The following is a 113,495-nucleotide window of genomic DNA, read 5'->3' on the forward strand; positions in this document are numbered from 1 at the left end:
TTCGTCCATTTCCGCGCAGACGATGACGTCACTGCCCGGCTGTATGCGCGAGGTTACCGACTGCGGCCTGAGTTTTTTAAATGGCGGAAAATCGTGTTGAGGCCAACGCCCATAATGCGGGCGGTTGCCCGGCATCCAACGCCATTCATGGCCATATCAATGATTTTCTGGTGCGTACCGGGTTGAGAAGCGGTGTAAGTGAACTGCAGTTGCCATGTTTTACGGCAGTGAGAGCAGAGATAGCGCTGATGTCCGGCAGTGCTTTTGCCGTTACGCACCACCCCGTCAGTAGCTGAACAGGAGGGACAGCTGATAGAAACAGAAGCCACTGGAGCACCTCAAAAACACCATCATACACTAAATCAGTAAGTTGGCAGCATCACCAATGTTGTAGTCAGGCTATTTGATGAAACGCCATCACCTCTGGTTGCTTGTGAGGTAGTATGTCGGTAGTGAACAAGATATTTGCTTACTACGGCATCACGACATTTTGAGATTACCTCGCGTAAAGTTAATCCAAGAATTTCACATTTTAGACTCAGTGGTAATGCCAGCCGGGATCCTGTCTTTTCTTGCTCTATATGCAACATATCATCCCAGATGTCGGAGAATTTCATTTTGCAAATATCTCCCAATCTCTGGCCGGTGACTAATGCCAGTAACATCCCACATTGTAAATAAGGCTGCTGATTCTCGGCTGCCTCGTAGATTTTGGTCCATTCATCAAATGATAGTCTCTGCCTGGTAACTTTATATCTTGGTTGCTTGCTGGCTATTGCTGGGTTATATCCCGGTGGAACGTGACCTGAATGTTGAGCTTCTTTGAAAACATCGATCAACACCATACGAACGACCTGAGCCATTCTGTTATGCCCTTCAGCCTTTATCGCATCAGTTATCTCCGCAATGTCCAGCGTCGAAATATCTTTGAGGTGTTGCATTCCGCAATGCTCCCTGAATAATCTAAGGGGCTTATTCTTCTGCAGATATGAGTTTGGGCGAAGCTCATTATTCTTCAGTCTCTCGTCCTGAATTGCTATGTATTTATCAATCCACTCTGTAACGGTGATATCAGTTCTTTTCCCTTTCATGCGGGCTAATCGGTCATTCACGCTCAGTATCTGCCGCGTACGTTGTTCAGCAATAATGGTATTTGCTTCTGTAGCGACCTGCTTTGCTTCCACCTCGTCAGTTCCGAGGCTGTGAAAGCGCCCTGAAACAGGGTGCTTGTATTGCCAATACACTTTCCCAGTACGCTTATCGAGCTTGCAATACAGGTTGGGTATTGAGATTTTATGAGTGCGTGGTCTAGCAGCCATCAGCAATTATCCGTTGTAATCTTGGGCTGGCCGAAGTCGGAATTTTCGGTTCTACAAGCATCCCTACAAATCGGGCATTACGGTCAACCATCCAGCAGCGACCAACCTTAATTGCTGGAGGTACCATCATTTTGCCCTTTGCATATTTTTTCAATATGCGTTCACTTGGTGCTTGTTCTCCAAATTCCTCTTTTGCCCATTCCTCAAGAGTTATTAATCGAGACATGTAATACTCCTGATAATGCCCCATAACTGGGGCATTAAAGTGAATTTTAAGAATCAGTTTGCGGTCAGGCGTTGCCAGATTGCTGATACGTATTTGACCTGATGCCGGGCATCAGAAAGCGCATTGTGCATGTCACCTTCAAACGGGATGTCGTAGCGTGGATTGATACCGACTGATTTACCCAATTCGACCATGGTCCTTACGTCTCTGTCATTCCAGAACGGAACAGCGAAGGGGGTATCTGTTAACGCGTATGCGCGGCGAAGAATGACGTTATCAAACGAACATCCATTACCCCATAACTGAACTGTATGGCTTCCGTTAGCAGCATTTTCAGCAATAAAGTCAGCCAAGAGTTCGAGGGTCTCAAGCAGCCCCATGGCTTCATCAACAAGAATGGCAGAGCGGGCTTCAGATGATTGTTTCAACCACCACTGAATTGTCGACGCATCCGGTTTCATCCCAAACGACATCGATGACTCCAGGCTGACAACCTGGTAAAACTCGGCTCCAGTGTTACCAGTTGAAGGATCGAAAAATACAGCGCCGATAGAGACTATTGGGGCATCAGGACTGTTGCCCATAGTTTCCATATCAACCATCAGGTGAGTATAAAAAGCGTTCAGGGGATCCGTATCAATATGGTGAACGGGTTCATTATTCAGGGAAGCTGACGCGTCACCAGTTGCATCAGCGCTTTTAACTGGCAAAACTGCTGCTTCGCTCTGAGACACTTCAGGATTAGCTTTGATTTCGTTGTTGTCAGTTTCTTCCATCTGCACATCGCTGGTGGTTTCCTCTGTAGTGCCTTGATGTAATTTTTCTTCGACGGCGCGCTGGCGTACCTGATCAACGACAGAAAGCGCTGGTTCCGACTGGTTCCCCATTAGGCCATCGATGGAAAACACGCCGTTGCCCATGTTGGCGATTTCTGGTTGTTCGACTACTGCGTTCTGTTCAGCTGTGACTTTCTCGTTAATCTCGTTTTCCCAGCTTTTTTCTGGCACGTGACCGGCTGCCGCCAGCGTTTCTTCTGAGGGATTTGAGTGGTCATTTTCGGTTAGATTGGCATTGATATGTGCCCGCAACCGTCCGGGAAAGTTAACTAACTCGGATGACGTGCCGCGGATGAGTGCAAAGATGGCGGCGCGTGAATAGTCTAGGATGCCAGCGGTTTTGCGCAGCGCCTCAGACCATTCGCTGAACGGACTTTCTTTCTTGCTGACAATCTCTTTAGCGCGACGGTAGACCCCACCCGGGATATCGTAGATGTTGAAATCCATTGGCAAGGTGGCCAGCGCAATTTCAACATCCAGAGTTTCCAGCGTGTGGACAAGTTCCGGGTTACGATCGGTCTTATTGCCACCACCAGCGTTGGTTCCGGCATCAGAGCGCTGAATCTGTGACACACGATTGCCCTTACACCACTCTTTAACCAGCAGCCCGCGGTCAATGTGTTCAGTGTTGAACCAGATCCTGATGAACCGCATAATAAGAGACAGTTCAGTCCGTTTCCCTTCAACCGGGAAGACGGTTTTCAGAGCGGCTACAACCCGGGATATGTCAATCTCAGCAGCATTCTTGAAAAACTCCACATTTTCAGCAGCAAGCAGCAGGTTCTGTACGTAGTTGTTATCAACGTCCAGCTCGAGTTCCTGAATGGTTTTTTTCTGCTCAGTATCAATATGGTAAGCATATTCTTCAGAAATAAACTGAGCTAAGAGGCGCTGGCGTAGCGGCAGAGTCGCAACAGTAATGAGTTCTGGCGTTACAGGTGGAACGGTGGGCTTATCACCCACAATTCGTGCTTTCTTATCGTTAATCCACTCCTGCACGGTTTGAGTCCGCATTTTCGGTTCCGTAATCCATTCGGTAATAAATTCCGCAAATGAAGCGACGGTATAAACCTGCTCACGGTCGAAGACTTCTTTTATGGCGTTTGCCAGGTTCCACTCGACATGAGCAGAAAGCTCTTTCGCCGCTGGCACATTTGCAACGGCCAGTAACAGGTTTTGTATATAGAGATCATTATCGTCCAGTTCCATCTGTCCGATCTCGACGTGCCGCGCTTCACTGATTTCCTTCTCTTCACCGTCATTTAACAGGTGCGCAATCAGCCGCTGAGACAGGCGCAGGCGAGATATGGGGCGGAGCAATGCTGGCGCATCGCTGGTGGGTACATTGGCACTGGAGGTTTCAGGTTTTTGCTGGCTGGAAGCCTCCTGATTTTCATTATCAGGCTTCTGTTTCAGTTGCCACGTTTGCTGGTCTTCTGCCAGTTCGTAACGATCGCACCATGTGTCATCAAGTGTGCTTTCCTCAGGAAGATCGTCAACAACAAACCAGTTGGTGCGGACAGGTAATTGATAGTCGGCGCCACGACCGACGGCAATATCGCTGTCTTCGAGAATATTGAGGATTTCGCGTTCTGCACGGGAATCTGATTTCGCAGAGAACCAGCAAAACAGGTTTTTTGCCTCAGTTGCTTTCGCTTTGGCTTTAATAAGATACGCATACGTTAACATTGCGTTCGGGCTCCATTGGATTGTAAGATACCCGGCAGCTGATGATCGCCGCCTAAGGTAGTGGTTATTGGTCAAAACTCGTTCCGGAAAGCTTTGGTCGGCTGACCGGGTACTTAACCCGCCTTGCGCGGGTTTTGTGCTTTATGGGGTAGGGGATTTTCCCTGCATCAGATGCGCGACGGGGACCCACTCCAGAGCATTCAGCACAGGCTCAAATGAATCAGGCGTGTGAGTAACGGCGCGAACGACGTCAGCCACGCTGGGGTTTGCTTTGCTAAGGTGGTATCCGCCACCAGCGCCACGCTGGCTGGTGACGATTTCACTGCTGCGCAGCTTCGAGAAAATCTGCTCGAGGTAAGACACAGACAGCTTTGATTCCTTGCTGATTGATGCGATGGAAACCGGACTGCCGTTGTAAATCCTGTTGAGGATGGCAACCACCTGAACAGATGCCACCACGCGTTTCATTCCAAACTCCATAGTCACTTCCTTACTGATGCTGGCAACAGCCATTGGTCAAACTCGTTATGAACGAACTGCAGTCTGTTGGTCGGCAGACGGGTCGCCCTTCTGGGCAAGCGTGTAGCAAATCAGTCGAATGATTACTTCAATACGGTTTAGATGTACGGCCTGACACCGCACTGGTTTACGTGCGAAATCGATCATGGATTTATCCTCTTGCGTTGCCCTTGTCGCCAGGCTGGCGGAACGTTGAACCTGCTGCGTGTTAATACTTGTCATCTCATCCGGTGATTCGTATGCCGCCGGCAGCTACTTCGTGGGCGTCCGGCCTAGATGACTGTCTTTGTGTTGGGAATAGTATTATCGATTGAATCGATATATGTCAAATTAAATCGATATCAATGAGTGTGAACAGCTCACCGATTAGTTTATCGGATTGATTTCGCGTGCTTTATGAAGGGTGCAGGAGTGGAGAGGTTACTCGTTACTGGGGATTATCTTTCGTTTTTTTAGGTAAGCAGTAGCTACATCATCTAGCTCTTGCAGACGCAGTTCAATCAACTTAATTATCTTTTCTCTCTCATCGTCAGTGGGCAAAAGCTCAAATTGCTCCAGTAGCTTTTGTTCTTGAGCCGACTGAGGTTGACGTTTTTTTTCTGATGTTATGGCAGGAATAGTGTCAGCTTCAGTTTCTTCAAGAAAAAACCAATAGAGTGGATAGCCTGTAGCGGACTGTAGCCTATCAAGGATGTCAGCTCTTGGAAGTATATTAGAGTTACACCAACCATTTACTGACTGGGCTTTTACTCCCAGTCTGCGTGCAAGTTCCGATTGAGAGATTCCAAGATCATAGATGGCTTTTTGTAATCGCTTTCCGAAGTTCATATTCCTAGCCCGCTCAAAAACATACATCCAATTATACAGATTTTATCTGTAGCTCAAGCTATCGATATAATTTGACGATATCGAAATAATTTGATTTACTCGCGTCACGTTCACTTCTCGAGACATATCAATGAAGCTCACAACACAAAAGAAAATGTTAGCCATATGCAGTCAGGCAGAACTGGGGCGCCGCCTAAATCGGCGAGCTCAAACAGTTAATGGATGGTTCAAGAAAAAGGTACCCGGCGAGCTTGTTGTTCGCGTATCCAAAGCTCTCAATTGGCAAATTACGCCACACGAATTACGACCGGATCTTTATCCAAACCCCACTGATGGTTTACCTCAAAAGGAGGCTTAATCATGCAATCAGCCACGTATCAACATCATAGCCAACGTTTAGCTATTCCGTTGAAAACGGAAAATCATTTTAAACCCCAGCGCCGTGACGGCATTCAGCACCGTGCCATATTGGCCGCCGTTCGTGAATGGGAATCGACATTACCGGGACAGGCACAGGAACGGATTGCTCAGCTGGTGGCTGAAGAGTGGGTCAAAGCAGATGGCCGCGGAATTTCTGTTAGTAAGCAGAATTTATTCCGATATCTGAAAAACGAGGGCGGTTCAGAAAAGTACACGACTTACGTAATGCAGTTGTCAGGCTCAATCATTGCCGCTATGCCAGTTCAGATTGCCAGGAAGCACGGGTTAAGTAATGCGAGCACAGAAGCGGAGCTGGTGGCGAACGCTATCAAAGAGTCCAGTGAGGCACACCAGGCGAAATTAATCGGCGCTCCGTTACAAAAGCTCGAGAAGGAGATTCGTGAGGCGGCAATCGCATTGTTCAACATGTTACCTGCTGACGCGGCGGGACCACTACTGGCGAGCATAAGCGCCGTAGCGCCGCAATTGTTTTAATCGAGTTTTGACCAATGACCATTATTACTGCAACTCGCGGGGTGAAGCATGCCTAATCCTTTGGCTAAGGCCATGCCTAAGAGTAAGGCTAATAACGAGCCTTACCGTAAGGTGAAGATCACCATGTGGGATGATCCGAAGTTTCGAGCCTTATCACCACTTCCGCCAAGTGGGCAGAGTCTGTTTATTTACCTGCTTACAGGCCCATTCACGGGGATTATTCCTGGGCTGTATAAAGCGGGAAGGGCGGCTATGGCAGAAGAATTAAACTGGGATGTCGAAGCCTTCGACTTAGCCTTAGGCGAAGCCATAGCGTTAGGTATGGTGGAAGCCGACCTTAAAGCCAGAGTTTTTTGGATGCCTAATGCGGTGAAACATAACCCGCCAGCATCAGTGAACGTGATCAAATCCTGGGCAAGATCGTTTGAATTACTGCCTGAATGTTCACTTAAAGATAAAGCATATGAAGCACTCAAAGCCGCCTGCTACGGGGTTTCTGAAGCTATGGGGATGGCTTTTGATAAGGCTTTCGCCTTGCCTAAGGATAAGGCTAAGTCTTTGGCTAAACCTTTGCCATCAGGTATCCAGAAAGCAGTTAGCAGTAAACAGATCTTAAACCCCTCTCTTAACGCGGGCGCGATGAAAAATCCGAATGGGGATGAACTGCCATCCCCGGCCATGCCCCGATACCTGGACGGTGTTGATGAACCGATCAGGAAATTCAGCATGACTGATAGCTGGCTTCCCTCCAGAGACTTCCGACAGCGCGCCGCATCGTGGGGTATCTCCCTGCCTGAACCAGATTACCTTCTGACTGAACTCGCAGAATTCACCGCGTATTGGGAGTCGGAAGGGAAAGTTTTTACACAAATCCAGTGGGAACAAAAATTTGCCCGACATGTAGCCCGGGTGAGAACGCAGGTAAAACCAGAAACCGGAGGTAACAGTCATGTGGGAGCAGGATCAGAATCAACAGCATCCCGGGCAGTTCAGCAAATTCAGTCAGCACACGCAGAGTGGCGCCGCAGGAATGGACTTGATGGCGACGGAAACGGCCTGGCGTCTGTGGCAGGTCATGGGGGAGGTGTATTCGAACCGATGGACCCAGAAGAACGGGGCGGAGCCTTCGCCTATCTGGATAGCCCAGATAGGTTCGATGACTGAACCCCAAATTCGGCTGGTCTGTCAGCAGTGCATGGAGCGCTGTGCGATGGGAAATACATGGCCGCCTGACCTGGCTGAGTTTGTTTCTCTGGTTTCAGTGAGTGGAGCGAATCCATTCGGACTGACATCGGAGCAGGTTATGACTGAATACCGGCGCTGGCGCAATGAGTCATATCGGTATTCAGGAAGCGATAAATATCCATGGCCTCAGCCCGTGCTGTATCACATCTGCATCGAAATGCGCAGAACGGGCGTTGAACGACAAATGACAGAGGGGGAACTGAAACGACTGGCGGAAAAGTTACTTACGAAGTGGTCGAAGCATGTTGGTAACGGACTAAGTGTGCCACCAATTCGACGTCAACTGGCGGCGCCGCACCATCCGGCGGGACCAACGCCAGCGCAAATACTGATGGAAGAATACAAACGCCGCAAAGCGGCAGGTTTAATTAACTAAAACGAGTATTAACCAATGACTATAGAGATCTCTCAGAAAGACCGGGATACCAAATCTTGGCTGCAACAGACTATTGCTGAACTTGAACTTGAACTTGAACTTGAACTTGAACATGAGCGCGACGTAGTTCCCGGAGCTTTGAACGAGGATGCTGCCATGGCGCTGAAGGTTATGAAACTGGCGATGGCGGCTATTTGCTCGGAACCAGAGGTAAACAACCACCCGGCACATGGTCCTTTATCTTTCAATCGCCTGAACCAGATACGCGAAATACTCAGACAGGCAGCAGCACAAAGCGATGGCGGTCATCTTGGCTACGCAATGGCTGATGCTGTGAAGGTTATTGATGAGGTGCTGGAGTTTCGCATATCTAATAACAAAAAGTGCGGCATATGTGCCGATTGCGTGCCTCAGATTGATGGTGGCTCTGGATTTAAAAACTGCGCATGAGCTACTGGAACGCCGCAAGGCGACTGGTTCAATCAACTAAAACGAGTTCTGACCAATGACCAATTATCGTGTTACTCAAAAAGAGATGGTGATTGCTGCAATCAATCATATGCCTGGATGCACACTACGAGATATTTGTGAAGCCCTAGAGTTGACTACCAGCAATGCTGGGAAGTTACTACGTCTGCTCACCAAAGAGGGCATTGTAGTTAAAAGCCATGAGGACCGGGATCCTGGATACAGAGTTAAACTAGGGGTCAGGGTACCTAAAATTATATTGCCTTTTATGTTAGAGGAAGAGAGTCCCCCGGAAACCATACAGTTAGAGAAATTAGCAAAAAGCCTCGAGGATAAGGGGCTATGGAGGCGTGCTGCGACTGTGTATATTGATATTCTGGCACAGGTCAAAAATTCAAAAGATGTATTGAGAATTGCAGAAAAACGAAACCGTTGCGTAGAGCGTTCCAGAGGCATGAATTAACTTGGCTCATCGCAACGTGAACAAGCTCAGATTCTTCCAGACAGTTTGCATGCCAGAACGGTTCAATAAGAATGTTGCGTCCATCAGTTGAACTCACAGCACTAAGCGAACAAGCGACCTGAGTTGAAGGTCCGCTGCGAGCGAGGAGCGGACTGAGTTGCGCAGTCTATCAGGGCAATATAATGTCATTATTGAGTGGCCACGCTCCGGTAAGAGAGAAAAGACGTCTGGGAATATCGGGTAAAATCCACCTATGAGTAGGCCTCTTCATAAGGATGGAAAGTGTAAACAGATGTATTTTAAGTTCACAATTTTTCTGTATAGTGTTTAATACAACAGCCACTTAACCACTGTGGTTTTTATTTAAAAGGGATTGCCGCATGAAAAGAATTTATCTTGATCAGAATATATGGTTCGACATACGGTTCGAAAGGTTTGATACTTCATTGGAGAGTGTCCTAAAAAAAATAGACAGAGATAGAGTTGAGATAATTTACTCCCCTGCTCATTGCGAAGAAATATGCAACTCTTATTGCAGCCCCAATATTTCAAATCATATCACTACTGAAGAGAAAGATCTACGCATTAGCATATTATCAAAAATTACTCGCAATCGAGAGATAGTTCCTTACCCTAATGATTTTAAAATAATGCATTCTTTTTGTGGGAGAGAAGGCCCTTACGTTGTCTTAGAACATCCTACGGCATGCTTTAAAAGAGTGTACGATAATTATGAATCCAATGAAGTAGCAGAGTCATCTCAGCAATACTCTGTTGATAAGGCTGATGAAGTTGAACAAGATCTTAAAAGCAAATTAGGTCATGCAAATATCATTAACGTTTTAGAAAAAGACCCATCTGCTAAAGCTTTGCTTTTGCAAAATTTAACATCGAAACTAATACATCGCGCAGCAATCAATCAGCTCATTAAATCCAATATAAAGATACAGCCTTGCACTGCTCAGGTGAAGAAAATCATCGATGAAAAAGCACACGAAATACGTTATATGCAGAGTGCGTATTTTTTTAACAAGGCACAGAAAATATTAAACAACAGGAATAAAACTAAATTTTCATCTGAAGGTTTTGACATATCTGAAGCAGTTGTTGATGCTGTAATACTTACTATGATTGAATTAGGTTATGCCTCAAGTGAGGTTTCTATGTCCAGCCTGCACGATAACACCCATTCAATATATGGAGTTTATTGCGATTACTTCGTAAGTCGAGACCAAAAATTGTTGAAGAAGTTAATCCCTGCATATAAATACTTAGGGATTAATACAAAAATAATAAATGCTAAATATGAAGATTGGCAGACCTATCTCAGCTAGATTTGTTGTGGTTAGATAGTTGTTAATTAGTCTTTTTTGTTGTTAGCTTGTCCGCTTCTGACACGGAGCGGACAGAAAGCAAGGTCACAATGTCCGCCGTGAGCGAGGAGCGGAAGTTCGCAATCCAATCTCCAACGAATATTTCAAGCATTGCCGTGTGTCGAACCATGCGGAGTAGATCCATCTACTATGCCTCTTTATGATTGAGGGCGTGCTTTTAAGATAGACGCCCATACTAATAAATTAATTTTCTATTGAATAATTGGCTGATATAACCGCATCAACATATATAGTTTCATACCAAACGACAATCCACCACTTGATGTTTTTTCACTATTTCTCGGGGGTATCATTAAATAGTTTGAAATTGAAACTTAGAAAGTTTTGAAGGTATCTTCATGGCATTGTCATATTCTGGATGTGCGGAAATCATGTCACAAAAATAATTATGATATGAGGCGAGCCAGGCAAATTTAGAAAAAACGGTTGGAATAGAAGCATAATCTTTTAATGCTTTCTCAATCTGCTGCTTGTGAAGGATTAAAGAATTCGTATCTAGATGTTGCTCATACTCACCATCAATAATACACTCCATGAGATAATTTATAAAATAACGACCATCTGGTCCTTTCAACACATCTCTCAGTTGTGGAGCTGCACCTTTAGCATAGTATTTGAGATGTTCGTCTACCATCTTCATGGTGTTATCGCACAACACTACAATAGGGTTAACAGCCACATTACTTTCTAGGCGATATGACTCCAGCAATGCAGCACCATAGACACTATTTTTATCCATGAACAGTTGTCCTACGGCAAGTCCACCACGAATAAAGAACCCTTTAAGCGCCATTTTGAACTGATATTCTCGGATCGGATAGAGAATGAGTCCAAATTCTGATTCCATTTCACTGCTAAAATCAGGATGCGCAAGAACCACATTGTCTGTAAATGATTTAAAGTAAAGCATTGACTCCTCGGTATCTTCCTCAAGCAAGGAAAGACTTTCGGTGAGGATTTGGTGAAATTCAGCTAGTAAAATATCTTCGGTGCCATTTGTATAACTGGCACTTGTTCTCGCTGAAAATCCAAGAACATCCAAAAAGGCACAATAGGATCTCCGATGAATTGGCTTCCCATTGTGGAAGTAATCATCTTTTTTAATATATTTATTTGTTTTTTTTGCTTTCATTATGTGATTTATTCCTTAAGGTAATATTTATTTTATAAGGCTCTTCAGCGTTACAGTTAAATAATGGTCTTGAGTTATCAATATAGGTTACCATTCAAATGCCTCTGCCTAGTATCTTATATTTCTCATAAACATTCCACAATGTTGAAATCAAAACTTCTGGATGCCCACAAAAAATTGTACTAATACACTATCTGTAGTCTTGACCTACACCCTACTGATTAGCAAATTCCCAGGCTGTACTTGCCACAAAGTTACTGTATGTATCTCGTATAACTAGACCAATTAATATTGGTATCACCATCAATTGAACTCACAATACGAATTAGTTTACAAGCCGAAACTGAAAATCGGCTGACCTTCTCCCTAGTTATTAATGGATGCTACCTTTAGTTCTTCCGCTTTTGGCACGAAGCGGACAAGTTACATGAGTCGAAGGTCCGCAGCTAGCGAGGAGCTGAAGTTGGCACTGGACGATCCTCACGCCCCTGGAATGGTAAAAATGGACATCAGTGCCATCGCCTGAAGCGACATGATTACCCTTCAAGCGTCATGCCGCTCTGATATTAGGAGATTTTCTAAAGAATAGAGAAGAAAAGCCTTGCGATTCTGACCATAAAAATAAAAATTGTTGGAGTAATCTATTAACCAACTATAAAAATGGAATCAATGATGGGTTTGCCTGTTCCGAAAAGAAATTTACGGATTTACGACTTGCTGAAACTGGCCGGTATGTCATTAGATGACTGGCCACATGCTAACTCACCCAACCACAACCAACGCTGGGCTTGGCTTGAGGGTGATATCGCAGTGGTTAATGTGTGGACCGATAACATCCAGATATCGACCAGCTCGGAAGATACATACACGACCAGCTACCAAGCTCGGGGTCAGGACAGGAAAGGAAAGGAAACCGATGACATTTATAAGGAGATTATTCGCCGGAGGTTGCCGGTCCGCGTGCTGCTGAAGGTACGCAATACGAGCAAGCGCATTCTGGATACCGAACAGTGGTCTGCTGCCTACGACGATCTGACAGGTGTATTATTCCTTACCCGAGGTGAAGTCGCTCAATACGAAGATCAGCATGGTGATTTTCGTGATGACAGCAGTATAGAGAAATCAGAAGCAGCCCGCAGGAGCAGTGGGTTGCGACTGCAGGCATTAAAAAGAAGCCGTGGAATTTGTGAGTATTGCGGCGAGCCGGGATTTTTGACGAGCAAAGGGACTCTCTTTGCTGAGGTGCATCATATTCAGCCTTTGAGCGAAGATGGTCTCGATACACTGGCTAATCTTGTAGTACTTTGTCCCAATGATCACAGGCGAGCGCACCATTCAACGGAGAGCGACAAAATGAGGCTGTTTTTCACCCAACTCCGTAATGCCTAGCAGGAAGTGTAATTACCCGGTTAGGATGCCGCTCACTAGGCATTTTCTGCGAAATTGCATGTGACTTGACTACCCATATGCATTTTACTTGGCGACCGTTTGCGAATCACTTGCTCGCCAGAAAAGTTTTGCTTAACTCAGTACATTAGACGAAGCTCGGACAAAACGGTTCCTGTGCACGATTTACAGTGAGGTAAAAATCGGTTTGCAACCTTGTTGTGGGTTAGTAGCGCCCGCTTCTGGCACGGAGTGGACTGTCAGTTTAGGTTTTGCTCTGTAACGTAAGAGTACCTGCTCAGGTGAGAGCTAATACATGTAACGGTACATGACTTGAAAACGATATATTTAGCATAGCTTCCTAATTAATAAAGATTCATGTTTTTCAGTAGTGCCACACTCGGCCATTGCTGTAAAAATAGACAGTGGAAATGATAATTATTTCCACTTATTATTATTTATTTGGAAGGGGATAACACTATGAATAACAAGGTTTTTGGTGTGGCCATCATTGCTACTTTGTCTGCAGGTTTAGCTTTTAGTACTCATGCAAGTGAAACCGTAAGCAAAACAGAGGCTAAAACGCTGGTGAACGAAAATAATAAATTCAAAGTAGAGTATGATATTGATGATAAAGGCAAAGTTTTGAATATCAGAATCCCTGATGGAGTAGTTGATGCTGAAACCAAGCAAAAACTTACCAAGGAAATGGGAAACTGGACATTCGAAGCCGGAAGCCCAAAGACCGATGTTACATCTATGGTTACTTTAAAAAAATCATAGAACAATCTTCTTAAAAAAGGCGGCCATAGCTGACCGCCTGATCAATTAAATATTGAACAGTTGTTTGTTCATTTTCTCCATCATTCTTTCATTAATTAACGCTCCAGTCACCGTCATAAGAAGCGCAAACACAGCGATGCCAAGAGGTGTAACGGTCAGGAAACTAAATGTGAAAGCAACAGCCATAGAGGCTGCTTTCCCAACCGCCATGCTCTCGATTTTCAACATCGCGTCTTTCCATTCCCCAGTTCGGATACCTTTTGCAATAGCATTAGCTAACTGAGAATAGTCAATTACCTGACTGGTAATGCCAAAGGCCTTGCTAAATTTCTGAAGATTTTTAGCCAGGGCATCTTTATTTACTGACTCGATAGCTTTTGCGATAGCTTCACGATCCTGCACGCTGAATTTACTGTTGATGGCGCTCTTATGTTTTTCGAAAGCGGCCAGCGCTTCATTGACGTTTCGAAGTTTTTTCCCCTTGGCTGATTCTGCCAGTTCTTTTGCAAGGGACGCGTTTTTTGCACCTAACTTTTCAGTTACGTCACCATAAAAATCGCTGACGAGTTTCACAGAATCAACAACCCGAGATTGTTCTTCTTCAGCCTGCTTTTTCTTCTCGGCGTCCCGGTTAAGGATCTGGTTCGCGGTATTTAAAGCATTCTGTGCGGCAGATTTGTCGGACTTTTTACGCTCAACATCTCTTTTTTTCTGATTCTCCTGTGTGCGGTACCAGACAGGGTCAGTCGGATCAAAGATTTCCAGTTCATAAAAAAGATCCAGTTCCTTTTCTGCACGCTGCAGGGCGACTGTTGCTTCATTGAGGCGTTTCTGGTTTTTAGTTACTTCTGCTTGCGCCTTGTTGAAATTATCAACGGCAAGATTCAGTGCTTGCTGAGAGATCTGTAGAGGAGACGGGCCCGGAGTTGGTGCTGTCCCGGTACCGGAGGAGGCGTTACCACCACCGTTATTATTCCCACCATTACCGTTGTTGCCACCCCATGGTACGCCGCTGTCTTTACCGGGTTCAAGTGCATGAACACCATCAAAAGTCGCAGTGATACCATTACCCAGATCAACTGTCATGGAACCGCCATGGCCAACATTTGCACCATTGCCAGATCCATTTATACCGCCGCTTGGCAGGCGCCCACCAGGTCCATTTCCTGTTGGACCTCCTTTGCCAGAAGTACCGTTTACACCACCAGTCGGTCCACGACCACCACCGCCAAAAGCATTGTTGTGCGCGTTATCGCCACCATTTCCAGACATAAAAATTCCTCTTTGACGTTTAAAAAACAAAATTTGCAAATGACTGTATAAACATACAGCTCGTGGATTATTGCTTAACGTCAGAATTACAGTCAATTACGAATGCTTATCATTTTTGGTAGGTGCGATGTAAAAAGACCTTCAGATGGGAAAGGATTAAACCCTTATCTATTAACAGGTTGGGATGACTTTTTGAAACAGGTGACAGAATGGTAGAAAAATGATTTTTAACAAAATGTGCTGCTAAATTGTTGCAATCAGAAAATGATGGGGAGATAATACTGTGTGTTTATACAGTATAATAGGGAAGGGTTATGAAGATAGAGGTAACCGGTGATCATCAAAAAAAACTGGCCAAAAAATCAGTATGTAAGCTGAGACAGAACGTTACTTGTTGTTCTTTTACCTCCGTTCGTTATCTGAGTAGTTGTAGTGCAAATCCTACAGGAAGCGGTGAGACGCCAGAGGCTGGTTTTACCAAGCCACAGTAATGAATAAATGGACAGGCATTAGAAAGGGGATTTGCAGTGGTAATGATCAACAGTGTTTCGCAAAAAGGTTACGTAGTCATCCGATGCCATGATGGTGTCATCGTGGCCAGACTGCCTTCATTTCCGGAATGTACCCGGGCTCTTATGTACCGGCGCGGAGATGTTGCTTCGTTTGTACCGCTCCAGGACGATGAGATTATTGGTACACCAACCCTCTTTACAGAAATGCTAAAAAGAGCGGGTTATCGTGTCACGCAAAATTCTGATAGACTCTCGTCATAGGCCTGAACAACCTTTACCTGCTGCGCCACTGGAGATAAACCATGGCGCAAAATCAAATCCAAAATACCCATTCACTGACGTTAACCAACGCCAGCGATTTTCTTTTTGCCGCATCCAGAGGTGCGTTATGAAGAAAAGCTGGTTTCAACATACCCAACTCACCACTGAGCAGGCTGACGAACTGGAAGCCCGCTATCGCGCAAAGCAGATAAAGACCTGGATAATGACTTCATTCACTGGACGATCAGCGCGTTCTTGCCAGAAGCATCGAAGCCTCCGCGTCAGGAGAGAACCTGGCAACAACGGATCTGGAGGTGAATGTGAAAGTCTACGATATCACCCCAATGGGGAAGCCCAGAATGACGCGCGCTGACAAATGGAAAAAGCGACCCGAGGTTCTGCGTTCTACGCCTATAAATGGTCGTTGACATATAACTTTCTGTAACTCAAGGTGTGTCCTTATTGATTTTTTCATTGGTATAAATTGTCTTGAAATTTAACTTTAGGGCAGTTTTTTAATGGCATTAAGCACTTTGAGGGTGATGTATGAGTGGAGAGATCTTTCATAAGAGGCTGTTCCCGGTTGGTCAGGGAGGATTTAGTTTAGGAGCTCTAAAGGATGGTGATGGTAAGATGCTTTACAGTTATGTGTATGACTGTGGGAGTGATCAATTAAATGCATTACGTAGAGAGATGGATGTGGCCAGATCTCTCTTTAGCATTGATGAAGAATATATCGATACAGTTTATATCTCACATTTGGATTCAGATCATATTAATGGTTTTGATCAACTGTGTCAGCTTGTTGATAATAGAATACGAAAAGTGGTTTTACCTTACTTAGATATTCATGAAAGTTATTATTTGGTTGCATCAGAACTTTGTTCTAATTCAACATCTGGCCTGTTTTTGGAATTTCTTATTGATCCAGTGAAATGGGTAAAGTCAAGATTGCCTGAAGTGGAAATCTCATTGCTTTATCCTAGCGATATTGATGATAATTTTGACCCTCCTGTATTTAATAATGATGTCAGGTGGGATAGTGGGTCAAGTTCACCTATTAAAATCTCTGATGCTAAAGGTGAGGTTGAATGTAATCGCTGGCTGGCAAAGAGAATAAGTACAAGTGCAAAAAATGTACTAATGTCTTTTGTTTCTTGGATTCCTGCCCGTTCACGCGCGAAGATTGAAATATTTAGCAAACACTTAATTGACAATGGTTTTACTGGGTTAACGAGGCAAAAAATAATTAAATTATTATCTAGGCCGGACGAAAGAAAGAAATTACGTGAGTGCTATTTGAAGCTTGCTAGTGACCATAATATTATATCAGTTAACCTCTTGGTGATAAATAATGCAAAGGCTGATATAAACGTAATATACGATCATCATCATGAGTCAAGCCTTTTCAATCGGAGACATAACAATAGATTTAATATGTTAGAGTATTCGGGAAATTATTCAGTCTTGTTAACAGGAGACTCAAAACTTAGTAGCAAACTCTATTACTCTCAATGGAGTAAGTTCTATTCGGAAGTTATTAGTACTGTAAAAGTAATGACATTACCTCACCATGGTTCCGAGTTGAATTTTAACAGACGAATGATTACTGATTTCAGTAATGTTTTGTTTATTGCTCAGTCTGATGGCCATTCTCATGGTCATCCTTCTCGAACAGTAATCGATGCTATATCCTCTAGTTTTGAACATAGAGTCACTTTAGTTGATCACGATGAACGAAATTGGGTTGACATAACGTACTGTTTTAAAAAATCTTAAAAGCATATTGAAAACAATATTAGCTGACAAAACTTAGTTGGCATGTAACAAAGTTTTATTAGATAATAAGGTATAGGCCTGAACAACCTATACCTGCTGCGCCACAGGAGAAAAGCCCCATGGCGCAAGATCAATTCAAGCAATCCCACATACTGACGTTAACCAACGCCAGCGTTTTTCTTTTTGCCGCATCCAGAGGTGCGCTATGAAGAAAAGCTGGTTTCAACATACCCAACTCACCACTGAGCAGGCTGACGAACTGGAAGCCCGCTATCGCGCAAAGCAGATTAAGACAGAGCGTAGTCTGGATAATGACTTCATTCACTGGACGATCAGCGCGTTCTTGCCGGAAGTATCTAAGCCTCCTCGTCAGGACAGAACCTGGCAACAACGGATCTGGAGGTGAATGTGAAAGTCTACGATATCACCCCAATGGGCAAGCCAAGAATGACGCGCGCTGACAAATGGAAAAAGCGCCCCGAGGTTCTGCGTTACCGGGCTTTCTGTGATGAAGTTCGTTTGCAGTGTGTTGAGCTGGCGGAAAGCGGGTCGCATGTCACCTTCATTCTTCCGATGCCAGCGAGCTGGAGCAAAAAGAAACGGGCTGAGTTCAACGGTAAACCACACCAGGCTAAACCTGATTTCGACAACATGATGAAAGCCCTCATGGATGCTATTTACGAAGATGACGCTCACATCTGGGATTCACGCGTCACAAAATTATGGGGAGAGAAGGGACAAATAATTATCGGGGAGATTGCAGAATGAGGGCGCTGCTGAAGCCGGTGGTTGCGCGTGAGCTTGGAATTGTGCTGCTCAAGCCGGGCAGCGAGCTGATGCCATTATTCAGCTGTGAGCGTGTGCTGGTGGAAAGCCAGCCGGCAGGCATGGAACGGTTGCCTACCGGCCATGTTCCTGACGTTCGACAGCCGCTTGCCAGTGACCACTCCCTGTGGCCCTTCTTCCTGGATGAAAAGGTTATAAAGGCTGCTGGTGGATTTGGTGGTCTTGATTACTGGCTTATGCGTTATGGCGGTAACTGCTGCCAGTGGCCACACAGCGATTACCATTATCACGAGTTAACTACTCTTCGTCATGAACCCGGATCGGTTCTCCTGTGTGGGCATTGTGATAACCATTTGCGTGACCACTACAGCGAACAACTTGCAGAGCTGGCGAGATGTAATGTTATTAGCTGGATTATCAACAGCATCATGGTAGCGCTGAATCAGGATCCTTCCAGAGAACTGTCACTGGCGGAGCTTTGCTGGTGGGCGGTGCGCATGGGAGTTACCGACGCACTTCCCGAATCAGTAGCCAGTCGGGCGCTTCGTATTCCTTCGGAAGAACATCAGTCAGTCATGCGTGAATGCGATATCGAACCGGGTGTAACCGCCACCAGCATCATTACAGCCAAAGCCAGCACAGTAACTGTGAACATGCCACCAGCGCAGGTGCCTGCGGTTAAGCCCATAGTTGGTGTTCTGGTCGATCCTGAGTCACCGCAAACCTATATGAAGCGTCCAAAGCGTATCCGCTGGACGGCCCCCGGATATCTTGAATGGATTAAAACACAGCCCTGCGAATGCTGCGGCAAACCATCCGATGACCCACACCATTTAATTGGCTGGGGGCAGGGAGGGATGGCAACGAGGGCGCATGATATTTTCGCGATCCCCCTGTGTCGTCAGTGCCATACAGAACTACATAACGACCCGGTGAAGTTTGAGCAAAAACATGTTCCTCAGCCGGTAATGATTATCAGAGTGCTGGACCGGGCTTATGGGCTCGGCGTTCTGGCGTAAGGAGATGTTTGATGCGTGATATGTATGACGTGATGGATCGTTGGGGGGCATGGGCTGCAGCTGACAGTAGCGGTGTGGACTGGCAACCAATTGCTGCAGGATTTAAAGGATTACTTCCACATGGCAAAAAGTTACGAATTCAATGTAACGATGATGAAGGTATTTTAATTGATGGCTGCGTGTCTAGATTACGGAAGTACAAGCCAGAAGAGTATGAATTGATTATCGCACATTACGTTATTGGTATTTCATTACGCACCATTGCGAAGAAGCGTAAGTGTTCAGATGGCACAATCCGAAAATGTTTGCAGGATGCATTAGGTTTTGTGGCGGGAGTGATGGCAATGTTAAGCGAAGCCCCTTAAGGGGCTTCGCTTAAAGAGATGAAAGAATTGCTCTTCCAAGTGCTTCTGCCATTTTAGGAGGCACTGCATTTCCAATTTGTTTTGCTTTAGATACGAGAGAACCGGTGAATAAATAATCAAGTGGAAATGTTTGTAGCAAAGCAGCTTCTCTAAGAGAGATTGCTCTGTCTTGTTCTGGATGGCCAAAACGGCCATTGGAATAGCTTATGCATCTAGTAGTTAAACCACTTGCAGGCTTATCCCATGCTAAACGGCCATAAACATCTGTATGGCCTTTGTATTTTTTGTGGCATTCAAGGATTAGCTCCTCAGGCCAGGACTCTCGGCCTTTACCTTCTGGTGTAGCCTGTATACGTTTTATGTTTAGTTCAGATAGCTTGGCTGCAGTATGATCGCTAACTTCTTTATGAGTCTCTCCAGCGGCAATAGGTGGTAAAGTGCCAATCCAATCCCTTACAGTGGAAAATGGAGTGTCCAAACCATCATGCGTTTTAGATGGTAACTGTATCGCCGTATGCTTCGAAGCAAGAAGAACGAAACGCTCACGTGTTTGGGGTACGCCAAACCATAAGGCAGGAATAACCCCGAAATCATAGTTGTAGCCATGACAATCAAGGGATTCTAGAAATCTCTGAAAACTGCCGTTATTAATATCTACATTTTGAATTCCTGGGACATTTTCGATTAGTACGAAATCAGGATTATAATGTGATACGAAGCGGGCGAATTCAATTAAGAGATCTTTTCGAGGATCATCTTCATTACGTAATTTGTTTTGCTTGGAAAATGGTTGGCATGGCGCACAGCCGCAAAATAGAGTATAGGCTTTACTCTTTTGTGACATCAAAATTAAGTGCTGAATTACTTCTACACTTGTTTCCTTTATATCACCATTTATGAAAGTCGCTAACGGGTTGTTTTTCTTGAAAGTGTTAGACGAGTCGAGATCAATGTCTAAACCAAAAACAATGTCCATACCGGTTGCTTTTAGGCCTGCACTTGTGCCGCCGCACCCGGAGAAAAAATCATATACATGTATCTTCTTAGTCATGGCCTACCTCACTCTTGGCCTAATAGTATCATTATCTAAGAAGATTTGCAGCATTTCCCGTGTTTTTGTGAAAGCTTCATGCTCACTAGGAATTTTGTTTAATATTCTAATTTGAGTTTCAAATATATCATCTCCAGTTACGTTTTCTTCCCCTGTATCTAATTTGCAAATTTCCATTGTTATCAGTTTTGGATCATTAATACCTTGAGGTACTGAGTTTCTATACTCTTTATAATCACCATGGGTATTTTCAATAATGAACAATTCGGGAGTGTAAACAGGAAGAAAACCAATTTTATCATGTATAAAATCAATAAAATCTTTTTGCATTTTATACTTTTGATTATTATTAGCTACACCATTTGAACCATCACAATTGAATTTAATATCTTGATTTATCGTTGTTTTTATGATTGCTTGTAATTTGGCGTTATCCTTTTCTGGTATGGAGTCAGATGTTGGATACTCATCAGTGACATGTTGGTCTCCGTCAAGCAGGAAAACTACGTTTTTCACATTTGCAACGCATAAAGGTACGGCCAAATTTTGATAAATGCTTCCTACTCCTCCTGGGCAATGCTTAACTTCGAATGAGTTGAATAATGCTTCTCCACCTATTTTAAGAGCTTTTTCAACAAATTTCTTAGCTAAACGGTCTTCCACAATAACTGTTTTTTTCTCAATGCGTTCGCCAAGAATAAAAAAAGATTCTTCAGGACTTACATTTTGGAGTACATCTACTTTTCCGATTTTATCGTTTAAACAAAATAATTTTATTGCTTCTTTGGGTAAATCTTTGACAATTGATGAGGAATGAGTGGAGATAACAATCTGGTGTTTGTTTTTCAATGCTTCTTCACATAAAAATTCCATTAAATTACACTGTGCTGCGGGATGAAGAGATACTTCAGGTTCGTCTAAAAGGATTAATGATGCTTTCTGACAATCCATTAGTTTATGCACGAGGATGGATACCGCAAATTCCCCACTTCCTGCAAACGCTTCTGAATATTTTAAATTTTCTGATTGAAGGATAATTGTTGGGGCTCTGTCGTTTGTAAATAAAGAGTGTTCAATCAATCGAATGCTCTTATATGTTCTTCCGAGAATTTTACTGATGGTTTCAACTTTATTTTTTTCTAATAAAGTGTTGGTGAATAATTTATCTTTTTTTCCTTTATGGGGTCTAAATTCCTTGAGATTATTATCAATAATCTCTTTTAGCATCTGACTGCGCTTTCTGAGGTAATCTTTTTTAGGATATGTGTGAAAATCAGAATGATAAAAGAATTTGTCAAATGCGCTTATGGTTGCTCGAAAATCTAAATAGATAACATTCTTTTCAATTGCTTTCCATCTTGTTTTCAATTGGTTAGGGGATAGTATTTTATCTGGCATTGCTGCCATATCGTCAGATCTTATTGGTCTGGATGGTTCCCAGTAATCAGGATCATTTTCTTTAGATATACGTGTTTTGATTACTTCAACAATTGATTTTGTAGGCTTGTCGAAATACCCATAAATGAAGCGTGAGCGCCCACCATCTTTTATTTCATCAACATCTGTAGAAAACCATAGACTGCCTAATGAATAGTTATTAGGTGAGCCAAAAAGGGCTCTTAACACAGAACTTTTGTTGGTTCCATTTTGGCCAACCAAAGCTGTGATCGGATAGTTAAAATCTATCTTACATCCTTCCGTTAGATTTTTAAAAAAAGGAAAGCGAATATGCCTAATGAATGGCTCAATATCTTGTGAGGCCATAACTTTTTTGAGTTTAGAAAACTTATCCATTTTTCAATTTTGCTGTGTTGATCCCAAGTGTTGTTATCTTACAAAACTACTAACGCGTACGCAAAAAATCTCATAACCTGTTAAGGTTAGTCACATCACCAAGGACATAAAACCTTACTTCAAGCCAAAGTATCAGCAAGGGTTTGCGCTATCCAGGTTGCCATAACGGTGAATCAGAGGTACTAGAAGGTCCCCTCACTCCACCAATGTAAACAACCGTACTTACTTCGAGGCTGCCGCATGGCGGCCTTTTTCATTTCAGGCTCACGGGAATCATCCGCTACGTGCTTTGTTGATAAATCCAGCCCGTGAAGCCTGCCCCTTTAATCACACACAACACCATCCGAAAAATCGGAGGTAGGGCTATGACCAGAATGAGCACCATTTACAGCAGACTTTCATATGGAACAGGAACCACGCTGACCGGCTGCGGTGTATCAGCGAAGGCATACGCCGAAACAGCTAAAACAGCAAAAGAGGTGTCCTGGATGTTGGCCGACAGAATTGCAGGGTTAAGCCTGAGCGACTGGGCAATTATTGTCGGTATCGCCTGCACCGTTATCACCTGTGCAGTGAACTGGTATTACCGGCAAAAGGAAAGGGAGGACCGGCTTAATGGCAATGTCACCAAAGCTGAAGAATAAACTGAGCGCAGCGGTCGTTGGTCTGATTCTTGCGGGGGCTTCCGCGCCCGTTATTCTCGATCAGTTTCTGGATGAGAAAGAGGGTAACAGCCTGACGGCGTATCGCGACGGTGGCGGAATCTGGACTATTTGTCGTGGCGCCACGTTGGTTGATGGGAAGCCAGTTGTGCAGGGCATGAAGCTGTCTGCTGAGAAATGCGCCCAGGTAAATGCCATTGAACGCGACAAGGGGCTGGCGTGGGTTGAGCGAAATATCAAGGTACCACTGACCGAACCACAGAAAGCCGGGATCGCATCTTTCTGCCCATATAACATCGGCCCCGGAAAATGTTTCCCGTCTACGTTCTATAAGCGAATAAATTCTGGCGACCGTAAAGGCGCCTGTGAAGCGATCCGCTGGTGGATTAAAGACGGTGGCCGCGATTGTCGCCTGACCAAAGGCCAGAAAAATGGCTGCTATGGGCAGGTAGAGCGACGAGATCAGGAAAGCGCGCTGACGTGCTGGGGGATAGACCAGTGAGCCTACGCTATCAGTTCATTGCTATTTCGCTGCTTGTGGCAGTCGCATTCATCGCGGGTAGTGTATGGAGCAGCCGCGGTTGGGAAAAGAAGTGGGCCGAGCGTGACAGCGTGGAATCATCGCAAACAGCGAACGCACAGACCGCAGCACGCATGATTGAACAAGGGCGCATTATTGCCCGTGATGAGGCTGTTAAAGATGCACAAGCGAAAGCCGCTAAATCTGCTGCCACTGCTGCTGGTCTGTCTGCCACTGTTAGCCAGCTGCGCACAGAAGCAACAAAGCTTGCCGCCCGTCTGGGCGCCGCAAAGCACACCGCAGATCTTGCCGCTGCCGTCAGAAGCAAAACAGCCGGAGCCGACGCCGCAGTGCTCGCCGACATGCTCGGACGCCTTGCAGAAGAAGCTCGATATTATGCTGAGCGATCTGACGAAAGCTACCGAGCTGGAATGACATGCGAGAAGATTTATGAGTCAGTTAGAAGCTCAAACAACAGGAATTCCGCGAATAGTGCAGATTAAGTCTTCTGGCGAGAGAAGCATCAAGTCGAATGTAGGATGTCTGATCTTAGTTAATAAATATTTTTTTAGATTTGCCGATACTATTTCTTCACTTCAATGGAGAAATAGTGAATGTCAAAAAAAACCACAGTTTCATATTATGTAATGGTTACCTTCGATATTACGGTCGGTGATAAGTCGAACATCTATAGTGAGGTTTCCGAGCTACTTGAAAAAAATGGACTTAAGAAGGATTTCGATGGTAACGAGCTTCCCGAAAATGTTTACTTAGGGAAAAGAAAAGCTGAAATTACTTACGAAGGTGAGGAGCTTACTCAAGGAGATATAAAAATCAGAGGGGCAGAGATAACTAAACGTTACTATAAGCTCTTAAAAGATTTCTTTGAGGCAGAAAAAATAAAATATAAAATATTCATCACAGCCAGCCGTATGACGACTACGGCCATACGATATACAGTTACTAAAAAATAACATAGCCGCCTCCGGGCGGTTTTTTATTGCATTTTTCACCCTTACAGAACTAATTGAAAATAGATCTCATTTTCATGGCCACCCCACCCCCGATTTCGGGAACGCTGACGCAGCCGGAGATAGCGCCATTACCACCAGTCGCTGACGTATTGTCAGACTGTTCTCTGGATTGAGCCATTGCTGGCCGCTATTGAAAAAGCGAATAACCAACTAGCTGGAATTCGGGAAATAGAACGTAGTAGAACAGAGTCACAATTTGAGAGTTTAAACAGCTCATCGTGTTGAAATTTCAAATTAAACACCGATATTAAAAATACCATGAAGCGCATGGTATATACGGAGATTAACATGTTTGAAAATTACGCTTACGCGACAAAAGAAGAGCGCAACCGAGCTGAAATTGTTAAGGCTGCCTTGGAAGTCATCCAGTCCGCAATCTCTGCATCAACACACAATAAAGATGTTGATTACGAACTAAGGAAAGCCATAGAACACCTTGGACCGCTGGCGGATGCCATTCAAGCTGAAATAGCGAAGAGGTAGGTATTGTCGCCTTCCTTCGGTTTTGTTGCCACCACAAAGGCCACCTTCGGGTGGCTTTTTGGTAGATGTCGCAGAGCTAGTAGCAGCAGACAAGAAAGCGATGGATGAACTGACTGCCCACATCAGCAACGCCATTGTGCAGGAGTGCTCTCTTGGTGGAGTCATCTGACGTCAGTTCAGTCGATGGGGATTCAAATGATATTGAATCTTATTATCATTTAATGGGGGCTTTTCGACGATCCGGACAGTTACGGGGCGGCGACCGCACGAGTTCTTGCTATTTATGAATATTCTCCGCTAGTTGCCATTTCTGTTTTACTTTCCGCGTACTACAAAAATTATATCCAACAGACAGGACGATACTGATGCCACCACGTGCTAAACGTCCATGCCGGCACAAGGGATGTGCGGAAATCACCAACGATGCCAGTGGGTATTGTGAACAACACCGAAAGCAGCATGCCAGTGATGGGTGGCGTAACTATCAGGCAGGTAAGAGCAGGCAGGAACGTGGATACGGTCGGCCCTGGGAAATCATACGGGAGCGTATCCTACAGCGTGATCAATACCTGTGTCAGAACCATCGCCGGCAGAAGATAGCGAAGAAAGCGACCAGCGTTGACCACATCATCCCAAAAGCTCATGACGGTACTGATGACGATTCCAATCTTGAGTCGTTGTGCTGGGAATGCCACAGAGCGAAGACGGCAAGAGAGCGTATCCGATGAGTTATACCTATTGCACGTACTGCGGTTCACGGCTTCATACATACGCGAACTGTCCCAAAACATGGGGTGGTTCATCCCGCCGCGCCAACCTGCGCTGCAGCTATTGTGGGCAGTCAGGGCATAACTCTAATGCCTGTCCGCACAATGCGAGCAGCGGTCGTCGGTGCAACCTGAATGATGATTTCCATCTTGATTGATGCCCACACAGGCCAGAGGGAGGGGGGATCAAATCCCTGACCCCTTTCGCCTTTCAGGACTGCCCGCTTCCTCGTATTTTTATACCCGCGAAAAATGAAATTTAACCAGGAGTGTCGCTTATGGCTGGAACGGCGGGGCGTTCCGGGCGTCGCCCCAAGCCAACGGCGCGCAAGGAGCTGGCAGGGAACCCCGGCAAACGAGCCCTGAATAAAGAGGAACCTGTATTCACACCGATTAAAGGTGTGGCACCACCTGACTGGTTTTCTGAGGATGATGGTCTGCCAATGGCGGCCGTCATGTGGGAACTGACCACGAAAGAATTATGTGGACAGGGATTACTGTGTGTTACCGATCTTGCCGTACTTGAGCGCTGGTGTGTTGCATATGAGTTCTGGCGCAGGGCGGTTAAAAATATCGCCAGAGAAGGGCTGACTATCACTGGTGCTATGGGGGGGAAGATAAAAAACCCTGAGCTAACCGCAAAGAAAGAGCAGGAATCGAAGATGAGCTCTACCGGCTCCATGCTTGGCCTTGATCCCAGCAGTCGACAACGCCTAATCGGCCTTGCCGGACAGAAGAAAACCTCTAACCCATTCCTGAAGATGATCAACTCATGAGCCGGAAATCGTACCCCAACGTAAACGCCGCGAATCAATACGCCCGCAACGTTGTGCGGGGGAAAATTCCGGCGTGCCAGTTTGTCATTCAGGCCTGCCAGCGTCATATCGATGACATGGCGGCTGAAAAGAGTAAGAAATTTCGTTACCGCTTCGATAAAGACATGGCAGAAAAGGCCGCGAAATTTATCCAGTTGTTGCCACATACAAAAGGAGAGTGGGCATTCAAGCGGATGCCGATCACTCTGGAGGCATGGCAACTGTTTATTGTGTGCTGCGCCTTTGGCTGGGTCCAGAAAGGGTCGAAGCTTCGACGGTTTCGCGAGGTTTACACGGAGATACCGCGTAAAAATGGGAAATCAGCTATTTCGGCAGGTGTGGCGCTGTACTGTTTTACCTGTGATAACGAGTTTGGCGCTGAAGTATATTCCGGGGCCACAACTGAAAAACAGGCGTGGGAAGTATTCAGACCAGCTCGTCTGATGTGTAAGCGCACCCCGCTGCTGGTGGAAGCGTTCGGGATTGAAGTTAATGCGTCCAACCTGAACCGGCCAGAAGATGGCGCGCGTTTTGAGCCGCTGATTGGTAACCCTGGGGACGGCGCTTCACCGCACTGTGCGATTGTTGACGAGTACCACGAACATCCCACAGATTCGCTCTACACCACTATGCTGACGGGTATGGGGGCGCGGCGACAACCACTAATGTGGGCGATCACGACGGCGGGTTACAACATTGAGGGTCCATGCTACGACAAACGGCGTGAAGTGATTGAGATGCTGAACGGCACAGTACCGAATGAGGAATTGTTCGGCGTGATATACACCGTCGACGAGGGGGATGACTGGACCGATCCTAAAGTGCTGGAAAAAGCTAACCCGAATATGGGCGTGTCGGTCTATCGTGACTTTCTCCTCAGCCAGTAACAGAGAGCTATTAATAACGCCCGTCAGGCTGGTGTATTTAAAACTAAACACCTCAACATCTGGGTTGCAGCCCGTGCCGCTTTCTACAACCTGGTTTCCTGGCAGAACTGCGAGGATAAGACACTTACGCTGGAACAATTCGAAGGACAGCCATGTGTTCTGTCTTTCGACCTGGCGCGCAAGCTGGATATGAACAGTATGGCGCGGTTGTTCACCAGGGAAATTGACGGCAAGACACATTACTACAGCGTTGCTCCCCGCTTCTGGGTTCCCTACGACGCAGTATTCAGCGTTGAAAAGAACGAAGATCGTCGTACTGCGGAGCGATTTCAGAAATGGGTTGAAATGGGACTGCTTACAGTTACTGATGGCGCTGAAGTTGATTACCGCTACATCCTTGAAGAGGCCAAGGCGGCAAACAAGCTCAACCCGGTCAGTGAGTCACCGATTGACCCGTTCGGCGCGACGGGGCTTTCACATGATCTGGCTGATGAAAGCCTTAATCCGATCACTATCGTTCAGAACTACACCAATATGTCTGATCCGACGAAGGAGCTGGAAGCCGCCATTGAGTCAGGCCGCTTTCATCACGACGGGAACCCGATTATGAGCTGGTGTATCAGCAACGTCGTCGGGAAGTATTTGCCCGGTAATGACGATGTGGTTAAACCCATCAAAGAGCAGAACGAAAACAAAATCGATGGCGCGGTTTCGCTGATTATGGCAATCGGACGGGCAATGTTGAATAGCCGGGCGAGTAATTCATCCGTTTACGACGAGGAAGATGTAGCATGCTAATGACGTTTTTAAGTTTTTTTATCGGCCTCGCCGGAGCCGCATTACTGTCTGCCGGTGCCTGGCTTATTTCACCTGCAGCCGGGCTTATTACTGGCGGTTCAATCTGCCTGCTGTGGTCATTTTTAATCGCGAAATCAATGTCTGCCAGCGTAATTAAATCAGGGGGTGAATAATGTTCATTCCCCAGATGTTTCGGGGTAAATCTCAGTCTGGTGGTAGTTTCTGGCAGGCGATGCTGGGTGGTGTGAGTTCCAGCCAGAGCAAGGCGGGGATCATTATCACTTCTGAAACCGCAATGGCGTTATCGGCGGTCCGGGCATGTGTAACGCTTCTGGCAGAATCGGTGGCGCAGCTGCCGTGTGAACTTTACAGGCGAGGAGCTAACGGAGGCCGTGAGCGGGCGACTGACCACCCTGTTTATGATCTGATTCATTCCCAGCCCAACAAAAAAGACACCTCGTTCGAATACTTTGAGCAGCAGCAGGGCCTGCTTGGGCTGGAGGGGAATTGCTACTCGATCATCGACAGGGATGGAAAAGGGTATCCCCGCGAATTAATCCCGGTTAATCCCAAAAAGGTCATTGTCCTGAAAGGGCCTGACGGGATGCCCTATTATGAACTACCCGAAATTGGCGAAACATTGCCAATGCGCATGATGCATCATGTGAAGGTTTTCTCGCTGGATGGTTATATCGGCAGTTCTCCAATCCAGACGAACGCGGATGTTCTTGGGTTAAACCTGGCGGTGGAAGAACATGCTTCTCAAGTTTTTCGCCGTGGCTGTACGATGAGCGGCGTTATTGAGCGCCCAAAAGAAGCCGCGACAATCAAAAGCCAGGATGCTATCGACCGACTACTGGCAAAGTGGACGGACAGATATTCCGGCGTCAGGAATGCCTTTTCTGTTGCATTGCTTCAGGAGGGAATGAGTTACAAGCAGTTATCTCAGGATAATGAGAAAGCGCAGCTGTTGCAGTCCCGACAATGGGGCGTGGAAGAAGTGTGCCGGCTCTATAAAATCCCGCCTCATATGGTGCAGATGCTGGCGAAAGCCACGAATAACAACATTGAGCACCAGGGGCTGCAGTTTGTGATGTACACGCTGTTGGCCTGGCTGAAGCGTCATGAAGGCGCATTAATGCGCGATCTGCTTTTACCCAGCGAGCGCGGTGATCTGTACATTGAATTCAATGTTTCTGGCCTGCTGCGCGGTGATCAGAAGTCACGCTATGAATCTTATGCATTAGGCCGCCAGTGGGGCTGGTTATCGGTTAACGACATTCGCCGCATGGAGAACCTTCCACCCATCGCCGGAGGGGACAAATACCTGACGCCTCTGAATATGGTCGACAGTAAACAAATCTTACCTGGCGATAACACGCCAACAGCAAAACAACTGGCAGAAATCAACTCTATTCTGTCCAGAAACTGAATATCACCCGCAGCGCGGGCTGACCTGGTAAACATCATGACAAAAAATTTAATTAATCTGCCGCACCTGGCGGCTATGGTCTTTGGTGTTCCACATTACGTGACACGACAGACAATGGATTCTGTAAAAGCTGTGCTGGTTCCCCGTATTCAGGGATTATCAGAAGAGGCTGGAATTCACATGACGCAGGATCCTGATAACAATCAGGTGCCAGATTTGGTTCAACCAGCTGGTGGAATGGCAGTTATTCCTGTTCACGGCATTCTGGTTCCGCGTCGTGGGCAAATTACTGCAATGTGTTCTGAACTTACCAGCTATGAGCGCATACGTAGCCAGGTGCATGCTGCATTAAATGACCCTTCCATCAGTGAAATTGTGCTGGATATAAATTCTGGTGGTGGTGCGGCGGTTGGATGCAAGGAACTGGCCGATTATATTTTCCAGTCACGTCAAACTAAGCCTATTACTGCAATTGTGAACTTCAGCGCCTATTCTGCGGCTTACTTTATCGCTTCGGCCTGCAGCAAAATTGTAGTCAGCCAGACCAGTGGAGTCGGCTCGATTGGAGTGATTATGGAACACCTGGATACTTCCAGGATGGAAGAGCAAATGGGGTTAACATTCACCACGATTTTTCGGGGAGATAACAAAAATAACGGTACACAACATGAGCCACTGAGTGAAGACGCTCGGGGAATGTTCCAGAGGATGATTGACGATATGTACGAGACGTTTATTACCTCTGTAGCGGAATACCGGAATCTTGCCCCTCAGAGGGTGATTAACACGCAGGCCGGAATCTATTTCGGCGCTGATTCCATTTCTGCTGGTCTTGCCGATGAAGTTTCGGATCCTCAGTCTGCGATTAATGCCATTGCAGCAAAGTACAAACAACCTCAACAAACCACTTCCATAAAGTTGCAGGCCGCCGCGATGGACCTGCAAACCAGAATGTGACCCGGCGCTAACGCGTCATTACCAGAAAGCAGCCTGTTGGCTGCTTTTTTTATGCCAAAAAGAGAGAAAACTATGCCACAGATTGAAGAATTACGTCGTCAGCGTGCGGGTATTAATGGACAGGTACAGGCCCTGGCCACGATTGAAACTACCGGTGGAACGCTGACAACGGAGCAGTTAACCGAATTTGCCAGCCTGCAGCAGCAGTTTACAGATATCAGTGCCAAAATGGAGCGTCTGGAAGCAGCTGAACGTGCTGCAGCGCTTGTTGCCAAACCGGTTAAAGGTACACAACAGGCTCCGGGTATCAGCGTTAAAGCAGAGCCAAAGCAATATACCGGCGCAGGCATGACCCGTCTGGTGATGTCGATTGCGGCAGCACAGGGTAACGTCCAGGACGCTGCGAAATTTGCAGCTGAAGAACTGAATGACCAGTCTGTCTCGATGGCCATCAATACTGCCGCCGCGTCAGGTGGCGTTCTTATTCCGCAAAATCTCCACAGCGAGGTGATCGAACTGCTGCGCGATCGCACCATCGTCCGTAAGCTGGGCGCGCGCTCCATTCCGCTGCCAAACGGCAATATGGCGCTGCCGCGTCTGGCCGGTGGTGCGACGGCGAGCTATACCGGGGAAGGCAAGGATGCTAAATCATCAGAAGCGCGCTTCGATGATGTGAAACTCACTGCGAAAACCATGATTGCAATGGTTCCAATCTCCAACCAACTGATTGGTCGTGCTGGCTACAACGTGGAGCAACTGGTCCTGCAGGATATTCTGACCGCGATCTCTGTTCGTGAAGATAAAGCCTTTATGCGCGATGACGGTACCGGTGATACGCCTGTCGGTATGAAAGCGCGGGCAACTGAGTGGAACCGCCTGCTGCCGTGGGAAGCTGCTGCAGAGGTTAATCTGCAGACGATTGATACCTATCTCGACAACATTATCCTGATGGCTATGGACGGGAACAGCAACATGATCAGCTGCGGCTGGGGCATGTCGAACCGTACCTACATGAAACTGTTCGGTCTGCGCGACGGTAACGGTAATAAGGTCTACCCGGAAATGGCCCAGGGGATGCTGAAGGGATTTCAGATTCAGCGTACCAGCGCTATCCCGGCAAACCTCGGTGACGCTGGCAAAGAGTCGGAAATTTACTTCGCTGACTTTAATGACGTGGTTATCGGTGAAGACGGCAACATGAAGGTGTCGTTCTCGCAGGAAGCCTCCTATCAGGACGGGGACGGAAATCTGGTTTCCGCGTTCTCCCGTAACCAGTCGTTGATCCGTGTGGTGACGGAGCACGATATCGGCTTCCGTCATCCGGAAGGTCTTGTACTCGGGACAAAAGTGCTGTTTTAACCGGTCCTGCACTCTGTGCGACCACGGTCGCACAGAGTAAAAGCGCGTAATCCCCCAGGCCCGCAGCAGCGGGTTTTTTCTTTTCAGGAGCAAAACGATGACAACGAAAGCGGCAAAAGCAGCGGCAGCGGCTGCCGGGGATGTGAAAAAGCCGGATGAACTGACGCCGGAAAATTCAGTGGACGGGGATGACGGTCAGAATACTGCAGCGGGTTCAGATAATGCCGGTGTTGAACTGACCGGAAGTGAAGCAAACGGGGCCACGGGCCTGACGGGAGCAGAAGTGGCGCGGAAAGCGGTTTTTTTCCTGGGACCCTATCATCGTTATTCACGCGGTGATACGGCCTGTTTTGATGCTGAGTACGCAGAAAAACTGGTTGAACGCCATATTGCGGTATGGCCAGAAGATGCGGAAAAGGCGCTGAGTCCCCGCAAGGGAGCCGATGACCATGATACTGACATTGGATGACGTGAAAACCCAGCTCCGTCTGGAGCCGGATTTCACGGAGCATGACGGCATGCTCACTAAAATGGTGGCGGCTGCGCAGAAGAGTATTGAACGTGACTACTACTGCAAACTGGTGGGAAGCGATGACGAACTGCAGGCGCTGCCGGAAGGTGTACGCGGTTTTGTGGCGGATGAAGATATCCAGCTGGCCATGCAGTATCTGGTCGGGGATGCGTATCTGAATGGTTTCACTGGTCAGTGGCTGGAGACGGCTGCGGTCCGGCATCTTCTTTTTCCGTTGCAGGAGAACACCGTATGAGCCTGAAGCCGGAAGAGATGACCTGCCGTCTTTCTATTGGGTATATGCAATCCGGCCAGGGGCCGCTGGGTGAACATCTGCCGGAGCAACTGGTCGCGACAGGGAAAGCCTGGGCGAAGCGCGAACTGGTGTCGGGCAGAAAGGTCCGCACACTGGATCAACAGCAGGTTGTTGAAACGTGTCTTTTTTCCACTCATCCGAACCTGAATATTGATATCGACTGGAAAATAACGACGTCTGACCGGGTTTATACCGTTCGTAACGTCGAACGTCTTGCGGACCGCATCATCATCACAGGGGAGGCAGACGCACGTCATGATCGAGCTGGCATTAAAGGCAGCACTTGAACGCCTGACCGGGCTGGATGTTTACCCTCTGCTTCTGCCTGATGAGCTGCAGGAGGGGATTACTTACCAGTGTATCTCGGATCCGGAACTGTACGCCGGACTGTTGCGCACAGGCCTGATTGCGGGCCGCTTCCAGATAGCGATTCATCTGCTTAATGACTACACCCGCCTTTTACAGCTGGATAAGAAAATCAGCGCGGAATGGACTGCTATCGTGCATGGCCAGTTGGAGGGGGTTCCCGTGCAGAATGTGGTCCGGGGTGGAATACAGCAGAGTAAATCGGTACTGACCAGCGGCAATATTCAGTACCGGCTCGTGCGGGATTTCACCTTTCACTACCGGGACGCCTCACCATGATCACTATGGACGTAAAAGGGCTGGACGAGCTGGAGCGGCAGCTTACTGCGCTCGGTGAAAAGGTCGGCACGAAGGTGTTACGTGATGCAGGGCGTGAGGCGCTGAAAGTGGTTGAAGAAGACATGAAACAACATGCTGGCTTCGACGATGCGTCCTCTGCAGAGCGTATGCGTGATTCCATCAAAATTCGCTCATCCACCCGGAAAGGTCGCGGAAATACGGTGGTCACCCTTCGGGTTGGCCCCAGCAAAAAGCATTACATGAAAGCCCTGGCTCAGGAGTTCGGTACGGTGAAACAGGTCGCCGAACCGTTCATCCGTCCGGCACTGGATTACAACGTCCAGCAGGTTCTGCGCATTCTGACCGTAGAAATCCGCAATGGCATTCAGAACAGGTAGCAACCGCTGCCCACTATTTAAGAGAGAATCATTATGGCTGATGAAAATAACACGCCAAAATCATCCCCTGAGTACGCAATGCTTCCTGCCGGGACGGTGGTGAAGTTTGGCGAAGTAGGGGCCGCAGTGGCTGCGCTGAAACCTCTGATTAACTGTAAGGCGCTGGGCGCGACAGGTCAGACGGGAGGATTTGTCGACTGTACCACCCTTCTGGACAAGAGTAAGCAGTCGGTGTCAGACCTGCCTGAAGGTCCGGAGAAATCGCTGGGATTCATTGACGACCCGGAAAACGAAGATTTCACCGCGTTCCTCAATGCTGCAGAACAGCGTAAGACCGTTCAGTTTTATGTTGAGTTGCCGAACAAACGAACGGCTTCAATGATCCTTGCGCTTTCAGGCTGGCAGATGAACGAAATCACCGCCCCTGCCAGTGAAGTTATCCAGATTACGGTGCAGGGTAAGCAAAACAACATTAAATGGGGGATCGCCGCCCCGGCGCCAGATGCCGGCGCGTAATCCGTTTCCCGTTACACAACGCCTCCGGGCGGTTTTTTTTCGTCTGAAAAACAGGATACACCATGTCTGAATTTAGCCTCTCCGCACTGAAAAATGCACTGCTCAAAACGAAATCCACGCCGACTGAAACTGAAATTTTAGGCACAAAGGTTTACCTGCGTCGGCTGACGGCGGCTGAGCTTATTGATCATGAAGATGCACTCATCGAGGCGCAGACCTCTGGCAATGCCCGCATGGCGTCTGAGCTGAGCGTACAGATTGTTATCGACAGCCTGGTTCAGCCTGACGGCTCGCCAATTAAAGCCAAAGACAAACCCACGGCGAAGGAGTTGCTGGCGGCACACGATAACGTTGTGCTTCTGGATGCCATCGACAAAGTGAAAAAACACGCCATCGGTAAGCTGGAAACCGCCGAAAAAAACTGAGTGACTCGCCCTTGCTGGAGCTGATTTTCTGGCTGGCCGACCGCTGGGGCGAGCCTGACCCGTCAAAAATTGCGGCGCTTCCGGCTGACACGCTTTTCCACTGGCGTGCTTTTTTCCTCAAACAGGGCATTTTCAAAAAGCCTTCGCCAGAAGGTTCTGACAATAACCCGCCCCCTGTTAAATCACCCGCAGCAGCGAACCAGAGTCTGGATGCGCAGTGTGCGGCAGTCATGAAGGTATTAATGTAATGGGTGACGTTGCCTCTCTTGCCGTTGGGCTGCATCTGAATGCAGCGAACTTTAAATCGCAGCTGATGAGCGCCTACGGCAGCGCTGAGAGTCAGTCACGCCAGTTTAACCGCAATGCCCAGGCTGATGCGAAAAAGACGGAGGATGCCTATAAGCGTGTTTCCGCTTCGGTATCGGGGCTGGCTGGCAGGCTGGCAGGTTTTGCCGGGGCGGGATTATCGCTGGGCACTATTATCAGCACCACGCGGCAGTACAGCCAGTCGTTGTCGGATTTGCAGGCCATCACTGGTGCCACCAGTGCGCAGATGAAACTGTACGATCAGGCGGCGCAGGAAATGGGCCGCACAACGGAATACAGCGCATCACAGGCCGCTGAGGCCATTAAGCTGATGGCTTCGGCAAAGCCTGAACTGCTGAGTACCTCTGCGGGGCTGACGGCGGCGACCAAAAGCGCGTTAACGCTGGCCCAGGCCGCTGGTACCACGCTTCCGGATGCCACCCGAACGCTAGCCCTGTCATTAAACCAGTTTGGCGCGGGAGCCAGTGAAGCCGACCGGTATATCAACGTGCTGGCTGCCGGCGCGAAATTTGGTTCGTCGGAGATAGCCGACACGGCTGCTGCGATTAAAAATGGCGGGGTGGCAGCGGCACAGGCTGGCGTGGGTTTTGAAACCCTCAATGCCGCCATACAGGTACTGGCGGAGCGCGAGGTGAAAGGCGGCGAAGCCGGGACCGCGCTGCGTAACGTGATCCTGAATCTGGAGAAGGGAACCGATAAAACCCTGAAGCCTTCTGTTGTCGGGCTGAGTCAGGCGCTGGAGAACCTGGCCGGGAAAAACCTGTCAACCAGGCAGGCCGTGAAGCTGTTCGGGGTGGAAAACCTCAGCGCTGCATCCATCCTGGTGCAGAACCGCGAGAAGGTGGAGTCGCTGACCGCCGCCCTGACCGGTACACAGACCGCGCATGAGCAGGCCGAAATCAGGGTAAATAACCTGAACGGCGATCTTCTCAGCCTGACTTCGGCTTTTGAAGGTCTGATTATTAAGGTAGGGCAGAGCGGAAACGGCCCGCTGCGCAGTGGTGTTCAGACCGTTACCGATGCCATTAATGGCCTGACGGATAATTTTAATACGGTCGCCAACGTTGCGCTGTATACGCTGATTCCTGTTCTGGCGACAAAACTAACGGCAGGTATCAGGGGCAACATCGGTGCCTGGGTGGAGCAGCAGCAGGCAGTCAGGGCCAGCGCGATGGCGCAGGCCGATATGGCGCGAAAAACGCTGGAAAGCACCGCCGCCACGCTGGCACAGAATAACGCAGAATTTGGGCGTTATCGGGAAATGGAGAAGTCAGCAAGACTTCATAATCTGAATGTCAGCTATCAGAGCGAATTTAACCGCTTAATCCGGCAGGAAACCGAGCAGACACTGCTCTCCACCCAGGCAAAGAACCAGCTGAATGCTGCCAATAAACAGCTTTCCGTTTCAGCCCGCGCAGTCTCTGCAGCAGTAGGTATGGCCAGAGGGGCGCTGGCACTTGTTGGCGGTCCGGTGGGGGCGGCGATGCTGGCCGGTTCGGCGTTGCTCTATTTCCATAATCAGGCAAAGAATGCCCGTCAGTCAGCGATTGACCTGAAAAATGCTGTCGTTGAAACGAATGAAGAACTCAAAAAACTGTCGCTTAACCAGCTCAACGTGAAGCAGCTGGACATTGATGAACAGTTTGAGAATCAGGTTATTCAGCGAAATAAACTGATTAAGGAAATTCAGGATGCGGACAGCCGTATTGATGGATTGAGCGGCTTCGATCCGTTTGGACAGCTTAAAGGCGTACAGAACGACAAAGCCCGCTACAAAGGGGATCTGGATGCCGTTGAGCAGGGGTTAAAACTCCTCAAGGAACGGCAAAAAATTGTCAAAGAGGCCATAGAACAGGCTAAATCCGGGAAAACCGATCCCACGCCGAAGCCGGATAAACCAGGGAATGAAACAGGGAGCGATAAACCCGATACCCCCTGGACCGGGGAAGGCGGGGATACTGGTAAGGGGCAAAAGGCGAAGGTTAACCAGTATGAGCAACTGCGGCGTGAAATTGAAGCGGCGCATGCCTCAAGTCTCGGACGTATCAACCTGCAGGAGCAGGAAAGCGCCAGAAAACTCCTTGAAGCCGCCCGCACGGACGGAGCCAGTGAAGCTGATATTCAGAAGACGCTGCTGCTGAATGCTGAAAATTATCAGAAACAGCGCCTCGAGCTGGCAGAACAGTATGCGCCGGCCAGAGCCTCTCTGACGAAAGAGCGCGAAGCGAGCCAGGCGCTGAAGTCGCTCCTGGATGCCCGTCTTCTGGATGAAAAGGAATACCAGACGGCCAGAATTACGCTGGCGCAAAGTACGGCCCGCGAACTGTTACAGGCACAGGCAGCGGCAATGTCTGCCCCTCTGATTGATATCGCTGGCACGGTTGATCCTCTTGTTGAATTGCGTAATCAGCTGACTGAACGTCAGTCACTGCTGCAGGCTTTTTACCAGAACGATGCGATCAACAAAGAGCAGTACGAACTGCTGAAGCAAAAGGCTGACAAGGATTCTGCGGATGCACAGTACCAGACAGCGGTCGAGCTGTATAAATCGCAGAGGAATCTGAACAGCCTTGCTATCGGCCTGATGGAAACCACTCAGGAGCGAACCTCCAACATGCTTACCGGCATGCTGAACGGGACGCAGACACTCCGGGACGGAATGATCGGGTTGTTTTCCTCCCTGACTCAGTCGGTGATTAAAAACCTTGTCGATATGGCGGCGCAGGCGCTGATTACCAACACCATCCTGAAATCCATTATGGGCATCGGCGGCAGTCTTTTTGGCGGCGCAGCCACCGCGAGTACCGGCACGGCCATCAGCAGTTTTGGCAGCAGTTTTAGCTTTAATGCGAAAGGCGGTGTCTATGATTCGCCCTCATTAAGTTCCTACAACAACGGCATCTATGACAGCCCGACCCTGTTTGCTTTTGCAAAGGGAGCAGGTGTGTTTGGTGAAGCTGGTCCGGAAGCCATTATGCCTCTGGCGAAAACGACTGACGGTACGTTGGGTGTCAGGGCGCTGGGTGACCCGGGTTCCTCTGGTGGTGGTATGAATGGGGGGATTGCTTATTCACCTGTGTATCACATTGCCATTCAGAATGACGGGCAAAACGGGGAGATAGGGCCGCAGGCATCACAGATGCTGGTTAAGATGATTGATACGCGTGTCATGAGCATCCTGAGAACTCAGGGCCGCGATGGCGGCATGCTGGCGGGAGGATAAGTGAAAACCTTTCATTGGGCACCCAGGGAGGGGATGCAGTCGTCTGTTTCCCCTTCGGTGACAACCATTAAATTTGGGGATGGCTATGAGCAACGTCGTCCGACCGGACTCAACCATCAGTTAATTAACTTCCAGCCTGTTTTCCGTATCACGTCGGACAATTCCCGCACCGCACTTGAAGCGTTTCTGGCGGAGCACGGAGGATATAAAGCTTTTCTGTGGCGACCGCCAAAATACAATCGCACGATTAAAGTTGTCTGCCGGGAATGGTCTGTTACGGACAACGTCACGTATTCTGATTTCAGCTGTAAATTTGAGCAGGTTATTGCTTAAGGATCCTTATGCAGGATATTCCTCAGAACACCCTCAACGAAACCACGAAAACCGAGCAGTCTGCCCGTATTGATTTGTGGGAAATCGACCTGACGGCTTTTGGTGGCCAGCGTTACTATTTTTCAAATGAAGCGAACGAGAAGGGCGAGCCGGTCACCTGGCAGGGCCGGAAGTATGACGTTTACCCGATACAGGGAACCGGATTCGACCTTGTAGGGAAAGGGACATCTGCCCGACCGACGCTGGCGGTGTCGAACCTGTTTGGCATGGTCACGGGACTCGCAGAAGATGTGCAGAGCCTGGTGGGGGCAACGGTGGTAAGGCGCGTGGTATACGCCCGTTTTCTCGATGCGGTGAACTTTACAGGCGGCAATCCGGAGGCCGACCCGGAACAGGAAGTGGTCAGCCGCTGGGTGATAGAACAGCTGTCGGAGCTGAAAGCCACCACGGCGACCTTCGTGCTGGCCACACCGACCGAAACGGACGGCAGCGTGTTTCCGGCGCGGATCATGCTGGCTGATGTTTGCAACTGGACCTACCGTTCGCAGGAGTGTGGCTATGCCGGGCCGCCTGTGGCGGATGAGTTTGATAAGCCCACGGCAGACCCGGCAAAAGATGCCTGCAGCAAATGCCGTACCGGCTGCGAGCTGCGTAATAACCTGCCGCGCATCGGCTGCTTCCTCTCCATTAACCGTCTTTCCTGATGGATACACCCATGAACAAAACACTCCTGGCGCATGCCGCTGCATGCGCGCCGGCTGAATCGTGCGGCTGGGTGGTAAACACGCCTGCCGGGGATCGGTATTTTCCCTGCCAGAATCTTTCCGCTGAACCGACAATGTATTTCAGCATGGATCCGGCAGATTACCTTCAGGCGAAGACGGCAGGGGATGTGGTGGCCCTGGTCCACAGCCATCCCGATGGTCAGCCGTTTCTCAGCGATGTTGATCGCCGCCTGCAGGTACAGAGTGGCCTGCCGTGGTGGCTGGTCTGCGATGACCGGATATACAAATTTCGCTGCATGCCGTTTCTCTCCGGGCGGGCATTTGAGCATGGCGTGACGGACTGTTACACCCTGTTCCGCGATGCGTACCATCTGGCGGGTATTGAGATGCCGGATTTTGCGCGGAAGGAGGACTGGTGGAAGCAGGGAGATAATCTGTATCTGGATAATCTGGAGGCGACCGGTTTTTACCGGGTGAATGCCACAGAGGCCCAGCCCGGAGACATTCTGATTTGTTGTTTTGGTTCATCGGTTGCCAACCATGCCGCGATTTACTGTGGCGACGGTGAACTGCTGCACCATATTCCTGATCAGCTCAGTAAACGCGAGAGGTATACCGACAAATGGCAACGCCGCACACACTCGATATGGCGACACCGGGCATGGCACGAGTCTGCCTTCACGGGGATTTACAACGATTTGGTCGCCGCTTCAGCCTCAGTATAAAAACGGGGGCCGAGGCCATTTACGCGCTGGCCATGCAGATTCCTGGGTTCCGGCAGAAAATGAATGATGGCTGGTATCAGATACGCATTGCAGGTCTGGATGTGGATGAAACCAGCCTGTCAGCCCGTCTGCATGAGCCGCTGCCGGACGGGGCCATTATTCATATTGTCCCGCGTATGGCAGGGGCAAAATCCGGTGGTCTGTTCCAGGTGGTGCTGGGTGCTGTGGCAATCGGCGCATCCTTTTTTACGGCGGGGGGAAGCCTCGCTCTGTGGGGATCCGCGTTATCTGCCGGTGCTATTTCGGCATCCTCGGTCCTGTTTTCTATGGGGGCAGCGATGATGCTGGGCGGTGTGGCGCAGATGCTGACGCCGCAGGCAAAAATCCCCTCGTCCAGGCAGACCGATAACGGCAAACAGAACACGTATTTTTCGTCACTGGACAACATGGTGGCACAGGGTAATGCCCTGCCGGTGTTGTACGGTGAAATGCTGGTCGGCTCCCGCACAATTTCCCAGGAAATCAGCACACGGGATGAAGGTGGTGGCGGGCAGGTGGTGATCATCGGTCGCTGATATTATTGCAGCATATTTATATTTGCACAGAACCGCCTCCGGGCGGTTTTTTCGTTTCAGAGGGAACAGATTATGGGTAAGGGTGGTGGCAGCAGTAAAACGCCGCATGAGGCTCCTGACGACCTGAAATCCAGCCAGATGCTGACCGTTGTTGATGCCATCTGCGAGGGACCGATTGAAGGTCCAGTGGACGGGCTGAAAAGTGTCAGAATTAACAAAACGCCGGTCCTCGACAGCGACGGTAATGCGATGGTTCACGGTGTCACTGTGGTTTACCGCGTGGGGGAGGATGAGCAGACCGCGATGGAGGGGTTCGAAGACTCCGGTGCGGAAACCCTGCTGGGAGTGGAGGTGAAGAAGTCAGAGCCGGTGACCCGCACCATTACCACTAAAACGCTGGACCGCCTGCGCTTTACCTTTGGTGTGCAGTCGCTGGTCAGTACCAGCACCAAAGGTGACCGTAACCCTTCCAGCGTACAGATGCTGATTCAGTTTCGCCGGGATGGCCAGTGGCAGGTTGAACGGGATATCACCATTACGGGGAAAACGACCACGCAGTTTCTGGCATCCGTGGTGATTGATGATTTACCGCCCCGGCCGTTTGAAGTCCGCATGCTGCGCCTCACTGATGACAGCACGACAGACCTGCTGCAGAACAAAACGGTGTGGTCGGGCTATACCGAAATCATCGATGTGAAACAACGTTACCCGAATACCGCTGTTATCGGCGTAAAGGTGGACGCGGAGCAGTTCGGCAGCCAGCAGGTCACGCGAAACTATCTCCTGCGCGGGCGTATCGTACAGGTGCCGTCAAATTACGATCCGTTAAAACGGACGTATACGGGACTCTGGGACGGGACATTCAAACCCGCCTGGACAGATAACCCAGCCTGGTGTGTGCTGGATATGCTGACCCACCCGCGCTATGGCATGGGAAGCCGCATTGGTGTTGCCGATGTGGACAAGTGGGCGCTGTACGCCATCGCGCAATATTGTGATCAGTCCGTGCCGGACGGCTTCGGCGGGACAGAGCCGCGCATCACCTGCAATGCGTATCTGACGGACCAGCGTAAGGCGTGGGACGTGCTGGGGGATTTCTGTTCCCTGATGCGCTGCATGCCGGTCTGGAACGGCAGCACCCTGACGTTTGTGCAGGACAGGCCCGCCGATAAAGTCTGGACCTATACGCAGAGTAATGTGGTGATGCCCGCTGACGGTGCGCCGTTCATCTACAGCTTCAGCGCACTGAAAGAGCGCCACAATGCCGCCGAGGTCCGTTACACCGACCCGAACAACGGCTGGGAAACGTCCACCGAACTGGTGGAAAACGACGCTGCCATCCGGCGCTACGGTCGCAACGTTCTGAAGATGGATGCATTCGCCTGTACCAGCCGTGGGCAGGCGCACCGCGCCGGACTGTGGGCCATCACCACCGAATTGCTGGAAACGCAGACGGTGGATTTTTCCGTGGGGGCCGAAGGACTTCGCCACGTTCCCGGCGATATCATTGAGGTCTGCGACAGTGATTATGCCGGTGTGACCGTGGGCGGACGCGTCCTGTCGGTCGACAGCCTGTCCCGGACGCTTACTCTGGACCGTGAGGTGGAGATACCGGCAGGCGGCAATGTGGTGCTGAACCTGGTGGGCAGCGATGGCCAGCCTGTTACCGTCGCGGTCACCGCGCATCCCGCCCCGGACCGCGTGACCGTCAGCCAGTTACCCGAGGGGGTGGCGGCGTACAGCGTGTGGGGGCTGAAACTGCCGACCTTGCGCCAACGCCTGTTTCGCTGCGTGGCTATACGGGAGAACGATGACGGGACGTATGCCATCACCGCCGTGCAGCATGTTCCGGAGAAAGAGAGCATCGTGGACAACGGGGCGAAGTTTGATCCGTTGCCCGGAACCAGTATCACGAACACACCGCCAGCCGTGCAGCATCTCACCACGGAGATTCTGGCAGAGGACGGGCAGTATCAGGCGCGGGCGCGCTGGGATACGCCGCGCGTGGTGAAAGGCGTTAACTTCTCCCTGCGCCTGACGGTGAAAGCGGAAGATAACAGCGACCGCCTGGCCAGCAGCCTGACTCTGAGCGAAACGGAGCACACCTTCCGCAACTTGTCTCCGGGACGTTACACCCTTACCGTCCGGGCAGTGAACAGCCAGGGCCAGCAGGGCGACCCCGCCAGCACGGATTTCAGCATCGCTGCGCCGGCTGTACCGTCTTATGTTGAGCTGACCCCCGGCTATTTCCAGATAACCGCCACCCCGCGCCAGGCGGTATATGACCCCACGGTGCAGTATGAGTTCTGGTTTACGGATACGCAGGTTGCCGATATCCGCCAGGTGGAAAGCGATGCGCGTTATCTCGGCACGGCGCTGTACTGGATTGCGGCCAGCAGCGGTATCAAACCCGGCAAGGACTATTACTTCTATATCCGGGCCGTGAACCAGGTCGGGAAATCGGCGTTCGTGGAGGCTAAAGGCCAGGCCAGCAATGATGCGGCGGGCTACCTGGATTTCTTCAAAGGGGAAATCACCGAAAGCCACCTGGGGAAAGAACTGCTGGAGAAGGTGGAGCTGACGGAAGACAACGCCAGCCGACTGGATGAGTTTTCCAAAGAGTGGCAGGACGCGAACGGCAAATGGAATGCCATGTGGGGCGTGAAGATAGAGCAGACCGAAGACGGGAAGCACTATGTGGCTGGTCTGGGCCTGAGTATGGAAGACACGGAAGAGGGAAAGTTGAGCCAGTTTCTGGTAGCCGCTGACCGTATCGCGTTTATCAATCCGGCGAATGGCAATGAAACTCCCGCCTTCGTGATGCAGGGTGACCAGATATTTATGAACGAGGTATTCCTCAAATATCTGACAGCGCCGAGCATCACCAGCGGCGGAAACCCGCCGACCTTTACGCTGACGCCTGACGGCAGGCTGACTGCCCGTAATGCGGATATCAGCGGTCATATCAGCGCGAACTCTGGCGCTCTCAACAATGTGACAATTGAGGAAAACTGCACCATCAAAGGGACGCTCCGGGCCGAGCGCATTCTTGGGGATATTGTTAAGGCAGCGGGCAGGGAGTTTCCTTACTTCCGTATACCCAACACAGGTGAAAAACGGTACGCCAACGGGACGCTGACGGTCGTGATTGACGATGATCAGTCTTTTGACCGACAGGTTTCCATTCCTGCTATTGCCTTTCATGGGGCAGCGTATAACAGCCAGACCAGTAACGACATATGGGATGCCTGTACGCTGATTGTCAGGAAAAACGGGGTGGAGATATACAACGAGACAAGCATAGGTGTACCGGCCGTTTTTTCGCAAACACTGGATATGCCAGCCGGTAGCGGAAGGATGACGCTGAGCTTCAGCGTCAGTACTCGCGGCAACGGCAGCGGCTGGCCACATTCCAGAATCAGTGACCTGCTGGTTATTGTGACGAAAAAGTCATCAGCCGGGATAACAATAAGTTAATGACAGAACCGCCTCCGGGCGGTTTTTTTATGGAGGTATTATGCCGGTACTCATATCAGGCATTCTCAGAGATGGTGCGGGAAAACCCGTACAGGACTGCACCATTCAACTGAGTGCTAAGCAAACCAGCCCGACCGTTGTTGTGGCGGTGACTTCATCCACTCTTACAGGAGCGGACGGTCACTACAGCATTGAGGCTGAGCCGGGTTATTACACTGTTTCACTGTTGCGGGAAGGTTTTCCTCCCTCAGTGGCAGGGGACATTTACGTGGCCCCGACCGATGCGCCGGATACCCTGAATGCGTTTCTCGATGCGCCGAAGGACGCGGACCTGCGTCCGGAGGTGATGAAACGCTTTGAGGAAATGGTAAACCGCGTAGTGGATTTGAGCGGTGCAACAGAGAAGGATCGAGAACGCGCCGAACAGGCCGCACAGTCAGCGGAACAAAGTAAGGATTCAGCGGTATTGTCTGCAACGGCATCGGCAGAGTCACAGCGCCAGGCGGCACTCTCTGCAGATGCTGCTGATGCGTCAGCCCGCTCAGCTGCCGATAATGCCCGACAGACAGCACAGGATGTTCTGGCTAGTGCAGCGGATGCTGATAGTGCGGCAAAGTCTGCACAGACAGCGACGGAGCAGGCCGGTCAGGCTAAAACCGCCGCTGATACGGCACAGAAAGCGCAGGAGGAAGCGGGAGTCTCGGCACAGTCTGCTGCGGGAAGTGCCGAAAGTGCAGCTGCGTCTGCACAAACAGCGGGTGAGCATGCCGGCAATGCAGCCGCATCTGAAACCTCAGCGCGTGAAAGCGCCTTCACGGCCACGCAGGCTGCAGAACAGGGTAATAACAGCGCGGCAGCTGCAGCGCTAAGTGAACAGCATGCCAGAGAGTCCGGCGAAAAGGCTGCTAAATCAGAGGCTGCGGCATCAGCCAGTGCTAAATCGGCATCTTCAAGTGAAGCATCAGCTCTGCAGTCAGCCGAAACGGCTGAGAATCAGAAAAATGCAGCCACTGAGAGTGCCAACCGCGCAGAACAGGCCAGAGATGATGCACTGACCTCCAGGAACGAGGCAGTACAAGCCGCTGAAACAGCAGCGACAGACGCGGCAGATAAAGCTGCAGGCAAGGTTTCGGATCAACTGAAAGCAGCTGTAGCCGATGATACTCAGCGCGCAGAAGCCGCGATGGCTGGCGCTGAAAGTGCAGCTCTGGCCTCACAGGGATACCGTGATGAAGCGCGGGATATCGCTGAAGGTCTGAAGCTGGGAGACGCCAGCACAACGCAAAAAGGGCTGGTGAAGTTAAGCAGCGATGACGACAGCGACAGTGAAGCCCTTGCAGCGACACCGAAAGCCGTTAAAAAAGTCAAAGACCTGACGAAACTGAAAGCTCCGCTGGACAGTCCTGAGCTGACGGGAACGCCAACCACTCCTACGCCACCACTGACCGTTAACAACCAACAAATTGTTAATGCTGAGTTTGTTCACGCAGCTGTTGCCGCGCTGGTTGGCTCATCTCCGGAAGCTTTGGACACCCTGGCTGAGTTAGCTAATGCCTTAAACAATGATCCGAACTTTGCAACTACGGTGCTTAATGCGTTATCGGGTAAACAACCGCTTGATGGTACGTTGACAAATTTGAGTGGAAAGGACGTTCCCGCGCTTCTCCAATACCTTGGTTTAGAAGAAACGATAAATCGTGCTGCCGGATCACTGCAAAAAGACCAGAACGGCAGGGATGTACCACAACCGGATACGTTTACATGTCACATCGGCGCGGCGCGAGCATTTAGCGGCTCTGTAAGCATTGGCGGGGGTGGCAACTGGACGACGGCGGAGTTTATTGTTTGGCTTGAATCGCAGGGGGCGTTTAATCATCCGTACTGGATGTGCAAAGGATCCTGGTCATATGCTGATAACAGGGTGATTACTGATACCGGGTGCGGGAATATCCAGTTAGCCGGCGCGGTAGTTGAGGTTATGGGAGTTCGTAGTGCAATGACCATTCGAATTACGACCCCGACAACAGCAACTAGTGGACATGCCAGCGCTCAGTTTACCTACATCAATCATGGTGATGATTATTTGCCTGGCTGGCGACGAGATTTCAACACCGCTAATCTGCCACCCGAGTCTTATCCTGTTGGGGCACCTGTCCCGTGGCCATCTGACACAGTTCCAGCGGGTTATGCATTAATGCAGGGCCAGCCGTTTGATAAGTCTGTTTACCCATTACTTGCTGTAGCGTATCCATCCGGCGTTATTCCAGATATGCGCGGCCAGACGATAAAGGGCAGACCTGATGGTCGTGCTGTATTGTCTCAGGAACTTGACGGTATTAAGTCACACGACCATGGTGCGACGGTCGCAGCTACCGACCTCGGAAACCGTGACACCACCGGATTTGATTACGGAAATAAAGAAACAACAGGTTTTGATTACGGTACAAAAACAACCGATGTTCAGGGTGCTCACGCGCACAATTACTCATTCCTGGCATGGCAAGCAGGTTGGGGATATCCAGCCGGAAACCAAAACATGGGGGCTGTCACGCAAACGACCTCCACTGACGGCGCTCATGCACACAACGTTTATATAGGTGCACATAGTCATATTGTTGGCATTGGGGCACATGCCCACTCTGTCTATATTGGCGCGCACAGCCACGGTGTGACTGTTTCTCCGTCAGGTCATGCTGAAAACACCGTAAAAAATACCGCATTTAACTATATTGTGAGACTTGCATAATGACTTTTAAAATGACTAACACCAATCGCACGATTACTATTTATAACCTGTCATCTTCTACTAATGAATTTATTGGTAAAGGTGATGGATATATTCCAGCAAACACAGGATTACCTGCCTACAGTACTGATATTGCACCGCCAACTACAAAGGATGGATTTGTCGCTGTATTTAATTTTGATTCAGGTAAATGGTCACTCGTCGAAGACCATCGTGGGAAAGTTGTCTACGATATTCACACAGGGGAATCCACCACAATTAACCAGTTAGGTAAGTTGCCTGATGATGTCGTTTCTGTTGCTCCTGAAGGCCATTTTGTTAAATGGGACGGTAAAAAGTGGGTGCATGATGCTGACGCAGAAAAAATAGCGCAGATTACGCAGGCGACACAACAAAAAGAAAGCCTACTGGCTCTGGCCGCCTCAAAAATCGCTCCCTTACAGGACGCAGTTGATCTTGATATTGCAACAGAAGCGGAAGCGGCACTTTTACTGGCATGGAAAAAATACCGTGTTTTACTTAACCGAATAAATCCAAATGATACACCTGATATTAACTGGCCTGAGCAACCTGCAGAACGAAGTATAAGTGGTTAAATCATAGTTGAATGGTGGGGCTTAGGGATGCTAAATCCTTCAGAAAGCAGCCAAAAGTAGGCTGCATATTGTTTATACTTTGGTTCGATCAGATCTAAGCTGATATTTAATCTTCTTTATGAGGCAGTATTCTCGAATAAATAACAAATTAATTCTCTTGCTAAATTTTTGTGTGCCAGAGAATGGGGTAACTGCCTTTTTTATATAATGGATTTGTTCTTCGTTAAAGGAGCAATAACCATTGATTTTTGTGCTTATTCTTTTGGCTAGACTATATGTCTGATGAACAGAGGGTGCTATAGTCTCAATTTCGCTCTTGCCTTTTTTATTAAGTAATTCATTGAAAACTCCCATGGCACATATTATATCATCGATATCTTTTTTTCGAGGTGCGTTAGTTATACTATTTTTTCGTACTCGATATAAAACAAGAGTATCGGTCATACGTTTGATTTTTTTTGATAGAAGATATGTTTTGGGTATTAATGCTATATCTTCGTAATGTCTGCCAACTGGAAATCTTAACGTATTAAATATAAATCTTTTGTAAACTCTTGCCCATGGGAACCATTCATTTTTTAAAAATGTTTCACGAAGATTACTTATTGAATCTATTGTCAAAGTCTCGTTTGTAGATACGATTGACACTTCTGTTACTTTTTCCTTGTTGTCGTCATAAAATCTATTCGCATTAAACTCAATTAAATCAATATCATTAAGCTTTAGCGTTGGGTTGATCTTTTCCCAGAATGTTGAATCCCAAAGATCATCACCATCTAAAAATGCTAAATACTTACCTGAACATACATCAATACCTGTATTTCTGGCTGCAGACACCCCTTGGTTTGTTTGGGTTATTAATTTAATCGATTTGTTTTTATTTTCACTTATGAATAATTCTATTTCTTTAAGGGAATTATCCGTCGACCCATCATTAATCACAATGATCTCAACGCTATCATCTATTTGTGATGATACAGATTGCAAACATTCATAAATGTAATCTTGGCAGTTGTAGCAGGGGATTATGACGCTTAACAAGAAAGGGGTATCCATTAAATGCATCCTTGAGTTAAAAAATTAATCCAATTTAAACTTCTTACGAGGCTGATGACCTTCTTCGGCTTTTTATTTTACCATGCTGGAGTAGGAAATCATCGTGTAATTGCATACAGTCCAAGAGGATTTCCAGTAACAACGGGCTGTTCTTGTCCAGTATGGCGACTTAATATGTTTAATCTGAAACCAGCCACATATCCGCCTCTTCAAACATTTCCTGAACAGTACGACTTATCTGTTCCTTCTCATGCTTGCTGGCGTCAGTGTTGATCGCCGGCAGTGTCATCATCGGTTTAACCCGAACATCAGCATCGGGGAAGATCCGGTGAACCCTCTTAGTCAATTCTCCCAGAATGATATCTTTTGCTCCGGGCAAACCATCAAAATTCCTTTTGTCATAAACGAGTTCCACGAACATTTCTTGTAGCCTCTTTACTGTATGGATATGCAGTGTTTATGCTGTGTTTTTATCCGGTATTCAAGAGGGGTTAATTGATGCCACGACCCAGCGATATTGAAATGGCCTGGCATGCTTCGATACAGCAAGAACCTAATGGCCGGAAGACCGTCACCACACAGCGGTTTGTCCAGGAACTGAGCAAGGTTAACTGGAACTGGACGATGAAGCAGGCTAACGAATGGATCGAGTGGTATGTGACAACATTCCGCGATGTATCAACGTATCAACGTATCAACGCAGGAAGGGGAGAACCGTACCTTTCAGCTTTTCAATCCAAACGGAGGACTATAGCCATGGGCTTCCTTTCACCTGCCAGTGATTACGTTGAAACAAGGATTTCCCTCGATCAACAGCTAATCAGCCAGCCCGCAGCGACTTATTTCATGCGGGCATCGCGTTCACATTTCAGGGAAGGGATAATCCAGGGGGCACTACTTGTTGTGGACGCGTCGCTTTCAGCCTGTGATGGCTCGCTGCTGATATGCGCGATAGATGGGGAATTCAGGATCAAGCGATACCGAACTCACCCTCAGCCCCACCTGATAAATCTGGATAACGGGAGAAGAGAAGTGCTGCCAGAAGACGGTGATGGCTACAATTCTTCACACGCAATATTTGGTGTTATCACGTACATCATTAATGATGCCAGGAACGCGGAGTTTGATGACTGCCCAGTGATGTGAATAGCTGAAACTTTACGGTAAAGTCGATGTTTTGTGTCGGGGTTTTTCCCCAATTATTCCCCGTTGCTTCCCCGTTCATAAAACAGGCATAAAAAAACCAGCCGTAACAGGCTGGTTCTTCGAGGATTTTTGGTCGGCACGAGAGGATTTGAACCTCCGACCCCCGACACCCCATGACGGCGCGTACACATTCGTAATGATCTGGTAGTAAAGCCAGATCTCGCCGTAAAGGTTTAAAAGACGTTTCCAGTTTTCCAGACTCGCTCAGCTTCGACCCTACCTAACTGTTTTTAATGCCTCCCATCACCGATATCCATCCCTTGCCATGTCATTATCTTCCCGACAATAATAAGGTACCGGCATACCGGTCTGATAAGCTGAAGCGACAATATCCCCGGCGTGACCGTAAACTTATATTATTTCTGGCAGGAGCCTCACTTGAAATACAAATGGCATTTATTCTGGGCAATCATCATTCTTTGCGTCATTGGAACCGGGGGGCTTGCCGCGATTGCGTATACCAGTCTCCCCCCTTCAGGCAGTAGTGTATTTATTGAAGTTACGAAAACCGTCTCCCTGTGTCTAGGTGGACTCGGTGTCATACTGCCGCTGTATATAAATGCTACAAATGCAGTGGAAAGCCGGATGGCAGAAAAAATCGAGAATACGTTTTGCCTGATTGAAAAATGGGATGACCCTCATCTGTTCTCGGCCAGAAAATTGACTCGGGAAATAAAAGAAGCTAGGTCATCATTAAGTGATGACGATCTGGTCAAAAGAATCAAAGAAGATGAGGAGCTCAAACAGTCGGTTATCCTGGTCTCAAACTATTTTGAACAGGTCCGTTTCTCTGTGGTGAATAACCGTATTGATGTCGTTCAGTTCAGATCAGTTCTGGGGCCAGTAATCACGGACATTATCACGCGTTTTGAACCTTATTTTAAATTGTTCGGAAATCTATATATGGATGATTTAAGGCAACTCAAAATGCTGATGAAGGGCTGATGCACTAACCCCACATCCGGCGCACAGCTTCCCGACATTATCTGTATATCATGGTTTCATTGTCGAAAGCATGTTTATCCTTCTGGGGTGGCAAACAGAATTTGGCTACCTGAACGGAGGTGATATGCTCACCTCCGTTAAATATAGGTGTTCCAATGAAAAAATGAAATGAATGACTATATTTTGCTCATAGCAGACGCTTACATCAATTATGGCTAAAAGGCTGGCATGAGGGTATGTTGACAGGCCACGGTGAAAGAAAAGTGGGTCGTTGTCTGTGGTCGCATTGAGCCTGGAGAATGAGCGGAAACATAAAAGCCCGCATATAAGCGGGCTTTTATGTCACTCGGGAGCCGCGGCTCCTTAGCGTATCCTTTTTTGTCTCCTCACCGTCTGGTCGGTGCCTTGCTGATACTGCTAACTTCATGTTTTTGCTAGTGCCGTCCTGGCACTGTCCAATCATGATTGGTGGGCTGGCGGGAATTGAATCCACGGTTTTGTCAGAGTTATGAGCGATTTAGTTCATTACTTCGACGGCCGTCTGCGCCAAAGCGGACATATTATTACTAATGTAAATCAACCAACCGGGGACAGATCACCTGGCCTTGCTATTTTTACAATGCGCTATGAATAGCTGTAACAAGCTCTTCAACAGAAACATTTTGTAAGCTTAGTGAAACTGCATTTTTACTCTGCATAATTAATGAATTATCTAGAGGAATTGATGTACCAAAAATTGCCACAAGGTCTTTTGCTGGCACATCACTCATCTGGATTGAGTAGTTTTGGGTTAAATCGAGGTCAAGGGTTGCACCATTGGCGCACATGGTGCGGCAAGGACCATTCGGTTCATAATAGATAGCAATACACCCGTTTGGACAAGATATAGAACAAGATGGATGGCCAGGAGCAGTACAAGTTGTCATTGTTGTTTCCTCATTAAGTGATGGTTCTTCTTTCAAGGTTAAGTTGAGAGAGTCGGGAGCTCAGCTAAAATAACTGTCTGAAAAGATATTAACGACCTCTTTTATATATTCAAGAGGTAGCAAGTATTGTTGAATTTATTGTTTTTACACCCCCCCCCTCGCTCATTAAAAACCTTATGAGTGAAATCCAAAAAAAGTAACGTCATATCAAAACTCATGGTTCAGGAATGGAATGCTTTTCCATCAGAATAGGGGGGGTGAAGTTCTTATCTCTTACTAAATAAGACTCGGAAAAGTCTCATGGTTTAATTATGCAAGCCAAAGATAAAAGTTTGTATCCCTTTAATTAAATTGCCTATAGAGATTGATAATCTTCAAGAATTATTTACGGCTAGCTCATATGTTTTAATATAACCCTTCGTGATGAATTTTCATCACACCTATTAATGAAAAATTATTTTCACGATAGTACTATAAGGTGATTGAGCGTAGCGGCTAACAATTAGCTGTATCATTCCTTATTTAGGTACTTGTCTGAGCATTACTCTTTAATAAGGTGGGGTTTTACAACAATTTTTCTATAATGCATTCAAGGGATGCGGCCTCGTGGCAAAGCTGATTTAGAAGTTAATGTCCGCGCCTCTCGCATAGCGGTCTCAGCGAATATAAAAACTTCACCATCGAGGTTTGCCAATAGCGGTAGCGTGTTGCATGTGCTGGCGTGAAAAACTTGGATTCTTGGCGAAAACTCTACCCCAAAACTAAAATCAAAATTTATATAATCAACGAGTTGTAAAAGGTAACTACTAGCGGTTTTTGAAAGTAAAAAGTATAATAATTTCCATTTTATCAAATGGTTACTATGATTTTAGCAATGTTATGCTGCGCCACATGGGTTGGGTTGAAGCGGCTGACCTGATCGTTAAAGGTATGGAAGGCGCGATTAACGCCAAGACCGTAACTTACGATTTCGAACGTCTGATGGACGGCGCTAAGCTGCTGAAATGTTCAGAGTTTGGTGACGCGATCATCGAAAACATGTAATCCGCATTCTGGGTTGTATGAGAACGGGAGCCAGGTGGTTCCCGTTTTTTTGTGCCTGATAAATTCTTTCCCTGTCTTTTATCCGCCCAATACCAGGGGGTATCAGGGCTTGTTGTGGTCTATTTATGTTTGGTTTAGCTAAAAAAAGGCAAAACGAGACTAAAGCCTCCGACATAAAGCGCTGACCAGGTCGCCGCAGAGATCAGACTGACTGCATACACTTTCACTGGATGAAGATGCAACATTCCAGCAACTAATGGCACAATGTAACGCAGCACGGCAATAAAGCGCGAAGTAAAAAGTATCGGTACAGAACTGTTTTGCAACCGGCGTCGAACCCGTACTACTGTATCGGCATGACGCGACATGATGCGTGCCAGCCAGGGTAGATGTCCCATCATCATTCCAAGGTGATAATTAACAATTGTCCCGCACCATGCGCCAATCATTACAGCAATTCCTGCTTCCCATGGCGTAATAGTCACCTTGCCGACGGAAATTACAGCAACCAACATAACAGATGCTGGCGGTAATACAGCTGAAATGAGGAACGTAGATTTTACGAATGCGATTCCAAAAAGCAGGCCCCACAGGCTGAAAGGATGAAGCGCGAAATGGCTCATCAACGCGTTTACCCACTCCATCAATGCTTCTCCAGTTAAGGTTCCTTGGCTATTTAACCGCGATACGGCTTAATCAGGCCTCAACACAGATGAATTACTGACTGCTGCACTTAATCCCGGCTGTGACAGCTATCTGCGTATAGCAGCAGAATACAGTTGAGCGGGATAGGGTAAAGGAAGATGAATCGAACGCACTTAATCTGAAACCAGCCACATATCAGCCTCTTCAAACATTTCCTGAACAGTACGGCTTATCTGTTCCTTCTCGTGCTTGCTGGCGTCAGTGTTGATCGCCGGCAATGTCATCATCGGTTTAACCCGGACATCAGCGTCGGGGAAAATCCGGTGAACCCTCTTGGTCAATTCGCCCAGAATGATATCTTTTGCACCGGGCAGACCATCAAAATTCCTTTTGTCATAAACGAGTTCCACGAACATTGCTTATCGCCTCTTTGCTGGATGGATATACAGTATTTGTGCTGTATTTTTATCCGGTATTCAACAGAGGGCATAAACATGGGCTTTCCTTCACCTGCGGCAGATTATGTTGAAACACGAATCTCCCTCGATCAGCAACTAATCAGCCAGCCCGCAGCGACTTATTTCATGCGGGCATCGCGTTCACATTTCAGGGAAGGAATACTTCAGGGGGCGTTGTTTGTTGTGGATGCGTCACTTACTGCCTGCGATGGCTCATTGCTGATATGTGCAATTGTAAGTAGCCCGCATAATCGTGCCGTTCACATTTAGAGATCATCCGGCATAATCAATCTGCCAAAGCGGACATTGGTAAGCTCATGCAGTATGGATTCACGAAGAACATACGTTATATTTTGTCCTGATTGACACGGGATGAAAGCTCCTGATGACTCTCTTTTCGCTCGCTGTAACGATCTGCAAGATAACTGGTTTGTCCCTTAAGCAGCAGCGTGATTTTAAACAGCTCCTCGGCTACATCGACGATGCGGTCATACCATGAAGAAGGTTTCATTCGTCCGTTTTCGTCGAATTCTTGCCATGCCTTGGCTACAGAGGACTGGTTGGGGATCGTAAACATCCGCATCCAGCGACCAAGTATACGCATCTGGTTCACGGCATTGAAGGACTGTGAACCGCCGCAGACCTGCATTACCGCAAGTGTTTTGCCCTGCGAAGGACGAATCGCTCCTTCACTTAAGGGGATCCAGTCAATCTGCGCCTTCATGACTGCGCTCATAGCACCGTGCCGTTCCGGAGAACTCCACACCATCCCATCACACCATCTGACCAGACCGCGCAGCTCGGTGACTTTGGGATGCGTGTCCGGCGCATCATCCGGCAGGGGTAAACCGGAGGGGTTAAACAGTTTCACCTCCGCGCCCATCGCCGTCAGCAGGCGACCGGCTTCCTCCGCGGCAAAGCGGCTGTAGGAGCGCTCTCTCACTGAACCATACAGGATCATAATCCGTGGTGGCTCCTGCACGTTCAGGCGTTCAGCGATGTGTTGATCAAAGCATGCAGTATTCAGGGCAGGAAATTGTTCCATTTTTCTCCTCCAGAGAGAGCTGATGATTTCAAAGTTGATACATATGATTTACCATATGTGTATTCTAAAGGGAGCGGAGAGAAAAATGCTACAACCTGTTCAGCTTTTCAAAATCCTGTCAGATGAAACACGTCTCGCCATTGTCATGCTTCTGCGGGAGTCCGGAGAACTGTGCGTGTGCGATATCTGTGCAGCTACCGCCGAATCACAGCCCAAAATATCACGCCATATGGCCGTCCTGCGTGAGGCAAAGCTTGTTCTTGATCGTCGGGAAGGGAAATGGATCCACTATCGTCTCTCACCTCATATTCCGGCGTGGGCCGCTGAGACAATCACGACATCCTGGCTGTGCCTTCGGGAGGATGTACGGGAATGGTTGGCAAAGTCGGCCTGTACCTCATGCTGAGGCAGGAAAACATATTTATATAATCATATATAACGGAGTCTGAAATGTTTTTGGCAGGGAGTATATTTTTACTGACGCTGGTACTGGTTATCTGGCAACCCAGAGACCTGAGTATTGGCTGGAGCGCGAGTATCGGAGCTGCGCTGGCGCTGGGAACCGGAGTCATCCATATCGCTGATATTCCCGTTGTCTGGAATATCGTCTGGAACGCGACAGCGGCATTTATTGCGGTCATTATCATCAGCCTGTTGCTTGATGAGTCCGGCTTCTTTGAATGGGCCGCACTGCACGTCTCCAGCTGGGGTAACGGACGTGGCCGCCTTTTGTTTACCTGGATAGTCTTGCTTGGTGCCGCTGTTGCTGCGTTGTTTGCCAATGACGGCGCTGCGCTGATCCTGACGCCGATTGTAATTGCGATGCTGCTCGCACTGGGATTCAGCCAGGGCACGACATTGGCGTTTGTCATGGCCGCAGGATTTATTGCAGATACGGCCAGCCTGCCGCTAATTGTTTCTAACCTGGTGAATATCGTCTCGGCGGACTTTTTCGGTCTGGGCTTTACGCAGTATGCCTCCGTTATGATCCCCGTAGATGTGGCAGCGATTGCGGCCACTCTGGTCATGCTGCATCTCTTCTTCCGCAGGGACATTCCGGCGACGTATGACGTTTCGCTGCTGAAGACGCCTGCCAGTGTGATAAAGGATCCGGCAACGTTCAGGGCGGGCTGGATTGTCCTGTTATTGCTGCTTGTCGGTTTCTTTGTTCTGGAGCCACTGGGGATCCCGGTCAGTGCGATAGCGGCTAGTGGCGCAGCAATACTGTTTATAGTGGCGAAAAGAGGTCATGCCATCAACACCGGAAAAGTCCTCCGCGGTGCGCCATGGCAGATCGTTATTTTTTCGTTGGGTATGTACCTGGTGGTCTATGGCCTGCGCAATGCAGGGCTTACGGAGTATCTGTCTGACGTGCTGAACCTACTGGCAGAAAAGGGGTTATGGGTAGCAACGTTCGGCACCGGCTTCCTGACCGCGTTCCTGTCGTCGGTGATGAACAATATGCCGACGGTGCTGATTGGCGCACTGGCGATTGACGGGAGCACGGCGACTGGCATCGTCAAAGAGGCAATGATTTATGCCAACGTGATTGGCTGCGATTTAGGTCCGAAAATCACCCCGATTGGCAGTCTGGCAACCCTGCTTTGGCTGCATGTGCTTGCCCAGAAAAATATAACGATTACCTGGGGATATTACTTCCGCACGGGTATTATCATGATTCTGCCCGTGCTGTTTGTCACTCTGGCCGCGCTGGCGTTGCGGCTCTCCATCACTTTGTAATGAGATACAGATATGAGCAACATTACCATCTATCATAACCCTGCCTGCGGCACTTCTCGCAACACGCTGGAGATGATCCGTAACAGCGGCAACGAACCAACGATAATTTATTATCTCGATACGCCACCGACCCGTGATGAGCTGATTCAACTTATTTCAGATATGGGAATTACGGTGCGTGCATTACTGCGTAAGAATGTTGAGCCTTATGAACACCTGGGTCTTGATGAAGATAAATTTAGTGATGAGCAGTTGATTGATTTCATGCTTCAACATCCGATCCTGATTAATCGGCCGGTAGTCGTTACGCCGCTTGGCACTCGTCTTTGCCGCCCTTCAGAAATAGTGTTGGATATCCTACCGGAAGGTCAGAAAGGAGCGTTTACCAAAGAGGATGGCGAGAAGGTCATTGATGAAACGGGTAAGCAGATTAAGTAATCTGCCACTTCAAAATACCGGATGTCTGTTCACGCTATGCGGGCGTCCGGTTTTCGCTCAAATCGGACCTCTGCGGCAGCAACAGCTTTACCATCGAGGCTTGCCATTAGCGGTAGTGTGTTGAATGAGCTGGCGTGAAAAACTTGGATTCTTGGCGAAAACTCTTCCCCAAAACTAAAATCAAAGTTTAGATAATCAATGAGTTTAAAATGGTAGCTACTGGCTGATTTGAAAGTAGAGAGGATGATAATTTCAACTTTATCAAATGATTGCTATGATTTTAGCAATGTAATGCTGCGCCACATGGGTTGGACCGAAGCGGCTGACTTAATTGTTAAAGGTATGGAAGGCGCGATCATCGAAAACATGTAATCCAGATTCTGGGTTGTATAAGAATGGGAACCGATTGGTTCCCGTTTTTTTACCTGCAAAGTGCTTTCCTGGCACTCAGACTATTAAACTCATTTTAATAGCACTAAAGATTTAATTTTTATCTTTGTCATTACAGTTCTATTTATTGATAAAAGATATCCATATCTTTCAATATTTATTTAAACCGATTCGGGTATGAGAACTAAATATAATTGAGTGGAGTTTGTATATTATTAATTATTATATGTAAAACAGTCGTTTTAAAAACAAGAAAATATTGGGAGTATATTAAAAATGGTGCGTTTTAATGTTGTTTTACTCTAATGTTAAATCCATTTTTATCAACATGTTATGATAATTTATTATCCTGAATATTAATAATGTCCAAAAAAGAACATTTTTCTCGATTGATTTTTTATTACCTTTCTGTTTTTATCTTGGCGACATGTTTGAGAAATAAAATTCAAAGCATGACTCCTTGTTATGTATGTAACTTACTATTAGTTGATGATGAAAATGGTTATTAAAATGCTAAGTTTAAAAACAGGTTTAGTGGCTGTTACATTATGCTTTGCTATGACAGTTTATGCAGGAGAAAGCGTAGTCACCGGCGGTTATGTACATACCCGGACAGATGGACAGAACCTTAACGGTCTTAACGCTAAATATGGTTATACCCCAGATGAAAGTGATTTAGGCGTTATAACATCCTTAACTATTTCAGCAAATGACGATAATGATATAGATCGTGGTTATGGTTCTGCATTAGTCGGTGCAAGTTATAAAGTAAATGATGTGATAAAACCTTATGTAATGGTGGGTATTGGGAGAGGTGCGATCAAAGCTAATGGTGAAACTGATACTTCTACAGGTTTTGCCTATGGTGCTGGTATTCAGTTTACCCCCATTGCAGCTTTCACTGTTGATGCAGGCTATGAAGGTTCTAAGGTCTTTGGCGCACAGGCTAATAGTATTGTAGTCGGCGCCGGCTGGAAATTCTAAGGTTATTTATATGAATAAATTAATGATAATACTGGTTGCGTTTTCTACTGTTTCTTTGATGTCTGGTTGCGTATCAGAAGAACAACGCTTAGCAAAGTGCGAAGCGAAGGGAATTAGCCGTGATGTTTGTTATCACGAAGAAAAAGAATATTGGAATAATTACAGTGCTAATATGAGTCGACTGCAGGCTGCTAATACACAAGCAGAAGCTTTTAAAGAGTCTATGAGTGATCGCAAGAAACATAAGCATTATGATGACGATTAATATTTTAGACCACGTACATACTGTCTTTAGTGCTTATTTTCTTAACATTATAATCATTTATTAATTATTCAAATGCTTATGCTCAGGAATCACTCTCAAAAGCCTATTTTCTTTCTGTATATAGTGATGAAATAATGCAGCGCCAGCATGGACTGCAATCAGAAGCAACAGATATTAGCGAGTTGACTCCCCCCAAGGCCAGAGGTATTTATGATAACAATGGCCTTACTTTGGTTTGAGAAAAACGCTTCGCCTGCTGTATGCAATCATTCTTTTGATGAAAATTTGTACGGGAATACGTGCAGGGCATTGGCTGCAATGGGGTAAACACCAAGGCCTTCTGTTCGAGCTTTAATTTCCTCGAATGAGAGTGAAGGGGATGGTTCTCGTCCTCCCCACAGATTAATACCTTCAGGAACATCGTCCCGACTGTACTCCTCGGCGATCTCAATAGTTCCGCCGCTATTCAATTCGATCACGACGCTTTTTCCGTCAACAGGAATGAGATTCCCTTCATTGTCAGTGATAAAGATTTTCATTTGCTTACCTCTTATTAGTACATTCATATGATAGCAAAATTGGAAGGAGGGATGTCATTATCGTTATGATCTTTCCAGGACTAATTTTATATAAAAATCCATTTCTTATATTGTGGCTTTGGAAGTGTGACTGGACGCATGGCGACTTTTGATTCTATCTACCATGCTCTGTAGAGAGAAATGAGAACACGTCTATGCTCATCGCAACGACTGATCAGTTTTCGCCACAGGACATGAGAATGCGCAAAGTACTTTTACCGGTAACCGCTGCGGTGTGTCTTTTTTTGATCGGTGTTTTTATTCTTAATATGCAGCTTTGGTATTCCTCTTCGACAGAAACCCTTGGAGGAGCCAGATATGCCGCGAAAAATATGGATAACATACTGGATGAAGCTTTCCAGGCAACCCGAACCGCTAAGCACATCGCCGAAAAAAAATGCGATCTGGAGGGTCAATACCAACTTGGAACTGAAGCTGCACTTCGCCCTCATTTGCGAACGCTGATCATTATCCGACAGGGGAAGCTATGGTGTACGTCACTGCCAGGTAATCGGATCTTGCTTAAGCAAATTCCGGTGATTGCTGATACAAATTTGCTGCTTACTCCCGCAAGAAATACGGAAAATGAGATACCCGTTCTGCTGTATCAAACTCATTTTCAAACCAACCACATCATTGTCACCATTAGCGGGGTGCATATCCGTGGAGCATTGAATGTGTCGTTAAAGGGGGTGACATATTCACTACTCGTAGGTGACGAAGTGCTTGGTTTATTGGGCGATGTGAAAACCGTTACAGCAAGCTCACAGATGTCTGGTCAGGTGAATTCCGCAAAGTATCCGTTCAGCATTATTTATAATGAACCGCCATTATTTAGTGCAAAAAGGCTGGTTACACAAGGTTCAGGGATTCTGGTTTTTATCCTGTTAATCTCTTTCGCAGCCGCTTATGCCATTGATAAATATCTAAATAAGAACGATACCCCAGAAGAAACGTTGCGCAGAGCGATAGTAAAAGGAGAGATCGTGCCTTTTTATCAACCTATCGTAAATGGTCGTGAGGGGACATTACGCGGTGTTGAAGTGCTGGCCCGATGGAAACATCCAAAAGCCGGATATATCTCTCCTGCCTCCTTCATTCCCGTCGCCGAAAAATCAGGCCTGATAGTGCCACTAACTCAAAGTCTGATGAGGCAGGTTGCGGCGAATATGAACGCCATTACCAGCAAGCTGCCATCTGGATTCCATGTCGGTATTAACTTCAGCGCATCCCATATCACTTCCCCTACATTTGTGGAGGAGTGTCTGAAATTCAGAGATAGCTTCAGCCGCCATGATCTCAACCTGGTGATTGAAGTTACTGAGCGTGAGCCATTACATGTAGATGAAGAGCTTGTGCAGAGGCTCAATATCCTGCATGAAAATGGCTTTGTGATTGCGCTTGATGATTTTGGTACGGGCTATTCTGGGCTTTCTTATTTGCATGACCTGCACATTGATTACATTAAGATCGATCAGAGCTTTGTGGGAAGGGTTAATGAGCTTCCCGATTCAACCCGAATTTTGGATTGTGTTCTCGACCTGGCGCGCAAGCTGTCTTTAAGCATCGTTGCAGAAGGAGTTGAAACGAAGGCTCAGCTCGATTATCTCAACAAAAACAACATTGTTTTCCTGCAAGGGTACTATTTCTATAAACCAGTGGCCTTCACTGAGTTCGTCATGATTCTGCTGGCAAAGCCTAAAGTGAAGGTTTTTGTCGAATAAATACAGGATAACCTTATTGATGAAAAGGGAGCATGAAATCTGCTTCGGGAGTAAAAATCCGACGATTATCTTTATCGTGAGACAAATCTCAGATTCTGTTATTTAAAATCTATACCCTTATCGATATGGTGGTTATTTGTGTTTTCATATACAGCAACTGGATAATGGCATGACAGATATAACATTCGCGATGGAGCGTGATTCAAGTCACAAAGCGGCGAAAAAAAAGTTGGATGTGCGAAACAATACGAAGTACGCAAACCGCAACCAGCTTGCGATTGCCGCAGTACTGTTTTTAGGTGGTATCGTCGGGGTTATTGTTTTGGCATTGTATCTAATGGCGCAAGAAGGGGTGTTTCTGTATTAATTGTTTAAATATTCTTACCGTTGGTGTATTGCTAGTAGGAGGTGGAACAAGCTACTTCTTCTGTATTGATGAACGGAATAACATCGTAGGGAATAGCTGTTTGTGGAGAAAGATTGTAGATCTTACCGTCATAGTGGCTACTTACATAAGAAAATGACCTTAATATAAAGCTAAGATCAGCGGGTAGAGTCGTGGGTTGAGCGTTAACTTCATTGTAAAACCGTTTACAGCTACCTTTCAAATCTAAACCTGAAAAAATTATTCTTTCAAATTTTAGACTAATGGCTATTTGTAACGCGCTAAATGCGACCGTAGCACTACCAAAATGACCATGTGTCACATCAGCTGAAAATGCAATTGTTTTCACTTTTCTGAATGCAGAGCATTTAATTCGGAGATTCCTGTTAGTCATTGTTTTTATTTTATAGCGAATCTTTCTACCGATACCACCTCTGGATTTGCAAATGTCCTTTAACAGAAAACATGTGTTGAGCAAGTTCTCTGCCTCTGTTGAATCAGCTCTTTTAATAACATCTTCACTAATAAAGGTATGCTGGGCATAGGTGCTATATTTATAAAATAATTCTTTGTTGTTTTCATAAAAAGAACCGTCACAAACAACATAGATAAATACAGGGACATTGTTGTTAATTAAATAGCCTGCGCTACCATTTACGCAAATGCAGCTTTTACTACGTATTATCTCAAGGGGCGTATTTAATGATGAAGGTCCAGACAAGTAAATAATACAATCATCGGAAACTCTTTCACCCATTATTCCATTAAGTATTTCGTGTGTGATGAGCATGGCAGTTACCGTGGATGTTATTTTTGAAATAATAACATTGAGTATCCGTTCCAAATCAAAGAAGATGTTTCTTTTTGTTTTTCAAACTTGAAGAATTGATTATGTGAATGTGTTTTTATTATTATTTTGATAAATGTTTTTTTGAGAGTAAGGTCTGGTAACTCAGAAAAATATGATGATGTTGGCTTTTGTTTTTCGGTTTTTAAAATCTAGGCATTTGTTGTGTGAATAAATCTGATTCTGGTGTTCTTGCCTGGTAAGAATTTAACATGAAAATTAGTTACTTTTAGTTACAGGTGGCTGAGAGTGTTTTAATCATATCCTTATAAAGAGTGCGATTTTATAACATCATCCGCCTGTTATTTGATGTAACATAATTCCTGACGGGCTATCAATTCCAGTCCGTCAGGAAGGGAAAACAACATTAGAACTGATAGTTTAAAGATACCCAGTAGTTACGACCCGGGTTTACGTATCCGGTGGTGGATTGTGCAGTCTGATAATAATCACCTGCGTAGGTGCTATTACGGCCCACCTGGTAAAGTTTAACCTCGCTAAAGTCTTTATCCAGCACGTTATTAACTGCCGTATTAAGTGTCAGATCTTTGGTCAGTTTGTAAGACATTCCCATGTCCAGGACGGTCCAGGCTTTTAAATTAGCACCTTTATCGTCATAGACGGCTTTTTGTACTGCGCTGAGATTGTCGTAATTTTCCGTGAAGCGTGGGGCCTTACCGCGATAACGTGCGTTCAGCCAGGCGTTCATATCTTCCGTTGCCTGCCAGTTCAGACGGGCGTTAGCCATATGCTTTGGTGTATAGCTTAACGGCGCGCCTTTATTGTCACCATCTTTTTGCTTGCTCTGAGTATAGGTGTAGTTGAGAGATAAGGTCAGCACATCCGACCATAGAGGGAAGGTGCTGGCAAATTCAACGCCATCGGTCCTCGCCTTGCCGCTGTTGGTATAACTGTTGGTATTATCATCGATAGAATACGAGACAATTTTATTTTTGTATTCAGTATAGAAGCCGGTAATGTTGGCGTTAAGCCCGGCGTTGTTCTCGTAATACAGTCCGGTTTCGTAGCTGATGCTTTCCTCCGGTTTGAGGTCCGGGTTACCGACTGTATTCACCGTTCCCTGCGCGGTTACACCGCTGATCCCGTCATGTAACTGGCTCAGTGATGGTGCTTTATAGCCAGTCGTTACGCCGCCTTTGAGCGTCCATTCGTCGGAAACATCCCAGACCATATAGGCTCGTGGGCTGAGATGACCGCCAAAGACATCGTTATGCTCATAGCGTGTTCCTGCGGTTAAGGCCAGCGAATCGAGAATATGCCATTCATCTTCCGCATAGGCTGCCCACGTTTTTTGGTGGAACGTCTCGCCGGTATTGGCCAGCACCACACCATCTTTCATTCGTGCATCCCAGTATTCCCCGCCGAGGGTTAAGAGGTGCGAATCACCTAGTGGCGTCAGCAGCACGGAGTCCAGAATGACGTTGGTGTTCTTCAGTTCACGCGCGTCACCGGCCCGACCTGCGTTCTCTGGCGTGAGTGCGGAGGAGACCAGTTGTCGGCCTTTGTTCTCGGTCTCATTCCAGCCGAGGGACGATTTCCAGGTGCCAAACGTTAAGGCTGTATCGTGGCCGAGGGTCACTTTGTTACGCTCATAGCGCAGCGTTTTATCATAACCTCCCGTCAGGTTACCCAACTGACCGTCATTGTTGTCATAACGCTGTCTGGCGGAGTCGAGATCCAGCCACAGCGTATTGCTTTCATTGGCTTTCCAGTCGAATCGCGTGCCAATATTGTAGTTTTCCGACTCGGTTGGATAAGGTACGCGGGTGGAAGAGGTATCGCTCAGCGAAGTGACGCTGGAACCCTGACGCTGGGTTGTGCTCCCCCGAACCTGCATATCCAGTACGCCCGCGATTAACGGGCCGCTTGACCAGAAGTTGGCGACCGTACTGTTACCCCATTTATTACTCTCTTGCAGGTTAACGCCGGTATTGATGGAAGTGCTCCATTTATCGGTGCTTTTTTTGGTGATGATATTCACCACGCCACCGATTGCGTCGGAGCCATAAAGCGTCGACATCGGGCCGCGGATAACCTCAATATGATCGATTGCCGCCAGCGGGGGCATAAAGCTGGTATTCATGGCAGAGAAGCCGTTTGGCGTCACGTCGCTGCTGCCGTTTTGACGAATACCGTCAATCAGGATCAAGGTATAGCTGGCGGGCATGCCACGGATGCTGATCTCCAGACCGCCAGTTTTACCGGTGCTGCTTTCAACATCTACCCCTTCAACAGAACGCAGGGCTTCACCTAAGTCATTATATTTATTGGTTTGTAACTCTTGCTGCGAAATAACAGAGACGCTGGCGGCGGCATTGGTGATTTTCTTTTCGTAACCGGAAGCGGTTACCACCATGACATCTTCAGCAAATACCAGGGGGCTGGAAAATCCTAAACAGGACAGAACGACAGAGGCAACAGGTTTTAAACGCATAGTCAAACTTCCTTTGTTAAAAATCAAAGGCAGTAAGATAAGTGATCGTAATGATAATACAAATAATTATCATTACAAATTTACATAACTTGTCACTTCTGGTGTTTTTTTTGAATAAATATACATAAATTGTCATGAATTTTAGATAAGGGAATAGCGGGGAGGGTAAATAGTCCGCATGGGTAATTATTAGATAGGGATTAATATTCTTTGAATAAATGGCGAGGGATTAATCTATATTCTGAGATTCACATCGTACTCATAACGGAGTATCAGAAAAAAGTATGATAATTTTAGAAAATCGTCATACTTTTCTGCGCCGCATCATTTTTTTCGTCATTTCTGTCCGCCATAATCCCTTCCCCAGGAGACTGCTTAACGACTGTAAATCGTTATGCAGCATAAAAATAACGTAAAACTGGATAACATAATGATCAAAGGCAAGCTGGCACTGCTTACGTGCGCATTGGCTCTCGCATTAACCTCACCACTTCTCGCCGCGCAAAATGCGAGCGAAGGGCAGACGTTAAAACTGGCAATTGGACCGGAGCCAACGGAAGGTTTTGACCCGATGCTGGGCTGGAGTCATGGCAGCTATCTGCTTTTGCATGCACCATTATTAAAACAAAATGCAGATATGAGCTGGGGAAACCTGCTGACGGAAAAAGTAGAGACCAGCGCAGACGGCAAAACCTGGACGTTGACGTTAAAACCTGACCTTAAATTCTCTGATGGTTCGCCGCTAACCGCTGAAGATGTGGTGTTCACCTATAACAAAGCAGCAAAAAGCGGCGGCAAAATCGACATGGGAAACTTCACCCATGCCAGTCTGAAAGATAACCGCACGGTAGAAATTACGTTGCGTAGCCCGCAAAGTACCTTTGTGAACGTGCTGGGTTCATTAGGAATTGTTCCGCAAAAACGGTATGACGAAAATACATTCGCTAAAAATCCGATTGGCGCGGGTCCGTATCGACTGGTGAGTTTTCAGCCGGGGCAGCAGTTGATCGTTGAGGCTAACCCCTGGTATGCCGGTAAGAAAAATGATTTCAGTAAGCTGGTGTTTGTCTTCCTTGATGAAGATAACGCTTATGCCGCAGCGCGTAGCGGCCAATTGGGACTCGTACGTATCGCGCCGTCGATGGCGGTCACTCCTCAGCAGAAAAATTTGAAACTTTGGGTACGCGACAGCGTGGAAAACCGGGGCATTGTGTTCCCGATGGTTCCTGCAGGTAAAAAAGACGCCAATGGCTATCCGATTGGGAACGATATCACTGCCGATGTTGCCATCAGGCGCGCCATCAACTACGCCATCGACCGTAAGCAGCTTGCCGATCAGGTCATGGAAGGTCATGCGATTCCGGCGTATAGCGCGGTTCAGGGTCTGCCATGGCAGGGACAATCAGTTGCGTTCAAAGATGGCGATAGCGAAAAAGCGCGAACGATTCTGGAAGAAGCCGGCTGGAAGGTGGGTAAAGACGGCGTACGTGTGAAGGACGGTAAAGAGGCTCGCTTAACGTTGTGGTACGCCAGCGGTGACAGTACACGCCGGGATTTAGCCGAAGCCGTACGTGCGATGCTGGAGCCAGTGGGTATTCAGATTTCTCTGCAATCCGGGAGCTGGGAAACTGTTGAGCGGCATATGCATGCCAACCCTACGCTGTTTGGCTGGGGAAGTCTGGATCCGATGGAGCTTTTCCATCACTACAGTAATCAGGCTGCGGGCGTGGAATACTACAATCCAGGCTATTACAGCAATCCTGTCGTTGAGCAGCATCTTAAACAGGCTATTGACGCTCCGGACTGGCAAAAAGCGTTGCCGTTCTGGCAACAAGTTGAGTGGGATGGCAAGCAAGGGGCTGGCGTGCAGGGCGATGCGGCCTGGGCATGGCTGCTGAATATTCAGCATACCTACCTGGCAAATCCGTGTATTGACTTAGGTAAAGGCGCACCGGAGATTCACGGTAGCTGGTCACTGCTCAATAATCTGGACGAATGGACCTGGACCTGCCGTTGATGAAGTCTGTTGTGGGCCATTTTCTACGGCTGATGGTGTTATTGGTGCTGGTTGCGGCTGGCACTTTTATGCTGCTCAGCTTTTCTCCGGTCGATCCGATTCGGGCTTATATCGGCAACGATCTCCTGCATGTGCCGCCGGAGCAATATGCGCGTATCGCGGCTCGCTGGGGATTGGACCAACCGCTATGGGAGCGTTTTGGTCACTGGTTTGGCCGTGTATTACAGGGCGATCTCGGCTATTCAATGTTGTTTAACGCACCGGTTGCCAGCGTGATCAAGGAACGCTTTTCTACCTCGTTTGCGCTGCTTGGTGGCGCGTGGCTGCTCTCTGGCATATTGGGAACGGCAATGGGGTTTGTCGCGGGTCGCTATCTGAATCGCTGGCCGGATAAAGCAATCTGTCGCCTCAGTTATCTGCTTTCTTCGCTGCCGACCTTCTGGATTGGCATGCTGTTGCTGGCGTTATTTGCCGTGCGCTGGCCGGTATTTCCGGTCTGCTGCGCGTGGGAGCCGGGCAACAGCGGCGATATGGCGACGCTGACTGAGCGTCTGCGCCATTTGGTGCTTCCCGTTTGCGCGCTCAGTTTGCTGGGATTGGGACAAATTACGCTTCATACACGGGAAAGCATCGCCAGCGTGATGAAAAGCGATTTTGTCCGTTTTGCGCGTTCTCAGGGAGATAAAGGCTGGTCACTGTTACGCCATCAGGTTCTGCGTCATGCAATTACGCCTGCGCTGTGTTTGCAGTTTGCCTCGCTGGGGGAGCTGTTGGGAGGCGCATTATTGGCCGAAAAAGTCTTTGCTTACCCGGGACTGGGGCAGGCCACTATTGATGCTGGATTACGTGGAGATCTGCCGTTACTGATGGGAATTGTATTGTTCAGTACCGTATTGGTGTTTATTGGTAACTCGCTGTCTACCTGGCTTGTCCGTATGTTGAACCGTGCTCTGGAACGACCTGATGCTCTATAACCCGACGCCGACGCTGATTCGTCTTTTGCTCTCATTTAGCTGCCTGTTATTCATTGCAGTGTATGGTGCCGCAATGCTGGATAACCCGTTGAGCGTTAATCTGCTTGCCCGGCATTTACCGCCTGATGCGCTGTACTGGTTTGGCACCGACAACCTTGGTCGCGACCTGTGGATCCGTTGTTTTCAGGGTGCACTAACCAGTCTGCAAATTGGTATTGGTGCGGCGTTGTGCAGCGGTTTCATTGCGTTAGTGATGGCGGCGGTTTCGCGCATACATCCGCGTCTGGATGTGCTTATGCGCCTGATTACCGATGCCATGCTGTCGATGCCGCATCTGCTGTTGCTCATTTTGATCTGTTTTACGCTGGGCGGTGGGAAAAACGGCGTGATTATGGCGGTTGCGCTGACCCACTGGCCGCGTCTGGCGCTGATCCTGCGTGCTGAAGCGCAGCGCGTGGCCCACAGTGACTACTTGACGCTGACCTGGCGTCTGGGACACGGCCATTTTTACTGCTGGCGACATCACTATCTACCCGCCTTATTACCTCAATGGCTAACGGGAACACTACTGATGTTTCCCCACGCGGTGTTGCACAGTGCGGCGTTAAGCTTCCTCGGTTTTGGGCTGGCACCGCATGAACCGTCACTGGGACTGCTGCTGGCGGATGCGCTGAGATTTATCAGTCATGGCGATTGGTGGTTGGTGCTGTTTCCGGGACTGATGTTGTTCAGTCTGGTGATGTTATTCGATCAGCTCGCAAGGGCGGTACATCGTTTATGGTTACGAGGTGACGCATGTTGAGTTTAAGACAGGTCTCGCTGGAGGTGGCGCGTTATCGCTGGTACGGCGCGAGAAACTGGTCTTCGCTGTTGCAGGATATCTCTTTCGACGTGGCACCGGGTCAAATGGTGGCGTTAGTGGGAGGAAGCGGGGAGGGTAAGAGCCTGCTGCTGCAATGCCTGCTCGATCTCTTACCGGAGAATTTGCGCTTCCAGGGCACTATCACGCTGGAGGGCAAAACGCTGAACAGCGATGATATTCGCAAATGTCGTGGCGATACCTTCAGCTATGTCCCGCAAGGCGTTCAGGCGCTTAACCCGCTGCTCTCGATTGAAAAGCATCTGCGCAGGGCATGCCAGCTTTCTGGCCAGCAATGGAATGCCGGAAAAATTGAACGATTGCTCCAGCGTAGCCGACTGGAAAGTCGCGTATTAGATGCTTTTCCGCGCCAGCTTTCAGGCGGTATGGCGAAACGTGTCCTGGCCTGTCATGCGTCTCTGAGTCAGGCTCGCTATATTCTGGCGGATGAGATTACCGCCTGGCTTGATGCATCTCTGGCTAATCAACTCCTTGAACAGTTGCGTGAGCAATGTGAGCAAGGGGCTGGCGTTTTATGGGTAACGCATGACCTCACGCTGGCGGCCCGCCATGCGGATCGTATTGTCGCGCTGCATCAGGGAAGGGTGTCGGATAACGTCAGCCGGGAACAGCTGTTACGCGGAGAGATTAGCGAACATCTGCAACGACAATGGCGGGCGCTGCCTGAAAGAAATCAACTTTTTGGAGAGCGCAATGTTGTGCTGTCGTGATGTAACAATCCGTCAGGGAGAAAAGGTTCTGTGGCAAAATCTGACCTTCTCTCTACACCCTGGAGAACTTATTGGGATTTGTGCGCCAAGTGGGACGGGCAAAACGACGCTGGGACGCGTGCTGGCGGGCTGGCAGAAACCAACTTCGGGTGACATTCTGGTTGATGAACAACCGTTGCCGATGCACCAGTATTGCCCGGTGCAACTGGTGCCACAGCATCCGGAATTAACTTTTAACCCCCGACGCAGCACCGGTGATGCGGTTCATGATGCCTGGCGACCGGATGCTGAAATGCTTACCCGTCTTCACATCAACCCAGAGTGGTTAACTCGCCGCCCCGGACAACTTTCTGGCGGTGAACTGGCGCGAATTGCTTTACTTCGTGCGCTGGACCCGCGGACACGTTTTCTTATTGCTGATGAAATTACAGCCCAGCTCGATCCTTCTATTCAACGGGATATCTGGGCGCTGCTGCTTGAAGAATGCCAGCGTCGACCGTTGGCTATGCTGATTATCAGCCATCAGCAGGCCCTGCTTGATCAGCTTTGTTCCAGCAAACTCATTGTAACGTGAAATGAGATAGAGGCTTGTAGTTGGTCTATTGATTAAATTGATACGTTATATTATAACATTTCACTCGCAAATGATTTGAGGGTGAAATTTTGGCTATTTGTATTAAAAAACTGACAATTGCTCTGGGAATGCTTGTAGTCAGTGGTTCGGTTATGGCGCACGGTCATCATTCCCATGGTGCGCCGATGAGCGAAGCAGAACAAAAGGCGTCGGAAGGGGTTTTTGATGATAACCAGGTGCAAAATAGGGCGCTTACCGACTGGGATGGCATGTGGCAATCTGTCTATCCGTATCTGGTCAGCGGCGAGCTTGATCCGGTCTTCAAAAAGAAAGCGGAGAAAGACAAAAGCAAAACGGCAGAACAAATTAAAGATTACTACCGTAAAGGTTATGCAACCAACGTAGACACCATCGGCATCGAAAATGACGTAATGGAATTTCACACCGGTAATCAGGTTGCATCATGTAAATACGACTACGCCGGTTATAAAATTCTGCACTATAAGTCAGGCAAGAAAGGTGTACGTTATCTGTTTGAGTGTAAAGACGCTAACAGCAAAGCACCTAAATACGTGCAATTCAGCGATCATATTATCGCGCCGCGTAAATCGAGCCACTTCCATATCTTTATGGGAAATACCTCGCAGGCAGCTTTGCTTGAAGAGATGGAAAACTGGCCTACCTACTACCCTTACCAGTTGAAGGGAGAAGAGGTTGTGGATGAGATGCTGCACCATTAATCCGGGCTAACCTTATCTGTACACACCCGTCACCAGTGGCGGGTTTTTTAATTCATAACCTTCTCTTTCCATCACCCGATGCATTCGTTAGCATATTGTCTCGCAGCAAGTGCATGTGTTTTTTCAGGAAGAGGTTAACGTGTTCGCAGAGTATGGAGTTCTGAATTACTGGACGTATCTGGTGGGGGCTATTTTTATCGTGCTGGTACCGGGGCCAAATACGATATTTGTGTTGAAGAACAGCGTTGGTCGGGGAGTGAAGGGCGGTTATCTCGCCGCAAGCGGTGTGTTTATCGGCGATGCCGTGTTAATGTTTTTGGCCTATGCCGGAGTTGCCGCATTGATCAAAACAACGCCCGTTTTGTTCAACATCGTTCGCTATCTTGGCGCGTTTTATCTGCTGTACCTCGGTGCGAAGATCCTGTATGCAACACTGAAATCGAAAGCAAGCGATGCCGCGCCTGAAGAAGTCCCGTTTGGCGCTATTTTTAAACGTGCGTTAATTCTGAGCCTGACGAATCCTAAAGCTATTTTGTTTTATGTTTCGTTCTTCGTGCAGTTTATTGATGTCAATGCGCCGCACTCAGGGCTGTCATTCTTTATTTTGGCTATTACGCTTGAGATAGTGAGCTTTTTCTACCTGAGCTTTCTTATTTTCTCCGGCGCGTTCGTGACGCAGTATATCCGTACGAAGAAAAAGCTGGCCAAAGTGGGTAATTCCCTTATTGGTCTGATTTTTGTTGGTTTTGCCGCTCGTCTTGCCACGCTTCAGTCGTGACGCCATTGGCCCGTTGGTTACGGCGGGCCTTCAATATTACACCCTGCAATTCATTTATAATTGTATTGTTATAACCAATAAATGGTATTTCAAATGAATATTATGAGGCGTACCCTGTGTACAGCAGCGGTTCAGTAAGAACTCGCTGGTTGTCGACTGGAAAAGGGAAGAAAAATGCTTCAAATTCCACAGAACCATATCCATACACGCTCTACTCCATTCTGGAACAAAGAAACGGCACCTGCCGGAATTTTCGAACGCCACCTTGATAAAGGAACCCGTGCCGGGGTTTATCCTCGACTTTCGGTTATGCAGGGGGCGGTCAAATATCTCGGATACGCAGATGAACATAGCCCGGAGCCCGTAGAGGTGATGGTTATTGAAGCCGGTCAGTTTGGCGTTTTTCCACCGGAAAAATGGCATAACATCGAAGTGATGACCGACGACACTTACTTTAATATCGATTTTTTCGTTGCCCCGGAAGTTCTGATGGAGAGCGCGAATCAACGAAAAGTCGTGCGTACCGGCAAGGAGTAAATCATGGGCAAAGCAACCTATACCGTAACAGTGACCAATAACAGCAATGGCGTGTCAGTCGATTATGAAACTGAAGCGCCGATGACGTTACTGGTGCCGGATGTGGCAGCAGAAGTTGTTAAAGATCTGGTCAATACCGTACGTTCATACGATACCGAGAATGAGCATGAAGTGTGCGGATGGTAGGCGTTAATTACTCCTACTGATTGAATGCGCTGAATTTTAATCTAATAACCGCACTGCGTTTTGACGACGCCGCGCGGTTTTTTTATCCGTGTTAAACCTGGAAATATCCGGAAAAAGATTTCTTAAGAATACCTTAAGAAATCCGCATTGATTGCTAATGTTGGATCATTCACAGGGGTTATGATCGTGAAACAGTCACAATACAGAACCTCGCTTATGAAACTGAATACCCGACTAACATTACCCACTTTCATTCTTGGACTGATCATCGTAGCGATCCCGTTCACTGCGAACTGGAATCTACCTTTGCTCAACGGTACTGTCGTCAGATGGATTGAGAATGGTCAGGCGTTATGGCTGCTGTTTGGAGCGCTTTTTACTCTCAGCTACATCCGGCCTTTATCACGTCCTGAAGGCGAGAAACAATTTTGGCTTTGGGCGGCTGTGTGGTGGTTGGTGTTGCTGGGTCGCAGTACCAGTTGGGGCCGTGATTATTTCCCGGAGCACCCTAAACTTCTGTTCAGAGTTATCTCAGTGGTATTGATTGCAATGATTATTCTGCCTGTCCTGATATCAAAACGCTTACGCCAGGATATTGCCCGTCGCTTACGCAATGAACCGCTGCCGCTATGGCTGTTAGCGATCACCACCTGTGCATTTTTGATCTCCGATACGGTAGAGCATCATCGTCTGCTGGCCCCTATCTTTTTGCACAACGCGCAGTACGGCGATCTCATTGAGGAGCTGTATGAACTCCCGTTTATGGCAGGATTGTTCCTGATGAACCTCGGTTTTATGCAGCGGGATAAGCAGGAAGAATCTGCTGCCATTCGCTTTAGTGAACCACAGCTGGCGAAGTAACGGGAAAATACCTGAGTCTGGATGACCAGACTCAGGCGGTTAGCGAGGTGACTTACGCAATGGCCTCGCACAAGCGTAATTTCATGTCGCTATACGTCTGTGCGGCATACTTTTCAGCCCATCCCTGATCGCTAATGTGTTCAATACTTACGGCGCAATATTTGGTTTCCGGCGTTTTCGAAATAGGATCGAGGTTATCCTGGGTTAACTCGTTACACGCACCAATCCACCATTGATAGGTCATATACACTGTTCCGGTATTGATACGCTCGGATACATCCGCGCGGCTGATGACCTTACCACGACGCGAGCTGACCCATACCAGGTCACGATGACGAATACCCAGTTTTTCTGCATCATGAGTATTGATTTGCACGTACCCAGGCTCATCTGCCAGGGCTTGCAGCGCTGCGCAGTTGCCGGTCATTGAACGACAGGAGTAGTGCCCAACTTCACGCACTGTACACAGGACCAGCGGATACTTTTCATCAGGAACTTCTGCGGGCGCTCGCCACTGTGCGGCAAACAGTTTGCCTTTGCCATTGGCGGTATCAAACTGGCTGTTCGCGTAAAGGTAAGGTGTGCCGGGGTGATCGAGCTCCGGACATGGCCACTGAACATGCCCCATTTCACCCATTTTCTCATAGGTTACGCCGTAGAACAGCGGGCATAACTCGCGCATCTCATCCCAGATTTGCTGGTTACTTTGATACCGCATGGGATAGCCCATTTCACTGGCCAGCAGGCTGATGATCTCCCAGTCACGCTTGACATCACCTGAGGGTTCAATCGCTTTTTCAAAACGCTGGAATCCACGATCGGCGCAGGTAAAGACGCCCCCGTGTTCGCCCCAGGAGGTGGCCGGCAGGAGGACGTCGGCCATTTCCGCTGTCTTGGTCATGAAGATATCCTGCACGACAATAAAATCGAGCGCGTTAAACCCTTCGCGGACCAGACCTAAATCGGCCTCGGTTTGCAACGGATCTTCCCCCATGATGTAGTAGGCTTTAATTTTGCCTTCAATAGCCAGATGCGGAACTTCGGTGATGCGCGTCCCAATCTTGTCATCCATCTGATTAACGTCAATGCCCCAGGCGTTGGCGAATTTCTCCCTGACGGTGAAATCGGTCACGTCCTGATACCCAGGGAACTGGTTAGGCAGCACCCCCATATCGCACGCGCCCTGCACGTTATTTTGCCCACGCACCGGCCCAACGCCGACGTTAGGGCGTCCCAGATTGCCGGTCAGCAACGCCAGGCTCGACAAACCACGAACCACGTCAACGGCCTGACCAAACTGGGTGACGCCCATTCCCCACATGACGGTTGCCGATGGCGCTGCGGCAAATGTACGCATCGCCTGACGAACCTGCTGTGCGGGAACGCCGGTCAAATGTTCAACGGCTTCAGGCGCATAGTCCTTCACGGTTTCCCAGTATGTTTCCAGCCCTTCCGCATGCTTTTGTACATACTCGCGATCGTAGAGTTGCTCTTCGATGAGTACATGGCCAAAGGCGTTAACCAGTGCCATATTACAACCGTTTTTCAACTGCAAATGTTGGTCAGCGATACGAGCAGTTTCAATACGACGTGGGTCGCAGACAATGATTTTTGCGCCGTTCTGGCGAGCTTTAATGACCCGGCGAGCCACGATCGGGTGCGAGTCGGCACAGTTGTAACCAAAGATCAGCAGGCATTTTGAGTTTTCAATGTCGCTGATGGAATTGCTCATGGCGCCATTGCCTAATGTTTCCTGTAACCCGGCAACGGAAGGGCCGTGACAGACACGGGCGCAGCAATCGACATTATTGGTATGGAGAACGCCACGTGCGAATTTTTGCATCACGTAGTTGGTTTCATTCCCTGTTCCACGTGAAGACCCGGTGGTCATAATGGCGCGGGGGCCATAGGTATTTTTGATTTCAGATAAGCGTTTTGCGGTGTAACGAATGGCTTCATCCCAGCTAACGGGAGTGAATTTTCCACCTTTTTCATAACGGATCATCGGGCGAGTCAGACGGGGAGTCAGAAGGCGAGTGTCGTTAAGAAAGTCCCAACCATAGTAGCCTTTCAGGCATAACTGATTTTGGTTCGTTACACCCTCTGCGGCCTCGGCGCGGATGATTTTGTTATTCTCAACAACAAGCTTGAGCTTGCACCCGGCCCCACAGTATGGGCATACACTGGTGATTTTTTTCATCAATAACAGACCTGTTAAATGCTGAAATAGCGCGAATTGTAAACGGAGCCGCGCGATACGCATCGCGGACTACGATTTGTCATAGTGACCGGCTGTTTAAGCATAAATCGTGCCAGAGGTTAAAACCCAGCAATTGCAGGGACTGAGGGCGAATGAGTAAAGCAGAATGACTGACGATTCGACATTAATGACGAGCTACGTCAGTGAAAATGTCGCCATCGAATGGTTTAACCTTATGAAAGATCAGAAAAAGATGAAAATAGCAGGTGATACCGATCACAAATTTTAATTTTTCAGCGCTATGCTATGCTTTTATACAGCGAGCGAATCGTTAACTTAAAAACATAAGTGAGGGATATTATGGGCATTATTTCATGGGTGATTTTCGGTCTTATCGCTGGGATTTTGGCAAAATGGATTATGCCGGGTAAAGATGGCGGCGGATTCTTTATGACCATCATCTTAGGGGTTGTCGGTGCGGTAGTGGGTGGCTGGATCAGTACCTTCTTTGGTTTTGGTAAAGTTGATGGTTTCAACTTTGGCAGTTTTGTCGTAGCGGTTATCGGTGCGATTGTGGTGTTGTTTATCTATAGAAAAGTCAAAAGTTAAGTAAACATGCAGACAATAGAGGCCACTGATAAGTGGCCTTTTTCTTTGGTTACCACCACCCCAGTTCCGTGCCCAGAACCACGATGATAGCCACGCCAATCATAATAAGTGTTGTTTTTTTCATCGTTATGCTCCAGGCGCAGCGTAACCGCCAATAAAAAACCAGGATAAGAAAACGACAGCGGAAATGAAAATAATGACAGGGAAAATAATACCGAGTCGCATACGATTATCTACCAGAGTTATTTAAAGACGAGTCAGCATAGCAGGGGTTAATGTACGACAAAAGCGGTTTTATCCTGACGCTTTTTATCCTTGTACATTGCGCTGTCTGCGAGATGAAGCGCACAGTTTACATCAGTCTCCAGCGGATCAATTTCCACCACGCCCAGACTGGCACCAGGATAAAACAGATGAATATCGCCCAGGTGATAGTCGCCGCAAATTTGCTGCTGCAACTGATGTTTCACCTGCTGCAGACGAACACGTTGCTCTCTGTCATCTTCCGGCGACAGTCGAGCGACTAAAAATTCGTCACCGCCCAGTCGACCGAGAATGTCATTATCACTACATTTACGCAGCAGGCGGTGGCCAATCTGGATCAGGAACTGGTCGCCAACCTCGTGACCAAAGCGGTCATTGATCAATTTGAAATCATCCAAATCGATATAGGCGACAACTATCTTCTGCCTGAGGTGGCGGGCGAGCGAAAAAAGGGTCTCTACATTTTCAAAAATTGCGCGCCGATTCGGTAATCCGGTCAGGGCATCGGTGTAGGAGTGAGCAATCAGCGCAGCGTTCGCTTCACGTAACTGAGCAACCAGCGACTCTTTTTGAATCGACTGGGCGATTAGACCGGCAAACAAATGCAACACCTGTTCACCACGTTCGCTTAACGCATGCTGGCGGCGACTGGTGGCGCAGAGCGTTCCGTAAAACGTTCCGTCCGGAAGATGAACGGGAGTACTCAGAAAAGTGGTGATGTCCAGTGCGCGAGCGGCGGTACATTCCGGCCATCGTGCGGGCACGTTGTCGCTGTACAGACAGTTTTCCTCAATAGCGCGTTTGCACAGCGTTTCATCCCACGGTACGGACAGCCCTTCGGGGATCTGCATTTGGCAGCTATTACGCGCATACAGAATATGCTGCAGACGGGCATCCAGATCGACCTTGGTCAAGTATGTAGATTCCATCTCAGTCACTACTTCCAGCATTTCCAGAAGTTGGCGTACCAGACTCTCAACTGACTGCTCCGTGGCTAAGGATTGTGAGACTCTGGCAAGGATCATGTCCGACATGAGGTGTAAATACTCCTGAGTGATGACAAGGCTGGCGTGGGCGCATGATAGAACATCAGGGAGCAAGATGAAACACGTGTTTCTGGCTGAAATGTAATCATAAAATTGAAATTAGAACGTAAAACATGGAGATAGAAGGGAAGTCGGGGTAACCTGCCGGAATAATGCTTTTAAACAGGAGTAGAGATGAAACTTGCGTCTATTATTTTGCCCGGCTTGCTGGTGCTGGCGGGGTGTACCACGCAGCCTGATGCCCCTAAACCACCAAAAATCGGCATGGCGAATCCGGCATCGGTGTATTGCGAACAAAAGGGCGGTACGCTGGTTGCGGTGCAGACTCCGCAAGGCGTAAGGTCAGACTGCAAACTACCCGGTGGGGAAGTGATTGATGAATGGGCGCTCTGGCGTAGAGATCATCCGACAACGGGCAAGTGATACGCGGTCAGCATTGACGTAGCCACTCAGCGAGCACCAGCGCGTGGTTTTGCTGGGTATTTTTCGCCGCATACAGTAGCGTTAAGGTTTGCTGTCGGGCAATCTCCGCGAGGCGCTTTCCTTCTTGCTGCTGTTGAGCCAGTTCAGCGCGATATTGCTCAGAAAAATGCGAGAAATCAATCAACTCTGCGTGGAATGCCTTACGTAAATCAGATGACGGGGTAAGTGCTTTATTCCATTCGTTGAAAATAAGATCGCTCTTTTTCACCCCGCGAGGCCACAACCGGTCGACCAACACGCGGTAACCATCGCTTTTTTCTGCCGGGTCATACACACGTTTGCACTGAATATTCATCTCTTCATCCGCTCCATTAAGCTATCGCTATTACGGTTAAATAAGATCGTAAAACGTGACCATTATAGCATTCCGCCAGCCCTGACTCCCAATTTAAGGGATTGTGATACCAACAAAAAATCGGTAGGCTGAGGCTCCTTATAGTGTCCCTCATTGTCTGGACATAAGGAAAGTTTAATGGAAATTTCCCCGATTAAAGATACGCTTCGCATTGCGCTGGTGGGCGATTACAACCCCGATATTGTGGCGCATCAGGCTATTCCTCTTGCCATTGATGATGCCGCTGCCGTCCTGGAATTAGTGGCTGATTATGACTGGCTAACCACATCTGATATCAGCAGCAGTGAGGACCTGGTAGGTTATGATGCCATTTGGGTCGTTCCAGGCAGTCCTTATCGCCACCTGGAAGGGGCGCTGATCGCGATACGCTATGCGCGTGAAAACAGCATCCCATTCCTGGGTACCTGTGGCGGCTTTCAACATGCCATTCTGGAGTATGCCCGCAACGTGCTGGGCTGGATCGACGCTGCCCACGCAGAGACAGACACCACGGGTCGGATGGTGATAGCACCGTTGACCTGCTCGCTGGTAGAAAAAACGGATGATATTGAGCTTCGGGCCAATACGCTGATTGCCAAAGCCTACGGACGGGATGTTATCTCGGAGGGATATCACTGCAACTACGGCGTATCGGAAGATTTTGCCGCTGAGCTGGAGCGCGGCGATCTCCGTGTGACCGGTTGGGATGAGGCTGGTGATATTCGTGCCATTGAGCTGGTGACACATCCATTTTATGTCGGCACGCTCTTTCAGCATGAACGCGGAGCGCTGGCGGGAAAACCCGTACCTCTGGTTCAGGCGATGCTGCGCGCCGCGCGCGGATAAATATTGGGCAGGTTGTCCGCGAACCTGCCCTCTGCATTATGCGCTCGCGATCTCCCGATTGCGCCCCGCGCACAAACCAAACACCGCCATCAGCATCGCTAACACGGCGACACCCGTTAATGGAATCAGCCAACTACCGTTGAGGTCGTGAATTTTCCCCATCAGCGGTGGCCCGCAGGCGGCCAGTAAATATCCGACAGACTGTGCCATGCCGGAGAGAGCGGCAGCCTGATGCGCTGAGCTTGCGCGCAGGCCAATAAAGGTTAAGCCAAGGATCATCGTCGCGCCTGAGCCAAAGCCAAACAGGATGGTCCATAGCAATGCCTGGTCGGGCATTATGGCGAATCCCGCCGCGCCGACAGCGCACATTAACGAAACCAGAGCGGCGATGGCGCGCTGATCCTTAAATCTGTTCAGGACGAGAGGGATCAATATTCCCGGCGCGGCAGTCGCCAGCTGCAGTAAACCATGCAACGAACCGGCCTGAGATTCGCTGTAGCCATGGCTAATTAAAATGGCGGGTAGCCAGCCGATGATGACGTAATAGACAAGAGAGTTGATCCCCAGAAACAGCGTTACTTGCCAGGCGAGGCCAGAGCGCCAGATCGCGCGGGAATGCAAGGCGCGCGAGTTACTCAGGCTGGCATGAGCGGTCTGGCGGCATTGGGGCAACCAGATAATCAGCGCCAGCAGCGGGAAGGCCATCAGCACCATCAACGCACCGCGCCAGCCAAAACCATTTAGTGCCAACGGAACCACAATAGCCGAGCCCAGTGCCGCCGCCGCGCCCATGGTCAGCGAGTATGCGCCAGTGAGTTTCGCCACATGCTGGGAAAAATCACGCTTAATCAATCCGGGTAACAGCACATTTCCCAACGCGATTCCACAACCAATGATGGCGGTACCGCTAAACAGGAACCCTGACGAAGGCAGCGAACGAATCGCAATACCTACGCAAATCAACAGCATCGCGGCAAACAGGCTACGTTCGATGCCCCAGCGGCGCGCAACGGCGGCAGCCAGGGGGGATACCAGCGCGAAGGCCAGCAGCGGCAGGGTAGTCAGAAGCCCAGTCTGGGCGGTACTCAAGCCGTAGTCGGCGCGAATGGCATCCAGCAACGGGGCTGCGCCGGTAAAGGTGACGCGCAGTGTGGTGGCAATCATCAGGATCCCCGCGATCAGCAACGCTGCGTTTTTGCCACGGGAGGAAGGTGTAGTAATCATTTTTTTCTCATATCGTCAGGCGAGGCGATACTTTAGCGTTTTTACACTATGGATGAATCAAGCTAAAATGACAGATTATCGCTGAAATAGGACATTCTTATGTTGGGGCTGAGACTGGATGGATATGAGCCCGATTTGCACCACGATGCGGCGGTCGCATTTTGCATTCAGGCTCGGGAAGATGAACTTTTCAGTCCGCTGCATCAGCACCGTAAGGGGCAGTTGATCCTGGCGCTGCATGGCGCGATCACCTGTGAAGTTGAAAACGCTATGTGGATGGTGCCTCCGCAATATGCGGTGTGGATCCCTGGCGAAATTCCACACAGCAACCACGTTACCGTGGGCGCGCAATTGTGTTTTCTATTTATTGAGCCGCAGGCTGTCGTGATGCCTGAACGTTGCTGCACGCTGAAAATCGCCCCGTTATGTCGGGAGCTCATTCTGGCGCTGGCGTCCAAATCGGATGCTCAGCGACTGGAGCCGGCAACTCAGCGGCTGACGCAAGTGTTGTTTGATGAACTCCCGCAGCAACCCCAGGAGCAGATGCAGTTACCAGTTTCCGATCACCCGAAAATTCGCAGAATGGTCGCAACGATGGCGAAAGAGCCTGCACAATGGCAGACGTTGGGACAATGGGCCAGCGTATTTGCGATGAGTGAACGTAACCTTGCTCGTCTGGTCGTCAAAGAAACGGGGTTGAGTTTTCGCCGCTGGCGTCACCAGCTCCAGCTGATTCTGGCGCTGCAGGCGTTGATCGATGGCCGCAATGTACAACAGGTCGCGCAAATGCTCGGGTACGATTCGACCACGGCATTTATCACTATGTTCAAAAAAGGCCTGGGGCAGACGCCAGGCCGTTATCTGAACGGGCTGGCTACTGCTTCCCAACAATCAACGAGACCAGGCCTGCCGCAATAAGCGGCCCCACCGGCACACCGCGAAACAGCGCCACGCCCAGTACCGTGCCCACCAGTAATCCGGCAACAAGCTGGGGCTGACTGCCCATTAGCGTAACGCCGCGTCCGCCGAGCCATGAGACAAATACCCCGACGGCAATAGCGACCAGTGATTTCCAGTTTACAAAGGAGTGGATGAGCGTGGAGGGCGGTAGCGTTCCGCTGGCGATCGGTGCCATGACGCCAATGGTCAGAATGATAATCCCGACGGTCAGGCCCTGTTTTTCAATCCAGGGGAAGAAAGTATTCAGAGGGGTAACACGGACAATGATCAGCACCAGAATTGAAACAGCGACAGTGGTGTTGTGGCTGACAAAGCCCAGAGCTGCCAGTCCGAGGAGGATCAGCAGAGTGACATCAAACATCGTAGTTTCCTTGCCAAAAGAAAAAATAAGCCTGCTTACTGTACGCGTAAATGCGTGACGGAACAGGCTTTTTTTAATGATTATGATTTTTTTTGGGCTAACGCACGATGCGACGTTTTTTACTGCTAACGCAGACCATTATTGTTCGCGGCGGAAAGGGATTAATTCAGGTTGCGCGATACGCAGGTAATCTGCGGTATCCATGATCACGGATTTTTCCAGCAACCCGGCATTAAACGCAATTTCATGAAAACGCTCAAACAATAGCGGGTCAGCGACCAGCTTGAGATTAGGATGAAAACTGAACGGTGGGATAGCGCCAAATACGCAGCCAGTCAGTTCATCTACCTCCGCCGGGCTGGCAAGAGACGCTCTCAACCCGCCAATATGGCTGGCTAACCGGCTCAGGTCGGCCTGCTGATCGGCAGAGAGGATCGCCAGAACATGCTGATTGACGCCGTTGCCTTTTACTTTGCAGACCAGCGCTTTTGCTCCCTGGCCCAGTGCGGTACCACGAATTTCAGAAACTGCCTCACATTTGCCGACGGCTTCATGGCTTACCACGCGGTACGTTGCGCCTTGCTCTGACAACAGCGAAATTAAACGCTGATGCGTTGCGTTACCTTTGTTCACTTCCGTCATGACTTACTCCTGGTACAACAATGAAAATCCTGCAGAAAAATAATCACGCACCGGCGTGTTTTTTCTGTTTGTTCAGATAGAGCTGTGCATCAGATGCTTTGTAAGCATCATCAATAGTGTCGTTCGGCTGCATATTATAAACCCCGGCGGAGAAGCTGATGGATATATCATGCGCAATAATTTGTAAGTTATAGCGAATTCTCTCCAGCAGGCGGGGCGTTAAATCACTGGGGTGGTCGATGAGGATAATACAAAACTCATCGCCGCCGAGGCGGATGGCGTAGTCGCTTTTGCGAATAGAGCTTTGAATGGCTTTGGCCAGATGAGTGATAATCCGATCGCCTTCTTTATGCCCTAACGTGTCATTGATGACTTTCAGTTTATCGCAGTCGATGGCGATAAAGGTGACGAGCGTTCCCGTGTTCACCAACTGTTGCAAACGCTGCTCAAGCGCCGGCGTTAAAATTTTACGGTTGTAGAGCCCGGTCATCGCATCACTAACATTTTCCCGCGTGACGTTGTGATACAGCCGAAAATGCGTTCTGACCATATTCAGCAGTAATATCGTTGCCAGTAAATAGAATGCGAATATCTTCCAGGACGAGACAATAAAATACATAACATCGAGTGAGAGTGTGATGCGTATACCACCGGGTATGTCCTTCTCATAGTGAACATAGCGGAACAGATCGGTTTCACTTTTATGAACGAGAATCTCTTTACCGGAGCTGGTATCCGAGACCGTTACATTAAGATAGCGCCAGACGAGAGGGCGGTCGCTGGTATAGAAAATATTCTGTAAATTCTCTTTATTAATATCTACCATCACCACACCTTTTAACTTACCGGTGTAGTAGACCGGTGTTAAAAAGCTCATCACTTTTTTCTCGGTCAGGTTATCTTCATAAATACTGGAAATCACCGTGCGGCCGGTGAAAATACCATCAATATCATTTTGGTCGATTCCCAGCGTACCTTTTTGCAAAAACGACCAGTTGTGTATCGCAAATTTCCGCGAGTCGATCAAATCATAGAAATAGACATAGTTATTTTTGAGATCGACGTAATATCGAAATTTATACTCTAACGTCCCTAATCCCTGACCGTAATCTTTCTGCTGACGATTAACATTGACCGCCCGGTCAAAAGAAGGCAGCAGAAAAATGTCATCAAGCTGTTCACCACATTTTGTTGAGGTGGTCTGCAACGTACCGTGCAATGGCAGATAGTTGTGCTTAGTAAGGTTGAGCCCATGAGCGCCGTTAACGCTGTCGAAAGCGGTGCAAAGTGCTTTTTGCTGTTCGAGAGAGGCTGGCTCCTGGGGGGACGAAAATGTGCGCATCAGATGGGCTGCGATGCTTTGATTTGTGTACTTATCATAGAGAAACGATGAGTCGGCTTTCTCATTGATATAGCGCATGTACGCATTCATTGCTTTATCGCTGGCAATGAGCTCATAAACCAAAAAAGAAGACGTCAAAACAATTACGCTGACGGAGATAAAGAGCCTGAGCGCTTTATGATGCAATTTCATAATGATTTACAGCCCTGTAAGTCTGATAATTCAGTCTATCACACGGCATACATCCGCTCTAACGCTACGGGCAAGGACATTTTGTAATAAAAATCATTCGCGCGCTTCACCTTTAACTCTTAATGTTGTATTTATAATACAACTTATAAAAAGGAGACAGGCCAATGAGCGCGACTGAAAAAGCGGGTCATACATTTTTAGCCAGCCTGGGCAAAACCCGTCTGCGTCCGGGCGGCGTTGAAGCAACAGAATGGTTGTTTAGCCAGTCACAGCTGACGCCCGGCAGCCAGGTGCTTGAAGTGGCGTGCAACATGGCCACGACGGCGATAGAGTTAGTTCAACGCTATGGCTGTAAGGTATACGCCATTGATATGGATAAAACCGCACTGTCAAACGCAAGGAATAACGTGGCGGAAAATGGTCTGGAAAATCACATTCATGTGATGGCGGCAAACGCCAACACTCTTCCTTTTGCGGATAACAGTTTCGATGTTGTGATTAACGAAGCCATGCTGACAATGTATGCCGATAAAGCGAAGGCGAAGTTAATTGCCGAATATTATCGCGTGTTGAAGCCCGGTGGGCGCCTGCTCACCCACGATATTATGTTCACCACCCAAAAACTGGGCGCGGGCGATCAGGGCCTGCTTGTCGATGTGGTGAAATCAAACGTTAGCCCAATGACCAGACAAGGCTGGCGTGATTTGTTTCTTAACTGCGGGTTCGAACAGGTTTTGCAGCAGAATGGCAACATGTCGCTGATGTCACCGCGCGGATTAATTCGTGATGAAGGGCTTACAGGGGCAGTTAAAATTGTGTTTAACGGCTTACGCACGAGCGAAAATCGTCGTCGGTTCCTGAAAATGTTTCGCTTCTTCCGTTCGCAACGTCATCAGCTAAACTACATTGCCTGCTGCTCTGTTAAGGGAAAATAAAAACAGGATGGGGCACTATTTATAAAATCAGTCAGCACATCCACGCGCTGACTGATTTGTTTAGGTTAATTGTTACTGGTCGTACTTTGCTTATGAAACAGTTCGCGAAATACCGGATAAATATCATCCTGGTCACGGATATGCTGCATCGCAAAGTTATCAAAGGTTGATTGCAGATGTTCGTATTCACGCCATAAGGTTTGGTGGGCGCGGCGAGTAATTTCGATATAGCTGTAATAGCGTACCACTGGCAGCAGCTTTTTCGCCAAAATCTCATGACACAGCGGTGAATCATCTGCCCAGTTATCACCGTCCGATGCCTGTGCAGCATAGATGTTCCACTGGGCAGGGTTGTAGCGATCTTTCACCACTTCATCCATTAACTTCAGTGCACTGGAGACAATGGTCCCCCCGGTTTCCTGAGAGTAGAAGAACTCATGTTCATCCACTTCTTTCGCCTGGGTATGGTGGCGAATATAAACCACCTCCACATTCTTATAGGTCCGGCTTAAGAACAGATACAGCAGGATATAAAAACGTTTAGCCATATCTTTGGTCGACTGATCCATCGAACCAGAGACGTCCATCAGGCAGAACATCACCGCCTGGCTGGAAGGGTCGGGGCGTTTTTCATAATTTTTGTAGCGTAAATCAAAGGTGTCGATAAATGGCACGCGTTCGATTTTTGCCCGCAGTTCGGCAATCTCTTTGCGTAACCGTTCCTCTTCCAGCAACTGCGCTGGTTCGCTTTTCGCGATGGTTTCCAGATCCGCTTCGAGAGCATGCAGTTCGCGACGCTTACCCGCTGTCATCGCCGTACGGCGCGCCAGTGAGTTTTGCAGGGATCGCACCACGCTAATGTTGGCAGGCACACCGTTAGAGGTAAAACCTGCCCGGTGTGTTTTATACTCCGTTAACTGACGCTGCTGATTCTGCTTCAGGTTAGGAAGTGCTAAATCTTCGAACAACAGATCAAGATATTCATCTTTAGAGATCTGAAAGACGAACTCATCCTGACCCTCACCATCTTGGCTGGCCTGGCCTTGTCCACTTCCTGAACCGCCACCGCCGCCCTGTGGGCGTTCAATGCGGTCATTCTGCACAAAATGGTCGTTACCCGGATGTACGCGATGGCGCAGGCCACCACGTCCCTGATGAAACATTGGTTCGCTAATATCATCAGTCGGAATAGAGACAGATTCGCCGCTATCCACATCAGTCACCGAACGCTTGTTAATGGCCTCGGAGATCGACTGTTTAATTTGCGATTTATAACGGCGTAAGAAGCGCTGGCGGTTTACCGTGCTCTTGTTTTTGCCGTTAAGACGCCGGTCAATAAACCAGGTCATAAGCCCCCCGTACTGCCAACTGTTCGCCATGTCTGTAAGTGCCGGATGGCGCTGGCGCTGTCCGGCCTACGGAACATTGTTTTGCAAGCCCGGTAAGCGCATGCGCCACCGGGCACTTATGTTAAGACGATTTACGTACGCGCAAATACCATTCGCACAGTAAACGCACTTGTTTACGCGTGTAGCCTTTTTCCATCATACGGTCGACAAAATCGTCGTGTTTTTTCTGCTCGTCAGTCGAGGTTTTAGCATTGAACGAAATGACCGGCAGCAGCTCCTCGGTATTGGAGAACATTTTCTTCTCAATAACCGTGCGTAGTTTTTCGTAACTGGTCCAGTTTGGATTGCGACCGCTGTTATTCGCTCTGGCACGCAGAACAAAGTTGACGATCTCGTTACGGAAATCTTTCGGGTTACTGATACCCGCCGGCTTCTCAATTTTCTCCAGTTCTGAGTTCAGTGACTCGCGATCAAACAGCTGACCGGTATCTGGATCGCGATACTCCTGATCCTGAATCCAGAAATCCGCATAAGTGACATAACGGTCGAAAATGTTCTGTCCGTATTCGGAATAGGATTCGAGATAAGCTGTCTGGATCTCCTTGCCGATGAATTCAGCATATTTCGGGATCAGATAGCCTTTCAGGAACTCGAGATAACGCTCAGCTTGCTCCTGCGGGAACTGTTCACGCTCGATTTGCTGCTCCAGTACGTAGAACAGATGAACCGGGTTAGCTGCCACTTCAGCATGGTCAAAGTTAAAGACGCGAGATAGGATCTTAAACGCGAAACGCGTGGACAGACCGTTCATTCCCTCATCAACCCCGGCGTAATCCCTGTACTCCTGATAGGATTTCGCTTTTGGATCGGTATCTTTCAGGCTTTCGCCATCGTAAACGCGCATCTTCGAGTAAATGCTCGAGTTCTCAGGTTCTTTCAGGCGAGAAAGAATGGTAAAGCGAGAGAGCGTTTCCAACGTGCCCGGTGCGCAAGGCGCATGGGTCAGCTCACTGTGGTTAAGCAGTTTTTCGTAAATTTTGATCTCTTCAGAGATCCGCAGGCAATAAGGCACTTTGACGATGTAAACACGGTCAAGGAACGCCTCATTGTTTTTGTTATTACGGAACGTTACCCATTCAGACTCGTTCGAGTGGGCAAGAATAATCCCGTTAAACGGCAGGGCGGAGATACCTTCTGTCCCGTTGTAGTTTCCTTCCTGGGTGGCGGTCAGCAGAGGATGCAGCACTTTAATCGGTGCTTTAAACATCTCAACGAACTCCATAATCCCCTGGTTTGAGCGGCACAGTGCGCCCGAATAACCGTAGGCATCAGGATCGTTCTGGGCGTGGTGTTCGAGTTTACGAATATCCACTTTCCCGACCAGCGCAGAAATATCCTGGTTGTTTTCATCACCAGGCTCCGTTTTAGCGATAGCGATCTGCTCCAGAATAGACGGCCAGACTTTGACGACGCGGAATTTTGTAATGTCCCCGCCAAAATCATGCAGACGTTTAGCAGCCCACGGCGACATGATCGTACCGAGATAACGACGTGGGATCCCATACTCTTTTTCCAGGATCTGCGCGTCTTCCTGCGGATTAAACAGGCATAACGGATGATCGTTGACCGGGCTACGTTCGCCATTGGCGCTCAGGACATAAATCGGCACTCGTTGCATCAGCGACTTCAGCCGCTCAGCAAGAGATGATTTCCCCCCTCCCACAGGCCCCAGCAGATACAGAATCTGCTTCTTCTCTTCCAGACCTTGAGCCGCATGCTTCAAATAAGAAACAATCTGCTCAATGGCGTCTTCCATGCCGTAAAACTCTTCAAAAGCGGGATAGCGTGCAATTACCCGATTCGAAAAGAGTCGAGAAAGTCGAGGTTCATGGGCAGTGTCAACCATGACAGGCTCACCAATAGCCATTAATAGCCGCTCTGCCGCGTTGGCATAAGCACTGCGATCTTGCCGACAAGTGGTAAGAAACTCCTGCAGCGTGAACTCTTCGTCCTTGGCAGCTTCATAACGCTGGCGATAGTGATCGAATATATTCATGGTATGCCGTCCTTTCGTTTTTTAGCACATGTTAAGAGCCGTTCATATGAATAGTAGAGGCCCCTGAAGAGGTAAACTGAACGACGTCGCTGCTGAAGAAATAAGCAACTCTCATGCCATTTTAGTGGTCAGGAGATCAACGTATTCGGTGATACACCTTCTAAAATTAAGCGTAGATGGCATTTGCAAAACTTGCCTGTGTGCGCAAATGAATTTCAATGGCATATCAATAACTCATCAGCAAAAAAAGCACATCTTATGTAAAGAATTGGAGCGGGATTCATGTGGTGTTCACCGTGCTGCAAGCAAAATGTCATCACTCGCTGAGAAATTAGGGGGTTACATTCTGGGGCGAATACGTAAAATAGTTGGGCTGAAGCGTATTGGCGGTTACACTTTGACCGCTACACATTTGAATAAGGAATTATGGATTGTGACCAAACTCAAACTTCTGGCACTTGGCGTCCTTGCCGCAACCGCAGTTAGCACCGCACAGGCGGAAAGTCAGTGGACTGTTGGCGCGGGTGTCGGTGTGATTAACAGCCCGTACAAACAGTATGACCGCGATGTTTACCCTGTTCCGGTTGTCACCTATGAAGGCGATAATGTGTGGTTCCACGGCTTGGGTGGCGGTTACTATTTGTGGAATGATACGGCAGATAAGCTTTCCATCATGGCGTACTATGATCCGACGCATTTCAAGCCGGGTGATAGCGATAGCCATGCTTTACGCCAACTCGACAAGCGTAAAAGCAGCTTGATGGCTGGCCTATCATATGTACATAACACCCAGTATGGTTTCCTGCGTACCGCACTGGCGGGTGATACTCTGGATAACAGCAACGGCTTTATCTGGGATCTGGCCTGGCTCTACCGTTACACCAATGGTGGTCTGACCCTGACGCCGGGTATCGGTGTGCAGTACAGCAGCGAAAACTACAACGACTACTATTATGGTGTGTCCAATCACGAGTCTCGCCGCAGTGGTCTGAATAGCTACAACGCTGACGATGGATGGGATCCGTACCTGGAGTTGACCGCGAGCTATAACTTCCTTGGCAACTGGAATGTGTACGGCACTGGCCGTTATGTGCGTTTGAGTGATGAAGTGAAAGACAGCCCGATGGTCGATAAGTCCTGGTCTGGCATCTTCTCGGTAGGTGTGACCTACAAGTTCTGATACTACTCGGTGTCAAACTCAAGCCCGCGCGATATGCGGGCTTTTTTACGTCATTAAAATTAAGACAACCCCCAGATCATGATGGTGCAATTTGTGCACCCTAACAGGACACATGCACGTTGTTTTGCTTTACTGTGGTGCATTAACACAGGAGGGTGCGATGACAGCGAAACAGGTGACGTTTACAGACCAGGTATCGCTTCCTGCTATTGGGCAGGGAACATGGTACATGGGCGAGGATCCAAGCCGACGCCGGGATGAAGTGTCTGCGCTGCAGGCCGGACTGGATCTCGGTCTGCGATTGATTGATACCGCAGAAATGTACGCTGATGGTGCAGCGGAAGAGGTGGTGGGTGAAGCATTAATGGGACGGCGTGATAGCGCTTTTTTAGTCTCGAAAGTTTACCCATGGAATGCCGGTGGACAGAAAGCCATTGCCGCCTGCGAAGCCAGCCTGCGTCGACTGAAAACTGATTATCTGGATCTCTATTTGCTGCACTGGATGGGCGATTTTTCATTTGCAGAGACCGTCGATGCCATGGAAACACTGATTGCGCAGGGGAAAATCCGCCGTTGGGGCGTCTCAAATCTCGATTATGATGATATGCAGGCGTTATGGCAGGTACCCGGTGGACGGGAGTGTGCAACTAACCAGGTGCTTTATCATTTAGCCTCGCGCGGTATTGAATATGATTTACTGCCGTGGTGCCAGCAGCAGCAGATGCCGGTCATGGCATACAGTCCGCTGGCCCAGGCGGGACGGCTGCGTGGCGATTTGCTTTCTAATTCAGTGGTGAATGACATTGCGCGCGTGCACAATGTTAGTGCTGCACAGATTTTGCTGGCGTGGGTGATTCGTCAGTCGGGTGTAATAGCAATTCCGAAAGCCGCAAGCGTAGCGCATGTCGAACAAAATGCCGCCGCGCTGGAGATAACGCTCTCTGTGGATGAGCTGAAGCAGTTAGATAAGGTGTATCCGGCGCCAAAAGGTAAAACAGCGCTGGATATGGCCTGATTTGCCAAATGACGATGCTCACGCAGCTTATCAGGCCAACGGCTGTGTGTGGTTTGTAGGCCGGATAAGGCGTTAGCCGCATCCGGCATGATGCGCAGAGTTGTCTTAGCGTTTAGCAACACGAATAGTCTGCGCGAGGCGAGATGGTTTTTCTTCGGTGGTTTTCTGCGGAGCGGTCGCGTAAGCCGTTTCTACACAAACAAACGTTTTGTAGCCATCATCCGGCATGTCGCCCATACTGACGGACAGCGCCGGGCCAGGGTTCCAGCCCACGACATTCAGGTGGTGGTGGTGGACAACGTCGATATTGCGATTCAACGCATCATCATGAATCACGCTGCACGCTTCCGGATTCAGATAGACACGATCGGTGCGGTCCGGGAAGGTCTGGATACCATCAGCCAGCACATCTTCTTTAGCATCATTCACTTTATCGATCAGGCGATCGCCGAGACCACTAACTTTCACTGCCGCAATGTCACCAACGTTGAAATAGGTATGCAGTGCCGAGGTGGTTTCAAACTCACCGTGAGCTTCCAGCTCCATCTCACAGGTGGCTCCCACTTTGAAACGGGCCAGCAGGCAAAACTCGTGCGGCCAAAGCTGACGCGTTTCGGCATTGCTCTGCAGTTCAAACGTCAACACCACGCCATTGTCGTCTTCGTTGTGCGCTTTCAGCGTCCATGGCAAGTTACGGGCAAAACCATGCGAAGGCAGGCCCTGCTGAGCAGCCGGACCAAACCAAGGCCAGCAAATTGGTACTCCGCCACGCAGCGCAACGCCGGTTTTAAACGGGGTATTGTTGCTTAACCACAGGACTTCCTCTTCACCATTTGGTTTCCAGGAAAGAAGATGTGCGCCCTGCAGTGCGAAAGAAGCTTTAACCTGTGGGTGATCGACAACAAGAACCTCAAGCTCATCAAGCTGACGGCGGGAGAGGACAGGGGTAAGCTGTTCAATGACCGGGAGAGCGAAAATTTTGTTAATCATGATGCAATCCTTGGTATGTGAATATTTTGGTCATAAAAAAAGGCGACCGAAGTCGCCTTTTTGGATCAGATACTCATCTCAACTTATTTGGAGATGTGAGCAATCAGGTCCAGAACTTTGTTGGAGTAACCGGTTTCGTTGTCGTACCAGGATACCAGTTTCACGAAGTTGTCGTTCAGTGCGATACCAGCTTTAGCATCGAACACGGAAGTGCAAACTTCACCGTTGAAATCGGTAGATACTACGTCGTCTTCGGTGTAACCCAGAACGCCTTTCATCGGGCCTTCGGAAGCAGCTTTGATTGCTTTCTTAATTTCTTCGTAAGAAGCAGCTTTTTCCAGACGAACGGTCAGGTCAACAACGGATACGTTCGGGGTAGGAACGCGGAACGCCATACCAGTCAGTTTGCCGTTCAGTTCTGGCAGTACTTTACCTACAGCTTTAGCTGCACCGGTAGAGGACGGGATGATGTTCTGGGATGCGCCGCGGCCGCCGCGCCAGTCTTTGTGAGACGGGCCATCAACGGTTTTCTGAGTAGCGGTGGTCGCGTGAACAGTAGTCATCAGACCTTCGATGATGCCGAAGTTGTCGTTGATAACTTTAGCCAGCGGAGCCAGGCAGTTAGTGGTGCAGGATGCGTTAGAAACGATGTCCTGACCTTCGTATTTGTCAAAGTTAGCGCCTTTAACAAACATCGGAGTGTTATCTTTGGACGGACCAGTCAGAACCACTTTTTTCGCGCCAGCAGTGATGTGCTTACGAGCGGTTTCATCTGTCAGGAACAGGCCAGTAGCTTCAGCTACTACGTCAACACCAACTTCGTCCCATTTCAGGTTAGCCGGATCACGTTCAGCGGTAACACGGATTTTTTTACCGTTTACGATCAGATGACCGTCTTTCACTTCAACGGTACCGTTGAAACGGCCGTGAGTGGAGTCATATTTCAGCATGTAAGCCATGTAGTCAGCGTCTAACAGGTCGTTGATTGCAACGATCTCGATGTCAGAGCGTTCTTGAGCAGCACGGAAAACAATGCGACCGATACGGCCAAAACCGTTGATACCTACTTTGATAGTCATATATTCCACCAGCTATTTGTTAGTGAATAAAAGGTTGCCTGTAAAATTACAAAAACCTTACGCAGCGTCAAGCGGAATCGTGTCAATCATTGCGACAAATCAATCTGCTGCCTAAGCTTTGCGCAACTGACTCGCCTCACTCTTCCTTTGGGCTTGAAACCACATGGGGTCGGCGGCCCGAATTTTAAAGGGCAATCAAGATAAAAACGTGATTCTGATCACGAATTGCAGGCTGCCATTTCGCAAGGATCAAGTTTAGAACAAAAGTTCGCACTCCGGTGTTAATGTTTTGTTAGAATCTGTCTCGCGATGTGAGTTTAGATAAAGCGAGATGTGAGCAAATGGCTAATCAACTTTCTCCAGAAGAACTGAAAAAAAATTTAACCGAAATGCAGTTCTACGTGACGCAGAATCACGGGACAGAACCGCCATTTACCGGGCGTTTGCTGCATAACAAGCGTGACGGCATCTACCACTGTCTGATCTGCGATAAACCGCTATTTCGTTCCGAGACAAAATATGACTCTGGCTGCGGCTGGCCCAGCTTTTACGAGCCTGTCAGCGATGAGGCTATCCATTACATAAAAGATACGTCACACGGCATGCAGCGCATAGAAATCCGCTGCGGAAACTGTGATGCGCACCTGGGACACGTCTTCCCGGATGGTCCGAAACCTACCGGTGAACGGTACTGCGTTAACTCAGCGTCTTTGAACTTCACCGATAGTGAAAACGGTGAGCAAACCAAGGGTTGAAGAAACGATTCAGCAAATTATTCTACGGAGAGTGGATTTAACATGAATCTTGATGAGATGATCAACAGTATGACGCCGGAAGTTTATCAGCGCTTATCGACTGCCGTTGAACTCGGAAAATGGCCGGATGGCGTAGCGCTAACGGCAGAACAAAAAGAGAACAGCTTACAGCTGGTAATGTTATGGCAGGCGCGAAACAATATTGACGCACAGCATATGACGATTGATACCAACGGTGAGATGGTGATGAAGAGCAAGCAGCAGTTGAAGGTTGAGTTTGGTATTACGCCCGAACCGATTGCGACGTTTAAATCCTGATTAACCTGGCCCGGCAAACATCGGTGTCGGGCCCGCAGTTGCTGTTATTTCTTGTTCATCATCGCCTTCAGGTCGGCAAACGGATTGTATTTCGCCTCGCCGACGTCTTTCTGCGCATCTTCCCCTGCCACTACGGTAGAACCATACTGATCCACCTCAGTATATTTCGAATGCTCATGATCGTGACAGTACAGGCATAACATCTCCCAGTTGCTACCGTCTTCCGGGTTATTGGAGTGATCGTGATCGATGTGATGTACTGTCAGCTCGCGCAAATTTGAATACACGAACTCACGGGAACAACGTCCACAAACCCAAGGGAAGAGCTTTAGCGCCTTTTCCCGATATCCGACTTCCAGACGGGCGTAATTTTTAGGGATAAAAGCCATAAAAGCGCATGCCTCCAGTAGAAAATGAAGAGCTGCGCCAAAGGTTGACGCAGCAGAATGGGCTAATCATAACCTATTGTGCCAGGCGTTGGGATCAGTGTTTGATGCCTAACGAATCGGCTAACTGCTTCGCCAACTGGTTTTGGTCATCTGCACCGTATTCCCAGAACATGGCGCCTCCCAATCCTTTGCTTTTGATGTAGTCGGCTTTTATCGCCACCGAACGCGGATTTTCATAGGAGAGGGCAAAAAGTGCTTTTCCATCTGCAGACTGCACCGACAGCCACGGCACTTTCGCTTCATCATCCCAATGTTGGCTAAAGCGTTTTTGCGGATCGTTGATCAACTTCGCCACGATATCGTTGTACTTCACGTAGGTATCTTTGCTCAGGTCGACGCCCAGTGATTTGAACAACTCAATTTGCGCAGGCTCGAAATAGGGCTGGGTAGCCGGGGTTTTCTGCGCGTCAGGTTTGCTCCAGTCAATACCTGGCTCAACGGCGCGTTTTGGTACGCGTCCATAAAAGCCAATGCCCAGATTCATTTGGCTCGGTTTCAGACCGGCTGCGAGATAGTTACTGACCACAAAATCGGCGCTGTACTTATCCGCCGCGGCGACCGTCGGCCATTGCGTCGAATCATACAGGTTCGAGTTAAAATACTGGGTGCCGTAAGCCATGTCATAGGTCATCAGGTTGATGTAGTCGAGCGATGGTGCAATGGCTTTTACATCCACCCAGCTTTTCGGACTTTCTGCATTTGCGCCCACGGCGATGGTCAGCAGTTTTTTATGCCCCAATGCGGCTCGCAGTTCTGCAAGCAGCGCGGTAAAGTTAGCGCGGTCAGCCGGTTGGCTTTCGACCAGTCCCCAGGCTCCGTTAACCGGATATTCCCAGTCGAGGTCGATGCCATCCAGACCATATTTTGCAATTATCTCTTGCGCAGACTGAATAAACACTGCGCGCGTATCCTTCGTTGCCGCCGCACCAGTGAATCCACGCGCTCCCCAACCGCCGACGGAAAGCAACACTTTCAGGTTTGGATTTTGTTTACGCAGCTGTGGAATTTTCAGCAAATCATCCTGCACTTTCTGTGAAAGCCAAATTTGATGCAGTTTGCTGGCGTCTTTTAAGGCGTCATTGGTCTCGTCTTTTTCGTTGTTGTAGACAAGGCCAAACGAATAGTTGAGATGGGTTATCTGGCGAACATCCAGTTTATTGATGTCGCCGCCAGGACCGGCAGTGACGTCGCCACCGCCATTAAAGTAGCCAACTGACATCAGTGTATTGGCGGAAACAACGCTGGCGCAGAGCAGGGGTAATGCTGCCAACAAAGGCAATAGTTTCATCGGTGTTCCTCTTTGACATTTAAACAAGTAAACACGCCACGGAAATGGCGTGGCGAAAAAAACAGCATTCGCAGGTTAACAGTTTCATAACAGGAAAAATGCGAAGGGGTTCACGCCATTTTAGCGAAGCGGCTGCCAGGTTCACTTGGTTTTCAATTCATCATTGCATTTATTTGTGATCTTGGTTGTGAAATGCAGATAATAATCTGTGTTTTAAATATTTGATGTTGACCTCAAAAATTATATGGATAAGTATGATTGTCACTGATGCAAAACTGAACACAAAGGAAAATTCAATGAAAGCACTGGCAAGATTTGGCAAGGCCTTTGGCGGCTATAAGATGATTGATGTACCGGAACCGGTTTGTGGCCCGGATGACATCGTGATTGAAATCAAAGCGGCGGCTATCTGCGGCGCGGACATGAAACACTACAATGTTGATAGCGGTTCTGATCAATTTAACTCCATCCGCGGCCATGAGTTCGCCGGTAAAATTGTCCGCGTTGGCGACAAAGTTAAGGACTGGAAAGTCGGTCAGCGGGTGGTTTCTGACAATAGTGGACATGTCTGCGGTGTTTGCCCGGCCTGCGAACAAGGCGATTTTCTGTGTTGTACAGAAAAAGTGAACTTAGGTCTCGACAATAACACATGGGGCGGAGGGTTCTCTAAATATTGCCTGGTGCCGGGGGAAATTCTCAAAATTCACCGCCATGCGCTGTGGGAAATCCCACAAGGCGTTGATTATGAAGAAGCGGCGGTGCTGGATCCTATCTGTAACGCCTACAAATCTATTGCTCAGCAATCCAAATTCCTTCCCGGCCAGGACGTCGTGGTTTTCGGCACCGGCCCATTAGGGCTCTTTTCCGTGCAAATGGCGCGCATCATGGGGGCCGTAAATATCGTAATGGTCGGGCTGGAAGAGGACGTTGCCGTACGCTTCCCGATCGCCAAAGAGCTGGGGGCGACAGCTGTCGTTAACGGTTCGACCGAAGATGTGGTTGCACGCTGCCAGGAAATTTGCGGTAAAGACAATCTGGGGCTAGTCATTGAATGCTCTGGTGCCAATATCGCTCTGAAACAATCGATCGAAATGCTGCGCCCGAATGGTGAAGTCGTTCGCGTCGGCATGGGCTTTAAACCTCTCGATTTCTCCATCAACGACATCACCGCGTGGAACAAAAGCATCATTGGTCATATGGCCTACGATTCTACATCCTGGCGCAACGCCATACGCCTGCTGGCCAGCGGAGCGATCAAGGTCAAACCGATGATCACTCACCGTATCGGCCTGTCGCAATGGCGCGAAGGATTTGACGCCATGGTCAATAAAACCGCGATTAAAGTCATCATGACTTACGACTTTGATGAATAACATGTTTATTAAAAGGACGTTATCGCATGGAACAAATAGCAAAACCGCACTGCGGCGCCAGACTGGACAGGCTACCTGACTGTCGCTGGCATACGTCAATGTTTGCGATGGTTGCCTTCGGATTACTGGTTTGCTGGAGTAATGCCGTCGGCGGATTAATTCTCGCGCAGTTAAAAGAACTTGGCTGGACTGATAATTCCACCACCGCCACGTTCTCTGCCATTACGACGGCTGGAATGTTTCTCGGCGCGCTCGGTGGGGGAATTATTGGCGATAAAATCGGGCGTAAAAACGCATTTATTCTATATGAAGCGATTCATATTATTTCTATGATCGTGGGTGCGTTTTCACCCAATATGACCTTTCTGATCGCCTGCCGTTTTGTAATGGGAGTTGGATTAGGCGCGCTGTTAGTGACCTTATTTGCCGGGTTTACCGAATATATGCCTGGCAGAAATCGTGGTACATGGTCGAGTCGGGTCTCGTTTATCGGCAACTGGTCTTATCCACTCTGTTCGCTGATTGCGATGGGGCTGACGCCACTTATCAGCGCGGAATGGAACTGGCGCGTACAGTTGTTGATTCCTGCGGTGCTGTCGCTCATAGCAACGGTTATTGCCTGGCGCAGTTTCCCTGAGTCGCCTCGCTGGCTGGAGTCTCGCGGGCGCTACCAGGAAGCCGAAAAGGTGATGCGGGCAATTGAGGAAGGTGTCATTCGACAGACCGGTAGGCCGCTGCCACCAGTCGTAATAGATGATGATGGCAAACAACCGTGTTCTGTTCCGTACTCCGCATTATTAACAGGGGTGTTACTGAAGCGGGTTATTTTGGGTTCCTTTGTTCTGATTGCCATGAACGTCGTCCAGTACACCTTAATTAATTGGCTACCGACAATATTTATGACGCAGGGCATTAATCTGAAAGACTCCATTGTCTTAAATACCATGAGTATGTTCGGCGCGCCGTTTGGGATTTTTATCGCCATGCTGGTAATGGATAAAATTCCGAGAAAGACCATGGGTGTAGGGTTATTAGTGTTAATTGCCGTGCTGGGATATATCTATTCACTGCAAACCAGCATGCTGCTGATTACGCTAATTGGTTTCTTCCTGATTACTTTTGTCTATATGTACGTTTGCTATGCCTCGGCAGTCTATGTTCCGGAAATATGGCCAACCGAAGCGAAACTCCGCGGTTCTGGTCTGGCGAATGCAGTAGGGCGTATCAGTGGTATCGCTGCGCCTTATGCGGTCGCGGTATTGCTTAACGGTTATGGAGTGACGGGTGTATTTGTACTGCTGGGTGCGGTCTCCATTATTGTCGCTGTCGCCATTGCTACCATCGGAATTGAAACCAAAGGCGTCTCTGTCGAAAGTCTCGGTATTGATGCAGTTACCAGCAAATAATATTGATGGGAAATAAAATGAAAAATTCAAAAGCGATATTAAAAACGCCGGGCACGATGAAAATTATTGCCGCCGATATCCCGGTGCCAAAAGAGCACGAAGTGCTGATTAAAGTGGAATACGTTGGAATTTGTGGGTCAGATGTTCATGGTTTTGAATCGGGTCCTTTTATTCCGCCGAAAGATCCCAATCAGGAAATTGGTCTGGGGCATGAATGCGCCGGTACGGTGGTGGCAGTAGGGAACCGTGTGACTAAATTTAAACCCGGCGACCGGGTGAATATCGAACCGGGCGTGCCGTGCGGTCACTGCCGCTACTGCCTGGAAGGGAAATACAACATCTGCCCTGATGTTGACTTTATGGCCACGCAGCCTAATTATCGCGGCGCGCTAACCCACTATCTGTGCCATCCGGAGAGCTTCACTTACAAGTTGCCCGATAATATGGACACCATGGAAGGCGCGCTGGTAGAGCCCGCGGCGGTAGGGATGCATGCCGCAATGCTGGCGGACGTTAAACCGGGCAAGAAAATCGTCATTCTGGGGGCGGGCTGTATTGGTTTAATGACCCTGCAAGCCTGTAAATGTTTGGGTGCTACCGACATTGCGGTGGTTGATGTCCTGGAAAAGCGTCTGACCATGGCCGAGCAACTTGGCGCGACGACCGTGATCAACGGGGCGAAAGAGGACACCGTTGTCCGCTGCCAGCAGTTCTCCGGAGATATGGGGGCCGATATTGTTTTTGAAAGCGCAGGTTCAGCGATCACTGTTAAGCAGGCTCCATATCTGGTAATGCGCGGCGGGAAAATCATGATCGTGGGTACTGTACCTGGTGATTCAGCGATTAATTTCCTCAAAATTAACCGTGAAGTGTCTATTCAGACCGTTTTCCGTTATGCCAACCGCTACCCGGTCACGATTGAAGCCATCTCCTCAGGGCGTTTTGATGTGAAGTCGATGGTGACGCATATTTACGATTATGAAGATGTTCAGCGCGCGTTTGATGAATCCGTTAATAACAAATGTGAAATTATCAAAGGCGTTATTAAAGTAAATTATTAATCTATTGAAAAGGGAGACATAACCATGCTGGCAGATATTAAATATTGGGAAAATGATGCTCAAAATAAACATTATGCAATTGCCCACTTTAACGTGTGGAATGCGGAAATGTTAATGGGAGTGATTGATGCGGCGGAAGAATCTAAATCGCCGGTAATTATCTCCTTCGGTACCGGCTTTGTGGGTAATACCTCGTTTGAAGATTTTTCGCATATGATGGTTTCTATGGCGAAAAAAGCCTCGGTGCCGGTTATTACCCACTGGGATCACGGACGCAGCATGGAGATAATCCATAACGCATGGGCCCACGGCATGAATTCACTGATGCGTGATGCTTCCGCTTTTGATTTCGAGGAGAATATTCGCCTGACCAAAGAGGCGGTCGATTTCTTCCACCCGCTGGGTATTCCCATCGAAGCAGAGCTGGGCCATGTGGGTAATGAAACGGTCTACGAAGAGGCGCTGGCGGGTTATCACTACACTGACCCAAGCCAGGCGGCTGAGTTTGTCGAGCGTACCGGCTGTGACTCGCTGGCGGTAGCGATTGGTAACCAGCACGGCGTCTACACCTCCGAACCGAAACTGAACTTTGACGTGGTTAAACGAGTGCGTCAGGCGGTATCCGTTCCGCTGGTGCTGCACGGCGCGTCCGGCATTAGCGACGCGGATATCAAAAAAGCCATTTCATTAGGCATTTCGAAAATCAATATTCACACCGAACTGTGCCAGGCCGCAATGGTGGCGGTGCAGGAGAACCAGGACCAGCCGTTCCTGCACGTTGAACGTGAAGTACGTAAAGCCGTAAAAGAGCGCGCGCTGGAGAAAATCAAATTGTTTGGTTCAGACGGTAAAGCGGAATGACAATATGGATAATATCGAGGTTATTTGTATAGGGGCGGCAATTGTTGATATTCCCTTGCAACCAGTGAGTAAAAATATCTTTGATGTTGAATCTTATCCATTAGAACGAATAGCTATGACCACGGGAGGTGACGCTATTAATGAGGCGACGATTATTTCTCGCCTCGGCCATCGCACGGCGTTAATTGGCCGGGTAGGTGACGATGCTGCGGGGCATTTTATTGTCGACCACTGCCGTCAGGAGAATATTGATATTAAAAGCCTGAAGCAGGATGCTGATATTGATACTTCCATTAACGTGGGTTTAGTCACCGCTGATGGTGAACGCACCTTTGTGACTAACCGTAACGGCAGCTTATGGAAACTGAATATAAACGATGTTGATTTTGACCGTTTCTCTCAAGCAAAGCTGCTGTCGCTGGCGAGTATTTTTAATAGCCCGTTGTTGGATGGCGATGCACTGACGGCAATTTTCACGCAGGCGAAAGCGCATAAGCTCATTATCTGCGCGGATATGATTAAACCGCGACTAAATGAAACGCTGGACGATATCCGTGAAGCGCTGAGCTACGTGGATTATCTGTTTCCCAATTTTGAAGAGGCAAAACTGCTCACTGGGAAAGATACGCTGGATGAGATTGCCGACAGTTTTCTGAACTGTGGCGTGAAAACCGTCGTGATTAAGACCGGCAAGAGAGGCTGTTTTATCAAGCGTGTTGACATGAAAATGGAGGTCCCGGCGGTGTCAGGAATTACCGCCATCGACACCATCGGCGCGGGGGATAACTTTGCTTCAGGATTTATCTCCGCGCTGCTAGAAGGCAAAACGCTTCGCGACTGCGCGCTGTTTGCTAATGCAACGGCGGCAATATCGGTACTGAGCGTGGGTGCCACGACGGGTGTGAAGAACAGAAAGCTGGTTGAACAACTTCTTGACGAATACGAAGGGTAATAGCGGCAGATGAAAATGATTCCTTTAGGAAGTACGGATATTACGCTTTCCCGCATGGGATTAGGCACATGGGCTATTGGCGGTGGTCCGGCATGGAATGGCGATCTCGATCTGCAGATTTGTATCGATACCATTGTTGAGGCGTATCGCTGCGGTATCAATCTGATTGATACCGCGCCAGGCTACAACTTTGGCAACAGTGAAGTGATTGTCGGTCAGGCGCTGAAAAAGCTGCCGCGCAGCGAGGTAGTGGTTGAAACCAAATGCGGCATCGTCTGGGAGCGAACAGGCAGCCTGTTTAACAAAGTGGGCGATCGCCAGCTGTATAAAAACCTTACGCCTGAGTCTATTCGCGAAGAGGTTGATGCCAGCCTGCAAAGATTGGGTATCGACAGTATTGATATCTATATGACCCACTGGCAGTCGGTCGAACCCTGTTTTACGCCGATTGCGGAAACCGTAGACACGCTGAACGCACTGAAAAAAGAGGGGAAAATCCGTTCGATTGGTGCGGCGAACGTCAATGCCGGGCATATCAGGGAGTATCTCAAACACGGTGAGCTGGATATTATCCAGGCTAAGTACAGCATTCTTGACCGGGCGCTGGAAGCTGAACTGCTGCCGCTATGCCAGCAGAATGGCATCATCGTGCAGGTCTATTCACCGCTTGAGCAGGGGTTGTTGACCGGTACTATCGCCCGAGATTATGTTCCTGGCGGCGCGCGGGCTAACAAGGTCTGGTTTCAGCGGGAAAATATGCTGCGGGTGATTGATATGCTAGGGCAGTGGCAGCCGCTGTGTGAAAAATACCGCTGCACAATCCCCGCACTAGCTCTGGCGTGGATTTTAAAGCAAAGCGATTTGATCACCTTACTGAGTGGCGCAACCGCACCTGAACAGGTTCGCGAGAATGTAGAGGCGTTAACCATTCCCCTGACAGATGATGATTCATTATTGATGAGGCGAATGGCGGAAGCGTTGGATATAAATTAATTCAGATAGGATTGACCTCTGTTTCTGTGTAAAAGAGTATTAAAATCTGTGATTCAGACATGTTCTTTTGAAAATAAATATAGCCTGTGAGATACTAGGGTCTTATTATTACTTTGCAGGAAACAGAGGTATCATCGTGGCGGCAAAAGACAGGATTCAGGCCATTAAGCAAATGGTGGCTAACGATAAGAAAGTGGTGGTATCTAATTTAAGTTCAATCTTTCAGGTGACTGAGGAAACGATTCGCCGCGATCTTGAAAAACTGGAAGATGAAGGTTTTTTGACCCGAACATATGGTGGTGCAGTGCTCAATACCACCGCGTTGTCCGACAATATTCATTTTTATAAGCGTGCAAAATCTTTCTTCGAAGAAAAGCAGATCATTGCACGTAATGCATTACCGTTTATTAAAAATAAGACCACAATGGCTGCCGACTCCAGCAGTACCGCGATGGAATTATTAAAGCTGTTGAAGGAAAGAAACGATCTGACGTTGCTTACCAATTCGGCTGAAGCATTTCATGAGCTGGCGCAGTCAGAAATTAACGTGGTTTCTACTGGCGGTGAGCTGAATAAGAATACGCTGTCGCTGCAGGGAAGAATCACCAAGGAGATTATCAGCCGCTATCATGTCGATATCATGGTGATGAGCTGCAAAGGTTTGGATATGCAGAGTGGGGCGCTTGATTCTAATGAAGCAGAAGCGGAAATCAAAAAAACCATGATCCGCCAGGCGACTGAGGTGGCCCTGTTAGTTGATCACTCAAAGTTTGATCGTAAAGCTTTCGTTCAGCTAGTGGACTTTAGCCATATTAATTACCTAATAACCAATAAGGCACCGGGTGCAGAGTGGATTGCATTTTGCAAAGAGAATAATATTCAACTCGTTTATTAACTATAGCGAGGGTTGTGTCGATATTATTCTAGTTTGCACCTGGGAAATGCCATAAGAATCTAATGATGATGGATGGCGCGGCAAAATTGCTTCTGCCGCGATCGCCATACTTTCTATTTAGCTGAATTTGAGGCATCCAGATGGAACAATGTGACCCTATCGGCGCAAGATTAGATCGCTTACCTTTATCTCGATTTCATTTTCGTATTTTCGGCATTATTAGTTTTAGTTTGTTAACAACCGGTTTTCTCAGCTATTCCGGGAATGTGGTATTAGCAAAATTAGTCAACACTGGCTGGTCAAACAATTATCTAAATGCCGCGTTTACCTCAGCGCTGATGTTCGGCTACTTTATCGGTTCACTAGCCGGCGGCTTTATTGGTGATTATCTCGGTCGACGCAAAGCGTTCCGTATCAATTTGTTAATCGTCGGGGCCTCAGCCTGCGCTGCAACGTTTGTGCCCAACATGTACTGGCTTATCTTCTTCCGCTGTCTGATGGGGATTGGAATGGGGGCGCTAATTATGGTGGGCTATGCCTCATTTACAGAATTTATTCCACCCGCGGTACGTGGGAAATGGTCTGCCCGTCTGTCATTTGTCGGCAACTGGGCACCAATGCTATCTGCGGCAATTGGCGTCGTGATCATTGCACTTTTAAGCTGGCGGGTGATGTTTCTGCTCGGTGGCATGGCAATGCTGTTGGCCTGGTATCTGTCGGGAAAATACTATATTGAATCCCCACGTTGGCTGGCTGGTAAAGGGAAGAGAAGCGAAGCTGAAAAACATCTTATGCAGGTTGAATCGCAAATTGAGCTAGAAAAAAACATCACTTTACCATCCTGCCGGAACGAATGCCCGTCGGCGGATTTAAGCACGGCAAGTGGTTCATTTTGGCTATTGTTTAAGGGGCCAATGTTGCGCTGTACACTGGTGGCGATCACGGTGCTTATCGCAATGAATATTTCGCTCTACACCATTACGGTATGGATCCCGACTATATTTGTTAATTCGGGAATCGATGTAACGAAATCCATATTTATGACCGCGATAATTATGATTGGCGCGCCAGTTGGGATATTTATTGCCGCGTTAATTATCGATCGCTTTCCACGGCGATTGTTTGGCTCATTCTTGTTGATTATTATCGCATTGCTCGGGTATTTCTATTCACTTCAAACTGAAGAGTGGGCCATTCTGAGCTACGGGCTGGTGATGATTTTTTTTCTGTATATGTATGTCTGCTTTGCCTCTGCAGTTTATGTCCCAGAACTATGGCCCACGCACCTTAGATTGAGAGGATCAGGTTTTGTGAATGCGGTGGGAAGGATTGTCGCTGTGTTTACGCCCTATGGCGTCGCTATTTTGTTGACCCGCTATGGATCCATTACGGTCTTTATCGTGTTAGGAGTAATGTTGGTTCTATGCGCGCTGATTCTTTTTTGTTTTGGCATCGAAACACGCAAAGTATCGCTGGAAGAGATTTCAGCGCTGGCCTGAGATAACGCGCCGACAGGAGTGACCCTGTCGGCATCGCTTACGGCTGGGTTTCCAGCCAGTCATCCAACGTATACAGCGTTGCACCCGCCGCCGACATTTCTATAAAGGCGTTTGCACTGTCCTGGGGTTGAATATTAACCCCACGGCAGCCGTCGGTAATAACGCTGACGGTGTAGCCAAGATCGAGCGCATCCAGTACGGTGAATTTAACGCAATAGTCGGTTGCCAGACCCATGATGATGAGCTCGGCAATGCGGCGCTCGAGTAGCCAAGCATTGAGCGCGGTAGCCTGACGACGACCGTTATCAAAAAACGCACTATAGCTGTCGACCAGCGGGTTCTCACCTTTAGTGAACGTTTGAGTTATCGCACGCTGGTTCAGCAGTGGATGCAGGGCTGCACCTGCGCTGTTTTGTACGCAATGATCGGGCCAGAACGTCTGCGCCAGTCCATCGAGTTGTCCCTGGCTGTAGGGCTCGACCTGATGCTGGCTGGCAAAACTACCGTGATTAGCCGGGTGCCAGTCCAGGCTGGCAACGACGGTGTCACCGCGTACGGCACACCAGTCAATCAGGCGGTTGGCGATATCGATTGTGCTGTCACCTTGTGGGACCGCGAGGGCACCACCGGCACAAAAGTCATTTTGTAAATCGACCAACAGTAAGGCTCGGGCCATGGGCATAGACTCCTTTAATCGTCAGGCGTGAGCTCACCACGCAGATTTTGCGTCATCGCTTCACGGATCGTCTGCGTATCCAGTCCCTGACTCAGCAAATAATGCAGTTTGGTGAGTGTGGCTTCGACGGTCATATCCGCGCCGCCAATCACGCCAGCATGCGCCAGCGCATTGCCTGTCGCGTAGCCCCCCATGTTCACCTTACCGGACATACACTGCGTAAGGTTCACCACCACAATGCCACGCGAACTCGCATCTTCAAGTTCTTTCAGGAACTCTTTATTCTGCGGCGCATTCCCCACGCCGTAGGAGCGCAAAATTAATGCTTTTACAGGTTGGCGCAGGAAGTTGCGTACTACATCAGCGGAGATCCCCGGATAAATGGTGACCACGCCAATCGGTTGCGGAGTGATAGGATGCACAATCAACTCACCTGTACCGTGAGGTGCGGGCGGAGTTCCCAGCCGACGAATGTGGATCCCGGCTTCCAGCAGTGGTGCAAGGTTGGGTGAGGCAAACGCGTCAAAACCATCAGCATGCGCTTTAGTGGTCCGATTGCCGCGAAACAATCGATTGTTGAAAAACAGGGTAACTTCATTGATCGGGTAATTTGCTGCAACGTACAGCGCATTCAGCAAATTGATTTGTCCGTCAGAACGTAGCTCTGCCAATGGGATTTGTGACCCTGTCACAATGACCGGCTTGCCCAGATTCTCCAGCATAAAAGAGAGCGCCGAAGCCGTAAACGCCATGGTGTCAGTGCCGTGCAGAATGACAAAACCATCGTAATCGTCGTAGTGCGCTTTAATGTCTTCCGCAATATGCTGCCAGTCTTCCGGCGTCATATCGGAGGAATCCATCAGCGGGGCGTATTCGTGGATGGTGAAGTCTGGCATCTCCGGACGGTGGAATTCAGGCATCAATGCCAGCTGGCGCTGCAGATGACCGGAAACGGGAATATAACCCTGTTCTGAGCGCTGCATACCAATGGTACCGCCGGTATAGGCAACGTAAATTGATTTTTTCTGCATGACTTTTCTTCTGTCTCAAAGAAAACCCCTCTTCATCCCGAAGAGGGGTCAATAGTTAGCGAACGTTGGCGCAGGTCAGGCAAAACGCATAGCGGTTTTGCGGATCGTTGAATGCGGCCAGCTTATCGCTTTCGGCTTTTACTGCACTGGCCGCAGAGGCCAGCGGTGGTGGGAGCATAGCCTGAATGACGTCAGGCAGCATGGCACGAACGGAGCCTGACATGCTGTCCATCACCATATCAACGAATGTCGGTTCGTCCTGATAATACTCAATGTGCCATTGTTTCAGTTTGGCCAGCTCAGCCGCTTTCGCCACGGCGTCATCAAAATCACCCAGACTGTCTACCAGACCGTTGGCTTTCGCATCCTGGCCGGTCCAGACGTGGCCCTGCGCGATTTTGTCAATCTGCTCAGGCGTTGTCTTACGCGCATCTGCGACCAGTGTGATAAAGCGCTTATAGCCGTTCTCGATGCTCAGTTGCATCATTTGCTGCACTTCTGGTGGTAACGCTTTGGTGATGGAGATATCCGCCAGTGGGGATGTCGCTACGCCGTCGGTGTGTACGCCAATGGAATCCAGACTGTTTTCCACGGTGTTGATCACGCCAAAGATGCCGATTGAACCGGTCAGCGTGCTGGGGTTCGCCACAATGTAGCTTGCTGGGGTGGAGATCCAGTACCCACCGGATGCCGCCATGCCGCCCATGGACACCACAACCGGTTTACCCGCCGTTTTTGCCGCAGCCAGCTCAGCACGAATGACTTCGGAGGCACTGACGCTGCCGCCAGGGCTGTTCACGCGCAGAACAATGGCTTTCACTTTCGGATCAAGACGGGCTTCGCGGATCTGCGCGGCAGTCGTGTCACCGCCCACATTCCCAGGGGTTTCTTCACCGTCCATAATCGCGCCATTGGCGAAGATAACGCCAATGCTGTCTCCAGTATCCGCTGGCGTTTTCAGTGAGTAATCGTAATAGCTGACAGCGCGATAATTTTTATCCGCTTTGCTCCAGCCAAACTGTTTGGTCAGCATTTTTTCGACTTCGGCGCTGGAGGCCAGTGCATCCACCAGTTTGTTGTCGAGCGCATATTTCGCGGTATCACCATCGACTTTTGTCAAACCGTCCAGCATGGCCTGTGCGCCCGGGAACACCTGCTGAGCAGGGATCTGGCGATTGGCAGCAACCGTATCGAGATAGTTCTGCCACAGCTCGCCGATCCAGCGGCTGTCGGCTTCACGCGCGGCAGGAGACATATCATCACGGATAAACGGTTCTACGGCAGACTTATAAGTCCCGACACGGAACACGTGCGTGGAAACTTTCAGCTTGTCGAGCAGGGACTTGTAGTACAAACCGTTGGTGGCAAAGCCGTGCAGATCAACGGAACCCTGTGGAGAAAGATAAATTTTATTGGCGAAACTGGCGAGGTAGTACTGCCCCTGGCTGAAGTTATCGCCTACGGCAAAGACCGGTTTGCCGCTGTCGCGGAATTCCCGCAGCGCTTTACCGATATACTGCATGGAAGGCTGGTCGGCCCCGGCAAAATTTTTCAGATCCATCACAATGCCGGTGATGTTGCGATCATCTTTTGCCTGGCGAATAGTATTCACGATATCGAACAGGGAGTTTTCCTGCAGGCGATCGGAACTGGCACCAAACAGCTGACGACCAATAACGCTTAAGCGACTGGTGCTCGACGGCTTATCGACAATCACCCCCGAGATATCCAGCAGCAGTGCGCCTCGCTCAGCGTGTTCACTGGTATTGCTGCTGCTGACCTGCATCCATATACCCACGCCCACCAGCACCAAGAAGATGAAGAACAGGTTAAGCACAAATTCACGGACGAAATTAAGTAATCGCCACGTCCATTTAAAAAATCCGGCAATAAATCGCCACAGGGTTCGCATGTATTCTCCCTACCGATTAACAACACGCCATCCCGAAATCCCGGAGAAAGGCGATAAGATGAGGCTATCGTAATGACCAGACAGGCACTTGTCAGCAGGAATCACCGCCTGTGCTGTAACAAAATCCGCTCACGTGTTAATTTTGTGAACAAATCTCATTGTTGGAGTTAAGCAAATGGATGCACTCGAATTACTTATCACCCGTCGTAGCGCTTCTCGTCTTGTCGACCCGGCCCCGGCTGGAGAGCAACTGCAAAACATTCTGCGGGCGGGAATGCGCGCACCGGACCACAAAACGCTGCAACCGTGGCAATTCTATGTCATTGAGGGTGAAGGGCGTGAACGCTTTAGCACCGTACTTGAGAAAGGCGCGATTGCCGCAGGTAGCGATGAGAAAGCTCAGGAAAAAGCGCGCAACGCACCGTTTCGCGCGCCGCTGATTATTACCGTGGTGGCGAAATGTGAAGAAAACGACAAGGTTCCTCTGTGGGAACAAGAAATGTCTGCCGGTTGTGCGGTGATGGCTATGCAGATGGCCGCAATTGCCCAGGGCTTTGGCGGTATCTGGCGCAGTGGTGCATTAACCGAAAGTGCGGTCGTTCGTGAAGCATTCGACTGTCGCCCGCAAGATAAAATCGTCGGTTTCCTCTATCTGGGTACACCGCAGCTAAAAGCATCCACGACGATCAACCTTGCCGATCCGAGCGCATTCGTCCGTTATTTCTGATATCAACGGCAAAACTGTCTGGATTCTGAGCAAAGACACTCGAATTCAGACAGTCACTCTTACCACATCATGGAATGAGCGCTACCATATCCGGATTGCAATGACAGGAGATGTCCATGAGCGAGCAAGCTATTCGTTTAACGCAATACAGCCACGGAGCCGGTTGCGGTTGTAAAATTTCCCCAAAAGTGCTGGAAACCATCCTGCACAGCGAGCAGGCGAAGTTTGTTGATCCGAACTTACTGGTGGGTAATGAAACTCGCGACGACGCGGCCGTATACGATTTGGGAAACGGCACCAGTGTTATCAGCACCACCGATTTCTTTATGCCGATTGTTGATAATCCGTTTGATTTTGGCCGCATCGCCGCCACTAACGCCATCAGCGATATTTTCGCCATGGGCGGCAAACCGATTATGGCAATTGCTATTCTGGGCTGGCCGCTGGATAAGCTGGCACCGGAAATCGCCCGCGAAGTCACCGAAGGCGGACGTTTTGCCTGCCGTCAGGCGGGTATTGCGCTGGCGGGCGGCCACTCTATCGATGCCCCAGAGCCTATCTTTGGCCTTGCGGTAACTGGCGTTGTGCCGACCGAACGCGTGAAGAAAAACAGCACCGCAGAGGCAGGGTGTAAGTTATTCCTGACCAAGCCTCTGGGGATTGGCGTTCTGACGACAGCAGAGAAAAAATCACTACTGAAGGAAGAACACAAAGGACTGGCGACAGAAGTGATGTGTCGGATGAACATTGCCGGTGCGGCATTCGCCGATATCGACGGCGTGAAAGCCATGACCGACGTTACCGGTTTTGGTCTGCTGGGGCATCTGAGTGAAATGTGTCAGGGCGCAGGCGTTCAGGCGCAAATTATCTACCAGGATATTCCTAAGCTGCCTGGCGTTGAAGAATACATCGCGCAGGGGGCGGTACCCGGCGGTACCCAACGTAACTTTGCCAGCTACGGACACCTGATGGGTGAAATGCCGCAATCGGTACGCGATCTGTTGTGTGATCCGCAAACTTCCGGTGGCCTACTGCTGGCGGTAACGCCGGAAGCTGAAGCCGAAGTGAAAACGGCAGCGGCGCAGTTCGGTATCGATCTCACCGCCATTGGTGAGTTAGTGGAAGCTCGTGGCGGTCGCGCCATGGTTGAGATTCGTTAACTCGATGCGGTTGTTTATTGCCGAAAAACCAAGTCTGGCGCGTGCTATCGCCGATGTGCTGCCAAAGCCGCATCGCAAAGGCGATGGTTTTATCGAATGCGGAAATGGACAAGTGGTGACCTGGTGTATTGGTCACCTGCTTGAACAGGCGCAGCCGGATGCCTACGACAGTCGTTATGCTCGCTGGAGTCTGGTCGATCTGCCGATTGTCCCGGAAAAGTGGCAACTGCAACCGCGCCCCTCGGTGACCAAACAGCTCAACGTCATTAAGCGCTTTTTGCATGAGGCCAGCGAAGTTATTCACGCCGGTGACCCCGATCGTGAAGGGCAACTGCTGGTGGATGAAGTGCTGGATTACCTGCAACTGGCGCCTGAAAAGCGCCAGAAGGTGCAGCGTTGCCTGATTAACGACCTCAACCCGCAGGCCGTTGAGCGGGCTATTGAGCGGCTGCGCGCCAACAGTGAGTTTATTCCGCTGTGCGTGTCGGCACTGGCGCGAGCGCGTGCGGACTGGTTGTACGGTATCAATATGACGCGCGCTTACACCATTCTCGGACGTAACGCGGGCTATCAGGGCGTACTTTCGGTCGGGCGCGTACAAACGCCGGTGCTCGGGCTGGTTGTGCGTCGTGATGAAGAGATTGAGAACTTCGTCGCCAAAGACTTCTTCGAAGTGAAAGCGCATATCGTAACGCCCGCCGATGAGCGGTTTACCGCTATCTGGCAGCCGAGCGAAGCGTGTGAGCCGTATCAGGATGAAGAAGGGCGCTTGCTGAATCGCACGCTGGCTGAACACGTGGTGAACCGAATTAACGGTCAACCGGCGATAGTCACCAGCTATAACGATAAACGGGAATCAGAATCCGCGCCGTTACCGTTCTCGCTGTCGGCGTTGCAGATTGAAGCGGCGAAGCGCTTCGGTTTAAGTGCGCAAAACGTTCTGGATATCTGCCAGAAGTTGTATGAAACCCATAAGTTGATTACCTATCCGCGTTCGGATAGCCGTTATCTGCCGGAAGAGCATTTTGCCGGACGTCATGCGGTACTGAACGCGATTAGCGTCCATGCACCGGATCTGCTCCCGCAACCGGCGGTCAATCCCGATACGCGAAATCGCTGTTGGGACGACAAAAAAGTGGATGCGCACCACGCCATCATTCCTACCGCGCGCAGTTCGTCCATCAATCTGAATGACAACGAAGCGAAAATCTACAACCTGATTGCCCGTCAGTATCTGATGCAGTTTTGCGCGGATGCGGTATTCAGAAAGTGCGTGATTGAGCTGGACATCGCCAAAGGCAAGTTTGTCGCCAAAGCGCGCTTTCTGGCGGAAGCCGGATGGCGCACGCTGCTTGGCAACAAAGAGCGCGACGAAGACAACGACGGAACGCCGTTGCCGGTGGTGGCAAAAGATGACGAACTGCTGTGCGAAAAAGGCGAAGTGGTTGAACGTCAGACTCAACCACCACGTCACTTTACCGATGCCACGCTGCTGTCAGCGATGACCGGGATTGCGCGATTCGTGCAGGATAAAGATCTGAAAAAGATCCTGCGCGCAACGGATGGTTTAGGTACGGAAGCGACGCGCGCCGGTATTATCGAACTGCTGTTTAAGCGCGGGTTCCTGGTGAAAAAAGGGCGGTATATTCATTCGACCGACGCAGGAAAAGCGCTGTTCCACTCGTTGCCAGAAATGGCGACGCGCCCGGACATGACCGCGCACTGGGAATCTATACTGACCCAAATCAGCGAAAAGCAATGTCGCTATCAGGATTTCATGCAGCCGCTGGTGGGGACGCTGTATCAGCTTATCGATCAGGCGCGCAGCACACCGGTACGACGCTTTCGTGGAATTGCTGCACCTGGCGGCAGTGGTGGCGATAAGAAAAAGGGTGCGCCGCGTAAACGTCCGGCGAAAAAAAGCCCGCCATCTGAAGAGGCGGGTCTGTAAGTTTGTAGGCCTGATAAGCATAGCGCATCAGGCATAGCCGGATGCGGCACCCGTGCTTTATCCGGCCTACGGGCCTGCAGATACAATATTAAATCACACCCTGACCCAACATCGCGTCGGCAACCTTTACGAAGCCTGCGATGTTGGCGCCACGTACGTAGTTGGTCTGCTTGCTTTCGCCGCCGTATTCAACGCAGGCATGGTGAATATCCAGCATGATGTGGTGCAGGCGCGCATCCACTTTCTCCGCTTTCCAGCCCAGACGAGCGGCGTTTTGCGCCATTTCCAGACCGGATGTCGCTACACCACCGGCGTTGGCGGCTTTACCCGGTGCGAACAGTACACCTGCCTCGAGGAACAGATCGGTGGCCTCGATAGTGGTCGGCATGTTTGCCCCTTCGGCGACAGCTTTCACGCCGTTGGCGATCAATACGCGTGCTGCATCGACATCCAGCTCGTTCTGCGTGGCACACGGCAGGGCGATATCGACCGGAACTGACCACGGTTGTTTGCCTTCCAGGTAGGTCAGGCCAAACTCACGGGCATAATCTGCTACACGACCGTCGCGGCTGTCTTTGATTGCGCACAGGCGCGCCAGTTTTTCTTTGGTAAATCCGCTTTCGTCGACTACGGTACCGCTGGAATCGGAGGCGGTAACCACCCGCGCGCCAAACTCCATGGCTTTCTCAATGGCGAATTGCGCCACGTTACCGGAGCCAGAAACCGCTACGCGCATGCCTTCAAAGCCCAGACCATGGCGTTTGAGCATCGCTTCGGTGAAATACACCAGACCGTAGCCGGTGGCTTCCGGGCGGATCAGACTGCCGCCGAAAGAGAGACCTTTACCGGTAAAGACGCAGGCGCTGTTGTTGGAGAGTTTTTTCATCATCCCGGCCATAAAGCCGACTTCACGGCCACCCACACCGATATCGCCCGCCGGAACGTCGGTATCGGGACCTAAATGGCGGAACAGTTCGGTCATCAGCGCCTGGCAGAAACGCATGATTTCGCCTTCGCTTTTCCCTTTCGGATCGAAATCGCTCCCGCCTTTACCCCCGCCCATTGGCAGGGTGGTGAGGGCATTTTTAAACGTCTGTTCGAAGCCAAGGAATTTCAGGATCGACAGGTTCACGGAAGGGTGGAAACGCATACCGCCTTTGTATGGGCCAATGGCAGAGCTAAACTGCACGCGCCATGCGCGGTTGACCTGCACCTGATTGCGATCGTCCAGCCAGACTACGCGGAACTGGATCACGCGCTCCGGTTCAACCAGACGTTCCAGCAATGACATCTGGCGATAACGCGGGTTTTGCTCAAGGAAAGGCCACAGCGTGGTCATTACCTCACGAACGGCTTGCGCGAACTCGGTTTGATTCGGGTCGCGCTTTTGCACATGGTTAAGGAATGACTCCAGAGAACATGTCTGATCCATAGATATAAGAACCTCTTATGTATTGATATGGTTATATTTTTGATTTTTGTGTTAAGTGTTGTGCAGTTTTTGACTATACCATCAGCACTGTGACGCGACGCAAGAAAAAATTAACCCCGCTAAGTAAATTAATATTGCGTCGTGGGTCATAACAAAAAACGATGATCGAAGAGGCTAAAGTTTCTGCCGATTTATACCGTTATACTGAGCATAATTGTCAGTTAAAAAGGAAAGAGTATGCGCCGTTTAATCGTGGCAGGCGTGTTGGCCCTGGTGTCCAGCGCGACGCTGGCAAATCAGCCTTATCGCCCGGATGTGCAGGTTAACGTACCGCCGGAAGTGTTCAGTTCCAGCGGTCAGCGGGCGCAGCCCTGTAGCCAGTGCTGTATTTATCAGGATCAAAACTATTCAGAAGGGGCAGTGATTAAAGTTGACGGCGTCTTGCTTCAGTGCCAACGCGATGAGAAAACGATCAGCACAAATCCGCTTGTCTGGCGTCGCGTAAAAGAATAAACGCTTCCAGTAGTGGGATATCGGCAGGCGCCAGCGGATAACGCAGCGCCTCTTCGGGTGAACACCAGACGATATCCT

The 113,495-nt window shown here is 48.9% G+C and carries 117 protein-coding genes and 12 pseudogenes (1 of these 129 running past the window's edge); 88 read left to right on the top strand and 41 right to left on the bottom strand.

Going from position 1 to position 113,495, the window contains the following annotated elements; genetic code table 11:
* From OGV71_RS11070 to OGV71_RS11100, 7 genes and pseudogenes are all read right to left on the bottom strand, one after another.
* A pseudogene (locus OGV71_RS11070) lies at positions 1–329 on the bottom strand (IS1-like element IS1B family transposase); the annotation flags it as partial.
* 60 nt (positions 330–389) lie between these two features.
* Positions 390–1,319 (bottom strand): annotated as a pseudogene (locus tag OGV71_RS11075) (phage integrase Arm DNA-binding domain-containing protein); the annotation flags it as partial.
* Complete coding sequence (locus tag OGV71_RS11080; RefSeq protein WP_202580591.1) at positions 1,309–1,545, bottom strand: excisionase; 237 nt, start codon at positions 1,543–1,545, stop codon at positions 1,309–1,311. The pseudogene OGV71_RS11075 and the gene OGV71_RS11080, both read right to left, overlap by 11 nt.
* 53 nt (positions 1,546–1,598) lie before the next feature.
* Positions 1,599–4,070, bottom strand: coding sequence for a 3'-5' exonuclease (locus OGV71_RS11085; RefSeq protein WP_286533175.1), 2,472 nt, complete (start codon positions 4,068–4,070; stop codon positions 1,599–1,601).
* A 141-nt stretch (positions 4,071–4,211) separates the two neighbouring features.
* On the bottom strand, positions 4,212–4,550 hold the full coding sequence (locus OGV71_RS11090) for an RrF2 family transcriptional regulator (protein WP_229235735.1): 339 nt from the start codon (positions 4,548–4,550) through the stop codon (positions 4,212–4,214).
* A gap of 45 nt (positions 4,551–4,595) precedes the next feature.
* Positions 4,596–4,811 carry a hypothetical protein gene (locus OGV71_RS11095; RefSeq protein WP_032943037.1) on the bottom strand — a complete coding sequence of 72 codons (216 nt, stop codon included), beginning with the start codon at positions 4,809–4,811 and terminating at the stop codon, positions 4,596–4,598.
* A gap of 198 nt (positions 4,812–5,009) precedes the next feature.
* Positions 5,010–5,417 carry a helix-turn-helix domain-containing protein gene (locus OGV71_RS11100; RefSeq protein WP_286533177.1) on the bottom strand — a complete coding sequence of 136 codons (408 nt, stop codon included), beginning with the start codon at positions 5,415–5,417 and terminating at the stop codon, positions 5,010–5,012.
* A 130-nt stretch (positions 5,418–5,547) separates the two neighbouring features.
* Between OGV71_RS11100 and OGV71_RS11105 the strand changes: the two genes are divergently transcribed.
* From OGV71_RS11105 to OGV71_RS11135, 7 genes are all read left to right on the top strand, one after another.
* On the top strand, positions 5,548–5,775 hold the full coding sequence (locus tag OGV71_RS11105) for a transcriptional regulator (RefSeq protein ID WP_047357952.1): 228 nt from the start codon (positions 5,548–5,550) through the stop codon (positions 5,773–5,775).
* Positions 5,776–5,777: 2 nt separating this feature from the next.
* Complete coding sequence (locus OGV71_RS11110) at positions 5,778–6,332, top strand: toxin YdaT family protein (RefSeq protein ID WP_286533179.1); 555 nt, start codon at positions 5,778–5,780, stop codon at positions 6,330–6,332.
* Between the two features lie 48 nt (positions 6,333–6,380).
* Positions 6,381–7,496: a DnaT-like ssDNA-binding domain-containing protein gene (locus OGV71_RS11115; RefSeq protein ID WP_286533181.1), complete on the top strand. Its 1,116-nt coding sequence runs from the start codon at positions 6,381–6,383 to the stop codon at positions 7,494–7,496.
* Positions 7,408–7,953 (top strand): replication protein P, encoded by a 546-nt coding sequence (locus tag OGV71_RS11120; RefSeq protein ID WP_123260993.1) that lies wholly within the window; start codon positions 7,408–7,410, stop codon positions 7,951–7,953. Before OGV71_RS11115 ends, OGV71_RS11120 begins: the two co-directional genes overlap by 89 nt.
* A 15-nt stretch (positions 7,954–7,968) precedes the next feature.
* Positions 7,969–8,403 carry a hypothetical protein gene (locus tag OGV71_RS11125; protein WP_286533183.1) on the top strand — a complete coding sequence of 145 codons (435 nt, stop codon included), beginning with the start codon at positions 7,969–7,971 and terminating at the stop codon, positions 8,401–8,403.
* A gap of 55 nt (positions 8,404–8,458) precedes the next feature.
* On the top strand, positions 8,459–8,884 hold the full coding sequence (locus tag OGV71_RS11130; RefSeq protein ID WP_286533185.1) for a PerC family transcriptional regulator: 426 nt from the start codon (positions 8,459–8,461) through the stop codon (positions 8,882–8,884).
* Positions 8,885–9,264: 380 nt separating this feature from the next.
* On the top strand, positions 9,265–10,218 hold the full coding sequence (locus OGV71_RS11135; protein ID WP_286533187.1) for a hypothetical protein: 954 nt from the start codon (positions 9,265–9,267) through the stop codon (positions 10,216–10,218).
* A gap of 352 nt (positions 10,219–10,570) precedes the next feature.
* Here the strand turns inward: OGV71_RS11135 and OGV71_RS11140 are convergent, their stop codons facing one another.
* Complete coding sequence (locus OGV71_RS11140) at positions 10,571–11,410, bottom strand: hypothetical protein (RefSeq protein WP_048214448.1); 840 nt, start codon at positions 11,408–11,410, stop codon at positions 10,571–10,573.
* A 669-nt stretch (positions 11,411–12,079) separates the two neighbouring features.
* Here OGV71_RS11140 and OGV71_RS11145 point away from each other — a divergent pair.
* Together OGV71_RS11145 and OGV71_RS11150 are read left to right on the top strand one after the other, a co-directional pair.
* Positions 12,080–12,799 (top strand): HNH endonuclease, encoded by a 720-nt coding sequence (locus tag OGV71_RS11145; RefSeq protein ID WP_176442208.1) that lies wholly within the window; start codon positions 12,080–12,082, stop codon positions 12,797–12,799.
* A gap of 477 nt (positions 12,800–13,276) precedes the next feature.
* Complete coding sequence (locus tag OGV71_RS11150; RefSeq protein ID WP_094761947.1) at positions 13,277–13,579, top strand: hypothetical protein; 303 nt, start codon at positions 13,277–13,279, stop codon at positions 13,577–13,579.
* Between the two features lie 45 nt (positions 13,580–13,624).
* Here OGV71_RS11150 and OGV71_RS11155 read toward each other — a convergent pair whose 3' ends face one another.
* The gene (locus OGV71_RS11155; protein ID WP_101739827.1) at positions 13,625–14,851 is read right to left on the bottom strand and encodes a colicin-like pore-forming protein; all 1,227 of its coding nucleotides are present in this window, start codon (positions 14,849–14,851) and stop codon (positions 13,625–13,627) included.
* Positions 14,852–15,944: 1,093 nt separating this feature from the next.
* On the opposite strand from OGV71_RS11155, the pseudogene OGV71_RS11165 reads away from it, so the two are divergent.
* The 6 genes and pseudogenes from OGV71_RS11165 to OGV71_RS11190 all read left to right on the top strand — a co-directional run.
* A pseudogene (locus OGV71_RS11165) lies at positions 15,945–16,028 on the top strand (RusA family crossover junction endodeoxyribonuclease); the annotation flags it as partial.
* A gap of 142 nt (positions 16,029–16,170) precedes the next feature.
* Positions 16,171–17,403, top strand: a complete 1,233-nt coding sequence (locus OGV71_RS11170) for a ComEC/Rec2 family competence protein (protein ID WP_286533193.1) — start codon at positions 16,171–16,173, stop codon at positions 17,401–17,403.
* Positions 17,404–17,608: 205 nt separating this feature from the next.
* Entirely contained in the window at positions 17,609–17,809 is a 201-nt protein-coding gene (locus OGV71_RS11175; protein ID WP_048235144.1) for a hypothetical protein, read from the top strand.
* Positions 17,810–17,811: 2 nt separating this feature from the next.
* A complete protein-coding gene (locus tag OGV71_RS11180) occupies positions 17,812–18,171 on the top strand; it encodes a RusA family crossover junction endodeoxyribonuclease (protein WP_032943869.1) in 360 nt (119 codons plus the stop codon).
* Entirely contained in the window at positions 18,168–19,208 is a 1,041-nt protein-coding gene (locus OGV71_RS11185; protein ID WP_286533195.1) for a DUF968 domain-containing protein, read from the top strand. Before OGV71_RS11180 ends, OGV71_RS11185 begins: the two co-directional genes overlap by 4 nt.
* An 11-nt stretch (positions 19,209–19,219) precedes the next feature.
* Positions 19,220–19,573: an antiterminator Q family protein gene (locus tag OGV71_RS11190; RefSeq protein ID WP_220771406.1), complete on the top strand. Its 354-nt coding sequence runs from the start codon at positions 19,220–19,222 to the stop codon at positions 19,571–19,573.
* 10 nt (positions 19,574–19,583) lie between these two features.
* Here the strand turns inward: OGV71_RS11190 and OGV71_RS11195 are convergent, their stop codons facing one another.
* Positions 19,584–20,624: a DNA cytosine methyltransferase gene (locus OGV71_RS11195; protein WP_286533198.1), complete on the bottom strand. Its 1,041-nt coding sequence runs from the start codon at positions 20,622–20,624 to the stop codon at positions 19,584–19,586.
* A gap of 3 nt (positions 20,625–20,627) precedes the next feature.
* Positions 20,628–22,418: an ATP-dependent nuclease gene (locus tag OGV71_RS11200; RefSeq protein WP_286533201.1), complete on the bottom strand. Its 1,791-nt coding sequence runs from the start codon at positions 22,416–22,418 to the stop codon at positions 20,628–20,630.
* 365 nt (positions 22,419–22,783) lie between these two features.
* On the opposite strand from OGV71_RS11200, the gene OGV71_RS11205 reads away from it, so the two are divergent.
* The 29 genes and pseudogenes from OGV71_RS11205 (at position 22,784) to OGV71_RS11345 (ending at position 47,670) form a co-directional block, all read left to right on the top strand.
* Complete coding sequence (locus OGV71_RS11205; protein WP_016150496.1) at positions 22,784–23,062, top strand: phage holin; 279 nt, start codon at positions 22,784–22,786, stop codon at positions 23,060–23,062.
* Positions 23,034–23,582 carry a lysozyme gene (locus OGV71_RS11210; RefSeq protein WP_286533202.1) on the top strand — a complete coding sequence of 183 codons (549 nt, stop codon included), beginning with the start codon at positions 23,034–23,036 and terminating at the stop codon, positions 23,580–23,582. The genes OGV71_RS11205 and OGV71_RS11210 overlap by 29 nt, the downstream gene beginning before the upstream one ends.
* Positions 23,579–24,103 carry a DUF2514 domain-containing protein gene (locus tag OGV71_RS11215; protein WP_200048541.1) on the top strand — a complete coding sequence of 175 codons (525 nt, stop codon included), beginning with the start codon at positions 23,579–23,581 and terminating at the stop codon, positions 24,101–24,103. The genes OGV71_RS11210 and OGV71_RS11215 overlap by 4 nt, the downstream gene beginning before the upstream one ends.
* A 111-nt stretch (positions 24,104–24,214) precedes the next feature.
* Positions 24,215–24,574: a hypothetical protein gene (locus OGV71_RS11220; RefSeq protein WP_286533204.1), complete on the top strand. Its 360-nt coding sequence runs from the start codon at positions 24,215–24,217 to the stop codon at positions 24,572–24,574.
* Positions 24,575–24,665: 91 nt separating this feature from the next.
* Positions 24,666–24,859 (top strand): annotated as a pseudogene (locus OGV71_RS11225) (hypothetical protein); the annotation flags it as partial.
* A gap of 63 nt (positions 24,860–24,922) precedes the next feature.
* Complete coding sequence (locus tag OGV71_RS11230; RefSeq protein ID WP_200048540.1) at positions 24,923–25,117, top strand: hypothetical protein; 195 nt, start codon at positions 24,923–24,925, stop codon at positions 25,115–25,117.
* 365 nt (positions 25,118–25,482) lie between these two features.
* Complete coding sequence (locus tag OGV71_RS11235) at positions 25,483–25,845, top strand: HNH endonuclease (RefSeq protein ID WP_200048539.1); 363 nt, start codon at positions 25,483–25,485, stop codon at positions 25,843–25,845.
* 317 nt (positions 25,846–26,162) lie between these two features.
* Positions 26,163–26,660, top strand: a complete 498-nt coding sequence (locus OGV71_RS11240) for a phage terminase small subunit P27 family (protein ID WP_286533208.1) — start codon at positions 26,163–26,165, stop codon at positions 26,658–26,660.
* A pseudogene (locus OGV71_RS11245) lies at positions 26,657–28,384 on the top strand (terminase large subunit). The gene OGV71_RS11240 and the pseudogene OGV71_RS11245 overlap by 4 nt, the downstream one beginning before the upstream one ends.
* Complete coding sequence (locus OGV71_RS11250; RefSeq protein ID WP_003832363.1) at positions 28,378–28,557, top strand: hypothetical protein; 180 nt, start codon at positions 28,378–28,380, stop codon at positions 28,555–28,557. Before OGV71_RS11245 ends, OGV71_RS11250 begins: the two are co-directional and overlap by 7 nt.
* Positions 28,557–29,816 carry a phage portal protein gene (locus OGV71_RS11255; RefSeq protein WP_286533210.1) on the top strand — a complete coding sequence of 420 codons (1,260 nt, stop codon included), beginning with the start codon at positions 28,557–28,559 and terminating at the stop codon, positions 29,814–29,816. The genes OGV71_RS11250 and OGV71_RS11255 overlap by 1 nt, the downstream gene beginning before the upstream one ends.
* Before the next feature lie 36 nt (positions 29,817–29,852).
* Positions 29,853–30,773 (top strand): S49 family peptidase, encoded by a 921-nt coding sequence (locus OGV71_RS11260; protein ID WP_286533212.1) that lies wholly within the window; start codon positions 29,853–29,855, stop codon positions 30,771–30,773.
* Between the two features lie 72 nt (positions 30,774–30,845).
* On the top strand, positions 30,846–32,132 hold the full coding sequence (locus tag OGV71_RS11265) for a phage major capsid protein (protein WP_286533214.1): 1,287 nt from the start codon (positions 30,846–30,848) through the stop codon (positions 32,130–32,132).
* A gap of 97 nt (positions 32,133–32,229) precedes the next feature.
* Positions 32,230–32,601, top strand: coding sequence for a hypothetical protein (locus OGV71_RS11270; RefSeq protein WP_087052746.1), 372 nt, complete (start codon positions 32,230–32,232; stop codon positions 32,599–32,601).
* Positions 32,582–32,899, top strand: coding sequence for a head-tail connector protein (locus OGV71_RS11275; RefSeq protein ID WP_032950890.1), 318 nt, complete (start codon positions 32,582–32,584; stop codon positions 32,897–32,899). The genes OGV71_RS11270 and OGV71_RS11275 overlap by 20 nt, the downstream gene beginning before the upstream one ends.
* The gene (locus OGV71_RS11280; RefSeq protein ID WP_286533217.1) at positions 32,896–33,246 is read left to right on the top strand and encodes a head-tail adaptor protein; all 351 of its coding nucleotides are present in this window, start codon (positions 32,896–32,898) and stop codon (positions 33,244–33,246) included. Before OGV71_RS11275 ends, OGV71_RS11280 begins: the two co-directional genes overlap by 4 nt.
* Positions 33,215–33,604, top strand: coding sequence for a hypothetical protein (locus tag OGV71_RS11285; protein ID WP_286533219.1), 390 nt, complete (start codon positions 33,215–33,217; stop codon positions 33,602–33,604). Before OGV71_RS11280 ends, OGV71_RS11285 begins: the two co-directional genes overlap by 32 nt.
* A complete protein-coding gene (locus tag OGV71_RS11290) occupies positions 33,601–34,002 on the top strand; it encodes an HK97-gp10 family putative phage morphogenesis protein (protein ID WP_286533221.1) in 402 nt (133 codons plus the stop codon). Before OGV71_RS11285 ends, OGV71_RS11290 begins: the two co-directional genes overlap by 4 nt.
* Before the next feature lie 33 nt (positions 34,003–34,035).
* The gene (locus tag OGV71_RS11295) at positions 34,036–34,518 is read left to right on the top strand and encodes a major tail shaft subunit (RefSeq protein WP_044700555.1); all 483 of its coding nucleotides are present in this window, start codon (positions 34,036–34,038) and stop codon (positions 34,516–34,518) included.
* Positions 34,519–34,580: 62 nt separating this feature from the next.
* Positions 34,581–34,943, top strand: coding sequence for a phage tail protein (locus OGV71_RS11300; RefSeq protein ID WP_032949492.1), 363 nt, complete (start codon positions 34,581–34,583; stop codon positions 34,941–34,943).
* 11 nt (positions 34,944–34,954) lie between these two features.
* Positions 34,955–35,191 (top strand): hypothetical protein, encoded by a 237-nt coding sequence (locus tag OGV71_RS11305; RefSeq protein WP_286533223.1) that lies wholly within the window; start codon positions 34,955–34,957, stop codon positions 35,189–35,191.
* Positions 35,191–38,493, top strand: coding sequence for a phage tail tape measure protein (locus OGV71_RS11310; protein WP_286533224.1), 3,303 nt, complete (start codon positions 35,191–35,193; stop codon positions 38,491–38,493). Before OGV71_RS11305 ends, OGV71_RS11310 begins: the two co-directional genes overlap by 1 nt.
* Positions 38,494–38,826: a phage tail protein gene (locus OGV71_RS11315; RefSeq protein ID WP_032949490.1), complete on the top strand. Its 333-nt coding sequence runs from the start codon at positions 38,494–38,496 to the stop codon at positions 38,824–38,826. It abuts the gene before it with no gap.
* Positions 38,827–38,834: 8 nt separating this feature from the next.
* Positions 38,835–39,530, top strand: coding sequence for a phage minor tail protein L (locus tag OGV71_RS11320; RefSeq protein ID WP_032949489.1), 696 nt, complete (start codon positions 38,835–38,837; stop codon positions 39,528–39,530).
* 11 nt (positions 39,531–39,541) lie between these two features.
* Positions 39,542–40,276, top strand: a complete 735-nt coding sequence (locus OGV71_RS11325; protein ID WP_286533225.1) for a C40 family peptidase — start codon at positions 39,542–39,544, stop codon at positions 40,274–40,276.
* A complete protein-coding gene (locus OGV71_RS11330) occupies positions 40,174–40,851 on the top strand; it encodes a tail assembly protein (RefSeq protein ID WP_071993038.1) in 678 nt (225 codons plus the stop codon). Before OGV71_RS11325 ends, OGV71_RS11330 begins: the two co-directional genes overlap by 103 nt.
* Positions 40,852–40,923: 72 nt before the next feature.
* Entirely contained in the window at positions 40,924–44,328 is a 3,405-nt protein-coding gene (gpJ, locus tag OGV71_RS11335) for a phage attachment tail tip protein J (protein WP_286533227.1), read from the top strand.
* Positions 44,329–44,368: 40 nt separating this feature from the next.
* Entirely contained in the window at positions 44,369–47,074 is a 2,706-nt protein-coding gene (locus OGV71_RS11340) for a phage tail protein (protein ID WP_286533229.1), read from the top strand.
* Positions 47,074–47,670 carry a tail fiber assembly protein gene (locus OGV71_RS11345; RefSeq protein WP_275145078.1) on the top strand — a complete coding sequence of 199 codons (597 nt, stop codon included), beginning with the start codon at positions 47,074–47,076 and terminating at the stop codon, positions 47,668–47,670. Before OGV71_RS11340 ends, OGV71_RS11345 begins: the two co-directional genes overlap by 1 nt.
* 72 nt (positions 47,671–47,742) lie before the next feature.
* On the opposite strand, the gene OGV71_RS11350 is transcribed toward OGV71_RS11345, so the two are convergent.
* Positions 47,743–48,726, bottom strand: a complete 984-nt coding sequence (locus tag OGV71_RS11350; protein ID WP_181621032.1) for a glycosyltransferase — start codon at positions 48,724–48,726, stop codon at positions 47,743–47,745.
* A gap of 178 nt (positions 48,727–48,904) precedes the next feature.
* Positions 48,905–49,320 (bottom strand): annotated as a pseudogene (locus OGV71_RS25565) (DinI family protein).
* Between OGV71_RS25565 and OGV71_RS25570 the strand changes: the two are divergent.
* From OGV71_RS25570 to OGV71_RS11370, 3 genes and pseudogenes are all read left to right on the top strand, one after another.
* Positions 49,249–49,480 (top strand): annotated as a pseudogene (locus tag OGV71_RS25570) (DNA polymerase V). The pseudogenes OGV71_RS25565 and OGV71_RS25570 sit on opposite strands and share 72 nt — an antisense overlap.
* A 2-nt stretch (positions 49,481–49,482) precedes the next feature.
* Entirely contained in the window at positions 49,483–49,872 is a 390-nt protein-coding gene (locus OGV71_RS11365) for a HumD family translesion DNA polymerase (protein ID WP_032949066.1), read from the top strand.
* 438 nt (positions 49,873–50,310) lie between these two features.
* Positions 50,311–50,877 (top strand): DUF4760 domain-containing protein, encoded by a 567-nt coding sequence (locus OGV71_RS11370; protein WP_286533232.1) that lies wholly within the window; start codon positions 50,311–50,313, stop codon positions 50,875–50,877.
* A 614-nt stretch (positions 50,878–51,491) separates the two neighbouring features.
* Here the strand turns inward: OGV71_RS11370 and OGV71_RS11375 are convergent.
* Positions 51,492–51,803, bottom strand: a complete 312-nt coding sequence (locus OGV71_RS11375; RefSeq protein ID WP_127649098.1) for a hypothetical protein — start codon at positions 51,801–51,803, stop codon at positions 51,492–51,494.
* 870 nt (positions 51,804–52,673) lie between these two features.
* On the opposite strand from OGV71_RS11375, the pseudogene OGV71_RS11380 reads away from it, so the two are divergent.
* Positions 52,674–52,847: pseudogene (locus OGV71_RS11380) on the top strand (isocitrate/isopropylmalate family dehydrogenase); the annotation flags it as partial.
* Positions 52,848–52,981: 134 nt separating this feature from the next.
* On the opposite strand, the gene OGV71_RS11385 reads toward OGV71_RS11380, so the two are convergent.
* Together OGV71_RS11385 and OGV71_RS11390 are read right to left on the bottom strand one after the other, a co-directional pair.
* Positions 52,982–53,491: a DedA family protein gene (locus tag OGV71_RS11385; RefSeq protein WP_204583704.1), complete on the bottom strand. Its 510-nt coding sequence runs from the start codon at positions 53,489–53,491 to the stop codon at positions 52,982–52,984.
* A 174-nt stretch (positions 53,492–53,665) separates the two neighbouring features.
* Complete coding sequence (locus OGV71_RS11390) at positions 53,666–53,908, bottom strand: DinI family protein (protein ID WP_003840850.1); 243 nt, start codon at positions 53,906–53,908, stop codon at positions 53,666–53,668.
* Positions 53,909–53,986: 78 nt separating this feature from the next.
* On the opposite strand from OGV71_RS11390, the pseudogene OGV71_RS11395 reads away from it, so the two are divergent.
* A pseudogene (locus OGV71_RS11395) lies at positions 53,987–54,184 on the top strand (S24/S26 family peptidase); the annotation flags it as partial.
* A 112-nt stretch (positions 54,185–54,296) separates the two neighbouring features.
* On the opposite strand, the gene arsH reads toward OGV71_RS11395, so the two are convergent.
* A complete protein-coding gene (gene arsH, locus OGV71_RS11400) occupies positions 54,297–54,995 on the bottom strand; it encodes an arsenical resistance protein ArsH (RefSeq protein WP_286533234.1) in 699 nt (232 codons plus the stop codon).
* A gap of 85 nt (positions 54,996–55,080) precedes the next feature.
* Between arsH and OGV71_RS11405 the strand changes: the two genes are divergently transcribed.
* The 6 genes and pseudogenes from OGV71_RS11405 (at position 55,081) to OGV71_RS11430 (ending at position 58,812) form a co-directional block, all read left to right on the top strand.
* On the top strand, positions 55,081–55,401 hold the full coding sequence (locus OGV71_RS11405; RefSeq protein ID WP_003030762.1) for a transcriptional regulator: 321 nt from the start codon (positions 55,081–55,083) through the stop codon (positions 55,399–55,401).
* Between the two features lie 44 nt (positions 55,402–55,445).
* The gene (locus OGV71_RS11410; RefSeq protein ID WP_204583702.1) at positions 55,446–56,735 is read left to right on the top strand and encodes an arsenic transporter; all 1,290 of its coding nucleotides are present in this window, start codon (positions 55,446–55,448) and stop codon (positions 56,733–56,735) included.
* A gap of 12 nt (positions 56,736–56,747) precedes the next feature.
* Positions 56,748–57,173 carry a glutaredoxin-dependent arsenate reductase gene (gene arsC / locus OGV71_RS11415; RefSeq protein ID WP_071696958.1) on the top strand — a complete coding sequence of 142 codons (426 nt, stop codon included), beginning with the start codon at positions 56,748–56,750 and terminating at the stop codon, positions 57,171–57,173.
* A gap of 282 nt (positions 57,174–57,455) precedes the next feature.
* Positions 57,456–57,530, top strand: a pseudogene (locus tag OGV71_RS11420) (hypothetical protein); the annotation flags it as partial.
* Between the two features lie 543 nt (positions 57,531–58,073).
* Positions 58,074–58,547, top strand: a complete 474-nt coding sequence (locus OGV71_RS11425) for an Ail/Lom family outer membrane beta-barrel protein (protein ID WP_224773599.1) — start codon at positions 58,074–58,076, stop codon at positions 58,545–58,547.
* Between the two features lie 10 nt (positions 58,548–58,557).
* Positions 58,558–58,812 carry a hypothetical protein gene (locus OGV71_RS11430; RefSeq protein ID WP_071696957.1) on the top strand — a complete coding sequence of 85 codons (255 nt, stop codon included), beginning with the start codon at positions 58,558–58,560 and terminating at the stop codon, positions 58,810–58,812.
* 60 nt (positions 58,813–58,872) lie between these two features.
* On the opposite strand, the pseudogene OGV71_RS11435 reads toward OGV71_RS11430, so the two are convergent.
* Together OGV71_RS11435 and OGV71_RS11440 are read right to left on the bottom strand one after the other, a co-directional pair.
* A pseudogene (locus tag OGV71_RS11435) lies at positions 58,873–58,974 on the bottom strand (cytochrome b); the annotation flags it as partial.
* Between the two features lie 104 nt (positions 58,975–59,078).
* A complete protein-coding gene (locus tag OGV71_RS11440; RefSeq protein WP_032949082.1) occupies positions 59,079–59,351 on the bottom strand; it encodes a hypothetical protein in 273 nt (90 codons plus the stop codon).
* Between the two features lie 239 nt (positions 59,352–59,590).
* Here OGV71_RS11440 and pdeG point away from each other — a divergent pair, with 239 nt between their 5' ends.
* A complete protein-coding gene (pdeG, locus tag OGV71_RS11445; RefSeq protein ID WP_204583698.1) occupies positions 59,591–61,114 on the top strand; it encodes a cyclic di-3',5'-guanosine monophosphate phosphodiesterase PdeG in 1,524 nt (507 codons plus the stop codon).
* 169 nt (positions 61,115–61,283) lie between these two features.
* The gene (locus OGV71_RS11450; RefSeq protein WP_204583696.1) at positions 61,284–61,481 is read left to right on the top strand and encodes a hypothetical protein; all 198 of its coding nucleotides are present in this window, start codon (positions 61,284–61,286) and stop codon (positions 61,479–61,481) included.
* A gap of 31 nt (positions 61,482–61,512) precedes the next feature.
* On the opposite strand, the gene waaZ is transcribed toward OGV71_RS11450, so the two are convergent.
* Together waaZ and OGV71_RS11460 are read right to left on the bottom strand one after the other, a co-directional pair.
* Positions 61,513–62,289 carry a 3-deoxy-D-manno-oct-2-ulosonate III transferase WaaZ gene (gene waaZ, locus OGV71_RS11455; RefSeq protein WP_286533237.1) on the bottom strand — a complete coding sequence of 259 codons (777 nt, stop codon included), beginning with the start codon at positions 62,287–62,289 and terminating at the stop codon, positions 61,513–61,515.
* A 424-nt stretch (positions 62,290–62,713) separates the two neighbouring features.
* Entirely contained in the window at positions 62,714–64,801 is a 2,088-nt protein-coding gene (locus OGV71_RS11460; protein ID WP_204583694.1) for a TonB-dependent receptor, read from the bottom strand.
* A gap of 394 nt (positions 64,802–65,195) precedes the next feature.
* On the opposite strand from OGV71_RS11460, the gene OGV71_RS11465 reads away from it, so the two are divergent.
* The 10 genes from OGV71_RS11465 to OGV71_RS11510 all read left to right on the top strand — a co-directional run bounded on the left by OGV71_RS11465 (position 65,196) and on the right by OGV71_RS11510 (position 73,058).
* Entirely contained in the window at positions 65,196–66,818 is a 1,623-nt protein-coding gene (locus OGV71_RS11465; RefSeq protein ID WP_204583692.1) for an ABC transporter substrate-binding protein, read from the top strand.
* Positions 66,818–67,792 carry an ABC transporter permease gene (locus tag OGV71_RS11470; protein ID WP_032950851.1) on the top strand — a complete coding sequence of 325 codons (975 nt, stop codon included), beginning with the start codon at positions 66,818–66,820 and terminating at the stop codon, positions 67,790–67,792. The genes OGV71_RS11465 and OGV71_RS11470 overlap by 1 nt, the downstream gene beginning before the upstream one ends.
* Positions 67,782–68,594 carry an ABC transporter permease gene (locus OGV71_RS11475; protein ID WP_003030742.1) on the top strand — a complete coding sequence of 271 codons (813 nt, stop codon included), beginning with the start codon at positions 67,782–67,784 and terminating at the stop codon, positions 68,592–68,594. Before OGV71_RS11470 ends, OGV71_RS11475 begins: the two co-directional genes overlap by 11 nt.
* Positions 68,588–69,382, top strand: a complete 795-nt coding sequence (locus OGV71_RS11480) for an ATP-binding cassette domain-containing protein (protein ID WP_204583690.1) — start codon at positions 68,588–68,590, stop codon at positions 69,380–69,382. The genes OGV71_RS11475 and OGV71_RS11480 overlap by 7 nt, the downstream gene beginning before the upstream one ends.
* Positions 69,366–69,956: an ATP-binding cassette domain-containing protein gene (locus OGV71_RS11485; protein ID WP_204583688.1), complete on the top strand. Its 591-nt coding sequence runs from the start codon at positions 69,366–69,368 to the stop codon at positions 69,954–69,956. Before OGV71_RS11480 ends, OGV71_RS11485 begins: the two co-directional genes overlap by 17 nt.
* Before the next feature lie 89 nt (positions 69,957–70,045).
* On the top strand, positions 70,046–70,696 hold the full coding sequence (gene zinT / locus OGV71_RS11490; protein WP_003840861.1) for a metal-binding protein ZinT: 651 nt from the start codon (positions 70,046–70,048) through the stop codon (positions 70,694–70,696).
* 139 nt (positions 70,697–70,835) lie between these two features.
* Positions 70,836–71,474, top strand: a complete 639-nt coding sequence (gene leuE, locus OGV71_RS11495; protein WP_016152793.1) for a leucine efflux protein LeuE — start codon at positions 70,836–70,838, stop codon at positions 71,472–71,474.
* 174 nt (positions 71,475–71,648) lie between these two features.
* Positions 71,649–72,011 (top strand): DUF1971 domain-containing protein YeaR, encoded by a 363-nt coding sequence (gene yeaR, locus OGV71_RS11500; protein ID WP_003030735.1) that lies wholly within the window; start codon positions 71,649–71,651, stop codon positions 72,009–72,011.
* Between the two features lie 3 nt (positions 72,012–72,014).
* Positions 72,015–72,197: a DUF1869 domain-containing protein gene (locus tag OGV71_RS11505; protein ID WP_003832433.1), complete on the top strand. Its 183-nt coding sequence runs from the start codon at positions 72,015–72,017 to the stop codon at positions 72,195–72,197.
* 216 nt (positions 72,198–72,413) lie between these two features.
* Entirely contained in the window at positions 72,414–73,058 is a 645-nt protein-coding gene (locus OGV71_RS11510) for a hypothetical protein (protein WP_032950854.1), read from the top strand.
* Positions 73,059–73,110: 52 nt separating this feature from the next.
* On the opposite strand, the gene fdhF is transcribed toward OGV71_RS11510, so the two are convergent.
* A complete protein-coding gene (fdhF, locus tag OGV71_RS11515) occupies positions 73,111–75,258 on the bottom strand; it encodes a formate dehydrogenase subunit alpha (protein WP_204583686.1) in 2,148 nt (715 codons plus the stop codon).
* Positions 75,259–75,618: 360 nt separating this feature from the next.
* Between fdhF and OGV71_RS11520 the strand changes: the two genes are divergently transcribed.
* On the top strand, positions 75,619–75,867 hold the full coding sequence (locus tag OGV71_RS11520) for a GlsB/YeaQ/YmgE family stress response membrane protein (protein ID WP_003030729.1): 249 nt from the start codon (positions 75,619–75,621) through the stop codon (positions 75,865–75,867).
* Between the two features lie 49 nt (positions 75,868–75,916).
* Here OGV71_RS11520 and yoaJ read toward each other — a convergent pair whose 3' ends face one another.
* Genes yoaJ through OGV71_RS11535 form a run of 3 tightly spaced genes read right to left on the bottom strand, consistent with a single transcriptional unit; the run spans position 75,917 to position 77,165 of the window.
* A complete protein-coding gene (yoaJ, locus tag OGV71_RS11525) occupies positions 75,917–75,991 on the bottom strand; it encodes a protein YoaJ (RefSeq protein ID WP_099530266.1) in 75 nt (24 codons plus the stop codon).
* A gap of 2 nt (positions 75,992–75,993) precedes the next feature.
* Complete coding sequence (locus OGV71_RS11530) at positions 75,994–76,092, bottom strand: YoaK family small membrane protein (RefSeq protein WP_032941789.1); 99 nt, start codon at positions 76,090–76,092, stop codon at positions 75,994–75,996.
* A gap of 47 nt (positions 76,093–76,139) precedes the next feature.
* Entirely contained in the window at positions 76,140–77,165 is a 1,026-nt protein-coding gene (locus OGV71_RS11535; RefSeq protein WP_003030727.1) for a sensor domain-containing diguanylate cyclase, read from the bottom strand.
* 186 nt (positions 77,166–77,351) lie between these two features.
* Here OGV71_RS11535 and OGV71_RS11540 point away from each other — a divergent pair, with 186 nt between their 5' ends.
* On the top strand, positions 77,352–77,600 hold the full coding sequence (locus OGV71_RS11540; protein ID WP_003030725.1) for a putative hemolysin: 249 nt from the start codon (positions 77,352–77,354) through the stop codon (positions 77,598–77,600).
* 7 nt (positions 77,601–77,607) lie between these two features.
* On the opposite strand, the gene OGV71_RS11545 is transcribed toward OGV71_RS11540, so the two are convergent.
* Positions 77,608–77,955 (bottom strand): DUF488 domain-containing protein, encoded by a 348-nt coding sequence (locus OGV71_RS11545; protein WP_003030722.1) that lies wholly within the window; start codon positions 77,953–77,955, stop codon positions 77,608–77,610.
* 177 nt (positions 77,956–78,132) lie between these two features.
* On the opposite strand from OGV71_RS11545, the gene OGV71_RS11550 reads away from it, so the two are divergent.
* Entirely contained in the window at positions 78,133–78,840 is a 708-nt protein-coding gene (locus tag OGV71_RS11550) for a CTP synthase C-terminal region-related (seleno)protein (protein ID WP_003846671.1), read from the top strand.
* 36 nt (positions 78,841–78,876) lie between these two features.
* Here the strand turns inward: OGV71_RS11550 and OGV71_RS11555 are convergent, their stop codons facing one another.
* The gene (locus tag OGV71_RS11555; RefSeq protein WP_003030718.1) at positions 78,877–80,064 is read right to left on the bottom strand and encodes a CynX/NimT family MFS transporter; all 1,188 of its coding nucleotides are present in this window, start codon (positions 80,062–80,064) and stop codon (positions 78,877–78,879) included.
* Positions 80,065–80,163: 99 nt separating this feature from the next.
* Between OGV71_RS11555 and OGV71_RS11560 the strand changes: the two are divergent.
* Positions 80,164–80,956 (top strand): annotated as a pseudogene (locus tag OGV71_RS11560) (AraC family transcriptional regulator); the annotation flags it as partial.
* Here OGV71_RS11560 and OGV71_RS11565 read toward each other — a convergent pair.
* From OGV71_RS11565 to dgcJ, 3 genes are all read right to left on the bottom strand, one after another.
* Entirely contained in the window at positions 80,939–81,385 is a 447-nt protein-coding gene (locus tag OGV71_RS11565; RefSeq protein WP_003832453.1) for a DUF441 domain-containing protein, read from the bottom strand. The pseudogene OGV71_RS11560 and the gene OGV71_RS11565 sit on opposite strands and share 18 nt — an antisense overlap.
* Before the next feature lie 138 nt (positions 81,386–81,523).
* Positions 81,524–82,027: a YbaK/prolyl-tRNA synthetase associated domain-containing protein gene (locus tag OGV71_RS11570; RefSeq protein ID WP_003030712.1), complete on the bottom strand. Its 504-nt coding sequence runs from the start codon at positions 82,025–82,027 to the stop codon at positions 81,524–81,526.
* Positions 82,028–82,070: 43 nt separating this feature from the next.
* Positions 82,071–83,561, bottom strand: coding sequence for a diguanylate cyclase DgcJ (gene dgcJ / locus OGV71_RS11575; RefSeq protein WP_048219055.1), 1,491 nt, complete (start codon positions 83,559–83,561; stop codon positions 82,071–82,073).
* A 164-nt stretch (positions 83,562–83,725) separates the two neighbouring features.
* Between dgcJ and OGV71_RS11580 the strand changes: the two genes are divergently transcribed.
* Entirely contained in the window at positions 83,726–84,496 is a 771-nt protein-coding gene (locus OGV71_RS11580) for a class I SAM-dependent methyltransferase (protein ID WP_032949093.1), read from the top strand.
* Positions 84,497–84,561: 65 nt separating this feature from the next.
* Here the strand turns inward: OGV71_RS11580 and OGV71_RS11585 are convergent, their stop codons facing one another.
* Together OGV71_RS11585 and yeaG are read right to left on the bottom strand one after the other, a co-directional pair.
* Positions 84,562–85,845 (bottom strand): YeaH/YhbH family protein, encoded by a 1,284-nt coding sequence (locus OGV71_RS11585; protein ID WP_003030708.1) that lies wholly within the window; start codon positions 85,843–85,845, stop codon positions 84,562–84,564.
* A 121-nt stretch (positions 85,846–85,966) separates the two neighbouring features.
* Positions 85,967–87,901 carry a protein kinase YeaG gene (gene yeaG / locus OGV71_RS11590; protein ID WP_003030707.1) on the bottom strand — a complete coding sequence of 645 codons (1,935 nt, stop codon included), beginning with the start codon at positions 87,899–87,901 and terminating at the stop codon, positions 85,967–85,969.
* A gap of 433 nt (positions 87,902–88,334) precedes the next feature.
* On the opposite strand from yeaG, the gene OGV71_RS11595 reads away from it, so the two are divergent.
* Positions 88,335–89,081 (top strand): MipA/OmpV family protein, encoded by a 747-nt coding sequence (locus OGV71_RS11595; protein ID WP_058842622.1) that lies wholly within the window; start codon positions 88,335–88,337, stop codon positions 89,079–89,081.
* Between the two features lie 160 nt (positions 89,082–89,241).
* A complete protein-coding gene (locus OGV71_RS11600) occupies positions 89,242–90,096 on the top strand; it encodes an aldo/keto reductase (protein ID WP_086504255.1) in 855 nt (284 codons plus the stop codon).
* A 105-nt stretch (positions 90,097–90,201) separates the two neighbouring features.
* On the opposite strand, the gene OGV71_RS11605 is transcribed toward OGV71_RS11600, so the two are convergent.
* Positions 90,202–91,086: a D-hexose-6-phosphate mutarotase gene (locus tag OGV71_RS11605; protein ID WP_003846660.1), complete on the bottom strand. Its 885-nt coding sequence runs from the start codon at positions 91,084–91,086 to the stop codon at positions 90,202–90,204.
* An 83-nt stretch (positions 91,087–91,169) separates the two neighbouring features.
* A complete protein-coding gene (gapA, locus tag OGV71_RS11610; protein WP_003030697.1) occupies positions 91,170–92,165 on the bottom strand; it encodes a glyceraldehyde-3-phosphate dehydrogenase in 996 nt (331 codons plus the stop codon).
* A 341-nt stretch (positions 92,166–92,506) separates the two neighbouring features.
* Between gapA and msrB the strand changes: the two genes are divergently transcribed.
* Entirely contained in the window at positions 92,507–92,920 is a 414-nt protein-coding gene (gene msrB, locus OGV71_RS11615) for a peptide-methionine (R)-S-oxide reductase MsrB (protein WP_286533242.1), read from the top strand.
* A gap of 42 nt (positions 92,921–92,962) precedes the next feature.
* A complete protein-coding gene (locus tag OGV71_RS11620; protein ID WP_003030693.1) occupies positions 92,963–93,238 on the top strand; it encodes a YeaC family protein in 276 nt (91 codons plus the stop codon).
* 44 nt (positions 93,239–93,282) lie between these two features.
* On the opposite strand, the gene yajD is transcribed toward OGV71_RS11620, so the two are convergent.
* Both yajD and chiD read right to left on the bottom strand, forming a co-directional pair.
* On the bottom strand, positions 93,283–93,627 hold the full coding sequence (gene yajD / locus OGV71_RS11625) for an HNH nuclease YajD (RefSeq protein WP_003030690.1): 345 nt from the start codon (positions 93,625–93,627) through the stop codon (positions 93,283–93,285).
* A 94-nt stretch (positions 93,628–93,721) separates the two neighbouring features.
* The gene (gene chiD, locus OGV71_RS11630; protein ID WP_204583682.1) at positions 93,722–94,975 is read right to left on the bottom strand and encodes a chitinase ChiD; all 1,254 of its coding nucleotides are present in this window, start codon (positions 94,973–94,975) and stop codon (positions 93,722–93,724) included.
* A 296-nt stretch (positions 94,976–95,271) separates the two neighbouring features.
* On the opposite strand from chiD, the gene OGV71_RS11635 reads away from it, so the two are divergent.
* The 8 genes from OGV71_RS11635 (at position 95,272) to OGV71_RS11670 (ending at position 104,015) form a co-directional block, all read left to right on the top strand.
* Entirely contained in the window at positions 95,272–96,348 is a 1,077-nt protein-coding gene (locus tag OGV71_RS11635; protein ID WP_003030686.1) for a zinc-binding dehydrogenase, read from the top strand.
* 26 nt (positions 96,349–96,374) lie between these two features.
* Complete coding sequence (locus OGV71_RS11640) at positions 96,375–97,754, top strand: MFS transporter (protein WP_032949099.1); 1,380 nt, start codon at positions 96,375–96,377, stop codon at positions 97,752–97,754.
* 17 nt (positions 97,755–97,771) lie between these two features.
* Entirely contained in the window at positions 97,772–98,815 is a 1,044-nt protein-coding gene (locus OGV71_RS11645) for an NAD(P)-dependent alcohol dehydrogenase (protein ID WP_204583680.1), read from the top strand.
* 24 nt (positions 98,816–98,839) lie between these two features.
* The gene (locus OGV71_RS11650; RefSeq protein WP_048219048.1) at positions 98,840–99,676 is read left to right on the top strand and encodes a ketose-bisphosphate aldolase; all 837 of its coding nucleotides are present in this window, start codon (positions 98,840–98,842) and stop codon (positions 99,674–99,676) included.
* A 4-nt stretch (positions 99,677–99,680) separates the two neighbouring features.
* The gene (locus tag OGV71_RS11655; protein ID WP_204583678.1) at positions 99,681–100,628 is read left to right on the top strand and encodes a carbohydrate kinase family protein; all 948 of its coding nucleotides are present in this window, start codon (positions 99,681–99,683) and stop codon (positions 100,626–100,628) included.
* Between the two features lie 9 nt (positions 100,629–100,637).
* Complete coding sequence (gene ydjG, locus OGV71_RS11660) at positions 100,638–101,621, top strand: NADH-dependent methylglyoxal reductase (RefSeq protein WP_008320453.1); 984 nt, start codon at positions 100,638–100,640, stop codon at positions 101,619–101,621.
* A gap of 136 nt (positions 101,622–101,757) precedes the next feature.
* Positions 101,758–102,516, top strand: coding sequence for a DeoR/GlpR family DNA-binding transcription regulator (locus tag OGV71_RS11665; protein WP_003030679.1), 759 nt, complete (start codon positions 101,758–101,760; stop codon positions 102,514–102,516).
* 140 nt (positions 102,517–102,656) lie between these two features.
* Positions 102,657–104,015: an MFS transporter gene (locus OGV71_RS11670; protein ID WP_110248428.1), complete on the top strand. Its 1,359-nt coding sequence runs from the start codon at positions 102,657–102,659 to the stop codon at positions 104,013–104,015.
* Between the two features lie 37 nt (positions 104,016–104,052).
* Here OGV71_RS11670 and pncA read toward each other — a convergent pair whose 3' ends face one another.
* From pncA to sppA, 3 genes are read right to left on the bottom strand one after another with little or no spacing between them, the layout of a single operon-like run.
* Positions 104,053–104,691, bottom strand: a complete 639-nt coding sequence (pncA, locus tag OGV71_RS11675) for a bifunctional nicotinamidase/pyrazinamidase (RefSeq protein ID WP_502873629.1) — start codon at positions 104,689–104,691, stop codon at positions 104,053–104,055.
* Positions 104,692–104,705: 14 nt separating this feature from the next.
* On the bottom strand, positions 104,706–105,722 hold the full coding sequence (ansA, locus tag OGV71_RS11680) for an asparaginase (RefSeq protein ID WP_003030673.1): 1,017 nt from the start codon (positions 105,720–105,722) through the stop codon (positions 104,706–104,708).
* A gap of 55 nt (positions 105,723–105,777) precedes the next feature.
* Entirely contained in the window at positions 105,778–107,634 is a 1,857-nt protein-coding gene (gene sppA / locus OGV71_RS11685; protein WP_204583670.1) for a signal peptide peptidase SppA, read from the bottom strand.
* Between the two features lie 175 nt (positions 107,635–107,809).
* On the opposite strand from sppA, the gene OGV71_RS11690 reads away from it, so the two are divergent.
* The 3 genes from OGV71_RS11690 to OGV71_RS11700 all read left to right on the top strand — a co-directional run bounded on the left by OGV71_RS11690 (position 107,810) and on the right by OGV71_RS11700 (position 111,472).
* The gene (locus tag OGV71_RS11690; protein ID WP_204583668.1) at positions 107,810–108,361 is read left to right on the top strand and encodes an NAD(P)H nitroreductase; all 552 of its coding nucleotides are present in this window, start codon (positions 107,810–107,812) and stop codon (positions 108,359–108,361) included.
* A gap of 116 nt (positions 108,362–108,477) precedes the next feature.
* Positions 108,478–109,521: a selenide, water dikinase SelD gene (gene selD / locus OGV71_RS11695; RefSeq protein WP_003030669.1), complete on the top strand. Its 1,044-nt coding sequence runs from the start codon at positions 108,478–108,480 to the stop codon at positions 109,519–109,521.
* Positions 109,522–109,525: 4 nt separating this feature from the next.
* Entirely contained in the window at positions 109,526–111,472 is a 1,947-nt protein-coding gene (locus OGV71_RS11700) for a DNA topoisomerase III (RefSeq protein ID WP_032949103.1), read from the top strand.
* Positions 111,473–111,560: 88 nt separating this feature from the next.
* Here OGV71_RS11700 and gdhA read toward each other — a convergent pair whose 3' ends face one another.
* Positions 111,561–112,904, bottom strand: coding sequence for an NADP-specific glutamate dehydrogenase (gene gdhA, locus OGV71_RS11705; protein ID WP_003832501.1), 1,344 nt, complete (start codon positions 112,902–112,904; stop codon positions 111,561–111,563).
* Positions 112,905–113,141: 237 nt separating this feature from the next.
* On the opposite strand from gdhA, the gene OGV71_RS11710 reads away from it, so the two are divergent.
* Entirely contained in the window at positions 113,142–113,417 is a 276-nt protein-coding gene (locus OGV71_RS11710) for a YnjH family protein (protein ID WP_204583666.1), read from the top strand.
* On the opposite strand, the gene OGV71_RS11715 is transcribed toward OGV71_RS11710, so the two are convergent.
* A protein-coding gene (locus tag OGV71_RS11715; RefSeq protein ID WP_003840884.1) for a pyrimidine (deoxy)nucleoside triphosphate diphosphatase crosses the window boundary here: on the bottom strand, positions 113,377–113,495 show its 3' end. 295 nt of this gene lie beyond the right edge of the window; only the last 119 of its 414 coding nucleotides appear in the window; its start codon lies off the right edge, out of view; it ends in the stop codon at positions 113,377–113,379. The genes OGV71_RS11710 and OGV71_RS11715 overlap by 41 nt on opposite strands.

This window comes from Citrobacter sp. Cf088 (genome assembly GCF_030334295.1).
GTDB lineage: Bacteria > Pseudomonadota > Gammaproteobacteria > Enterobacterales > Enterobacteriaceae > Citrobacter > Citrobacter freundii.

Excerpts from the sequence above, each read along its gene's own strand:
- OGV71_RS11080 (WP_202580591.1), bottom strand. The coding sequence starts at position 1,545 with ATGTCTCGATTAATAACTCTTGAGGAATGGGCAAAAGAGGAATTTGGA.
- OGV71_RS11085 (WP_286533175.1), bottom strand. The coding sequence starts at position 4,070 with ATGTTAACGTATGCGTATCTTATTAAAGCCAAAGCGAAAGCAACTGAG.
- OGV71_RS11090 (WP_229235735.1), bottom strand. The coding sequence starts at position 4,550 with ATGGAGTTTGGAATGAAACGCGTGGTGGCATCTGTTCAGGTGGTTGCC.
- OGV71_RS11095 (WP_032943037.1), bottom strand. The coding sequence starts at position 4,811 with ATGACAAGTATTAACACGCAGCAGGTTCAACGTTCCGCCAGCCTGGCG.
- OGV71_RS11100 (WP_286533177.1), bottom strand. The coding sequence starts at position 5,417 with ATGAACTTCGGAAAGCGATTACAAAAAGCCATCTATGATCTTGGAATC.
- OGV71_RS11105 (WP_047357952.1), top strand. The coding sequence starts at position 5,548 with ATGAAGCTCACAACACAAAAGAAAATGTTAGCCATATGCAGTCAGGCA.
- OGV71_RS11110 (WP_286533179.1), top strand. The coding sequence starts at position 5,778 with ATGCAATCAGCCACGTATCAACATCATAGCCAACGTTTAGCTATTCCG.
- OGV71_RS11115 (WP_286533181.1), top strand. The coding sequence starts at position 6,381 with ATGCCTAATCCTTTGGCTAAGGCCATGCCTAAGAGTAAGGCTAATAAC.
- OGV71_RS11120 (WP_123260993.1), top strand. The coding sequence starts at position 7,408 with ATGGGGGAGGTGTATTCGAACCGATGGACCCAGAAGAACGGGGCGGAG.
- OGV71_RS11125 (WP_286533183.1), top strand. The coding sequence starts at position 7,969 with ATGACTATAGAGATCTCTCAGAAAGACCGGGATACCAAATCTTGGCTG.
- OGV71_RS11130 (WP_286533185.1), top strand. The coding sequence starts at position 8,459 with ATGACCAATTATCGTGTTACTCAAAAAGAGATGGTGATTGCTGCAATC.
- OGV71_RS11135 (WP_286533187.1), top strand. The coding sequence starts at position 9,265 with ATGAAAAGAATTTATCTTGATCAGAATATATGGTTCGACATACGGTTC.
- OGV71_RS11140 (WP_048214448.1), bottom strand. The coding sequence starts at position 11,410 with ATGAAAGCAAAAAAAACAAATAAATATATTAAAAAAGATGATTACTTC.
- OGV71_RS11145 (WP_176442208.1), top strand. The coding sequence starts at position 12,080 with ATGATGGGTTTGCCTGTTCCGAAAAGAAATTTACGGATTTACGACTTG.
- OGV71_RS11150 (WP_094761947.1), top strand. The coding sequence starts at position 13,277 with ATGAATAACAAGGTTTTTGGTGTGGCCATCATTGCTACTTTGTCTGCA.
- OGV71_RS11155 (WP_101739827.1), bottom strand. The coding sequence starts at position 14,851 with ATGTCTGGAAATGGTGGCGATAACGCGCACAACAATGCTTTTGGCGGT.
- OGV71_RS11170 (WP_286533193.1), top strand. The coding sequence starts at position 16,171 with ATGAGTGGAGAGATCTTTCATAAGAGGCTGTTCCCGGTTGGTCAGGGA.
- OGV71_RS11175 (WP_048235144.1), top strand. The coding sequence starts at position 17,609 with ATGAAGAAAAGCTGGTTTCAACATACCCAACTCACCACTGAGCAGGCT.
- OGV71_RS11185 (WP_286533195.1), top strand. The coding sequence starts at position 18,168 with ATGAGGGCGCTGCTGAAGCCGGTGGTTGCGCGTGAGCTTGGAATTGTG.
- OGV71_RS11190 (WP_220771406.1), top strand. The coding sequence starts at position 19,220 with ATGCGTGATATGTATGACGTGATGGATCGTTGGGGGGCATGGGCTGCA.
- OGV71_RS11195 (WP_286533198.1), bottom strand. The coding sequence starts at position 20,624 with ATGACTAAGAAGATACATGTATATGATTTTTTCTCCGGGTGCGGCGGC.
- OGV71_RS11200 (WP_286533201.1), bottom strand. The coding sequence starts at position 22,418 with ATGGATAAGTTTTCTAAACTCAAAAAAGTTATGGCCTCACAAGATATT.
- OGV71_RS11205 (WP_016150496.1), top strand. The coding sequence starts at position 22,784 with ATGACCAGAATGAGCACCATTTACAGCAGACTTTCATATGGAACAGGA.
- OGV71_RS11210 (WP_286533202.1), top strand. The coding sequence starts at position 23,034 with ATGGCAATGTCACCAAAGCTGAAGAATAAACTGAGCGCAGCGGTCGTT.
- OGV71_RS11220 (WP_286533204.1), top strand. The coding sequence starts at position 24,215 with ATGTCAAAAAAAACCACAGTTTCATATTATGTAATGGTTACCTTCGAT.
- OGV71_RS11230 (WP_200048540.1), top strand. The coding sequence starts at position 24,923 with ATGTTTGAAAATTACGCTTACGCGACAAAAGAAGAGCGCAACCGAGCT.
- OGV71_RS11235 (WP_200048539.1), top strand. The coding sequence starts at position 25,483 with ATGCCACCACGTGCTAAACGTCCATGCCGGCACAAGGGATGTGCGGAA.
- OGV71_RS11240 (WP_286533208.1), top strand. The coding sequence starts at position 26,163 with ATGGCTGGAACGGCGGGGCGTTCCGGGCGTCGCCCCAAGCCAACGGCG.
- OGV71_RS11250 (WP_003832363.1), top strand. The coding sequence starts at position 28,378 with ATGCTAATGACGTTTTTAAGTTTTTTTATCGGCCTCGCCGGAGCCGCA.
- OGV71_RS11255 (WP_286533210.1), top strand. The coding sequence starts at position 28,557 with ATGTTCATTCCCCAGATGTTTCGGGGTAAATCTCAGTCTGGTGGTAGT.
- OGV71_RS11260 (WP_286533212.1), top strand. The coding sequence starts at position 29,853 with ATGACAAAAAATTTAATTAATCTGCCGCACCTGGCGGCTATGGTCTTT.
- OGV71_RS11265 (WP_286533214.1), top strand. The coding sequence starts at position 30,846 with ATGCCACAGATTGAAGAATTACGTCGTCAGCGTGCGGGTATTAATGGA.
- OGV71_RS11270 (WP_087052746.1), top strand. The coding sequence starts at position 32,230 with ATGACAACGAAAGCGGCAAAAGCAGCGGCAGCGGCTGCCGGGGATGTG.
- OGV71_RS11275 (WP_032950890.1), top strand. The coding sequence starts at position 32,582 with ATGATACTGACATTGGATGACGTGAAAACCCAGCTCCGTCTGGAGCCG.
- OGV71_RS11280 (WP_286533217.1), top strand. The coding sequence starts at position 32,896 with ATGAGCCTGAAGCCGGAAGAGATGACCTGCCGTCTTTCTATTGGGTAT.
- OGV71_RS11285 (WP_286533219.1), top strand. The coding sequence starts at position 33,215 with ATGATCGAGCTGGCATTAAAGGCAGCACTTGAACGCCTGACCGGGCTG.
- OGV71_RS11290 (WP_286533221.1), top strand. The coding sequence starts at position 33,601 with ATGATCACTATGGACGTAAAAGGGCTGGACGAGCTGGAGCGGCAGCTT.
- OGV71_RS11295 (WP_044700555.1), top strand. The coding sequence starts at position 34,036 with ATGGCTGATGAAAATAACACGCCAAAATCATCCCCTGAGTACGCAATG.
- OGV71_RS11300 (WP_032949492.1), top strand. The coding sequence starts at position 34,581 with ATGTCTGAATTTAGCCTCTCCGCACTGAAAAATGCACTGCTCAAAACG.
- OGV71_RS11310 (WP_286533224.1), top strand. The coding sequence starts at position 35,191 with ATGGGTGACGTTGCCTCTCTTGCCGTTGGGCTGCATCTGAATGCAGCG.
- OGV71_RS11320 (WP_032949489.1), top strand. The coding sequence starts at position 38,835 with ATGCAGGATATTCCTCAGAACACCCTCAACGAAACCACGAAAACCGAG.
- OGV71_RS11325 (WP_286533225.1), top strand. The coding sequence starts at position 39,542 with ATGAACAAAACACTCCTGGCGCATGCCGCTGCATGCGCGCCGGCTGAA.
- OGV71_RS11330 (WP_071993038.1), top strand. The coding sequence starts at position 40,174 with ATGGCAACGCCGCACACACTCGATATGGCGACACCGGGCATGGCACGA.
- gpJ (WP_286533227.1), top strand. The coding sequence starts at position 40,924 with ATGGGTAAGGGTGGTGGCAGCAGTAAAACGCCGCATGAGGCTCCTGAC.
- OGV71_RS11340 (WP_286533229.1), top strand. The coding sequence starts at position 44,369 with ATGCCGGTACTCATATCAGGCATTCTCAGAGATGGTGCGGGAAAACCC.
- OGV71_RS11345 (WP_275145078.1), top strand. The coding sequence starts at position 47,074 with ATGACTTTTAAAATGACTAACACCAATCGCACGATTACTATTTATAAC.
- OGV71_RS11350 (WP_181621032.1), bottom strand. The coding sequence starts at position 48,726 with ATGGATACCCCTTTCTTGTTAAGCGTCATAATCCCCTGCTACAACTGC.
- OGV71_RS11365 (WP_032949066.1), top strand. The coding sequence starts at position 49,483 with ATGGGCTTCCTTTCACCTGCCAGTGATTACGTTGAAACAAGGATTTCC.
- OGV71_RS11375 (WP_127649098.1), bottom strand. The coding sequence starts at position 51,803 with ATGACAACTTGTACTGCTCCTGGCCATCCATCTTGTTCTATATCTTGT.
- OGV71_RS11385 (WP_204583704.1), bottom strand. The coding sequence starts at position 53,491 with ATGGAGTGGGTAAACGCGTTGATGAGCCATTTCGCGCTTCATCCTTTC.
- OGV71_RS11390 (WP_003840850.1), bottom strand. The coding sequence starts at position 53,908 with ATGTTCGTGGAACTCGTTTATGACAAAAGGAATTTTGATGGTCTGCCC.
- arsH (WP_286533234.1), bottom strand. The coding sequence starts at position 54,995 with ATGGAACAATTTCCTGCCCTGAATACTGCATGCTTTGATCAACACATC.
- OGV71_RS11405 (WP_003030762.1), top strand. The coding sequence starts at position 55,081 with ATGCTACAACCTGTTCAGCTTTTCAAAATCCTGTCAGATGAAACACGT.
- OGV71_RS11410 (WP_204583702.1), top strand. The coding sequence starts at position 55,446 with ATGTTTTTGGCAGGGAGTATATTTTTACTGACGCTGGTACTGGTTATC.
- arsC (WP_071696958.1), top strand. The coding sequence starts at position 56,748 with ATGAGCAACATTACCATCTATCATAACCCTGCCTGCGGCACTTCTCGC.
- OGV71_RS11425 (WP_224773599.1), top strand. The coding sequence starts at position 58,074 with ATGCTAAGTTTAAAAACAGGTTTAGTGGCTGTTACATTATGCTTTGCT.
- OGV71_RS11430 (WP_071696957.1), top strand. The coding sequence starts at position 58,558 with ATGAATAAATTAATGATAATACTGGTTGCGTTTTCTACTGTTTCTTTG.
- OGV71_RS11440 (WP_032949082.1), bottom strand. The coding sequence starts at position 59,351 with ATGAAAATCTTTATCACTGACAATGAAGGGAATCTCATTCCTGTTGAC.
- pdeG (WP_204583698.1), top strand. The coding sequence starts at position 59,591 with ATGCGCAAAGTACTTTTACCGGTAACCGCTGCGGTGTGTCTTTTTTTG.
- OGV71_RS11450 (WP_204583696.1), top strand. The coding sequence starts at position 61,284 with ATGACAGATATAACATTCGCGATGGAGCGTGATTCAAGTCACAAAGCG.
- waaZ (WP_286533237.1), bottom strand. The coding sequence starts at position 62,289 with ATGCTCATCACACACGAAATACTTAATGGAATAATGGGTGAAAGAGTT.
- OGV71_RS11460 (WP_204583694.1), bottom strand. The coding sequence starts at position 64,801 with ATGCGTTTAAAACCTGTTGCCTCTGTCGTTCTGTCCTGTTTAGGATTT.
- OGV71_RS11465 (WP_204583692.1), top strand. The coding sequence starts at position 65,196 with ATGCAGCATAAAAATAACGTAAAACTGGATAACATAATGATCAAAGGC.
- OGV71_RS11470 (WP_032950851.1), top strand. The coding sequence starts at position 66,818 with ATGAAGTCTGTTGTGGGCCATTTTCTACGGCTGATGGTGTTATTGGTG.
- OGV71_RS11475 (WP_003030742.1), top strand. The coding sequence starts at position 67,782 with ATGCTCTATAACCCGACGCCGACGCTGATTCGTCTTTTGCTCTCATTT.
- OGV71_RS11480 (WP_204583690.1), top strand. The coding sequence starts at position 68,588 with ATGTTGAGTTTAAGACAGGTCTCGCTGGAGGTGGCGCGTTATCGCTGG.
- OGV71_RS11485 (WP_204583688.1), top strand. The coding sequence starts at position 69,366 with ATGTTGTGCTGTCGTGATGTAACAATCCGTCAGGGAGAAAAGGTTCTG.
- yeaR (WP_003030735.1), top strand. The coding sequence starts at position 71,649 with ATGCTTCAAATTCCACAGAACCATATCCATACACGCTCTACTCCATTC.
- OGV71_RS11505 (WP_003832433.1), top strand. The coding sequence starts at position 72,015 with ATGGGCAAAGCAACCTATACCGTAACAGTGACCAATAACAGCAATGGC.
- OGV71_RS11510 (WP_032950854.1), top strand. The coding sequence starts at position 72,414 with ATGAAACTGAATACCCGACTAACATTACCCACTTTCATTCTTGGACTG.
- fdhF (WP_204583686.1), bottom strand. The coding sequence starts at position 75,258 with ATGAAAAAAATCACCAGTGTATGCCCATACTGTGGGGCCGGGTGCAAG.
- OGV71_RS11520 (WP_003030729.1), top strand. The coding sequence starts at position 75,619 with ATGGGCATTATTTCATGGGTGATTTTCGGTCTTATCGCTGGGATTTTG.
- OGV71_RS11530 (WP_032941789.1), bottom strand. The coding sequence starts at position 76,092 with ATGCGACTCGGTATTATTTTCCCTGTCATTATTTTCATTTCCGCTGTC.
- OGV71_RS11535 (WP_003030727.1), bottom strand. The coding sequence starts at position 77,165 with ATGTCGGACATGATCCTTGCCAGAGTCTCACAATCCTTAGCCACGGAG.
- OGV71_RS11540 (WP_003030725.1), top strand. The coding sequence starts at position 77,352 with ATGAAACTTGCGTCTATTATTTTGCCCGGCTTGCTGGTGCTGGCGGGG.
- OGV71_RS11545 (WP_003030722.1), bottom strand. The coding sequence starts at position 77,955 with ATGAATATTCAGTGCAAACGTGTGTATGACCCGGCAGAAAAAAGCGAT.
- OGV71_RS11550 (WP_003846671.1), top strand. The coding sequence starts at position 78,133 with ATGGAAATTTCCCCGATTAAAGATACGCTTCGCATTGCGCTGGTGGGC.
- OGV71_RS11555 (WP_003030718.1), bottom strand. The coding sequence starts at position 80,064 with ATGATTACTACACCTTCCTCCCGTGGCAAAAACGCAGCGTTGCTGATC.
- OGV71_RS11565 (WP_003832453.1), bottom strand. The coding sequence starts at position 81,385 with ATGTTTGATGTCACTCTGCTGATCCTCCTCGGACTGGCAGCTCTGGGC.
- OGV71_RS11570 (WP_003030712.1), bottom strand. The coding sequence starts at position 82,027 with ATGACGGAAGTGAACAAAGGTAACGCAACGCATCAGCGTTTAATTTCG.
- dgcJ (WP_048219055.1), bottom strand. The coding sequence starts at position 83,561 with ATGAAATTGCATCATAAAGCGCTCAGGCTCTTTATCTCCGTCAGCGTA.
- OGV71_RS11580 (WP_032949093.1), top strand. The coding sequence starts at position 83,726 with ATGAGCGCGACTGAAAAAGCGGGTCATACATTTTTAGCCAGCCTGGGC.
- OGV71_RS11585 (WP_003030708.1), bottom strand. The coding sequence starts at position 85,845 with ATGACCTGGTTTATTGACCGGCGTCTTAACGGCAAAAACAAGAGCACG.
- yeaG (WP_003030707.1), bottom strand. The coding sequence starts at position 87,901 with ATGAATATATTCGATCACTATCGCCAGCGTTATGAAGCTGCCAAGGAC.
- OGV71_RS11600 (WP_086504255.1), top strand. The coding sequence starts at position 89,242 with ATGACAGCGAAACAGGTGACGTTTACAGACCAGGTATCGCTTCCTGCT.
- OGV71_RS11605 (WP_003846660.1), bottom strand. The coding sequence starts at position 91,086 with ATGATTAACAAAATTTTCGCTCTCCCGGTCATTGAACAGCTTACCCCT.
- gapA (WP_003030697.1), bottom strand. The coding sequence starts at position 92,165 with ATGACTATCAAAGTAGGTATCAACGGTTTTGGCCGTATCGGTCGCATT.
- msrB (WP_286533242.1), top strand. The coding sequence starts at position 92,507 with ATGGCTAATCAACTTTCTCCAGAAGAACTGAAAAAAAATTTAACCGAA.
- OGV71_RS11620 (WP_003030693.1), top strand. The coding sequence starts at position 92,963 with ATGAATCTTGATGAGATGATCAACAGTATGACGCCGGAAGTTTATCAG.
- yajD (WP_003030690.1), bottom strand. The coding sequence starts at position 93,627 with ATGGCTTTTATCCCTAAAAATTACGCCCGTCTGGAAGTCGGATATCGG.
- chiD (WP_204583682.1), bottom strand. The coding sequence starts at position 94,975 with ATGAAACTATTGCCTTTGTTGGCAGCATTACCCCTGCTCTGCGCCAGC.
- OGV71_RS11635 (WP_003030686.1), top strand. The coding sequence starts at position 95,272 with ATGAAAGCACTGGCAAGATTTGGCAAGGCCTTTGGCGGCTATAAGATG.
- OGV71_RS11640 (WP_032949099.1), top strand. The coding sequence starts at position 96,375 with ATGGAACAAATAGCAAAACCGCACTGCGGCGCCAGACTGGACAGGCTA.
- OGV71_RS11645 (WP_204583680.1), top strand. The coding sequence starts at position 97,772 with ATGAAAAATTCAAAAGCGATATTAAAAACGCCGGGCACGATGAAAATT.
- OGV71_RS11650 (WP_048219048.1), top strand. The coding sequence starts at position 98,840 with ATGCTGGCAGATATTAAATATTGGGAAAATGATGCTCAAAATAAACAT.
- OGV71_RS11655 (WP_204583678.1), top strand. The coding sequence starts at position 99,681 with ATGGATAATATCGAGGTTATTTGTATAGGGGCGGCAATTGTTGATATT.
- ydjG (WP_008320453.1), top strand. The coding sequence starts at position 100,638 with ATGAAAATGATTCCTTTAGGAAGTACGGATATTACGCTTTCCCGCATG.
- OGV71_RS11670 (WP_110248428.1), top strand. The coding sequence starts at position 102,657 with ATGGAACAATGTGACCCTATCGGCGCAAGATTAGATCGCTTACCTTTA.
- pncA (WP_502873629.1), bottom strand. The coding sequence starts at position 104,691 with ATGGCCCGAGCCTTACTGTTGGTCGATTTACAAAATGACTTTTGTGCC.
- ansA (WP_003030673.1), bottom strand. The coding sequence starts at position 105,722 with ATGCAGAAAAAATCAATTTACGTTGCCTATACCGGCGGTACCATTGGT.
- sppA (WP_204583670.1), bottom strand. The coding sequence starts at position 107,634 with ATGCGAACCCTGTGGCGATTTATTGCCGGATTTTTTAAATGGACGTGG.
- OGV71_RS11690 (WP_204583668.1), top strand. The coding sequence starts at position 107,810 with ATGGATGCACTCGAATTACTTATCACCCGTCGTAGCGCTTCTCGTCTT.
- selD (WP_003030669.1), top strand. The coding sequence starts at position 108,478 with ATGAGCGAGCAAGCTATTCGTTTAACGCAATACAGCCACGGAGCCGGT.
- OGV71_RS11700 (WP_032949103.1), top strand. The coding sequence starts at position 109,526 with ATGCGGTTGTTTATTGCCGAAAAACCAAGTCTGGCGCGTGCTATCGCC.
- gdhA (WP_003832501.1), bottom strand. The coding sequence starts at position 112,904 with ATGGATCAGACATGTTCTCTGGAGTCATTCCTTAACCATGTGCAAAAG.
- OGV71_RS11710 (WP_204583666.1), top strand. The coding sequence starts at position 113,142 with ATGCGCCGTTTAATCGTGGCAGGCGTGTTGGCCCTGGTGTCCAGCGCG.